102 protein-coding genes and 2 tRNA genes (2 of these 104 only partly in view) are annotated in these 113171 nt (G+C 63.1%); 59 read left to right on the forward strand and 45 right to left on the reverse strand.

What is annotated here, in order from left to right:
- The 10 genes from ELS24_RS05890 to ELS24_RS05935 form a co-directional block, all read left to right on the forward strand.
- Positions 1 to 214, forward strand: partial view of a hypothetical protein gene (locus tag ELS24_RS05890; protein WP_127183649.1) — the end only. 254 nt of this gene lie to the left of the window's left edge; the window shows 214 of its 468 coding nt (coding positions 255-468); its start codon lies off the left edge, out of view; the stop codon is at positions 212 to 214.
- A 50-nt stretch (positions 215 to 264) separates the two neighbouring features.
- On the forward strand, positions 265 to 2100 hold the full coding sequence (locus ELS24_RS05895) for a secretin N-terminal domain-containing protein (protein ID WP_050447257.1): 1836 nt from the start codon (positions 265 to 267) through the stop codon (positions 2098 to 2100).
- A 9-nt stretch (positions 2101 to 2109) separates the two neighbouring features.
- On the forward strand, positions 2110 to 2586 hold the full coding sequence (locus tag ELS24_RS05900; RefSeq protein ID WP_050447256.1) for a type II secretion system protein: 477 nt from the start codon (positions 2110 to 2112) through the stop codon (positions 2584 to 2586).
- The gene (locus ELS24_RS05905; RefSeq protein WP_127183650.1) at positions 2561 to 2950 is read left to right on the forward strand and encodes a type II secretion system protein; all 390 of its coding nucleotides are present in this window, start codon (positions 2561 to 2563) and stop codon (positions 2948 to 2950) included. The genes ELS24_RS05900 and ELS24_RS05905 overlap by 26 nt, the downstream gene beginning before the upstream one ends.
- Positions 2925 to 3413: a type II secretion system protein gene (locus ELS24_RS05910; protein WP_230693407.1), complete on the forward strand. Its 489-nt coding sequence runs from the start codon at positions 2925 to 2927 to the stop codon at positions 3411 to 3413. Before ELS24_RS05905 ends, ELS24_RS05910 begins: the two co-directional genes overlap by 26 nt.
- Before the next feature lie 242 nt (positions 3414 to 3655).
- Entirely contained in the window at positions 3656 to 4342 is a 687-nt protein-coding gene (locus tag ELS24_RS05915; RefSeq protein WP_127183651.1) for a response regulator transcription factor, read from the forward strand.
- Positions 4343 to 4358: 16 nt separating this feature from the next.
- Positions 4359 to 5531, forward strand: a complete 1173-nt coding sequence (locus tag ELS24_RS05920) for a sensor histidine kinase (RefSeq protein ID WP_127183652.1) — start codon at positions 4359 to 4361, stop codon at positions 5529 to 5531.
- A 215-nt stretch (positions 5532 to 5746) separates the two neighbouring features.
- A complete protein-coding gene (locus ELS24_RS05925) occupies positions 5747 to 7279 on the forward strand; it encodes a lytic polysaccharide monooxygenase (protein WP_164741220.1) in 1533 nt (510 codons plus the stop codon).
- A gap of 272 nt (positions 7280 to 7551) precedes the next feature.
- Positions 7552 to 9057 carry a lytic polysaccharide monooxygenase gene (locus ELS24_RS05930; RefSeq protein WP_127183654.1) on the forward strand — a complete coding sequence of 502 codons (1506 nt, stop codon included), beginning with the start codon at positions 7552 to 7554 and terminating at the stop codon, positions 9055 to 9057.
- Between the two features lie 134 nt (positions 9058 to 9191).
- The gene (locus tag ELS24_RS05935) at positions 9192 to 11828 is read left to right on the forward strand and encodes a S8 family peptidase (protein WP_127183655.1); all 2637 of its coding nucleotides are present in this window, start codon (positions 9192 to 9194) and stop codon (positions 11826 to 11828) included.
- A gap of 223 nt (positions 11829 to 12051) precedes the next feature.
- Here the strand turns inward: ELS24_RS05935 and ELS24_RS05940 are convergent.
- Positions 12052 to 12127, reverse strand: a tRNA-Gly gene (locus ELS24_RS05940).
- 210 nt (positions 12128 to 12337) lie between these two features.
- Between ELS24_RS05940 and murB the strand changes: the two genes are divergently transcribed.
- Entirely contained in the window at positions 12338 to 13384 is a 1047-nt protein-coding gene (murB, locus tag ELS24_RS05945) for a UDP-N-acetylmuramate dehydrogenase (protein ID WP_127183656.1), read from the forward strand.
- 63 nt (positions 13385 to 13447) lie between these two features.
- Here murB and dapB read toward each other — a convergent pair whose 3' ends face one another.
- Positions 13448 to 14239, reverse strand: a complete 792-nt coding sequence (dapB, locus tag ELS24_RS05950; RefSeq protein WP_127183657.1) for a 4-hydroxy-tetrahydrodipicolinate reductase — start codon at positions 14237 to 14239, stop codon at positions 13448 to 13450.
- A gap of 16 nt (positions 14240 to 14255) precedes the next feature.
- Complete coding sequence (locus ELS24_RS05955) at positions 14256 to 14792, reverse strand: outer membrane protein assembly factor BamE (RefSeq protein WP_050447244.1); 537 nt, start codon at positions 14790 to 14792, stop codon at positions 14256 to 14258.
- Positions 14793 to 14948: 156 nt separating this feature from the next.
- Between ELS24_RS05955 and fur the strand changes: the two genes are divergently transcribed.
- The gene (gene fur / locus ELS24_RS05960; protein ID WP_050447321.1) at positions 14949 to 15368 is read left to right on the forward strand and encodes a ferric iron uptake transcriptional regulator; all 420 of its coding nucleotides are present in this window, start codon (positions 14949 to 14951) and stop codon (positions 15366 to 15368) included.
- 111 nt (positions 15369 to 15479) lie between these two features.
- Here the strand turns inward: fur and recN are convergent, their stop codons facing one another.
- Both recN and ELS24_RS05970 read right to left on the reverse strand, forming a co-directional pair.
- Positions 15480 to 17141, reverse strand: a complete 1662-nt coding sequence (gene recN / locus ELS24_RS05965; RefSeq protein ID WP_127183658.1) for a DNA repair protein RecN — start codon at positions 17139 to 17141, stop codon at positions 15480 to 15482.
- A 13-nt stretch (positions 17142 to 17154) separates the two neighbouring features.
- Positions 17155 to 18054: an NAD kinase gene (locus tag ELS24_RS05970; RefSeq protein WP_050447241.1), complete on the reverse strand. Its 900-nt coding sequence runs from the start codon at positions 18052 to 18054 to the stop codon at positions 17155 to 17157.
- 141 nt (positions 18055 to 18195) lie between these two features.
- Here ELS24_RS05970 and hrcA point away from each other — a divergent pair, with 141 nt between their 5' ends.
- The 7 genes from hrcA (at position 18196) to dnaJ (ending at position 24948) form a co-directional block, all read left to right on the forward strand.
- Entirely contained in the window at positions 18196 to 19200 is a 1005-nt protein-coding gene (hrcA, locus tag ELS24_RS05975; RefSeq protein WP_050447240.1) for a heat-inducible transcriptional repressor HrcA, read from the forward strand.
- A gap of 45 nt (positions 19201 to 19245) precedes the next feature.
- Complete coding sequence (hemH, locus tag ELS24_RS05980) at positions 19246 to 20370, forward strand: ferrochelatase (protein ID WP_127183659.1); 1125 nt, start codon at positions 19246 to 19248, stop codon at positions 20368 to 20370.
- On the forward strand, positions 20360 to 20596 hold the full coding sequence (locus ELS24_RS05985) for a hypothetical protein (protein ID WP_050447238.1): 237 nt from the start codon (positions 20360 to 20362) through the stop codon (positions 20594 to 20596). Before hemH ends, ELS24_RS05985 begins: the two co-directional genes overlap by 11 nt.
- A 123-nt stretch (positions 20597 to 20719) precedes the next feature.
- The gene (gene grpE / locus ELS24_RS05990) at positions 20720 to 21277 is read left to right on the forward strand and encodes a nucleotide exchange factor GrpE (RefSeq protein ID WP_050447236.1); all 558 of its coding nucleotides are present in this window, start codon (positions 20720 to 20722) and stop codon (positions 21275 to 21277) included.
- A gap of 17 nt (positions 21278 to 21294) precedes the next feature.
- The gene (locus tag ELS24_RS05995; RefSeq protein WP_050447235.1) at positions 21295 to 21699 is read left to right on the forward strand and encodes a thioredoxin family protein; all 405 of its coding nucleotides are present in this window, start codon (positions 21295 to 21297) and stop codon (positions 21697 to 21699) included.
- Positions 21700 to 21779: 80 nt separating this feature from the next.
- Entirely contained in the window at positions 21780 to 23705 is a 1926-nt protein-coding gene (dnaK, locus tag ELS24_RS06000) for a molecular chaperone DnaK (protein WP_050447234.1), read from the forward strand.
- Between the two features lie 109 nt (positions 23706 to 23814).
- On the forward strand, positions 23815 to 24948 hold the full coding sequence (dnaJ, locus tag ELS24_RS06005) for a molecular chaperone DnaJ (RefSeq protein ID WP_050447233.1): 1134 nt from the start codon (positions 23815 to 23817) through the stop codon (positions 24946 to 24948).
- Between the two features lie 269 nt (positions 24949 to 25217).
- Here the strand turns inward: dnaJ and ELS24_RS06010 are convergent, their stop codons facing one another.
- Positions 25218 to 25607: a DUF4148 domain-containing protein gene (locus tag ELS24_RS06010; protein ID WP_127183660.1), complete on the reverse strand. Its 390-nt coding sequence runs from the start codon at positions 25605 to 25607 to the stop codon at positions 25218 to 25220.
- A 287-nt stretch (positions 25608 to 25894) separates the two neighbouring features.
- A complete protein-coding gene (locus ELS24_RS06015; RefSeq protein ID WP_127186258.1) occupies positions 25895 to 28651 on the reverse strand; it encodes a M16 family metallopeptidase in 2757 nt (918 codons plus the stop codon).
- Positions 28652 to 28750: 99 nt separating this feature from the next.
- Between ELS24_RS06015 and ELS24_RS06020 the strand changes: the two genes are divergently transcribed.
- The 3 genes from ELS24_RS06020 (at position 28751) to ELS24_RS06030 (ending at position 30650) form a co-directional block, all read left to right on the forward strand.
- Positions 28751 to 29350, forward strand: coding sequence for a GNAT family N-acetyltransferase (locus ELS24_RS06020; RefSeq protein WP_127183661.1), 600 nt, complete (start codon positions 28751 to 28753; stop codon positions 29348 to 29350).
- A gap of 250 nt (positions 29351 to 29600) precedes the next feature.
- Positions 29601 to 29978, forward strand: a complete 378-nt coding sequence (locus tag ELS24_RS06025) for a hypothetical protein (protein WP_127183662.1) — start codon at positions 29601 to 29603, stop codon at positions 29976 to 29978.
- 114 nt (positions 29979 to 30092) lie between these two features.
- On the forward strand, positions 30093 to 30650 hold the full coding sequence (locus ELS24_RS06030; protein WP_127183663.1) for a GNAT family N-acetyltransferase: 558 nt from the start codon (positions 30093 to 30095) through the stop codon (positions 30648 to 30650).
- A 15-nt stretch (positions 30651 to 30665) separates the two neighbouring features.
- Here ELS24_RS06030 and ELS24_RS06035 read toward each other — a convergent pair whose 3' ends face one another.
- Both ELS24_RS06035 and ELS24_RS06040 read right to left on the reverse strand, forming a co-directional pair.
- Complete coding sequence (locus ELS24_RS06035; protein WP_127183664.1) at positions 30666 to 31838, reverse strand: vWA domain-containing protein; 1173 nt, start codon at positions 31836 to 31838, stop codon at positions 30666 to 30668.
- Between the two features lie 25 nt (positions 31839 to 31863).
- Positions 31864 to 32745 (reverse strand): AAA family ATPase, encoded by an 882-nt coding sequence (locus tag ELS24_RS06040; RefSeq protein WP_050447226.1) that lies wholly within the window; start codon positions 32743 to 32745, stop codon positions 31864 to 31866.
- Between the two features lie 176 nt (positions 32746 to 32921).
- Between ELS24_RS06040 and ELS24_RS06045 the strand changes: the two genes are divergently transcribed.
- Together ELS24_RS06045 and ELS24_RS06050 are read left to right on the forward strand one after the other, a co-directional pair.
- Complete coding sequence (locus tag ELS24_RS06045) at positions 32922 to 33275, forward strand: c-type cytochrome (RefSeq protein WP_050447225.1); 354 nt, start codon at positions 32922 to 32924, stop codon at positions 33273 to 33275.
- Between the two features lie 10 nt (positions 33276 to 33285).
- Positions 33286 to 33648, forward strand: coding sequence for a c-type cytochrome (locus ELS24_RS06050; RefSeq protein WP_050447224.1), 363 nt, complete (start codon positions 33286 to 33288; stop codon positions 33646 to 33648).
- A 28-nt stretch (positions 33649 to 33676) separates the two neighbouring features.
- On the opposite strand, the gene ELS24_RS06055 is transcribed toward ELS24_RS06050, so the two are convergent.
- The gene (locus tag ELS24_RS06055) at positions 33677 to 34102 is read right to left on the reverse strand and encodes a DUF1841 family protein (protein ID WP_127186259.1); all 426 of its coding nucleotides are present in this window, start codon (positions 34100 to 34102) and stop codon (positions 33677 to 33679) included.
- A 201-nt stretch (positions 34103 to 34303) separates the two neighbouring features.
- On the opposite strand from ELS24_RS06055, the gene icd reads away from it, so the two are divergent.
- From icd to ELS24_RS06070, 3 genes are all read left to right on the forward strand, one after another.
- Positions 34304 to 35560, forward strand: coding sequence for an NADP-dependent isocitrate dehydrogenase (gene icd, locus ELS24_RS06060; RefSeq protein WP_050447222.1), 1257 nt, complete (start codon positions 34304 to 34306; stop codon positions 35558 to 35560).
- Positions 35561 to 35680: 120 nt separating this feature from the next.
- A complete protein-coding gene (locus ELS24_RS06065; RefSeq protein WP_050447320.1) occupies positions 35681 to 36946 on the forward strand; it encodes an O-antigen ligase family protein in 1266 nt (421 codons plus the stop codon).
- A gap of 220 nt (positions 36947 to 37166) precedes the next feature.
- Positions 37167 to 38708 carry a methyl-accepting chemotaxis protein gene (locus ELS24_RS06070; RefSeq protein WP_050447221.1) on the forward strand — a complete coding sequence of 514 codons (1542 nt, stop codon included), beginning with the start codon at positions 37167 to 37169 and terminating at the stop codon, positions 38706 to 38708.
- On the opposite strand, the gene ELS24_RS06075 is transcribed toward ELS24_RS06070, so the two are convergent.
- From ELS24_RS06075 to kdpF, 9 genes are all read right to left on the reverse strand, one after another.
- On the reverse strand, positions 38686 to 39585 hold the full coding sequence (locus ELS24_RS06075; RefSeq protein WP_050447220.1) for a 4-hydroxy-tetrahydrodipicolinate synthase family protein: 900 nt from the start codon (positions 39583 to 39585) through the stop codon (positions 38686 to 38688). The genes ELS24_RS06070 and ELS24_RS06075 overlap by 23 nt on opposite strands.
- A 3-nt stretch (positions 39586 to 39588) precedes the next feature.
- Complete coding sequence (locus ELS24_RS06080) at positions 39589 to 39909, reverse strand: hypothetical protein (protein ID WP_240669457.1); 321 nt, start codon at positions 39907 to 39909, stop codon at positions 39589 to 39591.
- Between the two features lie 140 nt (positions 39910 to 40049).
- On the reverse strand, positions 40050 to 40817 hold the full coding sequence (locus ELS24_RS06085) for a TorF family putative porin (RefSeq protein WP_127183665.1): 768 nt from the start codon (positions 40815 to 40817) through the stop codon (positions 40050 to 40052).
- A gap of 126 nt (positions 40818 to 40943) precedes the next feature.
- Positions 40944 to 41636, reverse strand: a complete 693-nt coding sequence (gene kdpE / locus ELS24_RS06090; protein ID WP_050447218.1) for a two-component system response regulator KdpE — start codon at positions 41634 to 41636, stop codon at positions 40944 to 40946.
- Positions 41637 to 41649: 13 nt separating this feature from the next.
- On the reverse strand, positions 41650 to 44460 hold the full coding sequence (locus ELS24_RS06095; RefSeq protein WP_127183666.1) for a sensor histidine kinase: 2811 nt from the start codon (positions 44458 to 44460) through the stop codon (positions 41650 to 41652).
- A 51-nt stretch (positions 44461 to 44511) separates the two neighbouring features.
- A complete protein-coding gene (gene kdpC / locus ELS24_RS06100) occupies positions 44512 to 45132 on the reverse strand; it encodes a potassium-transporting ATPase subunit KdpC (RefSeq protein ID WP_127183667.1) in 621 nt (206 codons plus the stop codon).
- Between the two features lie 80 nt (positions 45133 to 45212).
- Positions 45213 to 47372, reverse strand: coding sequence for a potassium-transporting ATPase subunit KdpB (kdpB, locus tag ELS24_RS06105; protein ID WP_127183668.1), 2160 nt, complete (start codon positions 47370 to 47372; stop codon positions 45213 to 45215).
- A 22-nt stretch (positions 47373 to 47394) separates the two neighbouring features.
- Positions 47395 to 49191, reverse strand: coding sequence for a potassium-transporting ATPase subunit KdpA (gene kdpA, locus ELS24_RS06110; RefSeq protein WP_127183669.1), 1797 nt, complete (start codon positions 49189 to 49191; stop codon positions 47395 to 47397).
- Positions 49191 to 49280, reverse strand: coding sequence for a K(+)-transporting ATPase subunit F (gene kdpF, locus ELS24_RS06115; RefSeq protein WP_050447213.1), 90 nt, complete (start codon positions 49278 to 49280; stop codon positions 49191 to 49193). Before kdpF ends, kdpA begins: the two co-directional genes overlap by 1 nt.
- Positions 49281 to 50034: 754 nt before the next feature.
- Between kdpF and ELS24_RS06120 the strand changes: the two genes are divergently transcribed.
- Together ELS24_RS06120 and ELS24_RS06125 are read left to right on the forward strand one after the other, a co-directional pair.
- Positions 50035 to 50325 (forward strand): DUF4212 domain-containing protein, encoded by a 291-nt coding sequence (locus ELS24_RS06120; protein ID WP_050447212.1) that lies wholly within the window; start codon positions 50035 to 50037, stop codon positions 50323 to 50325.
- Complete coding sequence (locus tag ELS24_RS06125) at positions 50325 to 52415, forward strand: sodium:solute symporter family protein (RefSeq protein WP_050447210.1); 2091 nt, start codon at positions 50325 to 50327, stop codon at positions 52413 to 52415. The genes ELS24_RS06120 and ELS24_RS06125 overlap by 1 nt, the downstream gene beginning before the upstream one ends.
- 17 nt (positions 52416 to 52432) lie before the next feature.
- On the opposite strand, the gene ELS24_RS06130 is transcribed toward ELS24_RS06125, so the two are convergent.
- The 5 genes from ELS24_RS06130 to trxB form a co-directional block, all read right to left on the reverse strand.
- Positions 52433 to 53566, reverse strand: a complete 1134-nt coding sequence (locus tag ELS24_RS06130) for a hypothetical protein (protein WP_127183670.1) — start codon at positions 53564 to 53566, stop codon at positions 52433 to 52435.
- On the reverse strand, positions 53553 to 54143 hold the full coding sequence (locus tag ELS24_RS06135; RefSeq protein WP_240669458.1) for a hypothetical protein: 591 nt from the start codon (positions 54141 to 54143) through the stop codon (positions 53553 to 53555). The genes ELS24_RS06130 and ELS24_RS06135 overlap by 14 nt, the downstream gene beginning before the upstream one ends.
- A gap of 62 nt (positions 54144 to 54205) precedes the next feature.
- Positions 54206 to 54535, reverse strand: a complete 330-nt coding sequence (locus ELS24_RS06140; RefSeq protein WP_050447207.1) for a DMT family transporter — start codon at positions 54533 to 54535, stop codon at positions 54206 to 54208.
- Entirely contained in the window at positions 54532 to 55200 is a 669-nt protein-coding gene (locus tag ELS24_RS06145; protein WP_050447206.1) for a Smr/MutS family protein, read from the reverse strand. Before ELS24_RS06145 ends, ELS24_RS06140 begins: the two co-directional genes overlap by 4 nt.
- Complete coding sequence (gene trxB, locus ELS24_RS06150; RefSeq protein ID WP_050447205.1) at positions 55187 to 56146, reverse strand: thioredoxin-disulfide reductase; 960 nt, start codon at positions 56144 to 56146, stop codon at positions 55187 to 55189. Before trxB ends, ELS24_RS06145 begins: the two co-directional genes overlap by 14 nt.
- Positions 56147 to 56188: 42 nt before the next feature.
- On the opposite strand from trxB, the gene ELS24_RS06155 reads away from it, so the two are divergent.
- Together ELS24_RS06155 and lolA are read left to right on the forward strand one after the other, a co-directional pair.
- Positions 56189 to 58573 carry a DNA translocase FtsK gene (locus ELS24_RS06155; protein WP_127183672.1) on the forward strand — a complete coding sequence of 795 codons (2385 nt, stop codon included), beginning with the start codon at positions 56189 to 56191 and terminating at the stop codon, positions 58571 to 58573.
- Entirely contained in the window at positions 58573 to 59196 is a 624-nt protein-coding gene (lolA, locus tag ELS24_RS06160; protein ID WP_050447203.1) for an outer membrane lipoprotein chaperone LolA, read from the forward strand. Before ELS24_RS06155 ends, lolA begins: the two co-directional genes overlap by 1 nt.
- Before the next feature lie 196 nt (positions 59197 to 59392).
- On the opposite strand, the gene ELS24_RS06165 is transcribed toward lolA, so the two are convergent.
- The 9 genes from ELS24_RS06165 to ELS24_RS06205 all read right to left on the reverse strand — a co-directional run bounded on the left by ELS24_RS06165 (position 59393) and on the right by ELS24_RS06205 (position 69261).
- Positions 59393 to 59806, reverse strand: a complete 414-nt coding sequence (locus ELS24_RS06165) for a RidA family protein (protein WP_050447202.1) — start codon at positions 59804 to 59806, stop codon at positions 59393 to 59395.
- Positions 59807 to 59817: 11 nt separating this feature from the next.
- Positions 59818 to 61308: an N-acyl-D-amino-acid deacylase family protein gene (locus ELS24_RS06170; protein ID WP_127183674.1), complete on the reverse strand. Its 1491-nt coding sequence runs from the start codon at positions 61306 to 61308 to the stop codon at positions 59818 to 59820.
- A 14-nt stretch (positions 61309 to 61322) separates the two neighbouring features.
- Positions 61323 to 62195: a MurR/RpiR family transcriptional regulator gene (locus tag ELS24_RS06175; protein ID WP_050447200.1), complete on the reverse strand. Its 873-nt coding sequence runs from the start codon at positions 62193 to 62195 to the stop codon at positions 61323 to 61325.
- Positions 62196 to 62230: 35 nt separating this feature from the next.
- Positions 62231 to 63232: an ABC transporter ATP-binding protein gene (locus tag ELS24_RS06180; RefSeq protein WP_127183675.1), complete on the reverse strand. Its 1002-nt coding sequence runs from the start codon at positions 63230 to 63232 to the stop codon at positions 62231 to 62233.
- Entirely contained in the window at positions 63229 to 64236 is a 1008-nt protein-coding gene (locus ELS24_RS06185; RefSeq protein ID WP_127183676.1) for an ABC transporter ATP-binding protein, read from the reverse strand. Before ELS24_RS06185 ends, ELS24_RS06180 begins: the two co-directional genes overlap by 4 nt.
- A 2-nt stretch (positions 64237 to 64238) precedes the next feature.
- The gene (locus ELS24_RS06190; RefSeq protein ID WP_050447197.1) at positions 64239 to 65114 is read right to left on the reverse strand and encodes an ABC transporter permease; all 876 of its coding nucleotides are present in this window, start codon (positions 65112 to 65114) and stop codon (positions 64239 to 64241) included.
- A gap of 1 nt (position 65115) precedes the next feature.
- Positions 65116 to 66057 (reverse strand): ABC transporter permease, encoded by a 942-nt coding sequence (locus tag ELS24_RS06195; protein ID WP_006217836.1) that lies wholly within the window; start codon positions 66055 to 66057, stop codon positions 65116 to 65118.
- Between the two features lie 230 nt (positions 66058 to 66287).
- Complete coding sequence (locus tag ELS24_RS06200; protein ID WP_127183677.1) at positions 66288 to 67847, reverse strand: ABC transporter substrate-binding protein; 1560 nt, start codon at positions 67845 to 67847, stop codon at positions 66288 to 66290.
- A gap of 115 nt (positions 67848 to 67962) precedes the next feature.
- Positions 67963 to 69261 (reverse strand): amino acid deaminase, encoded by a 1299-nt coding sequence (locus ELS24_RS06205; protein ID WP_127183678.1) that lies wholly within the window; start codon positions 69259 to 69261, stop codon positions 67963 to 67965.
- Positions 69262 to 69428: 167 nt separating this feature from the next.
- Here ELS24_RS06205 and ELS24_RS06210 point away from each other — a divergent pair, with 167 nt between their 5' ends.
- The 4 genes from ELS24_RS06210 (at position 69429) to ELS24_RS06225 (ending at position 73520) form a co-directional block, all read left to right on the forward strand.
- Positions 69429 to 70220 (forward strand): deaminated glutathione amidase, encoded by a 792-nt coding sequence (locus tag ELS24_RS06210; RefSeq protein ID WP_083447384.1) that lies wholly within the window; start codon positions 69429 to 69431, stop codon positions 70218 to 70220.
- Positions 70221 to 70308: 88 nt separating this feature from the next.
- Positions 70309 to 71649: a replication-associated recombination protein A gene (locus tag ELS24_RS06215; RefSeq protein WP_127183679.1), complete on the forward strand. Its 1341-nt coding sequence runs from the start codon at positions 70309 to 70311 to the stop codon at positions 71647 to 71649.
- 45 nt (positions 71650 to 71694) lie between these two features.
- Positions 71695 to 73041: a serine--tRNA ligase gene (serS, locus tag ELS24_RS06220; RefSeq protein WP_127183680.1), complete on the forward strand. Its 1347-nt coding sequence runs from the start codon at positions 71695 to 71697 to the stop codon at positions 73039 to 73041.
- 230 nt (positions 73042 to 73271) lie between these two features.
- Positions 73272 to 73520: a hypothetical protein gene (locus ELS24_RS06225; RefSeq protein ID WP_082134366.1), complete on the forward strand. Its 249-nt coding sequence runs from the start codon at positions 73272 to 73274 to the stop codon at positions 73518 to 73520.
- 216 nt (positions 73521 to 73736) lie between these two features.
- On the opposite strand, the gene ELS24_RS06230 is transcribed toward ELS24_RS06225, so the two are convergent.
- On the reverse strand, positions 73737 to 74078 hold the full coding sequence (locus tag ELS24_RS06230) for a virulence factor (RefSeq protein ID WP_083447383.1): 342 nt from the start codon (positions 74076 to 74078) through the stop codon (positions 73737 to 73739).
- Between the two features lie 276 nt (positions 74079 to 74354).
- On the reverse strand, positions 74355 to 74852 hold the full coding sequence (locus ELS24_RS06235) for an ASCH domain-containing protein (protein ID WP_127186261.1): 498 nt from the start codon (positions 74850 to 74852) through the stop codon (positions 74355 to 74357).
- A gap of 199 nt (positions 74853 to 75051) precedes the next feature.
- Between ELS24_RS06235 and ELS24_RS06240 the strand changes: the two genes are divergently transcribed.
- Both ELS24_RS06240 and ELS24_RS06245 read left to right on the forward strand, forming a co-directional pair.
- On the forward strand, positions 75052 to 75249 hold the full coding sequence (locus tag ELS24_RS06240) for a hypothetical protein (protein ID WP_082134365.1): 198 nt from the start codon (positions 75052 to 75054) through the stop codon (positions 75247 to 75249).
- A 64-nt stretch (positions 75250 to 75313) separates the two neighbouring features.
- Positions 75314 to 76513: an amidohydrolase family protein gene (locus tag ELS24_RS06245; RefSeq protein ID WP_127183681.1), complete on the forward strand. Its 1200-nt coding sequence runs from the start codon at positions 75314 to 75316 to the stop codon at positions 76511 to 76513.
- On the opposite strand, the gene ELS24_RS06250 is transcribed toward ELS24_RS06245, so the two are convergent.
- The gene (locus tag ELS24_RS06250; protein ID WP_127183682.1) at positions 76510 to 77400 is read right to left on the reverse strand and encodes a LysR family transcriptional regulator; all 891 of its coding nucleotides are present in this window, start codon (positions 77398 to 77400) and stop codon (positions 76510 to 76512) included. The two genes, ELS24_RS06245 and ELS24_RS06250, sit on opposite strands and share 4 nt — an antisense overlap.
- A 158-nt stretch (positions 77401 to 77558) precedes the next feature.
- Here ELS24_RS06250 and ELS24_RS06255 point away from each other — a divergent pair, with 158 nt between their 5' ends.
- Both ELS24_RS06255 and ELS24_RS06260 read left to right on the forward strand, forming a co-directional pair.
- A complete protein-coding gene (locus tag ELS24_RS06255) occupies positions 77559 to 78686 on the forward strand; it encodes a mandelate racemase/muconate lactonizing enzyme family protein (RefSeq protein WP_127183683.1) in 1128 nt (375 codons plus the stop codon).
- Positions 78687 to 78758: 72 nt separating this feature from the next.
- Entirely contained in the window at positions 78759 to 79742 is a 984-nt protein-coding gene (locus ELS24_RS06260) for a Bug family tripartite tricarboxylate transporter substrate binding protein (RefSeq protein ID WP_127183684.1), read from the forward strand.
- Between the two features lie 76 nt (positions 79743 to 79818).
- On the opposite strand, the gene ELS24_RS06265 is transcribed toward ELS24_RS06260, so the two are convergent.
- Positions 79819 to 80685 (reverse strand): IclR family transcriptional regulator, encoded by an 867-nt coding sequence (locus ELS24_RS06265; RefSeq protein ID WP_050447188.1) that lies wholly within the window; start codon positions 80683 to 80685, stop codon positions 79819 to 79821.
- A gap of 171 nt (positions 80686 to 80856) precedes the next feature.
- On the opposite strand from ELS24_RS06265, the gene ELS24_RS06270 reads away from it, so the two are divergent.
- The 5 genes from ELS24_RS06270 (at position 80857) to ELS24_RS06290 (ending at position 87192) form a co-directional block, all read left to right on the forward strand.
- The gene (locus ELS24_RS06270; RefSeq protein ID WP_050447187.1) at positions 80857 to 82512 is read left to right on the forward strand and encodes an MFS transporter; all 1656 of its coding nucleotides are present in this window, start codon (positions 80857 to 80859) and stop codon (positions 82510 to 82512) included.
- Positions 82513 to 82527: 15 nt separating this feature from the next.
- On the forward strand, positions 82528 to 83505 hold the full coding sequence (locus tag ELS24_RS06275; RefSeq protein WP_127183685.1) for a carbon-nitrogen hydrolase family protein: 978 nt from the start codon (positions 82528 to 82530) through the stop codon (positions 83503 to 83505).
- 3 nt (positions 83506 to 83508) lie between these two features.
- Complete coding sequence (locus ELS24_RS06280; RefSeq protein WP_050447185.1) at positions 83509 to 84123, forward strand: flavin reductase family protein; 615 nt, start codon at positions 83509 to 83511, stop codon at positions 84121 to 84123.
- A 23-nt stretch (positions 84124 to 84146) separates the two neighbouring features.
- A complete protein-coding gene (locus tag ELS24_RS06285; RefSeq protein ID WP_050447184.1) occupies positions 84147 to 85424 on the forward strand; it encodes a DUF2254 domain-containing protein in 1278 nt (425 codons plus the stop codon).
- A gap of 217 nt (positions 85425 to 85641) precedes the next feature.
- Entirely contained in the window at positions 85642 to 87192 is a 1551-nt protein-coding gene (locus ELS24_RS06290) for a methyl-accepting chemotaxis protein (protein WP_127183686.1), read from the forward strand.
- A gap of 168 nt (positions 87193 to 87360) precedes the next feature.
- Here ELS24_RS06290 and ELS24_RS06295 read toward each other — a convergent pair.
- Positions 87361 to 87451, reverse strand: a tRNA-Ser gene (locus ELS24_RS06295).
- 273 nt (positions 87452 to 87724) lie between these two features.
- Between ELS24_RS06295 and ELS24_RS06300 the strand changes: the two genes are divergently transcribed.
- The 4 genes from ELS24_RS06300 (at position 87725) to ELS24_RS06315 (ending at position 92427) form a co-directional block, all read left to right on the forward strand.
- Positions 87725 to 88930 (forward strand): cation:proton antiporter, encoded by a 1206-nt coding sequence (locus ELS24_RS06300; protein ID WP_127183687.1) that lies wholly within the window; start codon positions 87725 to 87727, stop codon positions 88928 to 88930.
- 103 nt (positions 88931 to 89033) lie between these two features.
- Complete coding sequence (locus tag ELS24_RS06305; RefSeq protein ID WP_050447178.1) at positions 89034 to 89816, forward strand: 3-hydroxybutyrate dehydrogenase; 783 nt, start codon at positions 89034 to 89036, stop codon at positions 89814 to 89816.
- 15 nt (positions 89817 to 89831) lie between these two features.
- A complete protein-coding gene (gene yaaA / locus ELS24_RS06310) occupies positions 89832 to 90605 on the forward strand; it encodes a peroxide stress protein YaaA (protein ID WP_127183688.1) in 774 nt (257 codons plus the stop codon).
- Between the two features lie 688 nt (positions 90606 to 91293).
- Positions 91294 to 92427, forward strand: coding sequence for an IS481 family transposase (locus tag ELS24_RS06315; RefSeq protein ID WP_127183689.1), 1134 nt, complete (start codon positions 91294 to 91296; stop codon positions 92425 to 92427).
- Between the two features lie 209 nt (positions 92428 to 92636).
- On the opposite strand, the gene ELS24_RS06320 is transcribed toward ELS24_RS06315, so the two are convergent.
- The gene (locus ELS24_RS06320) at positions 92637 to 94913 is read right to left on the reverse strand and encodes an FUSC family protein (RefSeq protein WP_127183690.1); all 2277 of its coding nucleotides are present in this window, start codon (positions 94911 to 94913) and stop codon (positions 92637 to 92639) included.
- 493 nt (positions 94914 to 95406) lie between these two features.
- Here ELS24_RS06320 and ELS24_RS06325 point away from each other — a divergent pair, with 493 nt between their 5' ends.
- From ELS24_RS06325 to pssA, 4 genes are all read left to right on the forward strand, one after another.
- The gene (locus ELS24_RS06325) at positions 95407 to 97122 is read left to right on the forward strand and encodes an acetolactate synthase 3 catalytic subunit (RefSeq protein WP_050447175.1); all 1716 of its coding nucleotides are present in this window, start codon (positions 95407 to 95409) and stop codon (positions 97120 to 97122) included.
- Between the two features lie 10 nt (positions 97123 to 97132).
- On the forward strand, positions 97133 to 97624 hold the full coding sequence (gene ilvN, locus ELS24_RS06330) for an acetolactate synthase small subunit (protein WP_050447174.1): 492 nt from the start codon (positions 97133 to 97135) through the stop codon (positions 97622 to 97624).
- 76 nt (positions 97625 to 97700) lie between these two features.
- Positions 97701 to 98717 (forward strand): ketol-acid reductoisomerase, encoded by a 1017-nt coding sequence (gene ilvC / locus ELS24_RS06335; RefSeq protein WP_046807014.1) that lies wholly within the window; start codon positions 97701 to 97703, stop codon positions 98715 to 98717.
- 166 nt (positions 98718 to 98883) lie between these two features.
- Complete coding sequence (pssA, locus tag ELS24_RS06340; RefSeq protein ID WP_050447173.1) at positions 98884 to 99657, forward strand: CDP-diacylglycerol--serine O-phosphatidyltransferase; 774 nt, start codon at positions 98884 to 98886, stop codon at positions 99655 to 99657.
- Positions 99658 to 99737: 80 nt separating this feature from the next.
- On the opposite strand, the gene ELS24_RS06345 is transcribed toward pssA, so the two are convergent.
- Complete coding sequence (locus tag ELS24_RS06345; protein WP_050449603.1) at positions 99738 to 100256, reverse strand: hypothetical protein; 519 nt, start codon at positions 100254 to 100256, stop codon at positions 99738 to 99740.
- Positions 100257 to 100572: 316 nt separating this feature from the next.
- Here ELS24_RS06345 and rpsO point away from each other — a divergent pair, with 316 nt between their 5' ends.
- From rpsO to ELS24_RS06375, 6 genes are all read left to right on the forward strand, one after another.
- Positions 100573 to 100842, forward strand: coding sequence for a 30S ribosomal protein S15 (rpsO, locus tag ELS24_RS06350; RefSeq protein WP_006223612.1), 270 nt, complete (start codon positions 100573 to 100575; stop codon positions 100840 to 100842).
- A gap of 91 nt (positions 100843 to 100933) precedes the next feature.
- Positions 100934 to 103096: a polyribonucleotide nucleotidyltransferase gene (gene pnp / locus ELS24_RS06355; RefSeq protein ID WP_050449604.1), complete on the forward strand. Its 2163-nt coding sequence runs from the start codon at positions 100934 to 100936 to the stop codon at positions 103094 to 103096.
- Positions 103097 to 103211: 115 nt separating this feature from the next.
- The gene (locus tag ELS24_RS06360; protein WP_050449638.1) at positions 103212 to 103937 is read left to right on the forward strand and encodes a hypothetical protein; all 726 of its coding nucleotides are present in this window, start codon (positions 103212 to 103214) and stop codon (positions 103935 to 103937) included.
- A gap of 15 nt (positions 103938 to 103952) precedes the next feature.
- A complete protein-coding gene (locus ELS24_RS06365; protein WP_050449605.1) occupies positions 103953 to 105170 on the forward strand; it encodes a threonine ammonia-lyase in 1218 nt (405 codons plus the stop codon).
- A gap of 487 nt (positions 105171 to 105657) precedes the next feature.
- Positions 105658 to 106080, forward strand: a complete 423-nt coding sequence (locus tag ELS24_RS06370; protein WP_050449606.1) for a tripartite tricarboxylate transporter TctB family protein — start codon at positions 105658 to 105660, stop codon at positions 106078 to 106080.
- A gap of 9 nt (positions 106081 to 106089) precedes the next feature.
- On the forward strand, positions 106090 to 107595 hold the full coding sequence (locus ELS24_RS06375; RefSeq protein WP_050449607.1) for a tripartite tricarboxylate transporter permease: 1506 nt from the start codon (positions 106090 to 106092) through the stop codon (positions 107593 to 107595).
- Positions 107596 to 107742: 147 nt separating this feature from the next.
- Here the strand turns inward: ELS24_RS06375 and ELS24_RS06380 are convergent, their stop codons facing one another.
- The 5 genes from ELS24_RS06380 to ELS24_RS06400 form a co-directional block, all read right to left on the reverse strand.
- The gene (locus tag ELS24_RS06380; RefSeq protein WP_232312204.1) at positions 107743 to 108291 is read right to left on the reverse strand and encodes a PIN domain-containing protein; all 549 of its coding nucleotides are present in this window, start codon (positions 108289 to 108291) and stop codon (positions 107743 to 107745) included.
- 266 nt (positions 108292 to 108557) lie between these two features.
- On the reverse strand, positions 108558 to 109154 hold the full coding sequence (locus ELS24_RS06385; protein ID WP_127183691.1) for a hypothetical protein: 597 nt from the start codon (positions 109152 to 109154) through the stop codon (positions 108558 to 108560).
- Between the two features lie 8 nt (positions 109155 to 109162).
- On the reverse strand, positions 109163 to 109714 hold the full coding sequence (locus tag ELS24_RS06390) for a hypothetical protein (RefSeq protein WP_050449639.1): 552 nt from the start codon (positions 109712 to 109714) through the stop codon (positions 109163 to 109165).
- 544 nt (positions 109715 to 110258) lie between these two features.
- Complete coding sequence (locus ELS24_RS06395) at positions 110259 to 111794, reverse strand: tetratricopeptide repeat protein (RefSeq protein ID WP_127183692.1); 1536 nt, start codon at positions 111792 to 111794, stop codon at positions 110259 to 110261.
- A 76-nt stretch (positions 111795 to 111870) separates the two neighbouring features.
- Positions 111871 to 112800, reverse strand: a complete 930-nt coding sequence (locus ELS24_RS06400; RefSeq protein ID WP_240669460.1) for an RDD family protein — start codon at positions 112798 to 112800, stop codon at positions 111871 to 111873.
- A 296-nt stretch (positions 112801 to 113096) separates the two neighbouring features.
- Between ELS24_RS06400 and ELS24_RS06405 the strand changes: the two genes are divergently transcribed.
- Positions 113097 to 113171, forward strand: partial view of a LysR family transcriptional regulator gene (locus tag ELS24_RS06405; RefSeq protein ID WP_127183693.1) — the start only. Its footprint extends 846 nt past the window's final position; the window shows 75 of its 921 coding nt (coding positions 1-75); it begins with the start codon at positions 113097 to 113099; its stop codon lies off the right edge, out of view.

Below are 113171 nucleotides of genomic sequence, written 5' to 3' on the forward strand. Positions count from 1 at the left end.
TGAATGGTCCGACACCGGCCGCCGCATTGTGGTGCTGGCGCATCAAGAAGAGACCTACCTGCTGTGTGAACGCTGCGACATCGCCGGCGCGGTGAGGCCCGGCGGCATGTTGGCGTCGCAATACCGGTTCAAGGCGCTGGAACCAAAGCGCGTGGTGTTGCGGGACGCGCGGGGTCGCGAGCTGCACGTGGACCTGGCGCCGCTGGCGCAATGAGCCTTGGGGCTCATCGAACTGAATAATTCTTTTGGGAATGGCAAGACATCATGATTGCAAAACCTGTTGTATTGGCGGCCTTCTTCAGCCTGTTGCTGGGCGGATGCGCGGCCCCCGAGTCACTGAAGCGCGCACTGGGCGGCGAGCCCATGACGGCCGCCGACCGCCTGGCCGCCGGCCGGGAGAAGCTGGAAAAGAACCCCAACGATATCGAAGCGGGCAAAGATGTGGCACGCGATGAAGTCGCGCTGGCACGCGAAATTCTGCAACGCGTGCGCGTCAAGATGGAGGCGGGCGACGATGAAGCCGCGCTGCAAGACGTGTTGGAGCTGCTGGCCGTCAACCCTGGCAATATGCGCGCCCAACAGCTCAAGACGCAGTTGGAGCAACGCGTTCACCTGAACGCGGAACTGGCCGACGCTGTCCGGCTGCAGTTCGACCACCCGCGCGAGGCGCTCTACAAGGTCAACCGCATCCTGCAGGAGCAACCGGGGTTTGCGGCGGCCGAGGCGCTGCGCGTGCAACTGCAACGCCGTGACGTGGGCCGCCAATCGGTCAAGCCGCGTCTGGCAGATGCGCTGCGCAAGCCGGTAACGCTGAACTTCAAGGCGCAGCCCATCGTGCAGATTCTGGACACGATTTCGCTGGCCGCCGGGGTGGACTTCGTGCTGGACCCTGACGTGCAGACCAGCATGCCGGCCAGCATCATGGCCCGGCAGACCACGGCTGAAGACGCCATCAACCTGCTGTTGCGCACCAATCAGCTGGAAAAGAAGGTACTGGATGCCCATACCTTGCTGATCTACCCGTCGCGCCCGGACAAGGACAAGGAATACCGCGAGCTGATGGTGCGCGTGTTCTACCTGAACCACGCGGATGCCACGCATGTGCTGGCCGCGTTGCGGCAGATCAGCGCGCCCAAGAACGTGCATCTGGACGAACGCGCCAATGCCGTGCTGGTGCGCGATACGCCGGAGGTCATGGCGGTGGTGGAGCGCGTGGTGGCGGCCCTGGACATTGCGCAGTCTGAAGTGACGATGGACGTGCAGGTGCTGGAGGTCAACGCCAGCGACGAGCTTGAAGTGGGGGTGGATTACCCCAGCGACTTGCGGTTTTCCATTCTGCCGCAAGGAGAAAACGGCAGGATCACGGTAGGTGATCTGCTGGGCCTGAATCAAGGCAAGATCGGCGTGACCAGCCGCAATGACCTGTCGGCCGCGTTGAATCTGCTGCAAAAGCGCGGCAAGACCAAGGTGCTGGCAAATCCGAAGATCCGCGTGCGCAACATGGAAAAAGCCAGCATCAAGATTGGCGAAAAGGTGCCGGTCGTAACGACCACCAACGCCAACGGCGTCGTGACGGAATCCGTGAACTACCAGGATGTGGGCCTGATTCTGCAAGTGGAGCCGCGCATCAGCCTCAGCAATGAGGTCAGTGTCCGGGTCAGCATGGAAGTCAGCAACTTGAAGGGCGAGGTCAAGACGGCGGGCGGCGGTGTGGTCTACCCGATGAGCACGCGCAACGCGGAAACCGTGATGACGGCGCGCGACGGCGAAACCCAGGTGTTGGCCGGACTGGTCAACCAGCAGCAGTCGCGCAGCAGCAGCGGTTTGCCGGGCGTGAGCCTGATGGGCTGGCTGGGCAGCCTGTTTGGCGGTCAGAAGAAGACAGATCAGAACACCGAGATCGTGCTGCTGCTGACGCCGCACATCGAACGCTCGATGGCCTTGCCGTCGGCCGCCGATAGCTACTTCCCGTCGGGCACGGAATCGCGGGTCACGGTGATGCCGATGACCACGCAGGCGCCTGCCCCCGCCCCGGATGCCCCGGTCGCGGCGGGTGATGCTCCGGCGCTGGATGCCGTGCTGGCCAAGCCGCCCTTCTAAGGACGGGCCATGCGAAAGCAATCCGGTTTCACGCTGATCGAAATGATGGCGGCCATGACCTTGCTGGCCCTGCTGTTGAGCGTTGCGCTGCCATTTTCCGCGTTGATCAAGCAGCGCGCGCAAGAGCGCGAGCTACGCCAAAGCCTGCACACCCTGCGCAACGCGATCGACGCCTATTACCAGGCCAGCCGCGAAGGCAAGGTCGACAAGCCGCTGGACCGCAGCGGTTATCCGCCGGACCTGGATTCACTGGTCAAGGGTGTGCAGAACAAGACGGACCCCAACGGGGGCATGCTGTATTTCCTGCGCCGTTTGCCGGCCGACCCCATGTGCGAGCACTGCGAAAACCGATCGGCCGCTGACACCTGGGACACCCGTAGCTACGACAGTACGGCCGAATCTTTCTCATCGGGGCGCGACGTCTTCGATGTGCGTTCAAAAAGTCAACGAAGAGGCCTCAATGGCGTTCCGTACAAAGAATGGTAAGCGCGGTTGCGCCGGCTTTACGCTGATTGAGCTGATGGCGGTCATGGCCATCATCGGCGCCTTGATGTCCTTGGTGGCGCCGTCGTTTTTCAAAAGCAACGACCGTGCGCGTGAAACGGTGCTGCGCCATAACCTGCAGGCGATCCGGCACGCCATTGATGATTATCGCGCCGACCACGGCAACAACCCCGAGTCCCTGGGCGCGCTGGTCACGGACAAGTACCTGCGTGAACTGCCCATGGACCCGGTGACGGGCCGGCGCGACAGTTGGCTGCCGCAGACGGGCGACGCGCCGGGTGTGAACGATGTGGTCAGCGGCGCCCAGGGCAGGGGCTTGGATGGGCTGGACTATGCGCGGTGGTAGGCGTTGCGCGTTGCCGCGTCAGGCGGGGTTTGGCTACCTGACGGTGCTGATGCTGGTCGTGGCGTTGGCCACCGGGCTGACCGCGGTGGTGCAGCCGTGGTCCATGCAGAAGCTGCGCGACCAGGAGGCCGAACTGCTGTTTGTCGGCACACAGTTCCAGCGCGCGCTGGCGTCCTATTACCAGTCCGGCACGGCGCCGGCCTATCCCAAAACCCTGGATGCGCTGCTCAAGGACGACCGCGTGTCGTTCACCCGTCGTCATTTGCGCCGACTGTATGCCGACCCGATTACCGGCGGCACGGAATGGGGCATCGTCAAATCGCCGGACGGCGGCATCATGGGGGTATACAGCTTGTCGGAACGAAAGCCGATCAAGCAGGGTGGGTTTGACGCCGAGCTGGGTGATATGTCTGGAAAATCCAGTTATCAGGATTGGAAGTTTGTATTCATGGGCGTTAATTAATCAATGAATGGAAATTCGGGGTGCATTGTTAATAACCCTGGTTGTGTCTATTTTGAGGAGAATAAATAAGTACGTATTAACGGCTTATTTTCATATCTTGAGATCTGTCTTTCTTGGTTTGGCTTTGAGAAATTTCTTATTGTTGTGTCTATCCCTGCATGAAATCATTCTGTCGGGGTATCAATGTGATTGCCGTAAAAATAAAAGTCTTCGGGAATTGCGCTTACATAAGAACTGACTCAATGATTGTTGCCATTCTTGAAGATTCGCCCACTCAAGTCGAGTGGGTCACCAAACTGTTGCAAAGCCACGGCCACCAGGCCTTCTCGCGCGGTGACGGCGACGGCTTCATCGCGCTGCTGCAACAACAGAAAGTTGATGTGGTGCTGCTTGACTGGGAAGTGCCGGGCGCATCGGGCCTTGCCGTGCTGAAGTGGGCCCGTTGCAACCTGGCCCCATCCATGCCCATTCTGATGCTGACCCAGCGCGACGACGAAGAAAGCATCGTGCAGGCCTTGAACATGGGCGCTGACGACTATCTGCAAAAGCCGGTGCGCGAGCGCGAACTGCTGGCCCGCATGAGCGCACAGTTGCGCAAGTCACAACGCGGCGAAGCCACCGCGCTGCAGTTCCAGGTTGGCCACTTTTCCTTCAACCTGGAGGCCAAGACCTTGACGGTGGACGGGCGACCCGTGACCCTGCCCACGCGGGAATTCGACCTGGCCACGATGTTGTTCAGAAGCCCCGGCCGCATCATTACCAAGGATGCTTTGTGCCAGCACATCTGGGGCACCGTCGATCGGAAATATGACGCCAGCCTGGCCACATACGTCAGCAACCTGCGCTCCGCGCTGGGCTTGCGGTCGCGCAATGGCTATGTGATTGCCACTGTGTACAACTACGGCTACCGCCTCGAGCGCATGTATTGAGCCTCGGAGCCTGACGATGAAATTCCTGATTTGGCCTTATGCGCGCTTGGGCGCCCGAAAAAACGATGCGCTGCTGTTCTGCAACCTGGGCATCATCTTGCTGTGTTTTGCCATGCCCAGTGATGGCGAACCGCTGACGGCGGCGGCGCCTGGTGTGCTCGCCGACTTTGGCATCCTGGCGGGCCTGGCCTTGTTCAGCGTGATCGCGGGCCAGTCGAAAAGGCGCTTGCGTGCCTTGGGTTGGCTGATCGGCTTCTGGCTGCTGGCCGCGTTCGTCGTGATCACGGCGCGCCGCTGGACGCCAATCGTGGCGCCGGTGGTGGGTCTTGCACTGGCCTACATCTGCGTCGTGCGGTGGCGAATGGCAACCCGCCGCGCCCGCCGTGAACGTGTACTGCCCCACGCCGCCGTGCCGGCAACGCCGCAGGCCGTGTCGACTGCCAAGCCGAACTGCGCTCGCGACAACGAAGTGATGCTGCAGATGATGCATGACCTGCGCAGCCCGCTGTCGACGATCCTGTTGATGGTGGAAAAGCAAAGCGCGGAAAGCGATGACCCGAAGCAGGAGGCGTTCGCGGAATCCGTGCGTGACCTGGTGCAGTACAGCCTGACGGTAGCGCAAGACTTCATGCATCTGTCGCGCGCCGAACGTTTGGACAAGACCAATTTCCTGCCGGTTTCGCTGTTGGACGTGGGTCAGGAAGCCGCTGATCAATCAATGGTGCTGGCTGAACGCAAAGGCATCGATGTGCAAATCCGTGAATGCGGAGAAAAGCTGTGGGTGTCGGGTGACTACTGCATGCTGCAGCGGGCCGTCATGAACCTGCTGGACAACGCGATCAAGTACTCGGAGCCCGATACGCGAATTACCTTGTGTTTGAAGCGTCAGGGCGACATGGCGCGTATCAGTGTGATGGATGAGGGAATCGGCATTTCGGAGTCCGTCATGCCGCAGCTCTGTCAGGCATTCTTCCAGGTTGAACCGGGCAGCCGTGACGGAGTCGGCATGGGCCTGGCGTTGGTGGCGACAGTGGTGGATGCGCACGCTGGAAAGCTGGCGGTAAGCTCTCGCCCTGGTGAAGGAAGCGAGTTTTCACTCATATTTCCAATGATGCCGATTCCGTGCGTCGACGCGGACCGCCGGGAGCCGCGTGAAAGGCTTCGAACCGGCCTTCAGGCCGCCTCATGAACAAGCGCCCTTGTGGCGCTTTTTTTTATCTTTCGTGCGCCTGTTCCATGCCGAATACGCGTTGCGGCAACGATGCAACACCTGCTTTTAATAGTGTGTTGAGAAAGGTTTTGCCGTTTTTGAGCGCCGGGAATAATGGCTTCGCTTTCACGAGTTCCGTGCGATTTCCGGTTCATGAGAATGCGAAAAACAATCCATTAAACGAAGGATATTTGATGACTAAAACCTCTTTGCGCGGTGCAGCCGCCAAGCTTGCCTTGCCGGTCGCGGCGCTGACGCAGGCTGTGCTGATGGCGATGGCGCCCACCACGGTTTCGGCTCACGGCTCCGTGATCGATCCCCCCAGCCGTGAATACGGTTGCAACACCCACGACACGCCGTGGAACAACCCCAAGCATTCGGGTTGCGGCAAGATCGCCAATCTGGCGGGAAGCTGGCAGTCCAACGCCATTCTGGGTGTCAAGAGCAACCACAAGGACCACATCCGCGACGGCCTGCTTTGCGCTGGCGGCAAGGAAAGCTGGAAGGAACTTGACGGCAACTACGAGTGGCCCACCACGGTCATCACGCCGGACGCCAACGGCAAGGCGCAATTCAAGTACATGCAGACCGCTGCCCACGTCAGCACGTACTTCAAGACCTACATCAGCAAGGACAGCTACGATCCCAAGCGCGGCCTGCGTTGGGACGATCTGGAACTGATCGGCGACACCGGCTTCCTGCCGCGTCCGGCCAACAACTCGATCACCCCGCTGGACGTCAAGATCCCCGCCCATTTCACCGGCAAGCGCGTGATCTACAGCGTGTGGCAACGTGACCCCAGCGACAACGCTGAAGGTTTCTACGCTTGCTCGAACGTGGAAGTGATGCCTGCCAACGTGCAATGGCAAGCCAGCGGCGTGCTGCAAGGCGGCCAAGTCGAAGCCGGTTCGAAGATGACCCTGCGCGTGTTCGACCTGAGCCGCTCGGGCGACCTGGAAAGCCATTCGATCATCGTCAAGGCCGGTGAAGAAAAGGCTGCTCAGTGGATGTACGCACTGGCCAAGGAAGTGAACAACAAGTCGTCCGTCATCAAGGTCGGCAAGATGCAGTCCAATGGCCAGGTCGTGCCGCAGCAAAGCGACTCCGACAACCAGGTCTATGGCCTGAACAAGAAGGTGGGCTTCGCGATTGACCAGAAGGCTGCCGAGCCGGTGGATCCGCCGCCCGTCGTCATCAACGCACCCACGGCGCAACTGACTGGCCCGGCAACGGCCAATGCTGGCGAGCGCGTTTCGCTGTCGGCCAAGGGCTCGAACAACGGTGGTGGCACCTTGAAGTTCCAGTGGACCGCTCCGGCTGGCATCACCGCTTCGGCGCTGAACCAGGCTGACCTGAGCTTCACCGCTCCGGCCCTGACGCAAGACAAGTCCTACTCGTTCACCGTCAAGGTCACGAACGAAAAGGGTTCGTCGAGCAAGACGCATTCCGTGCTGGTCAAGAAGCAGGCGCAAACCGGCGGCGGCACTGACGGTGGCAACACCGGCGGTGGCAACGGCGGCACCGATGGCGGCAACGGCGGCCAGACCGGCCAGTACCCGGCCTACAAGGAAGGCACCACGTACGCAGCTGGCGACAAGGTCACCAACGGCGGCAAGGTCTACGAGTGCAAGATCTGGCCCGTGACCGCATGGTGCAGCGCTTCGCCGTTGCACTACGCTCCCGGCAAGGGCCTGGCTTGGCAGCAAGCTTGGGACCTGGTGAAGTAATTCCCTTCACTGTTCTCAGTCTGAGCTGAAACCGCTTGAAAATCCGCAGTAAATAACGCGGAAAGAGAAGTTCCTGGTCCCTCGTGCGAAAGCGCGGGGGATTTTTTTTTGCCGCCAGATTATTTTCTTAATGAGTGTGGGGAAAGTGCTTTAAGGAATCGTTTATCAACTTTGATTATCAATGAGCTTCCGGCCGAGAATGAATTCACCTTGTCCTGCGTGCTGCATGGAAGGTGATTTATTCAACCTCACTCTGAAGTGTTTATAAAAAAATGGCGAAATTTAAAATAACCCTGCTGGGCGGACTGGTCCTGGCGGCTGTGTCCAGTTCGGTATTGGCTCACGGCACGATGTCGCATCCCAAGGCGCGCATTCTGCATTGCTACGCAGGTAGCCAAAGCGAAGGTTGCACCGCCTTCAAGGCGCAGGGCGGCAGCGTGTACGACTGGCGCGAGGTCTGGCAAAAGCCGGGCGGTGAGAAAACGGTTGCAACGACGCCGGGCGACCGCCTGTGCGACGGTGGCACCAAGGCCTCGCATCGCGGCTTGAACGCGCTGGCCCAATGGCCCATCACCACGCTCAAGCCGGATGCCAATGGCAACGTCACCTTGAAGTGGAACCACACCGTGGCCCACCGCACGAAGTCGCTGCAATTCTTCATTACGAAGATGCCGTACGACTCGACCAAGCCGCTGCAATTTTCCGACTTTGAAAAGTTCTGCGAACAGCGCGACTTCACGCCGGCAGCCGCGGGCGAAGGCCGTGAACAGGAATACAGCTGCACGCTGCCCGCGGGCAAGACGGGCCGCCACCTGATCATGAGTGTCTGGAACACCAACCACGTGGGCGATGGCGTGACCTCGGGCGAGTCCTATCGCGCTTGCGGCGACGTGAACATCGAAGGCGTCTCCAACGTCATCAAGCCGTCGGACATCGGCGCGCTGTACTCCATCGGCGAAACCAAGGTGGGTGAAACGCTGGTCTGGCGTCTGGCCGACCCCAAGCGCAACGGCGAATACCTGGAACAACTGCGCGTGCCGCTGGACGAGAACGCCGTGCAAGGCGAGCGCTGGACGCAAGTGCTGGGCAATGCCGTCAACGGTTCGTCCAAGCGCGTGCGTGTCGGCCAATTGGGCGCCGATGGCAAGACCGTGACCCCTATCGTGGGTGTGGACAAGTCGCACGTCTATTCGATGGACGGCAACAAGTACCACTTCGTGGTCACCAAGGAAGCGGCTGATATCAAGCCGGATCCCGTGGTCATCCCGCCGGTGTCGAGCATCGCCGGCCCGGTCAATGTGCAAGCGGGCCAGAAGGTGACGTTGTCGGGTTCGGCGTCGACCGGTACCGATCTGAAGTTCTCGTGGACGGTGCCGGCCGGCATCAGCGCCGCGGTGAAGGATCAGCCCACGCTGAGCTTCGTGGCGCCGACGCTGACGAAGGACCAGCAGTACTCGTTCACGCTGACGACCCGCAACGACAAGGGCGCGTCGAATGCGTCCCATGTGGTGACGGTGAAGGGCAAGCCGGTTGTTGACGAAGGCGGCAATGGCGGCACGGGTGGCAATGGTGGCAATGGTGGCAATGGTGGCACCGGCGACACGCCGCCCGCCTACAAGGCCGGCACTGCCTACAAGGCGCATGAGCGCGTCACCAACCTGGGCAAGGTCTACGAGTGCAAGCCGTGGCCCTACACCAACTGGTGCGGCCAGTCGCCGTTCCACTACGAGCCCGGCAAGGGCGGCTACTGGACCCAGGCCTGGGACCTGGTCAAGTAAGCCGTCGTTATAGAAGCGGGCCAAGGCGGTAGGCGTCTTGGCCCGCGCTGGACGCCAGCCCCCTCTCAGTGATGGGAGGTGGGCTTTCTTTTTGTGTTGTTGGATCCGCCGGCAAGGCGGATCACTGAATAGCCATGAAAAACAAAATACAGTTATCGATGCTTGCGCTGATGCTCGGCACGGCATTTATCGCCCCGGGGCATGCGGCCTCGGCTGATGAACCTCGGCCCATCTACGTTCGGCTGAAGGCGGAAGCGCCCAATCCGGTCCAGCGTGTTGCGCCGACGCCCGAGGTGGCCAGCGCAATGGACGCGCTGACGCGCCTGGCCAATGGCATGGAACCCTTGGTTCCGCTGTCGCCCATGATGCGCAACCACGAGGATATCGCCGCGCTGGAACGCCATAACCTCACGCGCTACTACAAGATTTCGGCCGAGATGATGCGCGGCCGTGACGCGGAACTGCTGGTCAAGCAACTGCTGGAAAATCCGCTGGTGGAAAGCGCGCAGATCGAACCCGTGCCGATGTCGATGGGCGGAGGTCTGGAGGCCGATCCCGTCATGGCAGTCACGCGCGCCGCGCCGGGCACGCCCGACTACACCAACTGCGACGGCGCGCTTGCGCCCACGTGCCAAAACTATATGCAGGGCCCCAAGCCCGGCTATTGGGTGCTGGGCGGCATCAATGCCTTCGAGGCGCAGCGTCAGACGGGCCACTATGGCGCCAACGTGCGCTTGATCTCGAACGAGATCAGTCACTGGGACTTCGACCACGTTGACCTGCCCAAGCCCTTCCTGCACCACGGCCAGTATGTGGAAAAGCCTGATTCGCATGACACGATGTCGGCCGGCATCATGTTCGGGCAGGACAACGGCTATGGCGTGACCGGCATCGTGCCGCAAGCGCAGGCGGGCTACACCAAGTACAGCGTCAGCGGCATGATCGACCTGCGCAACGTGCTTCAAGCGGGCGACGTGGTGCAGATTGGCGTGCACTACAAGTTCAGCAATGGCTGCGGGCCGACCACGGCCTGCTGGCTGCCCGTCGAGCATGTTGACGCGGTCTACGACGCCATTTCGTATCTGACGAAGGAGAAGGGCGTGCACGTGGTCTTGGCGGCGGCCAATGGCTCGGCCAACCTGGACGATCCGTATTTCCGCGGCCGCTATGACCGTACCAAGCGTGATTCGGGCGCCATCTATGTGGGCGCGGCTGATCCGATCCTGGGCAGGACCGCGTGGTTCTCGGAATACGGTAGCCGCGTGGACGTGTTCAGTTGGGGTGGGCGCGTCACCACCACGGACTGGAAGGAAGGCCAGCACAACCTGTACACGACCAGCTATAACGGTACGTCGTCCGCCAACCCCATCATCGCGGGTAGCGTGGCGTGGCTGCAGAGCCTGGCGCGTGAGCGCGGCCTGGGCAATATTCCGCCCAAGGTCATGCGTCAGATTCTGGTGGACAGCGGCAACCCCGTGCCCTTCGTCGAACCGGATCGCCCCATCGGCGTGCAACCCGATCTGGTTCGCGCGGCGGAACTGTTGGGGGGCACCAGCATCGGCGGCCAGGCGCCGCAAGCCCACGTCTCTGGTTCCGCGCAAGCGAATGCGGGTGACAAGGTGATGCTGTCGGCCGCTGACTCGACCGGCAAGGACCTGAGCTATGCGTGGAGCAGCCAGCCCGCGCTGAAGTTCGTGGAGCAGGGCGTCAAGGCCAGCTTCGTCGCGCCGGAAAGCGCGAAGGACGTCGCCTACCGCATCACGCTGAAAGTGACCGACCCGCAAGGGCGCAGCGCCACTGCGCACCATGGCGTGTTGGTCAAGGCGAAGGCTGCTGGCGTGTGCGCCAGCGCTCCCGCCTGGGATGCCCGCAAGGTGTACAACGTGCCGAACGAGGCTGTGTCGTACAACGGCAAGCTGTATCGCCAGAACTACTGGAACGTGGATGCCGCGCCGGACAAGAACTCGGCGCAGTACGGCAAGCCGTGGAAAATGCCCGAAGCCTGCGACCTAGAACCGGCGCCCGTGCCGCTTCCGGTCGCGCGCATCAGCGGCCCCACCGAAGTGCAGGCCTTGCAATCGGCCACCTTGTCAGCCACCGGTTCCACGGGCCAGGGCCTGAAGTACGTGTGGACCAGCATGGACGACATCGCCTTGCAGGCCAACGGGGCCATGGCCACGTTCTATGGCCCCCCGCTGGCGCAGGACCGCAACCTGACGTTCAAGCTCGCCGTGACTGACGAGCGCGGCCGCACCGCCACCGCCAGCCATGTGGTCAAAGCCAAGGCGAAGGAAGTGGTGCCTGAAGTGGTGCCGGAAGTGATTGCGCCGCAAGCCAAGCTGAGCGGCCCCGCCAAGGTCAAGAGCGGCGAACGCGTGGTGCTGTCGGGCAAGGCGTCCACCGGTACCGACCTGCGCTACCGCTGGACTGTGCCCGCGGGCATTTCCGCCGGGGCGCTGGATCAGGCGGACATCAGTTTCGTCGCACCGTCCACCGCGAAGGACACGCCTTACCGCTTTACGCTGACGGTCAGCAACTCGCGCGGTGAAGTCCAGGCCAGCCACACCGTGACGGTGTTGGCGAAGCCGGCCGTGGGCGGCTACCCGCAGTACAAGGCTGGCACGATCTATAAAGCGGGCGACAAGGTCGTGAACGTGGGCAAGACGTTTGAATGCAAGATCTTCCCGTACAGCGGCTGGTGCAGCCAATCGCCTTCGCACTATGCGCCGGGCACGGGTTCGCATTGGCAGGACGCGTGGATGCAGCGTTAAGTCTTCCAAAGACCAAGCCTGACGCGATTGTCGCGTGAAGCACCGCAGCCCCTGCCGGTTTTCTGGCGGGGGCTGTTTTTGTTGAGGAAGGGGGAGGGGCTCGCGCGCGAACGCGAATGCGCGGCGGAAATGAAAAAAGGGCCGGACAACTTGTGTCGGGCCCTTCTTGGTGATTTTCAGTGTTCATGAACGCTTGGTTGCTTGAACGCTGCAAATCTGAATTTGGAGCGGGAGACGAGTCTCGAACTCGCGACCTCAACCTTGGCAAGGTTGCGCTCTACCAACTGAGCTACTCCCGCATGGGTTCCGTCATGCACTACTCAGAACCTGTTTCTTATTCACTCTGATCAACTTGGTTATCGATCAGAAGGCGCGCATCTTACATGATTTTTTTGAGCTTGTCATTCAGGTTTGGTACTTGGCCGAACCAGTGGCCAGTGGGCTAAACCCAAACACTCAATCAAGTAATATGAGCGAAGACCGAAACTATAGCATAACCCGTAGCACCCATGTCAACACACTCTGCTATCGAAACGGCGCCAAACGCGCTGACTCCCGTTGCCCAAGACCTGAGCCCGCTGAATACGCTGGGATTGGCGTCACGAGCCGAAGCATTCGTATCGGTGGACGACGTGTCCCAACTGCCGGCCTTGTCCGACCTGGCGCGGCGTGCGGATAGCCTCTTGGTACTGGGCGGCGGCAGCAATCTGGTGTTGCCCGAGCGCGTTCCCGGCCTGGTGGCCAAGGTGGCATTCAAGGGCGTGCGCCTGTTGCAGGACCGGTCGGATGCCTGGCTGGTTGAAGCGGCGGGCGGGGAAAACTGGCACGGCTTTGTCGAGCAATGTGTGGCGCAAGGGTGGGATGGGTTGGAAAACCTGGCGCTGATTCCGGGCACGGTTGGGGCAGCGCCGGTGCAGAACATTGGCGCCTACGGGGTCGAATTCGAAGAACGGTTTCACAGCCTGACCGCCTGGGATGTGCCAGCGGGGCGGTTTGTTGAGATGGGGCCGTCCGACTGCCGTTTTTCGTACCGTGATAGCGCCTTCAAGCACGACGCGCCGGGCCGCTGGGTGATCGTCAGCGTGCGTTTCGCCTTGCCCCGGCCCTGGCGCCCCATGCTGGGCTATCCCGACCTGCAACGCCACGAGCGGCTTGCCCAGGGTGCGCCCACCGCGCGGGCCATTTTCGATGCGGTCTGCGAAATTCGCCGCGCGAAGTTGCCCGATCCTACCGTGACCGGCAACGCCGGCAGCTTTTTCAAGAACCCGATTGTTGAAGCCGATGTGCGCGACAGTCTGGCTCAGCAGTTCCCGGGCTTGGTTTCCTATGCGCAGCCAGACGGCCGCTACAAGCTGGCGGCGGGCTGGCTGATCGACCAATGCGGTTGGAAAGGGCAGGCGCTGGGTGCGGCCGGCGTGCATGACCGGCAAGCGCTGGTGCTGGTGAACCGAGGCGGCGCCACGGCTGCCGACATCATGGCTTTGGCGCGCGAAATTCAAGCGTCGGTGCAGGCGCGTTACGGCGTCAAACTGGAGCCTGAGCCCGTGGTGGTGTAAGGCAATGCAGCGCGCATGAAAAAAGGATCCCGTGGGATCCTTTTTTCGTTGGCAAAGCCAGGTTTACAGCCCCAATACCGACTGCATGTCGTACAGGCCGTTGTGCTTGTCTTCCAGGAAGCGGGCGGCGCGCAGCGCGCCTTCCGCATAGGTGGCGCGGCTGCCGGAGCGATGCGTGATTTCAATGCGCTCGCCAATGCCGCAGAACGACACAGTGTGGTCGCCCACGATGTCGCCGCCCCGCAGGACCGAGAAGCCGATGGTGCCGGGCTTGCGCACACCGGTGTCGCCATGGCGGCTCCAGGTGGCCACGTCGGGCAGCGCCACGTCCCAGGCGGACGCGATGGTTTCGCCCATCTTCAGCGCGGTGCCCGAGGGCGCATCGACCTTGTTGCGGTGGTGTGCTTCGAATACTTCGACGTCGTAGCCGGAATTCAGGATGCGAGCAGCCATGTCCAGCAGCTTGAGCGTGGCGTTGACGCCCACGCTCATGTTAGGTGCGAACACGATGGCGATTTTTTGCGCGGCCACTTCGATGGCGGCGCGGCCATTGTCGTCGAACCCCGTGGTGCCGATGACGGCGCGCGTGCCGTGCTTCACGCAGGCTTGCAGATGTTCGAGCGTGCCTTCGGGCCGCGTGAAATCGATCAGGCAGTCGGCGTCGGCCAGTGCGTCAAGATTGTCCGTGATCAGCACGCCGGTCTGCTGGCCCAGCGGAGCGCCCGCGTCCTGGCCCAGTGCGGTGGATCCCTTGCGGTCCAGCGCCACGGCCAATTTCAGGCCGTTGGACTTGAGAATGGCGTCGATCAGCATCTGGCCCATACGGCCGCTTGCGCCGGCAATTGCAATACGCATGAAAAATCCTTGGAAGTTACCGGAGCGGCTCGGGCGCGTTGCCGGGCTGACCGGGGTACTGGTTCAGCGGGCTGACGGGGGCATCGGCATCACGCCTTTCCAGATCTTGCTCTTGCTCGACCCGGGCTTCGTCCCGATCCAGGCGTTCGTCCGCTTTTTCGTCGGCGATGCTGCTGGGCGTGTTCAGTTGATAAGGCTGCAGGTCGGGCTGCTTGTCGCCTTCCCAGCGGGTCAGGCGGTCGTTTTCGAACCAGACGGTGAACTTGCGTTCCCGCGCTTCACCATAGCCGGGCTTGTAATAGTAGGGATAGTCCCAGCGGTTGGCGTGCAGCACGCTGGTGAGCGTGGGGCTGCCCAGCGCAAAGCGGACTTGCTCGCGCGTCATGCCGGGCTGAAGCAGCGCGACCTGTTCCTGGGTGATCCAGTTGCCTTGCTGGACACCGGCCTTGTAGGGGAAGCCCCACTTGTCCCCCGAGCAGCCGGCAAGAGCGATGGCCAGGGCGGCAACGGCCAATCCGGTCTTCAGCGAGCGGGAGGGAATTCGTGCAATCATGGACACTACGCGCCCCTATTATTTGGAAGCAGACAAAACCGTTATCATAAAGGTTTCATAAGGATAGTTCCGCGAGGCGGCATGAAATCAGGTGAGCCGGCTCGCGGTGCACCCTTGAACCTGCCCATGCCTACGCGGACGGAGAGCGATTACACCATGAGCGACCAAAGCGAACTGAAGAACATGGGTTTGAAGGCGACGTTTCCGCGCCTGAAAATTCTTGATATTTTCCGGAAGTCCGATCTGCGCCACCTCAGCGCCGAAGACGTATACCGTGCGCTGATCGGCGAAAACGTCGAAATCGGTCTGGCGACGGTCTACCGCGTGCTGACGCAGTTTGAACAGGCAGGCATCCTGGCTCGCAGCCAGTTCGACAGCGGCAAGGCCGTCTTCGAACTGAACGACGGCGATCACCACGACCACCTGATCTGCACGAATTGCGGCACGGTCGTCGAGTTCTCGGATCCGGACATCGAGAAGCGCCAGCAAAAGATCGCCAAGGACAACGGCTTCGCGCTGGAAAGCCACGCGATGGTGTTGTACGGCGTGTGCAGCACTTGCATGAAAGGGCGCTAAACCGCTAGCGTCCGCCCCACGGTCTGTGGCCGCGCTCGCTGCGGGCCAGTGAGATCAAAAGCCCCTTTTATAAGAAGGGGCTTTTTTTCGTGCGCTTGAACCGGCGTGGGGTCAGCTCGCGGGTTGGCCGAAGCCTTGCAGCATTTCGCGGGCATGTTCGCGCGTCGTGGCGGTGAGCTTGATGCCGCCCAGCATGCGGGCAATTTCCTCGACACGCGCCGCGGCGTCCAGCTCTTCGATGCTGGAGCGCGTGGTGCCGCGCGATTCCGCCTTGCTGACCAGGAACTGGTTGTTGGCGCACGCCGCCACCTGGGGCAGGTGGGTGACGCATAACACTTGATGGCGCTCGCCCAGTTCGCGCAATAGTTTGCCCACGGCTTCGGCCACCGCGCCGCCCACGCCGCTGTCGACTTCGTCGAAGATCAACGTAGGCACGCGCGCCGCGCGGCTGGCGATAACGGACAGCGCCAGGGAAATGCGTGACAACTCGCCGCCCGAGGCCACTTTGGCCAAGGGGCGCGGGGTGGTGCCGGCGTGGCCGGCCACCAGGAATTCGACCTGCTCGTTGCCGTGCGCGGACGGCGCGCCGGGCGCAAGCGTCGGTTCAAACTTGCCGCCTTGCATGGCCAGCGTCTGCATGGCCTGCGTCACCTGTTTGCCGAGGTCTTTGGCGACCTTGCGGCGGGCCGTCGTCAGCTTGGCAGCGGCGGCGTCGTATTGCGTCTGGGCGGCAGCCGACTGGGCGCGCAGCGCGTCGATGTCGCCCGCTGCTTGCAGCGCAGCCAGTTCGGCATGCAGGGAATCGCGCAGTTCGCACAGCGCGTCGGGCTCGACACGGAATTTCCGTGCGGTTTCAAACACCAGGCCCAGGCGCGCTTCCACATCGGCCAGCCGTTTGGGGTCGAGGTCGACCCGGCTGACATAGTTGTTCAAGTCGGACACGGCTTCGCTGATGGCGATGCGGGCGGACTCCAGCTCGTCATACACCCCTTGCAGGCCGGGATCGTGCCGCAACATTTGCTGAATGCGGTGATTGGCGGCGGTAACGCGGTGGTGCGCGGAATCGCCTTCGCCGTCCAGCCCTTCCAGGATCTGCGAGGCACCATCCAGCAGCGACTGGGAATGCGACAGCCGCGTGTGTTCGGATTGCAGGGCGTCCCATTCGTCCGGCCCCAGCGCCAATTGGTCCAGCTCATCAACCTGCCATTGCAGGCGGTCGCGTTCGTTCGCCAGGCTGGCGGCGTCTTTTTCGGCGGCTTCCAATTGGCGTGCCAGCGCGCGCCATTGCTTCCAGGCCTGACCCACGGCCTGGCGCAGATCGCCGTGGCCGCCGTGGGCATCAAGCAGGTCGCGCTGAGCGTCGGGGCGCATCAGGCTTTGATGGGCGTGCTGGCCGTGAATGTCGACCAGGCTGTCGCCCAGCTCGCGCAATTGCCCCACGGTGGCCGGCGTGCCGTTGATATAGGCGCGGCTGCGGCCCTGAGCATCGATGACACGGCGCAGCGACAGTTCATCGTCGGCGTCTATTTCGCGTTCGGCCAGCCAGTTGTGCAGGGATTTGGGGGTATCGAACACCGCGGTGATGTCGGCGCGCGGCGCGCCTTCGCGCAGCATGCTGGCGTCGCCGCGTTCGCCAAGCGCCAGCGCCAGGGCGTCCACCAGGATGGATTTGCCGGCGCCGGTCTCGCCGGAGAATACGGTAAAGCCGGGTCCGAAATGGATCTCGGTTTGCTCAACAATGACGAAGTCGCGGATATGCAGGGTGCGCAGCATGTCGGGGCGCTTACTACTCTACGTTGTCGGTGGCTTGGGGCATCAGGTTCCAGTGCAGCTTGCGGCGCAGGGTGGAAAAGAAGCTGTAGCCCTCGGGGTGCACGAAGCGGATGGTGTGCGGCGCGCGCTGCACGACGATACGGTCGCCGGGCTGCAGGTCTGACCAGGTCTGCATGTCGAAATGCACGCTGGCGCCAACTTCCACGCGGCCCATCGCGGTCAGCGTCATGTTCAGCACCCCGGTGTCGGGAATGACGATAGGGCGGTTCGACAGCGTTTGCGGCGCCACGGGCACCAATACCATGGCGTTCAAGCCGGGGTGCAGGATGGGGCCGTTGGCAGACAATGCATACGCCGTGGAGCCGGTGGGCGTGGCGATGATCAGGCCGTCGGCGCGCTGCGTATACATGAAAGCGCCGTCCAGTTCGACGCGCACTTCAATCATGCCGCCGCGTCCGGCGCGGTTCAGCACGACGTCGTTGAGCGCCGACGCGGAATACATTTTCTGGTCGCCGCGCCACACGCTGCCTTCGAGCAGCATGCGTTCTTCGATCTGGAAGCTGCCTTCCAGCACCCGGGCCAGAGCGCCGTGCGCGTCCTGCAAGGGAATATCCGTGATGAAGCCGAGCCGCCCATGGTTGATGCCCACCAGCGGCACACCGTAAGGCGCCAGATGCCGGCCCGCGCCCAGCACGGTGCCGTCGCCACCCATCACGACGGCCAGCGACGCATTCTGGCCAATCTCTTCAAGGGTAGCCACCGGGTATTCGGTCAGGCCCGTGTTGCGGGCAGTGTCCGCGTCGATGAGCACCTGCCTGCCCGCTTGCGTCAGCGCGTGCGCAAGGGCTCTTAGCGGGGTGTCCAGGCCGGTGTCCTGGTATCTGCCGATCAGGGCGACGGTAGGAAAATGCATGGATGCGGGCGTATCAAAAGGGCGGGACCCGAAGGTCAAAACCTGCCCGGAATGGGCCGATTAGCCGATTATATGGGGCCGCATATCGGCTTGCGGGACAAAAATCGCCTTAATTGGAAAAGATTCCCTAAAATAGCTGCTATGGATGACCGCGCACGCGCACTACTGAAAGCGTTGATAGAACGCTATATCGCCGATGGGCAGCCTGTCGGCTCGCGGACGCTATCGAAAGTCTTCGATTTGTCCCCAGCCACCATCCGCAACGTCATGGCGGATCTGGAAGAGTTGGGGCTGATCCATAGCCCGCACACCTCCGCCGGCCGCGTTCCCACGCCGCGGGGCTATCGCATGTTCGTCGATTCCCTGCTGGCGGTTCAGCAATATCAACTGCAGCCCCACAACATCGGCGAGATGCTCTCAGCCGCGGAACCCACCCGTGCCGTCAATGCCGCTGCCGCCTTGTTGTCGAACCTGACGCAGTTCGCTGGCGTGGTGCTGACGCCCAAGCGCGCCCAGGTGTTTCGCCAGATTGAATTCATCCGTCTGTCCGACAAGCGCGTGCTGCTGATCATCGTCACGCCAGACGGCGACGTCCAGAACCGCATTCTGTTCGTACAGCGCGACTACGCCGAAGCCGAATTGCTGGAAGCCGGCAATTTCTTCAACATGCATTTCGCGGGCAAGTCCTTCAACGCGGTGCGCCAGACGCTTTCCACGGAGTTGGCCCAATTGCGTGAAGACATCTCGCGCCTGATGCAAGCGGCGGTCGAGGCCAGCGCCGAAGCCGCCGAGGACGGCGACGCCATGGTGATTTCCGGCGAGCGCAAGCTGCTGGACGTGACCGACATTGCGTCCGACATGGATCGCCTGCGCAAGATGTTCTCGCTGTTCGAAAAAAAGACCGATCTGCTGCAACTGCTGGACGTATCGAGTCGTGCGCAGGGCGTGCAGATCTATATTGGTGGCGATTCCCAACTGGTGCCGATGGAAGAGGTTTCTGTCATCACGGCGCCTTACGGCGTGGACGGCAAGGTGGTGGGCACGCTGGGAGTCATCGGCCCGACCCGCATGGCGTACGAGCGCGTGATTCCCATTGTGGACATTACGGCTCGCTTGCTGTCCAACGCCCTTAGCCACAATCAGTAGTTCCATTCAAAGCTGCATCCTCCTTTCGGAGGAAGGGGAGTTTTTGTGTTTCTTCGCCTGTTCAAGTATTTGTGGCCTGAACGCTACCTGCCGGAAACTGAGCAGGACGACCCCTTCAATGAAGACCCGCCTGCGCGCGCACCGAGCAAGGTCGGCGTGCTGCTGGTCAATCTTGGCACGCCGGATACGCCGGATATCCCGGGCATCCGCAAATACCTGGGTGAATTCCTGTCTGACCCGCGCGTCATTGAAATCCCCCGTTATCTCTGGAAGCCCATCCTGCACGGGCTGGTGCTGACCTTGCGGCCCAAGAAGCTCGCGCCGCGCTATGCCGGCGTCTGGCTGAAAGACGGTTCGCCGCTTATGGTCTACAGCCGGCGGCAGACGGACGGTGTGCGTGCCGCGCTGGAAGTGGCGGGCATCGACGCCGTGGTCGAACTGGGCATGCGTTACGGCAACCCGTCCATTCCGGACGCAATCTCTCGCCTGCGGGCAGCCGGTTGCGAGCGCATTCTGACCGTGCCGCTATACCCGCAATACGCCGCCAGCACCACGGCCACCGTGGTTGACGCCGTGACCCGGCATGCCGCGCGTCTGCGCGACCAGCCCGAACTACGCTTTACCAAGCGGTTTCACGAAGACCCGCTCTGGCTGGACCCGCTGGCTGCCCGCATCGAAGCCTTCTGGCGCGACCACGGCAAGCCGCAGAAGCTGGTGATGAGCTTCCACGGTTTGCCGCGTTATTCCATTGAACTGGGAGACCCGTATTACCGCGATTGCATGGAATCGGCGCGCCTGCTGTCGCAGCGCCTGTCCCTGCCGCGCGAGCAGATTGAAGTGACCTTCCAGAGCCGCTTCGGCACGGCCCGTTGGCTCGAACCCTATACAGAGCCAACGCTCAAGGCCTTGGCCGCTTCGGGGGTCACCGAGGTGGATGTGGTGTGCCCGGGATTTGTGGCAGACTGTCTGGAAACCCTGGAAGAGATCAGCCTGGAATGCCGGGACGCCTTTATCGAGGCGGGCGGCAAGCAGTTTCGTTACATCCCAGCGCTGAACGATGATCCCGCGTGGATCGCCGGCTTGGCCGCCTTGGTGGAACGAAACTTGCAGGGCTGGCCGTTGAAGATCCAGGTCAACACGGACTTGAAGGAGAAGGCGCATGCACCATGATCCCAAGAGCGGCAAGGATGTAAAAAAGGGGACGGTCGCGACCCCGGTGGACGAGGATCAGGTCGAGCACGACCTGGACGAAGCGCTGGCGGAAACCTTCCCGGCCAGCGACCCTATCGCGATCCGGCCTGATCCGGACGAAGACGACAAGCAGGTTGACCGCGCGCTGAAGGAAAGCTTTCCGGCCAGCGATCCGGTTGCGCCCGCGCAGCCCCACAAAAAGTAAGCGGCCCAGCCCGCCCAGGCCTGGGCGGGCACCGTCAGGGAATATTTCGCTTTCCCGGGCTTGAAATAGGGGTATTGGCCCCCATTCATGTCTGCGAAAGCCATTCTTTTTGGAGGATTCCCCATGACGGCACCCCACGAGCCTGCAGATCAGACGCCCGAAGTCGGCCAGAACGCCGACGCGGCCCCCGCCGCCCAGGACGACGCTCAGGCCGAGCTGAACGAGTTGCGCGCCCAGTTGGACGCCGCCCAGGCTACCGTCAATGAGCAGCACGACCAGCTTCTGCGTGTGCAAGCCGAAGCTGAAAACGTGCGCCGCCGCGCCCAGGAAGAAGTGTCCAAGGCGCGCAAATTCGGCATCGAATCGTTTGCCGAGAGCCTGGTTCCGGTGAAAGACAGCCTGGAAGCCGCGTTGGCCCAGCCCGACCAGACCGTTCAGACCCTGCGCGAAGGCGTCGAAGTGACCCTGAAGCAGTTGTCCGCCGCGTTCGAGCGCAACATGCTGAAAGACATCGCGCCGGCCCAGGGCGACAAGTTCGACCCGCACCTGCATCAGGCAATTTCGTCGATTCCCCATGAGCAGCCCGCCAATACCGTGGTGCAGTTGCTGCAAAAGGGCTACGTCATCGCCGACCGTACCCTGCGCCCGGCGCTGGTGGTTGTGTCGGCCGGCCAAGGCTGAATCGCACCCCGCGCGCCATGACCGATCCCCGCTTCGATCCGGCTCAAGTCTTCCAGGTGTTCGGCATGCGTCATGTCGACACCACGGGATTCGACGCCGCCGTGGTCCAGGCGCCGGGAACGGATCTGCGTTGCGTGTTTTTGTGGGGACAGGATTGCTATAACTGCAATCTTTTCAAGCAGGCGGCGCTGCTGCACCAGGACAGTTTGCTGAACCTGGGTTTGACCTGGTTCGAGGCCGACGTCTACGCCGACGAACCCCTGGGCCGGCGCTTTTCGCTGCATGGCGTCCCCACTTTTGTGCTGTATCGGGCCGGAAAACGGTTGGGGCGCATCACCGGTTGGCCCGGATTGCCCCAATTCACGGCGGCGATCCAGCGCTTGCAGGATCCGATTGCGGAAAATTCAGGCCAGACGTCTTGAAAACCCTGTGAGCAACCCCAGTTATGGGGGGACAAGAAGTTTTCCTCTATTTTCATAGATTCAATTCAAGGTAACCCACCATGAGCAAGATTATTGGCATTGACCTGGGCACGACCAACAGCTGCGTGGCTGTCATGGACGGCGGGCAGGTCAAAATCATTGAAAACGCGGAAGGCACTCGCACCACCCCCTCGATCGTCGCCTACATGGACGACGGCGAGACCCTGGTTGGCGCGCCCGCCAAGCGTCAGGCCGTGACCAACCCGCGCAACACGCTGTACGCAGTGAAGCGTCTGATCGGCCGCAAGTTCGAAGAAAAGGCAGTGCAAAAGGACATCGATCTGATGCCTTACACCATTGCCCGCGCCGACAACGGCGACGCCTGGGTGGAAGTGCGCGGCAAGAAGATGGCGCCTCCCCAAGTGTCGGCCGACGTGCTGCGCAAGATGAAAAAGACCGCCGAGGACTACCTGGGCGAAGAAGTGACCGAGGCCGTCATCACCGTGCCCGCCTACTTCAACGATAGCCAGCGCCAGGCCACCAAGGACGCCGGCCGCATCGCCGGTCTGGAAGTCAAGCGCATCATCAACGAGCCCACCGCGGCCGCGTTGGCGTTCGGCCTGGACAAGACCGAAAAGGGCGACCGCAAGATCGCCGTCTATGACTTGGGTGGCGGCACGTTCGACGTGTCCATCATCGAGATCGCTGACGTCGACGGTGAAAAGCAGTTTGAAGTGCTGTCGACCAATGGCGACACCTTCCTGGGCGGCGAAGACTTCGACCAGCGCATCATTGACTACATCATTGCCGAGTTCAAGAAAGAACAAGGCGTGGATCTGTCCAAGGACGTGCTGGCCCTGCAACGCCTGAAGGAAGCGGCTGAAAAGGCCAAGATCGAACTGTCCTCGGCGCAGCAAACCGAAATCAACCTGCCGTACATCACGGCGGACGCCTCGGGTCCGAAGCACCTGAACCTGAAGATTTCGCGCGCCAAGCTGGAAGCGCTGGTTGAAGAACTGATCGAACGCACGATCGAACCCTGCCGCGTCGCCATCAAGGACGCTGGCGTGAAGGTTTCCGACATCGACGACGTGATCCTGGTCGGCGGCATGACCCGCATGCCCAAGGTTCAGGAAAAGGTGAAGGAATTCTTCGGCAAAGAGCCGCGCAAGGACGTGAACCCTGACGAAGCCGTCGCCGCTGGCGCCGCCATCCAAGGTTCCGTGCTGTCGGGCGACCGCAAGGACGTACTGCTGCTGGACGTGACGCCGCTGTCGCTGGGTATTGAAACCCTGGGCGGCGTGATGACGAAGATGATCCAGAAGAACACGACGATCCCGACCCGGTTCTCGCAAACCTTCTCGACCGCTGACGACAACCAGCCGGCCGTGACGATCAAGGTGTTCCAGGGCGAACGCGAAATCGCCGCGGGCAATAAGGCGCTGGGCGAGTTCAACCTTGAAGGGATCCCGCCGTCGCCGCGCGGCATGCCGCAGATCGAAGTCACGTTCGACATCGACGCCAACGGCATCCTGCACGTGTCCGCGAAAGACAAGGGCACCGGCAAGGAAAACAAGATCACCATCAAGGCCAACTCGGGTCTGTCGGAAGACGAGATCCAGCGCATGGTCAAGGATGCCGAGGCCAACGCCGAGGAAGATCACCGCGTTGCCGAGCTGGCTCAGTCGCGCAACCAGGCCGACGCGCTGGTGCACGCCACCCGCAAGTCGTTGACCGAGTACGGCGACAAGCTCGAAGCTTCCGAAAAGGAAAGCATCGAAGCCGCCATCAAGGACCTGGAAGACACGCTGAAGGAAGGCGACAAGGCCGCGATCGACGCCAAGGTGGAAGCCTTGTCGACTGCGTCGCAGAAGCTGGGCGAAAAGATGTACGCCGACATGCAGGCGCAACAAGCCGCCGGCCAGCAGCAAGCGGCCGATAACGCGAAGCCGGTGGACGACAACGTCGTTGACGCCGACTTCAAGGAAGTCAAGCGCGACCAATAATGGCCGGGCGCTGACCAGCCTCTGCCGCCCGGTAGCCGGAGAAATCCGCCTACCGGGCGTACTCATTCTGTAGCACTGAAAAGATGGCTCTTTTTTGAGCCCACGGATCATGGCAAAACGCGACTATTACGAAGTTCTGGGCGTGGCAAAAAACGCCTCGGACGACGAACTCAAGAAGGCCTATCGAAAGCTGGCCATGAAATACCATCCGGACCGCAATCCGGACAGCAAAGAAGCCGAAGAGAAGTTCAAGGAAGCCAAGGAAGCCTACGAGGTCCTGGGCGATGATCAGAAGCGTGCCGCGTATGACCGCTACGGCCATGCGGGCGTGGACCCCAATTCCGCCGGCATGGGCGGGGCGGGAATGGGCGGCGGCTTTGCCGACGCCTTCGGCGATATTTTCGGCGAGATCTTCGGCGGCGCGGGTGGCGGTGGCCGTCGCGGCGGCGGCCCGCAGGTGTACCGCGGCGCCGACCTGAAGTACGCACTGGAAATCACGTTGGAACAGGCCGCGGCCGGGTTCGATACCGAAATCCGCGTGCCTAGCTGGGAACACTGCGACACCTGCCACGGCTCTGGCGCCAAGGCGGGAACGTCGCCCAAGACCTGCCGCACCTGCGGCGGCTCGGGCGCCGTGCGCATGCAGCAGGGCTTCTTCAGCGTGCAGCAAACCTGCCCGACCTGCCACGGCAACGGCAAGGAAATCACCGATCCGTGCCCGGCATGCGACGGCGTGGGCCGCATCCGCCGCAACAAGACGCTGCAGGTGAAGATTCCGGCCGGTATCGATGACGGTATGCGCATCCGCTCCAGCGGCAATGGCGAGCCGGGCATCAACGGCGGCCCTCCGGGCGACTTGTATGTGGAAATCCACATCAAGCAGCACAAGATCTTCCAGCGCGACGGCGACGACCTGCATTGCGAGCTGACTATTCCGTTCACCACGGCGGCATTGGGCGGCGAATTGCAAGTGCCGACGTTGGGCGGCAAGGCCGAAATCTCGATTCCCGAGGGCACGCAGTCGGGTAAAACCTTCCGGTTGCGCGGTAAGGGTATTCGCGGCGTGCGGGGCAGCTATCCGGGCGATCTGTATTGCCACGTGGTCGTGGAAACGCCGGTGCGCCTGAGCGAGGATCAAAAGAGCATCCTGCGCCAGTTCGAGACGTCGCTGAACGACGGGGGCGACCGCCACTCGCCGCAAAGCAAGTCCTGGACGGATCGGGTGAAGGAGTTCTTCAGCTGAGATGGGTAAAGGATGAGGAAAAGCCGCGATTTTGGTCGCGGCTTTTTTTTGGGTTCTTGCGGGGGGATTTTTGGGTTTTTGCGGGGATTTTTGTGATGGGGGGCGCTGCTTGATGGGTTGCGCGCGATGGGGGGTGGGGTTCTTGAATGGGGCGGTGCGCGCTTCACCCATCCTACGGTTGCCGTGGCGAATTTGTTGGCGAAATGCCGGAAAAAAACCGGTCCCAGGCCATGATGCCGCCTGAGACCGGCCGGGCTACAGCAAGCAGCTCACCGGGTGATCGGCGGGTAGTCGAGCTCGCCGAACGTATATTGGCCGCTGGCCTTGGCTTGGGCCAGTTCTTGCTGGACGTCGGCGCGGGTCTTCACGCTGGCCGGCGCGGCAATGGCGGGCGGGTATTCCAGTTCGCCGAAGGTGTATTCGCCGCTGATCTTGGCTTGCTGCAACTGAGTGCGCACTTCGTCAGAGCTCAGGCTGGCGGCTTGGGGCAGGGCGGGCGGGTATTCCAGTTCGCCGAACGTGTATTGGCCGTTGGCCTTGGCTTGCTGCAAGTCGGTTGCGACCTGGTCGCGGGTCTTGGCTTGTTCAGTGCCGGCGGCTTGGGCGCCAACGCTAACCAAGGCCAGGGATAGCAACAGAGTGGTGGTTAGGGTTTTCATGATTGAGACCTCCGTGTCATTTTGGATGGGAGCGAATCCGGCGGCCTGCCGTCGTGGTTCGTTGTTTGTTCCCGATGACCGAATTCTGCGCGTTCTCGAACCTGGGATAAACCCTTAATACCTGAAAACATCTTTCCAAATAGTCGAGTAATACGTTGAATTTTTGAAAATCTCCCCGTTTTTCGTAGGGCTATGCGGGTTAAATCGTCCGGTGTTGACCTAGGAGCAGTTCCGCTGATGCAAAAAAACCCCTGCACAGGGCAGGGGTTTAGCTGGGCGGCTACTGCTCAGGGCGTGGCTTTCTTTGTGAAGTCACCCGCAACCGCGGTGCTGAAGCCGTCGGCGCGCAGGTATTTGCGTAGCGCGGCATTGACCGCGTCGGGCGTCAGCGCCGAGATCTTCTTGTCCATCTCGGCCGACCACTCAAACGTACGGCCACGCTGCAGGTAATCAAGCCAGGTGCTGGCCAGGATGTCGTCTTGCGCGCGGGCCAGATTGCGGTAGTTCAGTAGCGCGTGGATGCCGTCCGCGACTTCCTTTTCCGAGAAGCCGTCTTTCAACACCCGCGACAGTTCCTCGTTGATGGCTTTTTCCAGGCGCTCGCGATTCTGGGGCGCGTAAATGGCGTACATGGTCCAACTGGCGCTGGGTTCGAACGACGAGACCGACAGCGAACTGCGCACGTTGTAGGACAGGCCCTCGGTTTCGCGCACGCGGTTCCACAAGCGTGACGTTTCCGATGCACCGAACAGATAGTTGGCCAGATACAGGGCGGGGTAGTCCGCATCGGTATCCTGCAGCTTCAGCGGCATGCGCGACACGTAGAAGGCGTTGGCCTTGTCGGGCGTATGGATGTCGAACTGCTTGGCGGGAATATCGCGATACGGGTTGGGAACGCGGGTGTAGGCGGGGGCCTTCTTCCAACCGGCCAGGCCCGTGGTGATGGCCTTTTCGACAGCCTCGGGTTCAAAATCGCCCACGGCCGAATACTCGATCTTGCCGGCGCCGTAGAACTTGGCGTGGAATTTGGCGAGGGCGTCGCGGTTCAACTCGCGCACGCTGGCCAGGGATTCTTCAAACGTCGGCACGTAGCGCAGGTCATCGGCAGGCCAGGGGTTGTCCTGACGCGCCAGGGCGCGTCCGGCCAAGGCCGTGGGTTCGGTCATGGCGTTCTGGATCGAAGTTTCAAGCTGGCGTTGGTATTCGTCCAGTTGTTCCTTGGGGAAGTTGGCGTTGCGCACGATTTCCAGTGCCAGCGCGGTCAGCTCAGGCAGGTTCTCGCCCTTGGTCGACATGGCGACTTTCAGCGTCGTGCCGCCGCCGCTGAAGCCCAGTTCGGCTTGCAGCTTGTCCAGTCGGTCCTGGATTTCCTGGCGCGACAGCTTGGCCGTGCCGCGGATCAGCAGATCCGCGGCGGCGCTGGCGTTCACGCGTTGGCCGCGCAGGTCATTTTCGTTGCCAAACTGAATCAGCATTTGCGCTTGTACGCGGCTGCCGCGCGTGGCCTTGGGCAACAGCGCCAATTGAACCGGCCCGTTGGCAAGTTCCAGCGTTTTTCTTTGCGTCAGCTTGTCGATGTTCTCGGGCGTGGGGTCAAAGGCGGATGCAGCCTTGAAGTTCGGGTCGCCCTTGTAGTCCTTGAAAATGGCGGTGAGGTCCACGCGCTGCGTTTGCGGCGCGCGCAGCGGCTTTTCGGTGGGAATGTAGCGGCCTTCGATGCGGTTGCTTTGCAGCAGATAGGTGGTGGCGGCTTGTTGCACTTCAGCCAGCGTGGCCTTGCGTGCGCGGTCGCGCTGCAGGAAGAACAAGCGCCAGTCGCCCGCGGCGATGGCTTCGGACAGCGCCACGCCGACCTGCTCGGGATCGCTGTAGGTCTGTTCCCAGGCGGTCAGCCATTTGCTGCGCGCGCGGTCCAGTTCTTGCTGCGTGAAAGGCGTTTTGCCCAGCGATTCCAGCGTGCCGGTCAGCGTTTTCATGGCGGCGTCAAGGTCTTTGCCCGGCGGCAATTGCGCGCCGAACATCGTCAGGCCAGGGTCACGATTTTCCATGGTGAAACCGAACACGCCCGAGGCCATCTTCGTGGCGACCAGCGCGTGGTACAGGCGTCCCGACGGCGTGTCGGACAGGATGACGGTAGCCAGGTCCAGCGGCACGAAGTCGGGGCTGCCGGCGGCGGGGATGTGGTACATGGCGGCCACCAGTGGCGTGCCGCCGGTACGACGCAAGGTGACCGAGCGTTCACCGTCCTGCACGGGTTCCACGGTGTATTCAGGCGGCAGCTTGCGGTCGGGCTTGGGCAGCTTGCCGAGGGTTTGCTGGATGTCGGCCAGGGTGGCCTGGGGGTCAAACTTGCCGGCCACGATCAGAACGGCGTTATCGGGCTGGTAGTACTCGTGATAGAAGGCGCGCAGTTGGCCGATGTCTACGTTTTCAACGTCGGAGCGGGCGCCGATGGTGTTCTTGCCATAGCTGTGCCATTGGAAGGCGGCGGCCTGCATTTTCTGCATCAGAATGCGCGACGGGCTGTTTTCGCCGCTTTCCATTTCATTGCGGACCACGGTCATTTCCGAATCCAGGTCTTCCTTGGCGATCAGGGAATTGACCATGGCGTCGGCCTGCCAGCCCAGGTACCACTTCAGGGTGTCGGGGTTGGCGGCGAAACTGGCGAAATAGTTGGTGCGGTCGCTGGAGGTGGACCCATTGGCCTGCAAGCCGCGGCGCGAAAACTCGCCCATGGCATTGCGCGTGGTGGACGTGCCCTTGAACAGCATGTGTTCCAGCAAGTGGGCCATGCCGGTCTGGCCGTAGTTCTCGTTGCGCGAGCCGACCAGATAAGTCATGTTGACGGTGGTCGACGGCTTGGATTCGTCTGGTACCAACAGCACCCTGAGGCCATTGGCCAAGCGGTATTCGGTGATGCCTTCAACCGAGGCGGCCTCCGAGACGCCGGCCGGAAGATCGGCGGCGCCGGCCTGAAAGGCCAGGAAGGAGGAGAACAGCAGCGCGCCCAAAGGGCGCGGCAGCTTCGACAGGGACAGGCGCATGGCAGACAATTCCTTTCGCATGGCAGAATCCGTTGGAGTGTATACGTTGGCAATGGTTCAGGCGCTGCGAGCCTGAGACGCAATACAAGGAAGTGCGACATGTCGTTATCGATGGAAGTGGAAACGTCGCGTCTGGTGCTGCGACAGTGGCGCGCGGATGATCGCAAACCGTTCGCGGAAATGAACGCGGACCCGCGGGTAACCGAGTTCCTGCTACCGCTTTCAGCGAAGGAAAGCGATGCGCTGGCTGAACGGCTGGCAGCGGGTATAGATGAGCACGGCTGGGGGTTCTGGGCCGTTGAAGCGCCGGGTGTGGCGCCTTTCATCGGCTTCGTGGGTATCAAGCCCATGCCTGCACTGCTGCCATTTGCGCCGGGGATCGAGGTGGGCTGGCGCCTGGCGCAGCCGTTTTGGGGGCGTGGCTATGCCAGCGAAGGCGCCGAAGCAGCGTTGCGTGTCGGGTTTGAACAAATCAGGCTTGATGAAATCGTGGCGTTCACGGCGGTGGGCAACCAGCGATCGCGCGCGGTGATGGCGCGCCTGGGCATGCAGGCCGATGCCGGCACGTTCGATCATCCAGCGTTGCCCGTGGCCCACCCGCTGCGCGAGCATGTGCTTTATCGACTGCGCCGCGAGCATTGGCGGGGCCGCAATAACGGTGACGCAGAGCCAGGCGGCATGCCGGTTGCGGCGGCATAAGGTGCGCAAAGCGGCGCCACCAGAGGGTGTTGCGCTGCAATATCCTTCGTGTACAAGGCAAATTTGAGGTCGTCCCGCTAGCGGGTGTAAGCTTTTCGGAACGTAGTAGCTGTTGCCGACGGGATGCGCGACAGCCGTCTACCCGGCTTCCCGTCCAACGCCAGACGCCGCTGCACGCGCGGCGCCGGTGCTTGTCGTTCGCGCCTTCGCTGCCGGCATCCTGCCGGCGCATTTTTCGGAGGAACGACCCATGCTGACCGAAATCGTCACGCGTGCTCTGTCCCAATTGACCGGTAGCGCCTTGAGCGGCGACGGAATCAAAGGGCAGTTTCAGTACGCCTATGCCAGTGATGACGGCCAATTCGTGGCCATACTGACCCATGATATGACCACCTATGTGGTGGACCTGAACGCACAACGATACTTCGCGGAATGCGGCGGTTCGCCCCGTGGGTTTGCCGGACATGTGCTTGAGATGGAAGGCGCGGCCGTGCGCAGCCATCCCTGGCCGGCCGCCAATGATCTGTTTGACCTGGACATGGATGCGGACGAGCTTTCATGGCGCCAGTGCCCCGGCCTGCGGCACGCGCCCGCCACCAACCGATCTGTGGAGAGCCGCGCCGCCTAGAGTGGCCAGAAGCGGCAACACACTTTACTGAACCGCCGGATTGGCGGTTTTTTTTGTGCCTTGGGAGCTTGCGCGTCGCTACAGACGCCGGCCGTGACAGTACAATTTTTCGCCATGAACTCGCCCGCTCACACCCACGCCCCGGAAGGCGCAACCCTGGTTGATTGCTCGTATGAACGCCACGCGGATCAGATACTTGCCATCTTCAACGACGCCATCGTCAACTCCACCGCGCTGTACGACTACAAGCCCCGGCCGCGCGAAGCGATGCAGGGCTGGTTCCAGACCAAACAGCAGGGTGGTTTTCCGGTGGTCGGGTTTGAAAACGCGGCCGGCGAATTGATGGCGTTTGCCAGCTATGGGACCTTCCGCGCCTGGCCCGCGTTCAAGTATTCCGTTGAACATTCGGTCTACGTGGACGGACGTTTTCGCGGCCGCGGCCTGGGCGAAGCGATGATGCGCGTGCTGATCGAGCGGGCGCGCGGCAATCAAGTGCACGTGCTGGTCGGCGGCATCGACGCTTCCAACGATGGCAGCATCCGGCTGCACGAGAAGCTGGGGTTCAAGCACGCGGGCACGATCCAAGAAGCGGGCTTCAAGTTCGGCCGTTGGCTGGACCTGGCGTTCTATCAGTTGACGCTGGATACGCCTGAACAGCCGGTGGATGGCTGACGAACCGCCCGGGCCTTATTTGGATAGCACCTGCATGGCCTGTTCCAAACCGGCGACGGTAACCGGATACATGCGGTCCTGCATGATGTCGCGCATCAGCGCGATGGACTGACGGTATTGCCACGACGCGGTGGGTTCGGGGTTGAGCCACACCGATTTCGGCCAGGCATCCAGCAGCCGCCGCATCCACTGCGCGCCCGGTTCCTTGTTGTAGTGCTCGACGGAGCCGCCGGGCTGCAGGATTTCGTAGGGGCTCATGGTCGCGTCGCCGACAATGATCAGGCGCCAGTCCGGGTTGTACTTGCGCAGCACGTCCCAGGTGTCGAAACGTTCATTCTGGCGGCGGCGGTTGCTTTGCCACAGGCTTTCATACGGGCAGTTGTGGAAGTAATAGACTTCCAGGTTGCGGAATTCGCTGCGCGCCGCTGAAAACAATTCTTCAACGCGGCCGATGTGGTCGTCCATGCTGCCGCCCACGTCCAGCAGCATCAGCACCTTCACGGTGTTGTGGCGCTCGGGCACCATGCGCAGGTCCAGGTGGCCGGCGTTGCGCGCGGTGCTGGCGATGGTGTCGTCCAGGTCCAGTTCCATGTCGGCGCCTTCGCGCGCAAAGCGGCGCAAGCGCCGCAGCGCCACCTTGAAGTTGCGCGTGCCCAGTTCGACCTGGTCGTCGTAGTCCTTGAACTGGCGCATGTCCCAGACCTTGACCGCCGAACGGTTGCCGGCCGACGCGCCGCCCACGCGGATGCCTTCGGGGTGATAACCGCCGTTGCCGAACGGCGAGGTGCCGCCGGTGCCAATCCATTTGCTGCCGCCCGCATGGCGTTCTTTCTGCTCTTGCATGCGTTCTTTGAAAAGCTCCATCAGCTTGTCCCAGCCGTGCTTTTCGATGGCGGCTTTTTCTTCGGGCGACAGGTTCTTCTCGAACTCCTTGATCAGCCAGTCCAGCGGAATTTCCTTGTCCGCCGGCAGGGCTGCCTGGATGCCCTTGTAGTAGGCGCCAAAGGCTTTGTCGTAGCGGTCGTAGAGCGATTCGTCCTTGACCAGCGTGGCGCGCGCCAGGAAGTAGAACTCGTCCAGCGTGGGCGCCATCAAGTCGTGGCGCAGGGCGTCCACCAGGGTCAGGTATTCCTTGACCGAGACGGGCAGCTTGTGCGCCCGAAGGTGGTAGAAGAAGTCAATCAGCATGGGCGGGCGGCCAGTGGCTTTGGGATCAGCGGCGCTGGCCGCCGCGGGTCATTGCGGCAAGGCGTTCCAGCAGGTGCACGTCTTGCTCATTCTTCAGAAGCGCGCCCGCCATCAAGGGCACGGCGGTGGCGGTGTGGGCGTCGATTTCTGCCGCCGTGGCGTTTTCGGCCAGCAGCAGGCGCAGCCAGTCCAGCAGTTCCGAGGTGGACGGCTTTTTCTTCAGGCCGGGCGCGTCGCGCAGCGCAAAGAAAGTGTCCAGCGCCGCGCGCAACACGTCCTGCTTCAGATGCGGGTAGTGCACGGCGACGATGTCGCGCATGGTGTCGCGGTCGGGGAAGCGGATGTAGTGGAAGAAGCAGCGGCGCAGGAAGGCGTCGGGCAGGTCTTTCTCGTTGTTGGACGTGATGATGACCAGCGGACGATGGCGCGCCGAGATGGTCTCGCGCGTTTCATACACATGGAATTCCATGCGATCCAGCTCGCGCAGCAGGTCGTTGGGGAATTCGATGTCGGCCTTGTCGATCTCGTCGATCAGCAGCACCACCGGTTCGTCCGCCTGGAACGCTTGCCACAAGGTGCCTTGCACGATGTAGTTGCGGATGTCGCGCACTTTCTCGTCACCCAGCTGCGAGTCGCGCAGGCGCGACACGGCGTCGTACTCGTACAGGCCCTGATGCGCCTTGGTGGTGGACTTGATGTGCCATTGCAGCAATGGCCGGCCCAACGCGCGCGCCACCTCTTCGGCCAGCATGGTTTTGCCGGTGCCCGGTTCCCCCTTGATCAGCAGCGGGCGCTGCAAGGTCAGGGCGGCGTTGACGGCCAGTTTCAGGTCGTCGGTGGCGACGTAAGAGTCGGTCCCGTTGAAGCGGGCAGGCGTGGCGGATTGAGCGGACTGGGCTGCGGACATAGGCTGATGGCTTCCGAGGATTGACGGTGATCAATACCCAACGCAAGGTATTAATCCTGAGCAATTATCGTACAATCAGGCGGTTTTGCAGTTGGGTTCGACCCGCAACGTGTTTGCAGGGGGCCGACGTGTGAGCAGGCCCTAGTCCTTAAGCCATACCAAGAAGAGCCATTCCAATGAAGTTGCGAACCTCTCTGAAGTGCACGGTTTCCGTGTTGGCCGCGATAGCATCCTGTGCGATCGCCGGCCAGGCTGTTGCTGCTGACGCAGCGCCTGTCGGTAACATCCAAAACGCCCGCGACAAGGTCTCCATGTGCATCGGTTGCCACGGCATCGAAGGCTACAAGGCGACGTTCCCCGAGCTCTATCACGTGCCGATGATTGCTGGCCAGAACGCCAAGTACATCGAGACCGCCCTGAACGAGTACAAGAAAGGCGCGCGCAGCCATCCCACGATGGACGCCATTGCCGGCAGCCTGTCCGACCAGGACATCGCAGACCTGGCCGCGTACTACTCGAATCTGAAATAAGGGGCAAACAATGAATCGCACGATGCTTGCCCTTCTGGGCGCGACTTTCGCCATGGCGGGCGCCTCCGTTCAGGCGCAGGACCTGGCCGCCGGCAAAGCCGTTTTCGATAAATTCAATTGCGCGTCGTGTCACGGCGCCGACGCCAAGACCGCGGTGGATCCGTCCTACCCCATATTGGCTGGCCAGCACGCCGACTACCTGGCCCATGCGCTGAAGGCCTACAAGCGCGGCGCCTCGGGCAGCGCGGCCACTGCCAACGTGCGCAAGAACCCCATCATGGGCACCTTTGCCACGCCGCTGTCCGACGAGGATATTTCCAACGTGTCGGCATGGCTGGCGTCCCTGCCCAGCGACCTGGGCGTACGCAAATAACGCTTGGGCCTCAAAGGCTAAGCAAGCGTCAAAGGCTGGCGCGGCGGCGGATCAAGTCTATATAGGTGTCGCTTTCCAGCGGCGTACCCAGGCGCTGCGCTTCCCACACCACTTGTCCCAGGCATTCCATGATTTCATGGGCTGCCTGATGGGCATCCGAGCGCGCCGTCAGTTGTTGGTAAGCAAGCCGGATGCCGGGCGGATGGTCAATGGACAACTGCTCGGCGATGGCCAGATGCATGGACAGGTGCAGGAACGGGTTGGTGCGCCCCTTTTCCACTGCGTATTCCATGGTCATGGCCTCGGGGCTTTCCAGGTCGCCGTGGTATTCGGGATGCTCGATGATCCAGTCCAGCGCGATGGCCTCGAGCGGCGTCAGCACTTCGTTGGCGCGGTGCTTGCGCCAGGTGTCGATAAAGAATTCGCGGACTTGGTCGCGTGAGGGATTGAACATCGGCGGGGGACGGAATGCGGTGTATGAACGCATTATTTTACCGCGCGCCTGCTGGACGCCGGTTGCCGACGGCCCTTTGCGATATAGAATTGGTTGCTATCCGCCATCCGGTGTGCGGTCTGACAGGGCGTTTCCCTGCGGAATCGGACGCTTTTCGATGCGGCGCGTGCAGAAAAACCACCCGGAGCAAATGGAGCATTCATGTCCTACCAACATATCAAGGTTCCCGCTGGCGGCCAGAAAATCACGGTCAACGCTGATTTCTCGCTGAATGTGCCTGAACAGCCCATCGTTCCCTTCATCGAAGGCGACGGCACGGGCGCCGACATCACCCCGGTGATGATCAAGGTTGTCGACGCCGCGGTGCAGAAAGCCTACGGCGGCAAGCGCAAGATTCATTGGATGGAAGTCTATGCCGGCGAGAAGGCCACCAAGGTCTACGGCCCGGACGTCTGGCTGCCCGACGAAACCCTGGAAGTCGTCAAAGACTACGTGGTGTCCATCAAGGGTCCGTTGACCACGCCGGTTGGCGGCGGCATCCGCTCGCTGAACGTGGCGCTGCGTCAGCAACTGGACCTGTACGTCTGCCTGCGCCCGGTGGCGTACTTCAAGGGCGTGCCCTCGCCGGTGCGTGAACCCGAAAAGACCAATATGGTGATCTTCCGCGAGAACTCGGAAGACATCTACGCCGGCATCGAATACATGGCCGAAAGCGAGCAGGCCAAGGAACTGATCCAGTTCCTGCAGACCAAGCTGGGCGTGAAGAAGATCCGCTTTCCGAACACTTCGTCCATCGGCATCAAGCCCGTGTCGCGCGAAGGCACCGAGCGCCTGGTGCGCAAGGCCGCGCAATACGTCATCGACAATGACCGCACGTCGCTGACGCTGGTGCACAAGGGCAACATCATGAAGTTCACGGAAGGCGGCTTCCGGGACTGGGGCTACGAGCTGCTGCAAAAGGAATTCGGCGCGCAACTGATCGACGGCGGCCCGTGGTGCAAGTTCAAGAATCCCAGAACGGGCCGCGAGATCATCGTCAAGGACGTGATTGCCGACGCCTTCCTGCAGCAGATCCTGCTGCGTCCGGCCGAATACGACGTTATCGCGACGCTGAACCTGAACGGCGACTACATCTCGGACGCGCTGGCGGCGCAAGTGGGCGGCATCGGCATCGCGCCGGGCGCCAACCTGTCGGACTCGGTCGCCATGTTCGAAGCCACCCACGGCACGGCGCCCAAGTACGCGGGCAAGGACTACGTGAACCCCGGTTCCGAAATCCTGTCGGCCGAAATGATGCTGCGCCACATGGGCTGGACCGAAGCTGCCGACCTGATCATCTCCAGCATGGAAAAGTCCATCCTGTCCAAGAAGGTCACGTATGACTTTGCCCGCCTGCTGGAAGGCGCGACCCAGGTGTCGTGCTCGGGCTTTGGCCAGGTCATGATCGAAAACATGTAAATCCGCGGGTCACCCCGTGATGTTCCGCTGAACCCGCCCGCCATCATGGCGGGCGGGTTTTGTCTACCTATTCCGCATGAAGCGCATTGCGCTTGCGTTGTTCTTTCCAGGTTGATCGCTGTGCCCCGAATGTATGTTTCCTTAGCCACCTGGCTTGTGTTGTTGGTACCCGCGCTGGCCTTGACCAGTCCGGTTGGCGGACCCGCCATTCTTTATCTGAGCGCCCTGATCGCGCTGACCGCGCTGGCGGTCAACGCCGTCAAGCGGTACGAACCCATGAATTTCGGCGCCTTGTGGCCGATGTCGCTGGTGCTGCTGCTGCCACTGGCCTGTATGTTCGCCACGTCCATGGTGCAAGGCGTGTGGAGCAATTCCGAACTTGAAAAGCTGCTGCGCTTTGCACTGGCGCTGCCGGTGTTATGGCTATTGCTGCGCGCGCCGCAGCGATGGCTCAAGCTGGTGCAGTGGAGCATCTTGGTGGGCGCCCTTGCCGGGTCGCTGTTGCTGATCGTCGTCATGGAAACCGAGAGCCGTGGCGCGATGATCGATGTCGGCGGGCGCTATAACGCCGTGGGGTTTGCGAACTTGACGCTGTTGTTCGGCGGCATGACGCTCTTGTCCCTGGGCTTTGGGCCTTCCACTCGCTGGCCCCGCACCGAAGTGGTGGTGAAGCTGTTGGTGGTGGCGTTGTCTGTCATCGCCACCTGGCTGTCCGAGACGCGCAGCAGTTGGATGCTGCTGCCTATCCTGGGCGTGGTGTTCCTGCTGGGCCTGCGCCATTGGCAGCGCCGCCATAAGGTGTATTGCGCCTTGGCCGTCTCTGTGGCGCTGGTTGCCAGCGCCGCCGCCATCTGGACGTTCAGCAGCCGGATGCACGAGATCTCGAAAGACGTCCAACGATTTACGACGTCGACCAACCGCGATACGTCCTTCGGCATCCGCTTGCAGTTGTGGCATGCCTCGTATCTGATGTTCGAAAAGAGTCCGATCGTGGGCGTGGGTCCCAGCAAGTTCCGCGAAGAGCTGCGGACGCTTCAAACCCAAGGCGTGGTTACCCAAGAGGTGGTCGACGGCTATGGAGAGCCCCACAACGACCTGCTGGCTGCGTTGGCCGGATATGGGCTGCTGGGCTTGATCACGATTTTGCTCCTGTACCTGGTGCCGGCGGCCGTATTCTTCCGCCGCTTGGCCAGCGATGACAGGGTGATCCGCGTTGGCGCACAGTTGGGGCTGCTTTTCTGCCTGGGTTATTGCGCCTTCAGCCTGACCGAGATGATGTTCCGCAACATGCGCAGCGTGCCCAACTATTCGCTGGCCGTCGTGACGCTGATTGCGTTGACGACGCCGCGCGTCGCGCAGGCGGCCAGGGGAGCATTGCGGCGCTGACGGCAAGCGGAGAAATCTCCGCAATGCAAGCACTACCGAACGCAAGGTCTGCCGGCCTTGCGTTTTTTTTATGCGTCTTGCTTTAGATCAACGGTCTTAAGCCTTCCTAGTGAAAACCCTGCTGCGTCACCGTATCCTGACGGATCGCAATACATAAACCGTCACATTCTGCCGTCAAACGTTTCATGTGGCAGATTGAAAAAAATAACGAGGAGAGGCTGTGAAAAATTCCAGTCTGCGCAGGGAGCTGTTGTGGTTCGTATTCGCCATTGGCGCTGTCGTTCTGATGCTGGGTGCCTGGGATGCCTGGCAGCGCCGCGCCGAGATGGTGGCCGAGCGCAAGACCGAATTGCGTCATGTGCTGGATCTGTCGGCGGGCATTCTGCGTAATGGCAAGCAGAGTGTCAGCGAAGGCATGCCGCTGGCCCAGGCCAAGCAGAATGTGGCGCGGCGTCTGGCGCAACTGCGCTACGGCGACGACGGCTACGTGGGCGTGTTCGGCGATGACTATGCGCTGCTGGTGCATCCGGACGCCAAGCTGGTGGGCACGAACGTGCGCGCCATCAAGGATGTGGACGGCTTGCCGATTTTCGAAAACCTCTATGCCGAAGGCAAGGCGGGCGGCGGTTATGTGGAGTACCGTTTTCCACGGCCAGGCGCCGACGAGGCCTTGCCGAAGATCAGCTATGCCGCTTATGACGCGGATTGGGGCTGGCTGATCTTTACCGGACTCTATGTGGATGATGTCGACAACGCGTTCTATGGCACCTTGTGGCGCCAGGGCGGCGTGACGCTGGGCTTGCTGGCGGTGCTGCTGATCGGGGCATTGCGCTTCTTCCGCACGCATGTGATCGGCCCCTTGGATGAGGCCGTGGCGCTGTGCGAGCGCGTGGCCAATGGCGACTTGTCCGGCAGCGTGTCGCACCACCATCGCGGCGAGATCGGCCGCCTGTTCGAAGGGATGGGGCGCATGCAGGAACGTCTGCAAGCCGCCTTGCGCACGATCGTGCAGTCCACGGGATCCATCGCGGCGGCCTCGCGCCAGATCGCCGCGGGCAGCATGGACCTTTCGGATCGCACCGAGAAGCAGGCCGCCGCGCTTGAGCAGACGGCCGCCAGCGTGGAAGAGATTACGGCCACCGCCAAGCAAAGCGCGCAACACGTGCGCGAAGTCAGTTCCCTGGCCGGCCAGGCGGCGCAACTGGCCCGTCAGGGCAGCGAAGAAACGCAGCACGCCATTGACGCCATGCGCGAGATCTCACACAGTTCGCAGCGCATCGGCGAGATCATCAGCGTGATCGACGGGATTGCGTTTCAGACCAACATACTGGCCTTGAACGCGGCGGTCGAAGCGGCGCGGGCGGGCGAGCAGGGGCGCGGCTTTGCGGTGGTGGCGGGCGAAGTTCGGGCGTTGGCACAGCGGTCGGCCACGGCCGCCAAAGAGATCAAGGGCTTGATCGAGACCTCGTCGGATTCCGTTGCGCGCGGCAGCGAACGGGTGGGCCAGGCCAGCGCAACCATGGGCAGCGTGCTGGAATCGGCCGCCACCAGCGCGCCGCTGATGGGCGAGATTGCCACCGCGTCGGCCGAGCAAAGCGTGGGCATCGAGCAGATCAACCAAGCCGTCACGCACCTGGACAGCGTGACGCAGCAGAACGCGGCGCTGGTGCAGGAGTTCGCGGCGTCGGCGGCGACCCTGCACGAGCAGGCCGACGGCCTGGCGCGCGCTGTGTCGGTATTCAAGCTGTCTGTAGCCGGCTAGGCAAGTCCTGCACGGCGCTCATCGCCCGTTGCAGGCGTGGGGTCAGGTCGCGGCTGGCGGGCATCATGGGCATGCGCAGTTCGTCGGCGATCAGCCCTTGCAGGGCGAGCGCCCGCTTGATCGGCGCGGGATTCGGTTCGGTGAACAGAAGCCGGATCAGCGCGCGCAGCGGCTCGAAAAGCGCGCGCGCGGCTTGCGCCTGGCCCGCGTGCGCCAGCCCCATGATTTCCACATAGCGCTCGGGAAACAAATGCGCGGCGGCCGGGATGGCGCCGCGTCCGCCGGCTAGCCAGTGGTCCAGCAAGGACAGGTCGTCGCCACACAGCGCATCCAGCTTGCCCCGCGTGTTCAAGGCGGCAAGCACCGCCGGGTTGCATTCCTTGACGGCGGAAAAGTTGGGCAGCAAGGCCAGCGATTCCATGGTCTCGACCGTCATGGTCACGCCCGTGCGCTTGGGGATGTTGTACAGGATGATGGGGCGTTCGGTAGCCCAGGCGATCTGCCGGTAATGCCACAGGATGCCGGCTTGCGAGGGGCCCAGATAGTAAGGCGGCGGCACCAGATAGCCCGCCGGGCTATGCTTGTCCAGTCGCCGGATGGCCGTGGCCACGCCGCGCGTGTCGACCCCGCCCGCGCCGAATATCAAGGGCAGCGCATGCGGGTCGCTGGCGATGGCCTGGGCCATGTCGATTTTCTCGGACAGGCTGAGCAGATTGCCTTCGCCGGTGGAACCGAACAGCACCAGGCCGGTGATGCCCGCGTTGCGGTAGTAGCGGGCCAGAGCCTGCGCGGCGTCCATGTCCACGTAGCCGCCACGCAGCGGCGTGATCATCGGCAGCCAGATGCCTTCAAAGCGCGGAGTCAGCGGTAGATCCATGATCTAGCACCCCGTGATGGCGGCGGCCGCGCGCACCGGTCCGAATTCCGCTTGGGGCAGCCCGCGCATGACGGCAAGCATCATGTCGTCCAATTCGTCCTGGGCGCATTGCAGTTGCAAGGTGCTTTGCGCACGGGCGTGGTCCACGGACAGCAGGAAAATGCCGATCCGCTGACCCAGCGCGCGATGCAGCGCCAGGCGCACGTTCAAGGCATCCAGCGTATCGATCCTGATCGTCAGCGCAACCTGTCGACTTTGCGCCAGCGGCAAGCTTGGGATGAGATCGTGCGTAGCAGGGTGGGACGAGTGCAGTCGGGGAATCATGGCGTGGGCGGAGCGGGGCGCCGCTGGCGGCGATCCGCATTTCCTTTGGTTGATGACGATTCCACTATAGGAATCACGCCGTAAATCCTGCCGATAAAGGCGGGCGTGACGCGTAAAAATCGCGTCAACGCCCCACGCGTTCAGAACGTCTTGGTTAACGACAGCAAGCCGGTGGCCTTGCCCATGTCGCGACCGTGCGTGTTGGTGTAGACGGCACGGTCCGCGTTGGTGTCCAGGTAGGCCAGCGACACGGACAGGCCCTGCCCGAAGTCCTTGGTCAGCCCAAGCTTCCAGTCGGTATAGGACCCGTTGTCCACGTTCTTCACAAGCTGGCGTCCCACATGGGCGTTGAGCGTCAGCCCCCACACCCCGGTATCGACGTTGGCGGCCATATCGAAGTACTGGCTGTACTTGCTGTCGGCGAAGCCGAACAGGTTGGTCAAGGCGATGGAGTACTTGAACATCATCGGGCCGTAGCCGATGCCGGCGTACAGCTCGGTGGTGTCGGGGCTGGTGTAGCCCGAGGGAAAGTCGCCCGGGTAGTAGTACTGCAAAATGCCCAGGTCCAGCGGCACGCCTTCTGCCAGATTGCCCTTGTAGCCGCCGTAGAAGTCCATTTCCACGGGGGCGGACACGTGGGAGTTGCTGTCGCCCAGCCAACTGATGCTGGAGTTCCAGTTACCCAGATAGAAGCCGCTGGCGTGGGCCAGGTCAAAGCCGCCTTGGATGGCGGGTTTGTTGTTCGTCTGCATCAAGCCGCGATAGCGGTATTGGCTGGCCAGCGTCAGGTTGGCCGATAGCGTGAAGTCGCTGACGGCGGGGTTGGCAGCGGGGGCGGGCATGTCGCTGGCTTGTGCGGTGGCGGCCAGGCTCAGCAGCGCAAGCGCAGCGACGGAATTGCGGGACATGAGGTACTCCTGATGTTGAACGGGATCGCAACAATAGGAGGATCGGCATAAACCGCGAGACAAGACTCGCGCTGCCCGCGTAAAGGCGGGATAAAGGCCTAAGAAAAACAGATCGATGCCGCGCGATCAGCCCGCGAAGCGGTAGCCCACGCCGATCTCTGTCATCAGGAAGACGGGTTGCGCGGGGTCGGCTTCCAGCTTCTGGCGCAGGTGCCCCATGTAAATGCGCAGGTAGTGATTGCTTTCCACATGCGACGGGCCCCAGACCTCGCGCAGCAACTCGCGGTGCGTCATGACCTTGCCCCGGTGCGCAAGCAGCGCGGCCAGCAGGCGGTATTCCATGGCGGTCAGGTGCACGTGCTGGCCGGCGCGCTCGACGACGCGCTTGGCGAAGTCGATGCGGACGTCGCCGAAGGTGATCTCGGCCGCCTGGCCAGCGCCTGCCCGCGCGTGGCGCCGCAGCAGCACGCGCAGGCGGGCCAGCAACTCGCTGACGCCGAAGGGCTTGGTCAGGTAGTCATCGGCGCCTGCGTCCAGCGCCGCCACCTTGTCAGGTTCGGCACTGCGTGCCGACAAGACCAGCACGGGCACCTGCGTCCAGCCGCGCAGTTCGCGGATCAGCGTCATGCCGTCTTCGTCGGGCAGGCCCAGGTCCAGCACGATGGCGTCGGGCTGCCGGGTGCCGGCTTCGATCAGGCCGCGCTTGACGGTGTCGGCCTCGTGCACGGCGCAGCCCTCGCTCTCCAAGGCCTGACGCACGAAGCGCCGGATGTTGGCGTCGTCTTCGATGATCAGGACGGTAGGCTGGTAGTCGAACATGCTGGGCCTGTCTTCAAGGGGTGTCGGGTTGAATGTCGGAATGCATTTCGGGCTGAACGTCGGGCGGCGTGCCCAGGGGCAGGCTGAAGACGAATTGCGCGCCCGAGGCCTGGCCCGGTGCGTGTTCGACCCAGATGCGGCCATGGTGGGCCGAGATGATGGCCTCGCATACCGCCAGCCCCAGGCCCACGCCCGGCGTTGCGGACTCGCGGTCGCCCCGTGTGAATTTTTCGAAGATGCGGCGTTCGGCGCCATCAGCGACACCGGGGCCGTTGTCGCTGACTGCCACGCGTAGCGCGTCGTCGTGGACCGCCGCGTGCAGATGGATGGTGCTGCCCGGCGGTGTGTACTTGGCCGCGTTCTCCAGCAGGTTGCACAAGACGCGTTCGATCAGCACGCCATCGCATTCCACCAGCGGCAGGCGCGACAGGCTGGCCACGGTGACGCGGTGCGCCGCCAAGGGTTCGCGCATGGCCGCAAGCGATGCGCCCACCAGTTCCTCGATCGATTGCCACTCCATGCGCAGCGGCGTGTCATGGCTTTGCAGTCGGGCCATGTCCAGCAGGTTGACCACCAGCGCATGCATGCGTTGTGCCTGGTCGCGCATGGCAAGGACGGTGTCCTGGACGTCGGCGGGTAGCGTGGCGTGCCGGCGTATCAGTGTGTCGGTCATGCCGACAAGGCTGGTCAAGGGGGTGCGCAGGTCGTGCGATACCGCCGCCAGCAGCGAATTGCGCAGCCGCTCGGATTCCATGCTGACCAGCGCCTGCTGCGCCACTTCAACATAGTGCAGCCGCTCCAGCGCAATGGCGATGAGCGTGGCGTAGGCCTCGATCTGGCGGCGTGAATCCGGGTGCATGAACAGGCTGCGGTGGGGGGCTGCCAACGCTAGTACACCGCGCGTGCGCATCGGCGCCTTCAAGGGCAGGTACAGCAGTTCGCTGTTGGACAGCGTGGTGGTGCCCGCGCCAGCGGGTTGGCCATGGTCGTAGACCCACTGGGCCAGTGCCGACTCCACCGCCGGCATGTCGTCCGAAGTGGGTGAGGCCAGTTTCAGGCGGTCGTCCAGGCCCAGGATGTACAGGGCGCAGCGCGAGCCGAAGGTGGCATGCACGAAGGCGCCGGCCAGCGCCACGATCTGCTCGGGCAACAGGGCCGAAGACAATTCGCGCGCGAACTCGTACAGGCTGCGCGCGTCGGCTTCACGTTTGACCGACACCTGCGCCTGCAGGCGCAGGCCGGCCGTCAATTGCCCGATCAGCAGGCCCACGGCCAGCAGCACGGCGAAGGTCAGCAGGTACTGCACGTCCGACACGGCGAAGGAAGCCAGCGGTTGCACGAAGAAGAAATCGAAGAGCCCCACGCAGACCACCGACGCCAGCGCCGCCGGGCCGCGCCCGTGGCGCAGCGCCACGCCCACGACCGCCAGCAGGAACAGCATGACGATGTTGGTCTGGTGCAGCGACGGGAATGCCAGCATCGACAAGCCGGTGGCCGCCGCGCAATAGCACAGTGCCCAGGCGTAGCCGGACAGCGGTCGCGGGCTGCGCAGGTCGGTGCTGGCGCGAGCACGGCGCCCCAGCGTCAGCGGGTCGCGCCCCGCCGGCAGGCTGGCGGGCAGCGGCGGCGCGCCCAGGCGGATGATGTCGATCTCGGGGCAGCCCGCGGCCAGCATGTCGGCAAAGCTGTGCCGGCGCCACAGCCAGCCCGGTGTGATGGCGGTTGTCAGCAAGGCCGACAGCGACAGGCGCAGCCGTTGCAGGCCGTTTGCCCGCGTGCGGCCGACGATGGCCTTGGTAATGTTGTGGCGGCGCACGTAGCGCACCACCGCGTCGACCATGTCGGCGCCCGCCAGCGTTTCGGTGCGGGCGCCCAGTGCGTCCGCCAAGGCCAGGCTGCGCTGCATGCGGTCTTGTTCGGCCGGCGGTGTTGGGGCCGCGCGCGGCGTGTCGATGGTGACCACATGCAGGTCGCATTCCAGTTGCTGGCTCAGGCGGTGGGCGCTGCGGATGACGTATTCGGCGTCGGCGTCCGGGCCGATGCAGGCCACCACGGCTTCGCGCGTGCGCCATACCGGTTCAATGGCGCGGTCGCGTCGATAGGCCTGCACGTCGTCGTCCACATGGTCGGCGGTGCGTCGCAGCGCCAGCTCGCGCAGCGCGATCAGGTTGCCCTTGCGAAAGAAATTGCGCGTGGCGTGGCGGGCTTGTTCGGGCAGATAGACCTTGCCTTCTTTCAGCCGGCGCAGCAGTTCATCGGCCGACAGGTCCACCAGGATGACTTCGTCGGCGGCGTCGAAGACCTCGTCGGGCACGGTTTCCCAGACGCGCACGCCGGTGATGCTGCCCACCGCTTCGTTCAGGCTGTCCAGATGCTGCACGTTCAGCGTGGTCCAGACGTCAATGCCCGCGGCCAGCAGTTCGTGGATGTCTTGCCAGCGCTTGGCGTGACGCGAGCCCGGCGCGTTGGAATGCGCCAGTTCGTCCACCAGCACCAGGCCGGGGCGGGCGGCCAGCGCGCCGTCCAGGTCGAATTCCTTCAGCACATGGCCCCGGTACGCCACGTCTTTCAGTGGCAGCACCGGGATGCCCTCAAGCAAGCCGGCCGTTTCGCGGCGGCCATGGGTTTCGACGATGCCGGCCAGCACGTTCACGCCTTGGGCCGCTTGGGCGCGGGCGGCCACCAGCATGGCGTAGGTCTTGCCTACGCCGGCCGACGCGCCGAAATACACGCGCAGCTTGCCGCGCGCCGCCTCGCGCGCGGCGTCGTCCAGCGTTTTCAAGAGCGCGTCCGGATCGGGACGCTCGCCAGCAATGTCAGCCATGAACGCGCAAGGGTGGGGTGGGAAAGGCTGGCGATACTATACGCCGCGCCATCATTGTGTCGGGTGCAATTTGTCCAGCGCCAGGTTCAGCGTCAATACATTGACGACGGGTTCGCCCAACAAGGCCAGCCAGGGCTTTTCCGTATGGGCCTGGATCAACGCATCCACCTGCGCGCGCGGCACATGGCGGGCGCGCGCCACCCGCGCGGCTTGGTAGCTGGCCGCGGCAGGGCTGATGCTGGGGTCCAGGCCACTGCCGGACGCGGTGACCAGGTCCACCGGCACCGGCGTGGGGTTGTCGGGGTCTGCCGCTTTCAAGGCCGCGATGCGGTCCTGGATGGCCTGGGCCAACGCGGGGTTGCGCGGGCCCAGGTTCGAACCGCCCGAGGCCGCGCCGTTGTACGGCATGGGCGCGGTGGCCGACGGCCGGCCCCAGAAGTACTGCGGCGCGGTAAACGACTGGCCGATCAGTGCCGACCCGACCACCTTGTCGCATTGCGTGATCAGCGAGCCGGCCGCCTCGTGCGGGAACACCACGGCGGCCACGCCGCGCGTCAGGAAGGGGTAGGCCAGGCCCGTCACCAAGGACAGCGCGGCGAAAACGACCAGCGCGGGGCGCAGCACGCCGCCTTGGCGCGCCGGGGCGGGGGTTGGGGTAGCAATGGATTTCATGATGGATTCCTTGTTTGTAGGGAGAGGCGGCGGGGCTCAAGTCCGGCCAGTCAGATTCAGCCGGCTCAGGCGCGGCCGGCCTAGGTCCAGCCCAGCGCGGCCAGCACCATGTCGATCAGCTTGATCCCGACGAACGGCACCAGCAGCCCGCCCAGCCCATAGATCAGCAGGTTGCGCCGCAGCAGCATCGATGCGCCCAGGGGCCGGTAGCGCACGCCTTTCAACGCCAGCGGAATCAGCACCACGATGATCAGCGCGTTGAAGATCACCGCCGACAGGATGGCCGAGGCGGGCGTGGTCAGGTGCATGATGTTCAGCACGTTCAACTGCGGGAAGACGGTGGCGAAGGCGGCCGGGATGATGGCGAAATACTTGGCCACATCGTTGGCCACGCTGAACGTGGTCAGTGCGCCGCGCGTCATCAGCATCTGTTTGCCGATCTCGACAATCTCGATCAGCTTGGTGGGGTTGGAGTCCAGGTCCACCATGTTGCCCGCTTCCTTGGCGGCCTGGGTGCCCGAATTCATCGCCACGGCCACGTCGGCCTGTGCCAGTGCGGGGGCGTCGTTGGTGCCGTCGCCCGTCATCGCCACCAGGCGGCCTTCGGCCTGATAGGCGCGGATCAGTTGCAGCTTGGCCTCGGGCGTGGCTTCGGCCAGGAAGTCGTCCACCCCCGCTTCGGCCGCGATGGAGGCGGCGGTCAGCTTGTTGTCGCCCGTGATCATCACGGTCTTGATGCCCATGCGGCGCAGCTCGGCAAAGCGCGCCTGGATGCCAGGTTTGACGATGTCTTTCAGTTCCACCACGCCCAGCGCGCGGTTGCCGTCGCTGACCAGCAGCGGCGTGCTGCCGCGTCGCGCTACGTCTTCGGCCTGATGCCGCACCGTTTCGGGTACGCTGGCGCCCAATTCCTGCAGCCAGGACTGCACGGCGTCCACCGCGCCTTTGCGAATCATGCGCTCGCCCAGGTTCACGCCGCTCATGCGGGACTGCGCGGTGAAGGGAACGAACTCGGCGTCTTCAACACGCGCGGCTGGCGCGTGGGTGGTCTTGTCGGCCAGCGCCACGATGCTGCGGCCTTCCGGCGTTTCGTCGGCCAGGGACGCCAGGCGGGCGGCGTCGGCCAATTCACGCGCCGATACGCCCGGCGCGGGCAGGAAGGTGGATGCCTGGCGGTTGCCGAAGGTGATGGTGCCGGTCTTGTCCAGCAGCAGCACGTCCACGTCGCCGGCCGCTTCGACCGCGCGGCCGGACGTGGCGATGACGTTGGCGCTCATCATGCGGCTCATGCCCGCCACGCCAATGGCCGACAGCAGGCCACCGATGGTGGTCGGGATCAGGCAGACCAGCAGCGCCACCAGTACCGTCACCGTGACCACCGCGCCGCCACCCGCCGCGCTGACCGCGTAGATGGAGAACGGCATCAAGGTCACCACCACCAGCAGGAACACCACGGTCAGCCCCACCAGCAGGATGGTCAACGCCAGTTCGTTGGGTGTCTTCTGGCGCTTGGCGCCTTCCACCATAGAGATCATGCGGTCCAGGAAGCTCTCGCCGGGGTCGGCCGCGATGCGAACGAAGATCCAGTCGGACAGCACCCGAGTGCCGCCCGTGACGGACGAGAAATCGCCGCCCGACTCACGGATGACGGGCGCGGATTCCCCGGTGATGGCGCTTTCATCCACGGAAGCGACGCCGGCGATGACTTGGCCGTCGCCGGGGATGGTGTCGCCCGCTTCGACCAGCACCACGTCATTGCGCCGCAGCAGTCCCGAGGCCTGGCTCGTGGCCTGGCCGCGCCATTGGTCCGGGTGCGCATCGCGGACATCCACGTCGCGAAAGCCCTTGAGCAAACGCGCATTGATGGTGGTGCGCAAACCGCGCAGGGTCGCGGCCTGCTGCTTGCCGCGGCCTTCCGCCAGCGCTTCGGCGAAGTTGGCGAACAGCACCGTGAACCACAGCCATACGGCGATGGCCAGGATGAAGCCCGCCGGGGCTTCGGCCTGGCCGCGCAGGGCCATGACCCACAGGACGGTGGTCAGGATGCTGCCCACGTACACGACGAACATGACGGGATTCTTCAACTGCGCGGCGGGCGACAGCTTGCGCAGGCTATCCAGCAGAGCGGGCGCGACGAGTGATCGTGACCACATGCCGAAGGGACGCTCTTGCGGATCGATCGCGGGGGCGTGGGCGGCGGCGCCGCCTGCGCTTGAGGTTGGCATTTCAATCTTGGCCATGTTGTTTCCTAGCCTGTTGCATTCAGGGTTGCAGGTGTTCGGCGACGGGCCCCAAGGCCAGCGCCGGCACATACGTCAGCGCGCCCACCAGCAGCACCGCGCCGATCAGCAGCACCACAAAGAGGGGGCCGGTGGTGGGCATGCTGCCGGGGCCGGCGGGCAAGCGCCGCTTGGCCGCCAGCGAGCCGGCCATGGCCAGCACCGCGACGATCACGGCGAAGCGGCCGAACCACATGGCAATGCCCAGCAGCACGTTGTAGAAAGGCGTATTCGCGGACAGCCCGGCAAAGGCGCTGCCGTTGTTGTTGGCCGCCGAGGACAGTGCATACAGAATTTCCGAGAAGCCGTGGATGCCCGGATTCAGCACGCCAGCCTGTCCGGCTGAGAGGGAGACGGCCAGGGCAGTTCCGCCCAGCACCAGCAAGGGCGTGGTGAGGATGATGATGGACACCATCTTCATGTCGTAGGCTTCGATCTTCTTACCCAGGTATTCCGGGGTGCGGCCAATCATCAGGCCGGCGATAAAGACCGCCAGCACCGCAAAGGCCAGCATGCCGTACAGCCCCGAGCCCACGCCTCCGTAGACCACTTCGCCCAACTGCATCTGCAGCATCGGCGGCAGCCCGCCCAGGGCGCTGAATGAGTCATGCATGCCGTTCACGGCGCCGCAGGAAGCCGCCGTGGTGATGATGGCAAAGAGCGAGGTGGCCGCGATGCCAAAGCGCGACTCTTTGCCTTCCATGTTGCCGCCCGGTGTCAATGCGGAAAGCGCGCTGTCCGCGCCAGCTTGCGCTGCCATGGGGTTGGGCTGCTGTTCGAAATAGGCGGTGGTCAGCGCGAAGACGGCGAACAGCACCGTCATGGCCGCCAGGATGGCGATACCCTGGCGGCGGCTGCCGACCATTTCGCCAAACGCAAAGCAGAGCGCGGCGGGAATGGCCAGTATGGCCAGCATCTCCAGGAAGTTCGACAGCGGCGTGGGGTTCTCGAACGGATGCGCCGAGTTTGTATTGAAGAAGCCGCCGCCATTGGTGCCCAGCAGCTTGATGGCTTCCTGCGAGGCCACGGGACCCATCGCCAGCGTCTGCGTCGAGGTAGTCACGGGATCCATCAAGGGCTGGCCCGCGGCATCAAGCACGGGCTGGCCTTCCGCATTCATGCGCGGCTGCTCGTAATGCAGGGTTTGTACGGTTTGTACGTCTTGATAGGGGCTGAAGTTCTGGATGACGCCCTGGCTTACCAGTGCAAGCGCCAGTACGAAGGACAGCGGCAGCAGCACATACATCGTGCAACGGACCATATCCGCCCAGAAGTTGCCGATCGTGGCGGAGCTGTGCCGCGACAAACCGCGTATCAGCGCAAACAACACGGCGATGCCGGTGGCGGCGGACACGAAGTTCTGCACCGTCAGCGCCAGCATCTGCGTCAGGTAGCTCATCGTGGATTCGCCGCCATAGCCTTGCCAGTTGGTGTTGGTGACAAAGCTGATGGCGGTGTTGAGCGCCGAATCCGGGGTGACGGGGCCCATGGCGGCGGGATTCAGCGGCAGCATGCCTTGCAAGCGTTGCAGGCCATAGACCATCGCAACGCCGATCAAGTTGAAGGCCAGCACTGCCAGCGCATAGCGCTTCCAACCCATTTCGGCCTGCGGGTCGATGCCGGCAAGCCGATAAATGCCGCGTTCCAGGGGGCGGCCCCAGGCGGTCAGCCTGGATTGACCGTTTTCCATGGCAATGCGGATATAGCGCCCCAGCAGCGGCGCGATCGCAAGCAGGACTGCCAGGTACAAGACCAGCAGTCCGATGAATTCGGCGGTCATCAGAATTTCTCCGGTTTGAACAGCGCCACCAGCAGGTAGACGAACAGCGCCGCGGCCGTCAGGCCGCTGAATGCATAGAGCCAGTTCATGACGGCTCTCCCGACGACAAGCCGGCGCAGAACTGCAACAGGCCGAATGTCAGCCCAGCCATGACGGCAAAGGCGGCGATATAGATGGCATCCACGTTTTTCCTCCCGGGAGCGGCGCTCCCTTCGAACGACGGGCCTGCGCGGCAAAAGCGGATGCGCGCCGGGGCAGGCCAGGTGACCAAAGCAGGACACCGGCAGGTTACGGAGCGGGGGGTAAAAACGGGATATAGCTTCGCGGGCGGGGTGTAAACAAGAAATAAACGTCGCCGGAATCCATGCGGCCCCTGGTGAAATACAGCCGCCCGCATGCCGGGCGCGCCGCGCCCGATTCCGGGCATGACGTGGTGGCAAGCGTCATATTCCGGGACGGGAGAGATTCCTGAATTCGGCTCAATTCCGGGATTTCAGCCAGAAAATCCCAATATTTAGAACTTTGTGGTCATTTCGCACCATGATGGGGCATGGAATATGTAAATGAATGCTCCGTCTTAGGGCATTCCCCTAGTGTGACAATCCCGCACATGGTGCAGAATCTCTTCCCATGCAGGTGAGGAGACAAAGCCCTGCATGGGCAAATACCGGCGGCACCGGTACATAAAAAAAGTAAAGCAGTACTCAAAAAAAGCAAAACGCACAACGGCTGGCACCAGGCAGTGCCAGCCGTTGTCGCATAAAAAGCCTGAATTTCTGCCGCAAGGGCTTTTCAGACGCAGCGTTTCGCGCTATCCAGGTAGGGTCTGAAAACATCCTAGCTATGCCGAAATCCAGCGCACCTCTTTCTGTTTCCACCCCGACTCCCTATTGGCGCCGCAACTTGCGGCTGATTCTGTTGCTGCTTGCCGTCTGGGCGGCGCTGACATTCGTGCCCACCTTCTTTGCGCGCTGGCTCAGCTTTGATTTCATCGGCTGGCCGTTCGCCTTCTGGATGGCGGCTTATGGCGCACCCCTGGCTTACCTGGTCATCATTGGTATCTACGCCCGGATCATGAACAGCGCTGATGAGTTGGCTGAAGAGCAAGCCGACTCTGCCGGGGGAGACCGCTGATGCCGTTTTTCAGCGGGGACACGCCCCAGGAATTCAGGATCCGGCTGCGGCGTATCTACGTGCTGTACACGGCGGGTTTTGCGCTGATGATCCTGATGCTGGCGCTGGCCGAAGTGCTGGGCATGCCGCGCAACTGGATCGGCTATGTGTTCCTGCTGGTCACGGTGAGCCTGTACGCGGGTATCGGCATCGTCTGCCGCACGTCCGATCAGGTGGAATACTACGTGGCCGGGCGGCGCGTGCCCGCCATCTACAACGGCATGGCCACCGCCGCCGACTGGATGTCGGTAGCGTCCTTCATCGGCGTGGCGGGCACGCTGTACCTGACGGGATATGGCGGCCTGGCCTACATCATGGGCTGGACGGGCGGCTATGTGCTGGTCGCCACGCTGCTGGCGCCGTACCTGCGGCGTTTCGGGCAATACACCATCCCCGACTTCATGGGCGCGCGCTACGGCGGCAACATGCCGCGCCTGGCCGGCGTGGCCTGCGCCATCCTGTGCTCGTTCACGTATCTGGTGGCGCAGATCTACGGGGTGGGCATCATCACCACGCGCATGACCGGCATTTCTTTCGAGCTGGGTATTTTCGTTGCGCTGGGCGGCATGCTGGTGTGTTCGTTCCTGGGCGGCATGCGTGCCGTTACGTGGACGCAGGTGGGGCAGTACATCATTCTGGTCATTGCCTACCTGGTGCCGGTGGTGTGGTTGTCGGTCAAGCATACGAACATGCCCGTGCCGCAGTTGTCCGCCGGCGTGGTGCTGCAGCAGGTGACCGAAAAAGAGGTCTATCTGCAGAACGATCCCTCCGAAATCGAGGCGCGCGGGCTGTGGCAGCAGCATGCCGATGAGATGGCCAAGCGGGTGCAGGCGCTGCCGGAATCCTGGACGCTGGAAAAAGACAAGCTGCGCAGCCGTCTGGCGCAATTGAACGCGTCCGACGCGCCCATGGTCGACATCCGTTCGGTCGAGCGCGAACTGGCGGCTTACCCCGCCAGCGTTGAAGATGCGCGCGTGGCCTGGTCGCAGGCGCGCGCCACCTACGAGGCGCGGGCCGCGCCGGCCACGCCGCACGCCGAACCGTTCCCGGCCAAAGACCCCGAAGAACAGCGCAACATGCGCGTCAACTTCCTGGCGCTGGTGCTGTGCCTCATGCTGGGCACGGCGGGCATGCCGCACATTTTGATGCGCTCATACACCACGCCCTCGGTGATCGAGGCGCGCAAATCGGTGTGCTGGTCGCTGCTGTTCATCCTGCTGCTGTACTTCATGGCGCCCGCGCTGGCGCTGCTGGTCAAGTACGAGGTCTATACCCAAGTGGTGGGCTCCAACTTCCTGAGCCTGCCCAACTGGGTGCACGCCTGGAGCGCGGTCGACAGCAACCTGCTGGATGTCACCGACATCAACCGCGACGGCGTGGTGCAGCTAAGCGAAATCAGCATTGGGGCGGACGTCGTGGTGCTGGCCATGCCGGAAATCGGCGGCCTGCCTTATGTGATCTCGGGCCTGGTCGCGGCGGGCGGCTTGGCCGCGGCCCTGTCCACGGCCGACGGGCTGCTGCTGACTTTGTCCAATTCCTTGTCGCATGACATGTGGTACCGGATGGTGTCCCCGCGCATGTCGGCCGCGCGCCGGGTGATGGTGTCGAAGATCCTGCTGCTGGTGGTGGCGTTTGGCGCGGCTTGGGTAGCGGCGCGCAAACCCGCCGACATTCTGTTCATGGTGTCGGCGGCGTTCTCGTTCGCGGCCTCGTCGTTCTTTCCCGCGCTGGTGATGGGCGTGTTCTGGCGCCGCGCCAACAAATGGGGCGCTACCTTGGGCATGGCGGCGGGCTTGTTGGTGACCTTCGCCTATATGACCTACACGCATCCGTGGCTGCGTGAATCGGTGCTGGGCATTTCGCGCTCGCAGCCGGTGGATTTGTGGTGGGGCATACAGCCGATCGCGGCGGGCGTGTTCGGGGCGCCGGTGGCCTTTCTGACGATCATCGTGGTGTCCTTGCTGACCCCTCCACCCGACAGCGCGACGGTGGCGCTGGTGGATTATCTGCGCCGCCCTGGCGCGACCCGGCCGCCCGCCGAAAGTACCTAGAGATCAGCTAAGAACGCCTAAGGGGCTTTGCAGGCGTTCGGTTGGCGGTTATCGGGGTTTGTGCAGGCCTGCCAGACCGGGTCGGGCAGGGCTTGCAGCAGGGTGTAGATCTGCCCCGGCGCCCACAGCCATTGCACGCCGCCGGGGTGTCGGCCCGCTGCCTCCCAGACCTGACGGCGCTGTGCGGCGCTTAGCGTGAAGCGGCCATTCGGGCCGCTGTTGCCCTGCGCGAGCACGGCGGTGGGATCCCGGCGGGCGGCGTAGACCTCGCGACCATCTCCCTTGGGCTGCACGATGGCCCAGTCGTAGTGGAACGACGCCAATGCCGGCGCCGCCCAGTCCGGGCCGGGCAGCACCAGGATGGAATATTCCGACGCGTGCTCCAGGTGGGGCAAGCCCAGCACCACCTTGTCGTTGTCCCAATCCAGCCGTTGGCGCAGAGTGCGCTGGCCAGGCTTGCCTTGCGTGTCGAACTCCCTGACCTCAATCGCGTCGCCTTGCCTTTCCACGTAGGAAATCGTGCGCAGCAGGCGGCCTGCCGTATTGTGCACATAGCGCATCAGTGGCTGCGAGGGTTTGTTGCAGGCCTTGGCGCCATGTTCGGCCAGCCAGCCGTTGCGGTCATAACGCAGGCAGTAATGTTGGGTGGGGTTGGAGCGGCCCGCCGCATTACGCGAGCGCAGTTCGTAGCCGCTAAGCCTGCCCGCGTCGTCGTAGAGAAAGCGCGTTTCATTGTCAGGCATGGGCAGCGAGGACTGTCCGGATTCCATCGCCTCGTGGATGGCGCGCGCACTGTATTCGGCGATGCCGCAAACGTGCTTGACGCCATCCGGGCCGCGTTCAAATCGCAGCAGAGTCGGGCCGATGGTGGCGCCCGGTTCGGCGGTGTACACGGACCAGTCCACGGCTTCGGCCCAGATATACGGCGTGGCGCGCGGGCCGGTTCGTACGCCCACGGGAGGCTCCCAGGTCTTGATGCGCGAGCCATCCAGCGCCAGCAGTGTGTTGGTGTCGTTCAAGCGCACGTTGGCAACCACGGTTTCCCGTTGGCCGGATGCCGCCATGGGCTGGCACAGTGCGTGCGCGAAGGGGGGCGCCAGCGATAGCGTGGCCACGGCAAGCAGGCGCAGGGCAGACTTAATACGCGGCATTGTGCAAATAGACGATCAGGCCCCAGAGTTCGCTGCTGACGCCGCCCAGACGCAAGGCGCCTTGGTCGGTCTGCATCAGCAGGAAGGGGTAAGCCTTGCGCTCCAGCTTGCCGGGCGGGGGCAGCCGGTAGGGCGTGAAATGGTCGGGCGACAGCAGGTACGTGTTGGTCATGTCGCCCACGTCCACATGCAGATACCAGACGGTCAGGTCGCCGACGTCAAGCGCCGGGTCTGTCTCGGGGTAGAGGCCGCCTTGGCCGGCCGGAATGCCGCTTTCCAAGACGCCCAGGAACACGCGGCGCGGTCCGGTTTGGGAAATGTACGACCCGTCCTTGGCGCGCCGCGCAAAGCTCTGGCGGATGAAGCCGGCGGCTCGGGAGCCGGGCACGACCGTGCGCGCGAACATCTCGTCCAATTGGGCGTCGCTAAGCGGGCGCCGCGTGGCGGACAGCCGGTCGAGATCTTGTGTGAAGTCTTTCAGCCACGCGCGGTAGCGGGCGAGTTCGGCGGCGCGGTTGAAGTCCTGCGTGGCGGCGGTGGCGGTCGGCAGGTAGCCCAGATAAGTTAGGCAGGCCAAGCAAAGCCAGGCGGCCAGCCAGCGCCACGACGAGAGCCGTCCAAGCGTTCCCGTGCGCGCCGTCAATGCGAGACCGATTTCGAAAACACGTTCATCACCACCACGCCCGCGATGATGAGGCCGATGCCGATCAGCGCGGGCGTGTCCAGATGCTGCTTGAACAGCACGGCGCCCACGATGGAGATCAGCACGATGCCCACACCAGACCAGATGGCGTAGGCGATGCCGACCGGAATTTCACGAAGCGTCAGCGACAGGAAGTAGAACGAGATCAGATAGCCGAACACGGTGATGAGGGACGGCATCAGGCGGGTGAAGCCTTCGGAGCCCTTCAACGCGCTGGTGGCGAAGATCTCGGCGATGATCGCCACGCCCAGGTATAGCCATTTCATTTGCGCTGTCCTTCGGATTGCCGCAGCAGCACCAGCAGCGCGCCCGCGCCGCCTTCGCGTTCGGGCGCTTCGGAAAACGCCAGTACCTCGTTCTTCTGCACCAGCCAGGTGCGCGCCTTGTCTTTCAACACCGGTTCCAGGCCTTCAGAGCCATAGCCCTTGCCGTGCACGATACGCACGCAGCGGATGCCGTGATCCTGGCATTCATCCAGGAACGACAGCAGCGCGTGGCGCGCCTGTTCCACGCGCAAGCCGTGCAGGTCCAGTTCGGCGCCCGCGCGCCATTGGCCGCGCCGCAGATTGCGCGCGGTATCCGGCGCCGCGTCGCTGCGCACGAAAGCGGTGCCGCCTTCGGAAAGCAGATGCGTGATTTCGCCGCCATCTGACACGCCGATATCGGCGCGTGACGGCGTTTCGCCCAGCGCGTTGGCCCGGCGCAGCGCGGGCGCGGGCTCCGCCGCGGGCTTGTGTTCCACCCGGGCGGCCTGCTTGATCGGCGTGACCGACTTCATGGTGCGCTGAAACGCCGCCATGTCGTCCATGGGGGCGGTTTCAGGCTTCTTCAGCACGGCCACCCGCTTGGCGAGCGCTTCGCGTTCGCGCTCGGCTTGCAGGTCTTTCTTCAGGCGTTTCAGGTCGGCCAGGCCGACCTTACTGCCCCGCATTCTCCAACCACCGTTGCGCGTCCAGGGCGGCCATGCAGCCCGTGCCGGCGCTGGTGATGGCTTGGCGGTAGACGTGGTCCTGCACGTCGCCAGCGGCGAACACGCCCGGAACGGACGTCATCGTGGCCATGCCGGACAAGCCGCTCTTGGTGACGATGTAGCCGTCTTTCATTTCCAGTTGGCCCTGGAAGATTTCGGTGTTGGGCTGATGGCCGATGGCGATGAAGGCGCCCGTGACGGGCATGTCTTCGGTGGCGCCAGTGTCCACGTGGCGTACGCGCACGCCAGTTACACCGCTGTCGTCACCCAGCACTTCTTCCAGGGTGTGGAACAGCTTCAGTTCCATGTTGCCGTTCTCGACCTTGGACATCAGCTTGTCGACCAGGATGGGTTCGGCGCGGAACTTGTCGCGGCGATGGATCAGAGTGACCTTGCGGCAGATGTTGGACAGGTACAGGGCTTCTTCGACGGCGGTGTTGCCGCCGCCCACCACGACCACGTCCTGGTTGCGGTAGAAAAAGCCGTCGCAGGTGGCGCAGCCGGACACGCCGCGGCCCATGAAGGCCTCTTCAGAGGGCAGGCCCAGGTATTTGGCCGATGCACCGGTGGCGATGATGAGGGCGTCGCAGGTGTAGATCTTGCCCGTGTCGCCCGTCAGCGTGAAGGGACGCTTGGACAGATCCACCTTGGCGATGTGGTCGAACAGCATTTCGGTGTTGAAGCGTTCGGCGTGCTTCTGGAAACGCTGCATCAGGTCGGGGCCCTGGACGCCATCCGCGTCGGCCGGCCAGTTATCGACGTCCGTGGTGGTCATCAACTGGCCGCCTTGGGCCAGGCCGGTCACCAGGACGGGGCTCAGGTTGGCGCGTGCCGCATAGACGGCCGCCGTGTAACCGGCGGGGCCGGAACCGAGTATCAAAACTTTAGCGTGCGTGGGCGTGGACATGGGCGGGTATCTTTAGGTTAACGCCCAATTATAATGAGCCGCATGCCGCGTATCTCGACTGCTTCCCCGCGCGCCTCGCGCAACACCCGCAACGGTCCTTCGCCGCTACAAACGCGTATCTCCGCGTTGCTGCGCGAAGCCCGCTGGATCCTATTTGCCGCCCTGGCGGCCTGGCTCACCCTGGTGCTGGCCACCTGGAGCGCGTCCGACCCAGGCTGGTCGCATTCGGTGCCCGGCGACGTCGTGCGCAACCATGGCGGCCGGTTGGGCGCCTATTTGGCGGACATCCTGCTTTATCTGTTTGGTTTTTCCGCCTGGTGGTGGGTCATCCTGCTGCTGCACCGGGTTCGGGCGGGCTATCGTCGCCTGGCCAGCCAGCTTAAGGTAACTAATAGTAAGCAGCCGGAAGTGCTGCCGCGTGTCCATTGGGAAGAGGGCATCGGCTTTTTCCTGCTGCTGATAGGGTCGTTGGGCATGGAAGCCCTGCGCCTGGCCAGCCACGGCACGCATCTGCCCGGCGCGTCTGAAAGCGCTAGCGGCGCGGGCGGCGTCATCGGCCACATGCTGGCCGATCTGATCAGCCGCAGCATCGGCTTCACCGGCAGCACGCTGGCCTTCCTGGTCATGCTGGCCATCGGCCTTAGCCTGTTCTTTTCGTTCTCGTGGTTGGCCGTGGCCGAGCGCGTGGGCGCGTGGCTGGAAGGCCTGGTGCGCCGCGTTCGCGATTCCTACGCCGCGCGCGAAGACCGCAAGGTGGGTCAGGTGGCCAAGGCCGTGCGTACGGAACAGGTCGTGGCCAAGCAGGAAAAGCTGGTGCACGAGCAGCCGGTGCGGATCGAACCCGCCATTACCGTCGTGCCCAAGTCCGAACGCGTGGAAAAGGAAAAGCAGCAGTCGCTGTTCTTTGCGCCTTCCGGTGGGGCCGAGGGCGATCTTCCCGCCATCAGCCTGCTGGACCCGCCGCTGACCAACCAGGAAACCGTCTCTGCCGAGACCATCGAATTCACGTCGCGCCTGATTGAAAAGAAGCTGGCCGACTTCGGCGTGTCCGTCACCGTGGTGGCGGCCCAGGCCGGCCCGGTCATCACGCGCTATGAAATCGAACCGGCCACCGGGGTCAAGGGTAGCCAGATCGTGAACCTGGCCAAGGACCTGGCGCGCGCGCTAAGCCTGGTCAGCATCCGGGTGGTGGAAACCATTCCGGGCAAGAACCTGATGGGCCTTGAACTGCCCAACCCGCGCCGCCAGATGGTGCGCCTGTCCGAGATCCTGGGGTCGCAGACCTATCACGCCAGCCATTCGGTGGTGACCATGGCGCTGGGCAAGGACATCGCCGGCAACCCCGTGGTGGCTGACTTGGCCAAGATGCCCCACCTGCTGGTGGCCGGTACCACCGGTTCAGGTAAGTCGGTGGGGATCAACGCCATGATCCTGTCGTTGCTCTACAAGGCCGATGCGTCGCATACCCGCTTGATCCTGATCGACCCGAAGATGCTTGAAATGAGCGTCTACGAAGGGATTCCGCACCTGCTGGCGCCGGTTGTCACCGACATGCGCCAGGCCGCCAACGCGCTGAACTGGTGCGTGGGCGAAATGGAAAAGCGCTATCGCCTGATGAGCAAGATGGGCGTGCGCAACCTGGCGGGCTACAACACCAAGATCCGCGACGCCATCAAGCGCGAGGAGCCCATCCCCAATCCGTTCTCGCTGACGCCCGACCAGCCCGAACCGCTGGCGCCGTTGCCCACCATCGTGGTGGTCATCGACGAGTTGGCTGACCTGATGATGGTGGTGGGCAAGAAGATCGAAGAACTGATCGCCCGCCTGGCGCAGAAGGCGCGCGCCGCCGGCATTCATTTGATCTTGGCCACGCAACGCCCCAGCGTGGATGTCATTACCGGCCTGATCAAGGCCAACATCCCGACGCGTATCGCGTTCCAGGTGTCGTCCAAGATTGATTCCCGCACCATTCTTGACCAGATGGGCGCCGAAACCCTGCTGGGCCAGGGCGACATGCTCTACATGCCGCCGGGCACCGGGCTGCCGGTGCGCGTGCACGGCGCGTTCTGCAGCGATGACGAAGTGCACCGCGTGGTGGAAAACCTGAAGGCGCAGGGCGAGCCGAATTACATCGAAGGGCTGCTGGAAGGCGGCGTCGAGGGCGACAACGGCGAAGGCGCCAGCAGCGTCACCGGCATCGGTGGCGACGCGGAGTCCGACCCGATGTACGACCAGGCCTGCGAAGTGGTGCTCAAGCACCGCCGCGCGTCGATTTCGCTGGTGCAGCGCCACTTGCGCATTGGTTACAACCGCGCGGCTCGCTTACTTGAGCAGATGGAGCAATCGGGTATGGTGTCGGCGATGCAGTCCAATGGCAACCGCGAGATCCTGGTCCCCGCCGCTGCCGCTGCCCGAGAGGAAGCATGATGAAAACGTTTCGCCGCCTGGCCGTTGTCGCTGCCCTGAGCCTGGCGCCCGCGCTGTCGTTTGCCGCCAGCGCGCAAGAGCAGTTGAAGTCGTTCGTGACCACGGTCACGTCGGCCACGGGTTCGTTCTCGCAGTACACGGTGAACAACCAGGGCCGCACGCAGCCCGCGCAAACCGGTGTGTTCTCGTTCCAGCGTCCGGGCAAATTCAAGTGGGCGGTGCAGAAGCCCTATGAACAACTGGTGGTGTCCGACGGCCGCGTGCTGTTCCAGTTCGACCCCGACCTGGCGCAAGTCACCGAACGCAAGGTCGACGCCGCCATCGGCACGTCGCCCGCCGCGATCCTGTTCGGTTCGGGTTCGCTTGAGCAGTCGTTCGATGTGTCGGCCTTGCCGTCCAAGGACGGCGTAGACTGGCTGCGCGCCAAGCCCCGCACGGCAGATGCCGGCTTTTCACGCGTGGATATCGGCATGAAGGACAACTTGCCCGTGCGCGTGGAATTGTTGGATTCGTTCGGCCAAACCACGCGCGTTGACCTATCGGCGATTAACGCCAACCCCACGCTACCCGCCAAGGAATTCCAGTTCACGGCGCCCAAAGGCGTGGACGTCGTGAAAATGTAGGATGGGTGAAGCGCGGGAGATTGGCCGCAAGAACCCCGGCGTCGAACGCGCGTAACCCATCAGACGAAGGTGGAGGTATGGCCGGCCCCCAGAAGAATTGGGCCGGTGTTTGATGGGTTACGCGCGTTCAAAGCCGGGGTTCTTGCCCCTTGCCTTCCGCGCTTCACCCATCCTACGACACCCCCGCGCTAGCCGGTTACGGCCGCTTGTACGCTACGCAATCCACTTCCACCTTGGCGTCCACCATCAGGCTGGACTGCACGCAGGCGCGGGCGGGTGGGTTTTCGCCGAAGTATTCCTTGAAGACCTTGTTGAACGACGGGAAATCGCGCGCGTCGTCCAGCCAGACGCCGCAACGGACCACGTGTTCCGGGCCGTAGCCGGCTTCCTTCAAGATGCCCAGCAGTTGCTGGATCGCCTTGTGGCATTGCGCGACGATGCCGCCTTCAATCACTTCCCCGTTTTCCATCGGCACCTGGCCTGACACGTGCAGCCAGCCATCGGCGGCGACCGCGCGCGCAAACGGCATATGCGAACCGCCTTGGCCGGTGCCGCCGGCGACGCCGTAGCGGGTGATGCCGTTGTTGTCGGGGGTGGGGGTATTGCTCATGTATGCACTCCTTAAATTTGGGTGGATGCGGAAGAATAGGGCGATGCGGCGGCAAAACTGGCGCGCAAATCGCCGTTGCGTGGCAGCCAGCGGCCGGCGCGCTCGCCCGTGGGTTGCCCGTGCCGATAGGACAGCGCGCCGTTGACCCACACGGCCTCGATGCCCGCGGCGGTTTGCACAGGGGCGGCGAACGTAGCGCGGTCGATGACGGTGTCCGGGTTGAACAGCACCAAATCGGCGTGATAGCCCTCGCGCACCAGCCCGCGATCAGCCAGGCCGAAGCGCGCGGCGGACAGGCCCGTCATCTTGTGCACGGCCTGGATCAGCGGTAACAAGCCCACGTCGCGGCTGTAGTGGCCCAGCACACGCGGGAAGGCGCCCCACAAGCGCGGATGCGGCATCGGGTCGTTGGGCAGGCCGTCCGAGCCCACCATCGTCAGTGGGTGCGACAGCACGCGGCGCACGTCGTCCTCGTGCATGTTGTGATAGACGGCGCCGGCCGGTTGCAGGCGGCGCGCGGCATCCATCAAGGACACGCCCCAGTCGGCCGCAATGTCGGCCAGCTTGCGGCGGGCTTGCTCGGGATGCGGCACCGACCACGTAATGTCGATATCGAACTCGTCGGTGACCTGCTTCAAGTCCAGCGTGGACGAGCTGGCCGAATAGGGATAGCAGTCGCAGCCCACATGCTGCATGCGGCCGGCGTTCTCCAGCGCAAACAGCACTTCCTTCGTTCGGCCCCAGTTGCCCGCGCCCGCGCATTTCAGGTGCGACACCACCACCGGCACGCGGGCGTGCTGGGCGATGTCGAAGGCTTCCTGCATGGCGTCAAGAATGGCCGCGAATTCAGAACGCAGATGCGTTGTGTACAGCGCGCCGAATTCGTCCAACGCCTCGGCCAGCAGCTTGACCTCGTCCGTGTCCGCCTCGATGGCGGAGGCGTAGGCCAGGCCCGTGCTCAGGCCGATGGCGCCATGTGCCAGCGCCTCGCGCAGTTGCTCGCGCATGGCCAGCACTTCGTCGCGGGTGGCGACCCGGTCCAGGCGGTCCATGTGATTGCTGCGCAGCGCGGTGTGGCCCACCAGCGCGGCCACGTTGACCGCGGGCCGGGCCGCTTCGATGGCGCGCGTGTAGTCGCTAAAGCTGGGGTAGGCAAAGTCCTCGCGGCTACCCAGCAGGTTCATCGGGTCTGGCGGTTCGGCGCGCAGCGACACGGGCGACGCGCTGATGCCGCAGTTGCCCACCACCACGGTCGTCACGCCCTGCGACAGCTTGGGCAGCATGCCCGGCGTGCGGATGACGTTGGTGTCGTCGTGCGTATGCACGTCGATAAATCCGGGGGCCAGGGCCAGGTCGGTGCCGTCGATGATCTGGCGGGCTTGCGCGCCGGGCAGGGCGCCAATGGCTTTGATGCGGCCATCGGCCAGGGCAACGCTGGCGCGGTATTCGGGGCCGCCCGTGCCGTCCAGGACACGGACGTTGCCGATAAGGGTGTCGTACATCTTGGGTTCCAGGTTCAATCGCCCAGCGGTAAACGGTTGGGACCGCCGCGATGCTCGTCCAGCGCCAGCTTGATGCGGCGCAGCCGTTCGCGGTTTTCCTCTTGGTTCAGCATGGCCAGTTCGGTCGATAGCAGGTCAATGGCCAGCATCATCGCGTAGCGCGATGCCGAGGGTTTGTAGATGAAGTCGGTTTCGTCCGTGCGGATGGGCAGCACCACGTCGGCCAGCTTGGCCAGCTCGGACGTGGCGTCGGTAATGGCGACGATGCGGGCGCGGTACTGCTTCACGATGCGCGCCGCCCCGATGATTTCCGGCGTCAGGCCCGATGCCGACAACACCAGCACGGCGTCGCGCTCGTCCAGCGTGGCGGCCACCATGCGCAGCAGCACGGCGTCGCTGTACACCGCGATGGGGTAGCCCAGCCGCACCAGCCGCGATTGCACTTCCTGCGCCAGCACGGCGGACGCGCCGCCCATGCCGAACACGTAGATCATCCGTGCGCCATCCACGATGGAGGCCGCCTGTTCGAAAAGCTGCTCGGTAAACGTGGGCAGATGCGCGCGCAGCGTGCTTTCGATGTCGGCGTAGATGCGCGCGTAGAAGGTGCTTTCCTCGGCCGGCGCGCTGGGGTCAAGAAAGCGGCTGCCCACCGTGCTGGCCTGCGCCAATTTCATTTTTAGGTCGCGGGTGTCGTCGCAACCCACGGTGCGCGCAAAGCGGGAAATCGTGGCGATGCTGACGCCGGCCTTGGTGGCCAGTTGGTCCACGGTGGCGCTGGCGCTCCAGATGATGTCGTCAAGAATGGCGTCGGCCACCTTGCGTTCGGTCACGCTCAATGCGTCCCGCCGACTGCGTATCTGGAAGACGATGTCGCGGATGATGTTCATGTGGGGTTCCTGGGTCGGATCGTTTGGTGCAGTGGCTAGGCTGCCAGCTCGGGGGCGTCAAGGCGCGTACAGGCCACAAAGTGGCCCGGACCCACTTCCACCGCTTGCGCCTCGATGGTGGCGCAGGCGTCGGTGGCGTGGGGGCAACGTGTGCGGAACACGCAGCCGGACGGCGGATTGATCGGGCTGGGGATGTCGCCCTTGAGCAGAATACGCGAACGCGGCGCACGCGGATCCGGTACGGGCGCGGCCGACAGCAGCGCGCGAGTATAGGGGTGGCGCGGGCGTGCGTAGACTTCGCTGGTGGGGCCGCGCTCCATGACACGGCCCAGGTACATCACGACCACTTCGTCGCACAGGTAGTCCACCACGGCCAGGTCATGGGCCACGAACAGCATCGTCAGGCCCAGGTCGCGTTGCAGGTCTTGCAGCAGGTTCAGCACCTGCGCCTGCACCGACACATCCAGCGCCGACACGGGTTCGTCCGCCACGATGAAGTCGGGCTCAACCGCCAGGGCGCGTGCAATGCCGATGCGCTGGCGCTGGCCGCCCGAAAATTCATGCGGGTAGCGCCGGCTGTGGTCCGCGTTTAGGCCCACGCGCTCAAGCAGTTCGCCGATGCGGGCCGTGCGGCGGTGCTGCGCCAACTTGTGCGTGTCCAGCGCCTCGCCCAGGATCTCGGCCACCGTCATGCGGGGGTTGAGGCTGGCGTAGGGGTCCTGGAACACAATCTGCATGCGGCGGCGCCACGGCAGCATCTGCTTTTCGTTCAGATGCGTGATGTCCTGGCCGTCGAACAGCAGGCGGCCGGCGGTGGGCTTGAACAGGCGCAGCAAGGCGCGTCCCGTCGTGGTCTTGCCCGAGCCGGATTCACCGACCAGGCCAACGATGGTGTTGCGGGGCACGTCAAAGCTGACGCCGTCCACCGCGCGCACGACGGGCGCATGACGCGCTTGCGAGGTGGGGAAGTGGACTTTCAGATCTTCAATGCGGACCAGCGGGTCTTCGGCCCGCACGGTGGCTTGGGGGCTAGTCATATCGGGTTCACCTTGATGCAGCGCGCGCGGTGTTCGGCCTGCACGGCCACCAAATCGGGCACGGCGGCGCGGCAATCGTCGGCTGCCATGTCGCAGCGCGGCGCGAACGTGCAGCCCGCCGGTAGCGACAGCACGCTGGGCACGTTGCCCGGGATGGCGCGCAGGCGCTCACCGGAAGCCAGCAGCGCCGCCGTGGGCAGACAGGACAAGAGGCCGCGGGTATACGGATGCGTGGGCTTTTCGAACAGGTCGTACACGCCCGCGTCTTCCACCACGCGCCCGGCGTACATGACCGCCACGCGATGCGCGATTTCCGCCACCACGCCCAGGTTGTGCGTGATGAACAGAATGCTCATGTTCATCTCTTTTTGCAGCCGGCGCAGCAGGTCAAGAATCTGCGCCTGCACGGTGACGTCCAGCGCGGTGGTGGGTTCATCGGCGATCAGCACCGCCGGGTTGCAGGCCAGTGCCAGTGCAATCATCACGCGCTGGCGCATGCCGCCCGACATCTGGTGCGGGTATTCATTGACGCGCCGGTCGGCGGCGGGAATCTCCACGCGTTCCAGCATTTCGCGGGCGCGCTTGATGGCTGCCGCGTAGGATCCGCCTTCGTGCTGCAACACGGCTTCGGCGATCTGGTCGCCCACCGTGTACAGCGGGTTCAGGCTGGTCATGGGCTCCTGGAAGATCATGGCGATTTCCGCGCCGCGTATCTTTTGCAGGGTGGTGGACGACGCATGGGCCAGATCATGCTGCACGCCCTGGCGGTCGCGGAACAGGATCTTGCCCGCTTCGATGCGGCCCGCCGGCTTGGGCAACAGGCCCATGATGGACAGGCTGGTCACGGATTTACCGGAACCGGATTCGCCCACGATGGCCAGCGTTTCACCGCGGGCCAGGTCGAAGGTGACGCCGTCCACGGACTTGGCGATACCGTCGCGGCTGTGGAACCAGGTCTTGAGCCCTTCCACGGACAGCACGACGTCTCGGGTGCTTGCCGTCATGATTACAGCTCCTTGCGCAGGCGTGGGTCGAGTACGTCGCGTAGTCCGTCGCCCACCAATTGCAGCGACAGCACGGACAGCACAATGGCGATGCCGGGAAAAACCATGATCCAGTCGGCCGAGCCCATGTACTGCTGGCCGGCGTTGATCATGGTGCCCCAGGTGGGAATGTCGGGCGAAACGCCCACGCCCAGGAACGACAGGCCGGCTTCGGCCAGGATCGCGTAGGCGAAGATGAACGTGCCTTGCACCAGAATGGGCGACACCAGGTTGCGCAGCACGTGCACGGTGACGATGCGCCAGGTGGGCACGCCCAGCGCACGGGCGGCTTCCACGAAAGGCAGTTCACGTATCACCAGCGTCGAGGCGCGCACGATGCGGGCCAGGCGCGGCGTGTAGACGATGCCCAGCGCAATCACCACGTTGATCAGCGACGGCCCCAGCGCCGCCACCAGCGAGATCGCCAGCAGGATGTCCGGGAAGGCCATCATGGCGTCGATCAGGCGCGACACGAACTTGTCGGCCGAGCGGAAGAAACCCGCGATGAGCCCCAGCGCAATGCCCAGCACGCTGGACACGATCACCACCGAAAAACCCACCATCAATGATAGGCGCCCGCCGTAGATGACGCGGCTGAACACATCGCGGCCGAAGTCGTCGGTGCCGAACCAGTGCGCGGCGCCCGGCGCTTTCAGCCGGTTCATGATGGACAGCTTGAAGGGGTCGTACGGGCTGACCCACGGCGCCAGCAGCGCGGCGGCCACCAGCACGATGATCACGATCAGGCTCAACAGCACGGTCTTGCGCGACACCAACAGGCGCAGCACCTGCCAGCGGTCGGCGCCGCCCGAGGATTGGGGAGAAGTTGCAATAGCCATATCAGTAGCGCACCCGGGGGTCGACCAGCAGGTACAGCAGGTCGATGATCAGATTGATCAGGACGTAGATGGCCGCGATGATCAGCAGCGCGCCCTGGATGACGGGATAGTCGCGGCGCAGCACGGCCGACACCACCAGGCTGCCCACGCCGGGCAGGCCGAACACGGTTTCGGTCACGACGGCGCCGCTGATCAAGAGCGCGGTGGTAAGCCCCAGCACGGTCAGGATGGGGATCAGCGCGTTGCGCACGGCGTGCTTCAGGATGACCTTGCTTTCCGGCAGACCCTTGGCCCGCGCGGTGCGCACGTAGTCGTCGCGCAGCACGTCCAGCATGCTGGCGCGGATGAAGCGAGTGATCAGCGCGGAATTCACCAGCCCCAGCACCACGGCGGGCAGGATCAAATGCGACAGGCGCGTGGCCAGCGATGCGTCCGGACCGCCATAGCCCGACACCGGCAGCCAGCCCAGCTTGACCGAGAAAATCTGCATCAGCAGCAAGCCCAGCCAGAAGCTGGGCACGCTGGAAGTAAACATCGAAAACGACAGCACCGACTGGTCCAGCGTGGTGCCGCGCTTGACCGCGGACAGAATGCCCACCGGCAGCGCGATGGCGCTGGCGATCAGCAGCGACATCAGCGTCAGAAGAATCGTGGGCTCGGCGCGGTCGGCCAAGGCGGATAGCACGGGCTTGTTCATGAAGATGGACTGGCCCAGATCGCCTTGCAGCAGCTTGCCCAGCCACGACACATATTGCAGCGCCATGGGCTGGTCCAGCCCCAACTGCGCGCGCAGCGCCGCGATGTCCTGCTGGCTGGCCTGCGGCCCAAGCATCACCGCGGCCGGGTCACCGGGCGTGACGCGAATAATGACGAACACAATGGTCGCGACGATAAACATCACAGCCACCAGCCCGACCAAGCGGTTTAAAAGATAACGCAACACGATAAAGTCCTAAAAAGCGTCATTCGACACGGCGACTGGTTCGGCACGGCGGCTCGTAGGATGGGTGGAGCGCGGCAGGCCGGTAATCAGAACAACGACGTCCATCGCGCGTAACCCATCAAGCAACGGTGATGTTGTGGCTGAAACCGTTAAGAACCCACCGCTGCTTGATGGGTTGCGCGCGGCAGGCAATCGGGTTCTTGCCCAGGGCATGCCGCGCTTCACCCATCCTACTTGGGGCTTTTCCAGGCGTTCCAGAAGAACGGCCAGGGGGCGGGGTACGTGCCTTGCAGCGACGGCGAGCGTGCGGACTGGGCGTTGAAGTCACCGACCTTCACGAACGGCACCTCGTCATACACGGCTTGCTGCACGTCGGCCCAGCGCTTGATGCGTTCTTCCTGCGTGCGGGCCTGGTTGAAAGCGTCCATGACTTGAGCGCGGCGCGGGGTGTCCCACCAGCCCGGCGCATCTTTCGACGGGAAGTCGATCAGCGCGGGTTCCGGCAGGAACACGCTGTGGGTGATGAAGATGTCCCACACGGCGGGGTCTTGGCGGCGCTGCGTCAGCGTGGCCCAGTCCACCACCTGCATGTCCACCGTGAAGCCGGCGGCCTTCAGGTATTCCGCGGCCACCAGCGCCATCTTGTAATGGAATTCGTACTGCTGGCTGGTCAGGATGCGGATCTTTTTGTCGGCGACATTGGCGCCGTCCAGCAGCTTCTTGGCAGCGGCGGAGTCGGCCTTGTTATAGACCTTGCCGCCCAGCGACGTGGCCCACGGATAGCCTTCCGGATACAGATCGCCGTTCAGCTTGTAGAAGTCCTTGTTGCCGAAGGCGGCGTACAGCATGTCTTCTTCGTTCAGCGCCAACTGCACGGCCTGGCGCACGGCCAGGTTGGACATGATGCCTTGCTTGGTGTTGAGCACCAGACGCGGCCAGCCGAAGGGCTTCAACATCACCGGATCAGAACGGCCCCCCTTGAGCTTTTCCAGCGCTTCCACGGGCAGCGAATCGACGTAGTCGAACTGGCCGGCGGCAGCGGCTTCGGAACGGGTGTTGGCGTTGCTGACCGGCACGAAGCGGATTTCGTCCAGGTACTGCTTGCGCGCGCCGCCATAACCATCGGGCTCGCCCTCGCGTTGCTTGTAGCCGTCGAAGCGCACCAGCTGGATGTATTGGTCCGGCATGCGGGCCTTCAACTGGTAAGGCCCCGTGCCGACGAATTCGGTCAGCACCGGCGCGATCTTGCTCTTGGGCATGATGACGGCCGCGGCGTTGTTCAGGGCCAGCAGGGCGGTCAGCGGCGCATAGGGTTGCTTCAGCGTGATGCGGATGGTGTTGGCGTCAGGCGCTTCAATGCTGCTGATGACCTTGGCCGCGCCCTTGCCGCGCGTGGCGGTTTCGGTCCAGCGCTTCAGGGACGCCAGCACGTCCGACGAATCCATCTTCGAACCATCATGGAAGGTGATGCCCTGGCGCAGCGGAATCGTGTAGACCAGGCCGTCGGGGGTGACGTCCGGCATCTTCTCGGCCAGCAGCGGCGTCAGGTTCCACTTGGCGTCGAAGGTGTAGAGCGTTTCAAAGAAATGCTGCGTCAGGATGCCCACCAGGTCGGCGGTGCTGCTCATCGGGTCCAGCGTGGGGGGTTCACCGATGGTGGCGACGGATATCGTGCCCCCCTTGACCGGCGTGGCACTCAGGGCGGGGGAGGTCAATGCGGTCAAGCCAATAGCGCCGGCCGCGAGCAGGCTGGTCAGCCCACTGCCTCGCCGGGAGGGTCGGAAGTTCATGATTCTCTCTCCAGAGGGTCAAAAACAGGTTGTCGCGTGTGATCGGAGTTGCGCCGTGGTCACGGGTGTGCAGCAGCCCCCTCGGGCCAGGCGCGGTGCGGCGTGCGGGGGCGTTCTAGAAAAAGGTTTCAGCGACGTCGGTGACGCGGTATTGCTCGTCCACCAGCAGCACCTGGCGCCACTTGTCGAACGTCAGGCAGGGGTGGGAAATGTCGAAGGCGATCATGTCGCCGACCTGGATGTCGTCGCCGTCGGCGATCTGCATGAAGGCATGCTGGTCCATCATGGCGGTCAGCTTCCAGGCTTGCGGCGCCGCGCTGGGCGTGTCTTGGTCGGGCCGCGTCAGGTCGGGCCGCGTCAGGCCGGGCCGGAAGTGCAGGGCGGGTGTGGGCAGGCCGGCGTCAAACGCGGCGTCGCGCTTGCCCAGGGCAATGATGGCGCGGCCGGGTTCGGGCAGTGATTGCACATAGGCCCAGACCTGCAAGGCGGGCAAGAGGCCCGGTTCCATCTTTTGCGCCACGGGGTTGTGGGCGTTGATGCGTTCAGCCGCCGAGCGGTAGACGCCCACGTCGTGCGACAGGTAGCAACCGGGGCGCAGCACCACTTCCAGCGGCGCGCCGATATCCAGTTGCGAGAATTCCTCGGCCACCACGTCGAACCAGGCCGAACCCGCGCCAGAGATGAGGGCAGGGCCGTTCTTGCGCAAACGGCCGGCGGTGGCCAGCCCGCGCAGGGCATCGGTGGCGCGGCGCAGGAAGGCGCGGATGGCGCTTTCTTCCTGCAATACGCCTTCATAGACTTCAATGCCGGCCAGTGCCAGGGCGGGCCAGCGGCCGATTTCTTCAACCACGGCCTGCAACTGTGCGTCGTCGCGCACGCCGGTGCGTCCGCCCGTGGGACCGAGTTCGATCAGCACCGGCAGGGTCAGGCCCTGCTCACCGAAGAACTTGCCCAACTGGGCGGCGTTGGCGGGCGAATCGACAATGCAGAAGTAGGTGAACGCGGGGTCTTGCAGCAGGCGCGCAATGATGGCCATGTTGGCGCGGCCCACCAATTGGTTGGCCATCAGCACGCGGCGGATGCCGTGTTGATACGCGGCCAGCACTTGCGGCGCGGTGGCCAGTGTGATGCCCCACGCGCCGTTGTCGATCTGGCGCTTGAACAGGGCGGGGCTCATCGTGGTCTTGCCGTGGGGCGCCAGCTTGACGTGGTAGGCCTCCATGAACTGCTGCATCCATTGCAGGTTGTGGCGCACGCGCGCTTCGTACAACACCGCCACGGGCAGGCTGACGTCTTCGTTCAGCAGGTTCCAGTTCAGCGCGGCCACACCGGCCGTCGTACAGGACTCGGGGAACGCGCCCAGGCCTTTGCCGTTCACATCCAACAAGGCGGCGGGGGAAGATGAATTCGTCATGGCGGGCGCTCGGGTCTGGAAAATATTTACGTGAAAGTTTATTTTTTTCATTATCGTGAAAGAAATTTACAAGCGGCAGCTAGGGCTTACCCGTAGGCTGCGTCAGGGGCAGGTTGGCGCGACAATAAGCAGTTCGCGAAATCACCGCGCTCCATGAAGGAAAAGCCATGTTGAAAGTCGCTTTGGGCCAGTTCGCCGTGAGCCGGGTCTGGGAAGAAAACGCGCAGGTCTGCATTGACCTGATGGAGCGCGCCCGCGCAGGCGGCGCGGGGCTTTTGGTCTTGCCCGAAGGCATCCTGGCCCGCGACATTACCGACCCGCAAATCGTGCTGAAAGCGGCTCAGCCGCTGGACGGCCCTTTCATGACCCGGCTGCTTGAAGCCAGCCGTGGTTCGTCGCTTGCCACCATGATGTGCGTGCACGTTCCAACAGGCGAAGGGCGGGTCTGGAATACTTTGGTTACCGTCCAGGACGGCCGCATCGTGTCGCAATACCGCAAGTTGCACCTGTATGACGCCTTCACGATGAAGGAATCCACCAACGTCACGGCCGGCACCGAGCTTCCGCCGTTGCTGGACATCGCCGGCCTGCGCGTGGGGCTCATGACCTGCTACGACGTGCGCTTCCCTGAATTGGCGCGCCGCCTGGCGCTGGACGGGGCCGACCTGCTGGTGCTGCCGGCGGCCTGGGTGCGCGGCCCGCTGAAGGAAATGCATTGGGAAGTGCTGGTTACGGCACGCGCGCTGGAAAACACCTGCTACGTGGCGGCCACCGGGGAATGCGGTGAACGCAATATCGGCTGCAGCATGGTGGTGGACCCGCTTGGCGTGGTGACGGCGCGCGCGGGCGAGGCGCCGGCGCTGGTGTTTGCCGATATCGACCCGGAACGCCTGGCACATGCGCGCAAGGTGCTGCCGGTGCTGGCCAACCGCCGCTTTGCACCGCCCGAACTGGCTTAGGCACGGCCGCTTGCTTCCCGGGGCAAAGGCGGCGGTCATGGTGTAATGCTGACTTGTATTTCTTGCCGTCTTCCCCCATCTGCTGCCAATGAGCAACGATCTCTTCGCGGCCGATCCTGCGCATCGGCCCTATGTGCCCCTGGCCGAGCGCCTGCGCCCGCGTTCCTTGTCCGATGTGGTCGGGCAGTCGCACCTGCTGGGTCCTGACAAGCCGCTGCGCGTGGCGTTTGAGTCCGGCCGTCCGCATTCCATGATTTTCTGGGGGCCGCCGGGCGTGGGCAAGACCACGCTGGCGCGCCTGATGGCTGATGGCTTCGATGCGCAGTTCATTGCCATTTCGGCGGTGCTGGGCGGCGTCAAGGACATCCGCGAAGCCGTCACGGTGGCGCAGGTGGCGCAAGGTCAGGGCCGCCGCACCATTCTGTTCGTGGACGAGGTGCATCGCTTCAACAAGGCGCAGCAGGATGCTTTTCTGCCCTACGTCGAAAGCGGGCTGTTCACCTTCATCGGCGCCACCACCGAAAACCCGTCCTTCGAAGTCAATTCGGCGCTGTTGTCGCGGGCGCGGGTGTACGTGCTGCAATCGCTATCGCCCGAGGAATTGCAGCAACTGGTCGACCGCGCGGTACATGCGCTGAACGAAGGGCTGGATGACGGCGAAGCCATTCGCATCGAGCCCGACGCGCGCGAGCAATTGGCCGCCTGGGCCGACGGCGACGCGCGGCGCTTGATCAGCGCGGTGGAAGTCGTGGCGGAATCCGCGCAGTCGGCGGGCCGCGACACCGTGGATGCGGCTTGGCTGGAAATATCGCTGTCGCAGAACCTGCGCCGTTTCGACAAGGGCGGCGACGCTTTCTACGACCAGATCAGCGCCCTGCACAAATCGGTGCGCGGCTCCAATCCCGACGCCGCGCTGTATTGGTTCTGCCGCATGATCGACGGCGGGGCCGATCCCAAATACCTGTCGCGCCGCCTGGTTCGCATGGCGGTGGAAGACATCGGCCTGGCCGACCCGCGCGCCACCGACCTGGCCGTGAACGGCGCCGACATCTATGAGCGCCTGGGTTCGCCCGAAGGCGAGCTCGCCCTGGCGCAAGCGGTGGTCTACATGGCGTGTGCCGCCAAGTCCAACGCCGTCTACAACGCCTACAACCAGGCGCGCCAGTTCGCGGCTGAACACGGCAGCGCGCCGGTGCCCATCCACCTGCGCAACGCGCCCACCAAATTGATGAAGCAGTTGGGCCATGGCAAGGCCTACCGCTATGCTCACGACGAGCCGCACGGCTACGCCGCTGGCGAACAATATTTCCCTGATGGACTCAAGCCTTCCTTCTATCGGCCGACCGATCGCGGCCTGGAGGCTAAAATCCAGCAAAAGTTGGCATTCCTGCGCGAGCTGGACGCACAGGAACGCGCCAAGAACCGGTAACGGGCCCTGCCTGTTGCCTTCACTAGAACCTCAACCGACATCAACATGCTAGACCCGATACTGCTGCGCAAAGACCTGCAAACCGTCGTCGACCGCCTCAAGAGCCGTGGCGTGTCCTTCGACACGGAACGGTTCAACGACCTGGAGTCTCGCCGCAAGGCCGTCCAGACCGAAACCGAGTCCCTGCAAGCCCGCCGCAACGCGCTGGCCAAGCAGATCGGTCAGTTGAAGGCCAAGGGTGAAGACGCCAGCGCCGTCATGGCGGAATCGCAGGCGGTGCCTGTCCGCCTGAAGCAGTTGGAAGAAGAGCTGGCCGCCTTGCAGGCGCCGCTTAACGACCTGCTGATGTCGGTGCCGAACTTGCCGCACCCCAGTGTGCCTCTGGGCGAATCCGCCGACGACAACGTCGAGGTCCGTCGCTGGCTGCCGGGCGAAGCGGGTGCCGACGGCAACCCGCCCGCGCTGGCGTTCGAGGCGCGTGACCACGTCGCCATCGGCGAACCGCTGGGCCTGGATTTCGACATGGCCGCCAAGCTGTCGGGCGCGCGCTTCTCGTTCATGCGCGGCCCCATCGCCCGCCTGCACCGCGCGCTGTCTCAGTTCATGCTGGACCTGCAAACGGGTATGCACGGCTACACCGAGTGCTATACGCCTTACATCGTCAACGCATCCACCTTGTATGGAACGGGCCAGTTGCCCAAGTTCAAGGACGACATGTTCGCCGTGTCCAAGGGCGGTGGCGATGACGACCCCAAGGTTGATGCCGCGGGCAACCCTTACGTGCGTGAAGACCAATACCTGATCTCCACGTCGGAAATCACGCTGACCAGCGTGGCGCGCGACACCATCCAGGCCGCCGCCGACCTGCCGCTGAAGCTCACCGCGCATACGCCGTGCTTCCGTTCCGAAGCCGGCAGCGGCGGCCGCGACACTCGCGGCATGATCCGCCAGCATCAGTTCGACAAGGTCGAAATGGTGCAGATCACGCAGCCGGACCAGTCCTACGAAGCGTTGGAAGACATGGTCGGCCATGCCGAGCGCGTCCTGCAATTGCTGGGCCTGCCGTACCGCGTCATGCTGCTGTGCACCGGCGACATGGGTTTTGGCTCGGCCAAGACCTATGACCTGGAAGTGTGGCTGCCTGCGCAAAATACCTGGCGCGAAATTTCGTCGGTGTCCAATTGCGAAACTTTCCAGGCCCGTCGCATGCAGGCGCGTTTCCGTAATGCTCAAGGTAAACCGGAATTCGTCCACACGCTGAATGGTTCGGGTTTGGCCGTGGGTCGGGCGTTGGTCGCCGTGCTGGAAAATCATCAGCAGCCTGACGGCAGCGTATTGGTTCCCGAGGCGTTGCAGCCTTATATGGGCGGTTTGACGGTGCTGAAACCCTGACGTGCGCCGCGTCTATCGGCCATATGGCTGATAAGAAAACGGAGCCTTTGGGCTCCGTTTTTTTTTATCATGTCGACATATTGCTGTCGTTTTTGCTCATTATGCTACGCGGGTAAGTGCATGATTTTGATGTGAGCAATTGTGTATTTTTAATAAAAGGGCCGGATAGATGCGGCACAATACACCCGCGTTCTACACGCTTCATTCACTTATATAACAAGGAGTTGTCCATGACTTCAAGAATGATTGGAGATTTTCGTGTGAGATGCTCTGTGGCTCGTGAAGACGAACAGGGCTACCGCGTGCAGATATGGACCCGCCGAGTAGGCGGAACCGCGCCGGAAAAATGCTGGACAGTGCCGGGACAGGCACCGTTCTCAGACTTGCACGAAGCAGAACAGGAAAGCCGTCAATTGTTCCAAGAAATCAATGGTGTGCGTTTTAACGGTGAACCGGAGTTTGCCCATGCGTCCGCATAATGGTTGGTGGCGGGCGTCCAGTGCGCCCCGCAGATGGATTGATCTTGTTCAGGAATCACCGCGTTGGGCGGATGCCAAGCCCAATCAGGTGTCTCAAAAATCCGCCGTTGCGGTGGAGAAGCCGGTACGGGCCCCCGCGGCCTGATAGTCGATCCAATGGGGCACCGGACAATGCCCTAACGGAAAAAGGCCACTCGTAAGAGTGGCCTTTGCTTTTTAACGGCGCCAGTCGCCGTGTCCCTTTCCATGGCCATGGCCACGGTAATGGCCGGGGCCGGGGCCGTAATAACGCGGGGGCGGGCCGCCGCGCCAGTGGGGACCGCCACGGTAATAGACCGGGGCGGGGTAAACCACCGGAGGCGCCACATAGACGGGCGCGGGACGGTAGTACACGGGAGGGGGAGGCGCCACGTAAACAGGAGCGGGCGCCACGTACACCGGGGCGGGGTACACCACGCCGGGCAGGCCGATGGAAATTCCCACATCCACTCGGGCGAAGGCCAGGCTGGAAATCAGCAGACCCGCGGCACCGGCACCAGCAATAAGCCATTTTTTCATGTTGCACCTGCCTGCTGCGCGACACAGCATAGTTGAGTATTCGACGTGCCTATTTTCGGGCTTTTCGGTCAAGGATTCGTAAGCGGCGCACCCTCAATAGCGACAATCCGCAACCGTCCCCTGCCGACAGGCTGGCTTTCTGCTGCGGCGCAAGATAGTGCTTGCGCTCTGGTAGAAGCACACCTGAAATCGATTGAAATGGAGTGGAATCAGATGAAGTCAGGTAGAGACGTTACAGTCAGTCACTATCACGGCGGGTAATGTGGCGCGGTCGCGTCAGATTGACTGAGCTCCACGGAATTCCACGACCCAGACCCAAGGGTTTGCCGCCCAGGCGTGCGAACCGTAGCGTTCGCACCACATCAACGCAAACGCTGTTTGAAGGGGAACGCCCGGTAATAACGCCGAGGATTGGTACATGGCTTCCGTGCCCTCGGCGCGCGCGTCGGCTTCGGTCAGGCTTTGCAGGCGCTGAATGCGTACCCCCACAATAAGCGCCGTTGCGAATCCATTACCCGCCTCGTCGGTCAGGATAATGCTTTCGCCGATTTTTCCGTAAGGGCACCTGACCCAGCTGGACGTTTTGCGTAATTCGCAGGGGTTATCGCGATTAGGACCCATTGCCACCCAGCGGCCGGAATCGGCGGCGTCCGCATACCAAACCGTCGTGGGTTTGGAGGGTTGGGGCTTCAGAATGCGGCGACTCTGCACTTTCAAGCCAGCCAGGACGGCTTGCTTGAGCGGTTCGCTGAATTGAAGTGACTGCCTTTTCATGGGCCCGCTGTTCTCCTCTCGGTCGGCGTCCGCATACAACGTCCGCGTACTGCGTTTGGCTTTCAACCGATGTGTGACAAATGCACCAGCTAATTCAGATCAGGAGCAGGCAGTATGACGTGTCGAGTTCATGCTGTCAGGCAGGCTGTGTATTTATGTTGTCTTTTTGTACCGCCAGTGTTGTTTGTATACTCGAGCAATGACTACAGACCTGCATAATCTCAAGCCCGGTTACTACTGGTACACGATGGCCAATGACCCGCTGGCCGTTATCCACATCCATGAAGACGGCGGCGCATCGCTGATGGGCTCGGACTACCGCATCGGCGCCGAGGGCGTAGCGGATATGGTCCGCCAAGGCGAACGCTTCTTCTGGATCGAACCGCCACAAGTCTGAACCTTTGGGCTGATACGTGGCCGGCCTTTCGGGCCGGCCGCTTTCGTTCGTCCGGGAAAAATCCATGACCGACCTGCTGTTGAAAAACGTCCGCGTTGTGGCGAACAATGCCGCCGATGTTGTCGATGTGTTGGTGCGCGGTGGGCGCATCCTGCAAATCCAATCGGGTATCCAGGCGCCAGCCGACCTTCCTGTTGAGGATGGCGGCGGCGCCTTGCTGTTGCCGGGGCTGGTTGAAGGCCATACCCACCTGGACAAGACCAACTGGGATTCGCCTTGGTATGTGAATGCGGTTGGCCCCGCCCTGACCGACCGCATAGAAAACGAACGCACCTGGCGAGCCAGTACCGGCCACGACGCGGCCAGCCATGCGCGCGCGTTGGCGCTGGCTTTCCTGCGCGAAGGCACCACCCGCATCCGCAGCCATGTTGACGTGGACACCGACGCGGGCCTGCGCCATTTGGATGGCGTGCATGCCACCCGCGAAGCCTTGGCGGGCCGCGTGGAAATCCAGACCGTGGCCTTTCCGCAATCGGGCTTGTTGGTGCGCCCCGGCACGGCCGACCTGTTGGACCAGGCGCTGGCGCAAGGCGCTGATGTGTTGGGCGGACTGGACCCGTCGGCCATCGACCGCGACCCCGCCCAATCCCTGGATGTGCTGTTCGGCCTGGCCGACAAGCATGGCAAGCCGGTCGACATCCATCTGCACGAGCCCGGCGAACTGGGTGCTTTCACGCTGGATCTGATTTTGGATCGCGTCCAGGCGTTGGGCATGCAAGGCAAGGTGGTCATCAGCCATGCTTTCTGTCTGGGCGGCATTGACGCCAAGCGGCTGGAGGGACTGCTCAAACGGCTGGCGACGCTGGACGTTGCGGTGTTGACCACGGCCCCACCGTCGCGGCCGGTGCCAAGCGTGCGAGCTTGCCGCGAGGCAGGCGTGACGATCTTCGGCGGCAATGACGGCATCCGCGATACCTGGACGCCGTATGGCAGCCCCGACATGCTGGCGCGCGCCATGATGATCGGCCTGCGCAACGATCTGCGCCGCGACGACGAAGTGGAATGGGCGTTTGATTGCGTCACCGGCGCCGCCGCGCGCGCCTGTGGCTTTGCGGACTACGGCCTGATGCCGGGCGCGCGGGCTGATCTGGTGCTGGTCGACGCCAGTTGCGTGGCCGAAGCCGTGGTCACGCGCAAGCCGCGCCGTCTGGTCGTGACCCACGGCGTGGTGGCCGCCCGTAATGGCCAGGACGCCATCGCCTAAGCCTGATCGCGCGTCAAACCCAGCTGCGATTCGGTCAATGCGACGAACGCCCGCATCAGTTCCGAACGCACACCGGCGCGCTGCCAGATCGCGCCCACCGTGCGCACCGGGCAGGGCACCGGCAAGGGCCAGCGCTTCACTCGCGCGGTCGGTTCGCCCATGACGGCCCAGTCGGGCAGCACCGCCACCCCCAGCCCCTCGGCCACCAGTTTCGCAATGGAATCGATGCCGTCCAGCTCGAAGCGCACGTGTGGCCGCAGGTTGTGCGTGCGCAAGTAGTCATCGGCCATTTTGCCGCCCACCACGCTGCGGTCATAGCGGATATAGGGCTCGCGCGCGATGACGGCCAGCGGGTCGCGCACTTTCATGTCGGCGGGCGTCACCAGCACCAGAGGTTCGTGGCGCAGGTCGCGCCAGTCGCAGGTCTTGGGTAATGCAAACAGCGGGTGCACCAGCAGCGCGCCATCCAGCTCGCCCGACAGCACCTTGCTGTAGAGCAGGGTGGTGGGCGCGGGCTCGATGTAGATCTCGATATGAGGATGGCGGGCCACCCAGGTGCGCAGCACGGGCGGCATGATGCCGGTCAGCGCGGTGGGCGTGGCGCCCAGGCGCAAGGGGCCGGCCGGAAGCTCGGTGTCGCTGGCCGCCGAGCGCAGGTCGCGCACATCTCGCAGGATATGGCGGGCGCGCTCAAGAATGCGGATGCCGGCAGGCGTGGGCTTGACCGTGCGGCCAGACCGGGCGATCAGGGCGCTGCCCACGTCGCCCTCCAGCGCGCGCAGTCGCTGCTGCACGGTGGCGGGGGTCAAGCCCTGATGGCGCGCGGCCTGGGCGATGGAGCCCAGCTCCACCACATGCACATAGGTTTGAAGAAAGCGGGAGTCCACGGCGCTTGCCCTTTGTGAAGATGTTTTTTTCGTATTCTAAAGATGGGTGAAGATAATTGTTGTTTTCTTTGGCGGCGGGAAGAATACGTCCAGAGCGATCCGCCCGCGCACGCTGCGCCGGCGTCGCGAGTTGGATCCCCGCCATCAAGGAGCTTGCCGTGCCCATTATTGAATCCATCGACGTTTGCGCCGCCGCGGTGCCCCTGGACAAAGTCACGTCGTTTTCGAACCGCAGCGTGTCCACCCGCCACTACGGCCTGGTCAAGGTCCGTTCCAGCGACGGCGTGGAAGGCATCGGCTTTTGCTACGTGGGCAGTGCCGGCGGCGCCATCTTCGAAGCGGCCGTCCAAAGCCTGTTGGCGCCGGTGCTGCTGGGCCGCGATTCACACGCCGTTGAAGGCTTGTGGCAAGCCATGTACCAAGAGGCGTTGTTGCAAGGCCGCCAGGGCACCGTGATGCGCGCATTGAGCGCGCTGGACATTGCGCTGTGGGACCTGAACGCCAAGACGGCCAGCCTGCCGCTGCACAAATTCCTGGGCGCGGTCGAACTGGAAACCGTGCCTGCTTACGCCAGCGGCGGCTACTACCTGGACGGCAAGACGCCGCAGCACCTGGGCGAGGAAATGGCCAGCTATGTGGACAAGGGCTTTCGCGCCGTCAAGATGAAGACCGGCCGCCTGTCCCCGCGCGAGGAAGAGGCGCGCTTGAAGGCGGCGCGCGAGGCCGTGGGCCCCGACGTCGAGCTGATGATGGACTGCAACAACGCCTGGCAGGACGTGACCCAGGCCATGCAGTACATCCGCCGCTTTGAGCAGTACGAGCCCTATTTCATCGAAGAGCCCTTCGGGCCGGACGATATCGACAGCCACGCCAAGCTGGCGCGGCTGACGCATCTGCCGATCGCCACGGCCGAAATCGGCTATGGCCGCTGGTATCACAAGGAACTGCTCGACAAGGGCGCGGCCGGCATCCTGCAGACCGATGCGGCGGTGTGCGGCGGCATCACCGAGTGGAAGCGCATTGCGGCCACCGCCGCCAGCTACGGCGTGGTGGTCTGCCCGCATTGGTTCCACGACGTGCACGCGCCCTTGGTCGCGGCGACGCCGAACGCGCGATACGTCGAATTTTTCTGGGATGACCAGGTGTTGAATTTCCGCAAGCTGATTGATCGGCAACTGACTCACAAGCAGGGCCGCGTGGTCTTGCACCAAGAGCCAGGGTTGGGCTTCAGCTTCGAAGAGGGCATGGTCGAAAAGTTTGGCAAGTGGGTCCGCATCAGTCGTTGAACACCGGCCGCGGCAAGCGGCGCCTTTTCAAAACAAGCAGCCGGCCTTCGAGGCCGGCGCGAGGAGACAAGCATGCAACGCAGGCAATTCATGACCGGCGCCGCGGCGCTGGGGGCGGCGCTTGTGCTGCCCACGGCGGCAAGGGCGCAGCAGGACATGCCGTCGGGTCCGGTGAAAATCGTGGTGGGCTTTCCGGCGGGCGGCGGCACCGACGTGCTGGCGCGCCTGTTGGGGCAAAAGCTGGGCGTGATGTGGAACATTCCCGTCATTGTGGAAAACCGCGCCGGGGCGGCGGGCGTCATCGCGGCCGAGCAGGTGGCGCGCCAGCCCAATGATGGCAACACGCTGTTGATGGCGCATGTGAACAGCCACGGCATTGCGCCAGGCTTGCAGCCCAAGCTGGCCTATGCGGTGGACCAGGATTTTTCATCCATCGCCTTGGTGGGCAAGACGCCCACCATCCTGATCGGCGGCGCGTCGCAGCCCGCCAAGACGCTGCCTGACTTGGTCAAGCTGTGTCGCGCGCAGCCAGGGAAGATCGTGTTCGGGTCGGCGGGGGCAGGGTCGGCCCAGCATCTGGCGCTGGAAATTTTCAAGGCGCGCGCCGGCATCGACGTGCTGCATGTGCCGTACAAGGGCTCGGCGCCGTTGATGAACGATCTGCTGGGCGGCCACGTGCAGTATTGCTTTGAAGGCATGACGACGGCCACGCCGCTGGTGCAGTCCGGCAAGGTGATCGCGTTGGCGCAGACCTTGCAGCAGCGCTCAAAGAGCCACCCCACTGTGCCGACGGTGGCGGAACAAGGCTACCCGGGATTTGAGGCCAGCATCTGGTTCGGCATGGTGGGTCCGGGCAAGATGCCCGACGCCATGGTCCAGCGCATGAACCGCGATATCGATCAGGTCTTGGCGATGGCGGACGTGCAGGAAAAGCTGGCGCAAGTGGGCGCGGAAGACGGCGGCGGCAGCGTGCAGCGCTTTGCCGACTTCATGGTTCAGGAACAGCGCAAATACGCCAAGACCATCAAAGACGCGAAGATCATCGTGGAAAGCTGATGCGCGCGCGCTCGTAGCCCGGCAGCGCCGCGCACGGGCGGTCAGCACCGCCGTAGCCCGCCGGACGCGACGCGCGTCAGCCCTCGCGTGCGGTCGCGTTCGGCTCCGACCCTTCCCACCCCGCCATCGCCGAGATCGACCGCGCTTTTTCGCGCAGCAGGCGCGCGGTGTCGGAATCCAGGTCGTCGTCGATGGCGCCCACCGGCCCCATCAAGGTGATGGCCGCCGTCATCTCGCCCAGCATGTCGAAGATGGGCGCGGACAGCGACGTGAAGTGCGGCAGCAGCGCATGGCGGCAGCGGCTGATGTGGTGCTTTTGCACCTCGTCGCGGATGGCCTGCACGTCTTTCGCCGTATAGGAATTGCCGGGGGCGCCGCCCTGGCTTTCGGGAATGGACGAGGCCATCTCGCGGTCCAGCAGGTCGCGGGTCAGGGCGTCCGGCAAATGCGCCAGGAAGTTGCGGCCCAGCGCTGACGACAGTAGCGGCATCACCGTGCCCACGCGCAATTCCAGCAAGGGCCGGCTGCGGCTGCCTTCCACTCGGTACACGATGGTCGGCCCCTTGTTGCCCCACACCCCCAGAAACACGGTATGCCCGGTCACCGCCGCCACCTCGGCCATGATGGGCCGCGCCGTGGTGAACACATCGAACTGCTCCAAGGCCGCCAGCCCCAGCCGCAGTGCGTACGGACCCAAGCCGTAGTGGCCCGTGTCCGCATGCTGCTGCACCACGCCCACCTTCTGAAAACTGACCAGGTAGTAGTGCACGTTGGGCACGGTCAGCTCACAGGCGTCGGCAATTTCCTTCAGCGGTAACGGCCGGCCCGTCTTGCGGATCAGGTCCAGGATGCGAAAGCCCACTTCAATGGATTGGATCCCCCTGCGCGCTGCGGTCGGCGTCTTTTCCGTGTTCTTTTCTACCTTGCCGGCGGGCCTTGCCATTGCTGCCTCCACTGTGTGTTTGGCGGCAGTGTAGCAGCGGCCAACAGGGGCTTGCGGCCTCCTGCCGGGCCCGGTTTCGGGTTTCCCCCAGCTTTGTCCGGGTCGGTTTTACGTTTGATAATAGTTAATGCATACAGCAGTATCAATCTAAAAACACAGGGGAAAGCAAGCATGGAAGCAAATGTGGCAGCCGTGGGGCGCATCGGCGACGCGCCGACGCTAAGCAGGAAAGAGGAACGTCAGGTGGTGGTGGCGTCCACCTTGGGCACCTTGTTCGAGTGGTACGACTTTTTCATCTACGGGACCCTGGCGGTGTTCATGAGCCAGGTGCTGTTCCCGCAGGACAACCCCACGGTGGCGCTGCTGGCCGCCTTGGGCGCGCTGGCGGTGGGCTTCATCATTCGCCCCTTGGGCGCCGTGATGTTCGGCTACCTGGGTGACAAGTGGGGCCGCAAATACACGTTTCTGATCACGGTTGTGATGATGGGCGGGGCCACCGTGCTGATCGGCTGCCTGCCCACCTACGAGTCTGCCGGCCATTTGTCCTGGATATTGCTGCTGACGTTGCGCGTGGTGCAGGGCCTGGCGGTGGGCGGCGAATACGGGGGCGCGGTGATCTACGTGGCCGAGCATTGCGAGCCCAAGCGCCGTGGCTTGCTGACCGGGTGGATCCAGATCACCTCGTCGGCCGGCCTGATCCTGTCGCTGGTCGTCATCCTGTGCACCCAGGCGTCCATGAGCGCCGAGGACTTCCGCCAATGGGGATGGCGCCTGCCGTTCATTCTGTCGATCGTGATGCTGGCGATTTCGATCTACGTGCGCGCCAAGCTGCATGAATCGCCCGTCTTCACGCGCATGAAGCAGCAGAACCGCCTGTCGAAGAATCCCATCAAGGAAACGTTCGGCCAATGGTCCAGCCTGCGCCTGGTGCTGCTGGCGCTGATCGGCGTCACCGCCGGCCAGGGCGCCACCTACTTCACGGGCCAGTTCTACGTGATGATCTTCCTGCAACAAGCCGTGCAGTTGGACCAGACCAGCGTCTACACGCTGATCCTGATCGGCTTCATCATCGGCGCACCCACGTTCGTGCTGTTCGGCTGGCTGTCCGACCGCATCGGCCGCAAATGGATCATGATGGCGGGTCTGTTCATCGCCGCCATCGGCTACCACTCGATGTTCGAGGTGCTGCTGAAAGCCGGCAACCCGGCGCTGGCCCAGGCCATGCAGAGCACGCCGGTGCTGGTGCATGCCGATACCAGCGGCGGCGCGTGCGACTTCGGTTTGCAGGCCGCGATGGTCGGCAGCCATGCCGACCACAAGAAAGTGTGCGTGCAGGCCAAGAAATTCCTGGTCGGCAAGGGCATCAACTTTGAATACGCCGCGCCGCTGCCAGGCCAGACCATTGCCATGAGCGTGGGCGGCGTTACCGTCAACGGTTTTGACCGCGCGGGCTATGCCCAGGCCTTGAGCGCGGCGGGTTACCCCGACCGCGCCGACCCCGCCCGCGTCGACCGCGCCACCATCATCCTGATCCTGGTGCTGATGACCGCCGTGGTTGCGATGGTCTATGGACCGGTTGCGTCCTACCTGGTTGAACTGTTCCCGGCCCGCATCCGCTACACCGCGCTATCCTTCCCGTACCACATCGGCGCGGGCATCTTCGGCGGCATCGTGCCCTTTACCGCCACCTATCTGGCGCAGGCCAGCGGCAATATCTTTGGCGGTTTGATGTATCCGGTCGTGGTGATGGTGGTAGTGGGCATCATCGGCAGCTTGTTCCTGCCGAACACCCGCGCCCAAGCCATCGACGAAGACCCCATCCACTAAAAAGCGAGGAGAAACATGTCCGTGCAAGCGAGTTTCAAGGCCGCCGTCATCCAGGCGGCGTCCATCCCCACCGACAGCGTCGCCTGCGCCAACAAGGCCGCGTCGCTGATCCGGCAGGCGGCCGAGCAGGGTGCCCGGGTGCTGGTGTTTCCCGAAGCCTTCCTGGGGGGCTACCCCAAGGGCAATTCCTTTGGCGCCCCCATCGGCGTGCGCAAGCCCGAAGGCCGCGACGCCTTCACCAGCTATCACCGGCAGGCCGTGCGGCTGGACGGCGAAGAAGTTGCCATCGTGGCGCAGGCCGCAGCCGACACCGATAGCTTCGTCGTCATGGGCTGCATTGAAGCCGACGGCGGCACGCTGTACTGCACCGTGCTGTACTTCAATGGCCAGCAAGGCCTGGTCGGCAAGCACCGCAAGCTGATGCCGACGGCGGGCGAACGGCTGATCTGGGGCTTTGGCGACGGCTCGACAATGCCCGTTTTCGATACGCCCTACGGCAAGATCGGCGCGGTCATCTGCTGGGAAAACTACATGCCCATGTTGCGCATGTACATGTACAGCCAGGGCGTGGCCTTGTACTGCGCGCCCACGGCCGACGACCGCGATAGCTGGATTCCCAGCATGCGCCACATTGCGCTGGAAGGCCGCTGCTATGTGCTGACCGCCTGCCAGCACCTGCGCCGCGACGCCTATCCGGAAGACTTCGAATGCTCGCTGGGCGATGCGCCCGACACGGTGTTGATGCGGGGCGGCAGCGCCATCATCGACCCCTTGGGCGAAGTGCTGGCCGGCCCGGATTTTTCCGACGAAACCATTCTGTACGCCGACATCAACCCCAACCAGATCCTGCGCGGCAAGTACGACTTTGACGTGTCCGGCCATTACGCGCGGCCGGACGTGTTTCAGCTTCAGGTCGACACCCGCGAAAAGCGGGCGGTTTCCGCCGTGTCCGCCGTGTCCAGCGCCCAGGCGAGTGGCGTGCAGGAGCCTTGAAACATGCATTTTGATTTCAGCGCCTTGCCTTCGCAGACGGTCTACAAGCTGCTGACCTCGACCGTCACCCCCCGCCCGATCGCGTGGGTCACCACGATATCGGGCGACGGGTGCGTCAATGCGGCGCCGTTCAGCTTTTTCAACGTCATGGGGCACCAGCCACCCACGGTTGCCATCGGCCTGATGCGCCGCGCCAACGGTGAACTGAAAGACACCAGCGCCAACATCATCGAAAACGGCGAGTTCGTGGTGAACCTGGTGCCCGAAGCCCTGATGCAGCAGATGAACCAGACCTGCGCGGACTACCCGCCTGGGGTGGATGAACTGAGCAAGGCGGGGCTGACGGCGCTGCCCGCCGCGCACGTGCGTCCGCCCTTGATCCAGGGCAGCCCGGTGTCTTTGGAATGCGTCAGCCAGGCCACCATCGTGACCGGCCCGCACCAGGTCGTCGTGATCGGCCGGGTGCTGGGCGCGCACGTGGCCGATGCCTATGTGCAGGACGCCGAGCGCGGCTACGTGAACACCGCCGAAATGGGGCTGGTTGCGCGCATGCACGGCAGCGGGTGGTACGCTCGCAGCACGGATTTGTTCCAGTTGGCGAGGCCCACCGAACCCTAGCCGCATGACAGAAAGGAGAAAAGATGATTGCTCGTTGGCGCTGGGCGCTTAGGCAATTGACCAGGCGCCTGTGGTTCAGGGCCAGTCTTTTCTCCTTGCTGGGCGTGGCGACCGCCTTGCTTGCCGTCATCTTCAAGGGCGCCATTCCCGAGACCTTGCCCGCCCGCATCGGCGCCGACGCGGTGGACAAGATCCTGGGCATCATCGCGTCCAGCATGTTGGCGGTAACCACCTTTTCGCTCAGCACCATGGTGGCGGCCTACGGTGCGGCAAGCAGTGGCGTGACGCCGCGCGCAACCACGCTCGTGATGCAGGACACCACCACCCAGAACGCCCTGGCGACCTTCATCGGCTCGTTTCTGTTCAGCCTGGTGGGCATCATCGCGCTAAGCACGGGCGCCTATGGCGCGCAAGGGCGGGTCCTGCTGTTCGCGGTGACGATCGCGGTAGTGATCCTGATCGTCTACACACTGCTGCGCTGGATCGATCATCTGTCGAAACTCGGGCGCGTCGGAGAAACCATCGACCGCGTTGAAACCGCGACTATCGACGCTATCCGGCACCGCGTTCAGTGGCCTTGTCTGGGCGCAAGCCCGTATCCCGCGTCGGGGCAGCGCCCCGGTTCGGCGCAGGCTGTGGCAAGTGGGCAGACGGGCTACGTCCAGCACATCGACGTGCAGGCGCTGGGCCAGATCGCGCGGGAACATCAGACCTTGATCTACCTGGATGTTTTGCCCGGCGCCTTCGCCCATGTCGGGATGGTGCTGGCGTGGACGGTGCCCGAGTCCGGCAGCGAACCGGCCGTGCGCGACGCGCTCGACGACGACATCATGGGCGCCATCACCCTGGGCACGTATCGCACGTTCGAGCACGACCCCCGCTTTGGCCTGTCGGTGCTTTCCGAAATTGCGTCCCGCGCCTTGTCGCCCGCCGTCAATGACCCCGGAACGGCGATAGACGTCATCGGCAGGGGCGTCCGAAGCCTGACCTGCTGGGCGCAGCCACCGGCCGAGCAAGAGGAGGTCGAACCCGACTGCCAACGGGTCTACGTGCAAAGCCTGGACGTGGACGATCTGTTCGACGACTTTTTCGGCCCTATCGCCCGAGACGGCGCGGGCTTGCTGGAAGTCGACATGCGCATGACCAAGGCGCTGTTGAGCCTGGCGGAGATCAACCCGACGCTATTCAAGCCGGCCGCTTCCCGGCATGCCGCGCGCTTGCTCGGGTACGCAGAGAACGCGTTGGGCTTGGATGAAGACAAGCGGCGGCTACGCGAGCTGGCTCTGCCGCTGCTGCGCTAGGGCGCGGCTCGCCGGGCGAGATGGCCCCGTTTTTCGGCGTTCCAGGTGGGCGCAATCTCGCGGTCCGGACCCGATTTAGCAAAGGGACGAGCTTGTGCCAATTCGTTCTCCAGTTCCCGGGATGCGGCGCAAATCGCCGCTGCTAGCATCTGCTCAACCTCGGTGAGAACCCTCGGTTTCGACTTCCCCGCTGGCATCTTTCATCCCTTTGAGCACCATGAATAATCTGAAGCTTGGAACCCGCTTGGCGGGTGGATTCGGCATTTTGCTGGCCATGATCACCGTCATGTGCCTGGTCGGGCTTATCAGCCTGGCCAACATCAATGAATCGGTTGAAACCGTAACCCAACGTTCCCTGATCAAGGAGCGCCTGATCAGCGATTGGGCCCGCAATATCCAGGCCGGCGTTACCCGCACCACCGCCATTGCAAAAAGCACCGACGCCAGCCTGGCGGCGTTCTTCACGGACGAAGCCGCCGCCTCGTCGCGGAATTCCTCGGCGTTGCAGCAGCAGATTGAACCGCTGATCCAGACCCCCGAAGAAAAGCAATTGTGGCAAGGTGTGGGCAAATCGCGCGGCGATTACCTGCGCACGCGCGACGCCATCTTCAAGGCTAAGCAGAGTGGTGACGTGGACACGGCCAACCGCGTCTTCACCCAGGAATTCCTGCCGGCCACGCGCCAGTTCATTGACCAGATCACCAAGCTGTCCGCCTTGCAACGCGCCGAGATCGATGCGCGAGCGGCCGACATTCAAAGCGCGTATCGCACGGCTAATTTCTGGATGATCGTCATTGGCTCGGTAGCGCTGATCAGTGGCTTGCTGCTGGCGGTGCTGCTGACGCGCGGCATTACCCGCCCGCTGTCCGCGGCCGTGCGCGTAGCGCGCACCGTTGCCGCCAATGACCTGACCAGTACCGTCATCGTGAAATCACGCGACGAGATCGGCCAATTGATGCAGGCCCTGGCGTCCATGAACGCCAACCTGGCGGACACCGTCGCGCGCATTCGAACCGGCGTGGACAGCATGGCGTCTGCCTCGGGCGAAATCGCGGCTGGCAACGCGGACCTGTCCTCGCGCACCGAACAGCAGGCCGCGTCCCTGGAAGAAACCGCGGCGTCCATGGAGCAGTTGTCGTCCACGGTGAAACTGAACGCCGACAGCGCGCGGCAGGCCAACCAGTTGGCCGCCACCGCCTCGGACACCGCGTCGCGCGGTGGTGCCACCGTGTCCGAGGTGGTCAGCACCATGAGCGCTATTTCGTCCAGCTCGGTCAAGATCGCCGACATCGTGTCGGTGATCGACGGCATTGCCTTTCAGACCAACATCCTGGCGCTGAACGCCGCGGTGGAAGCCGCGCGGGCGGGCGAGCAGGGCAAGGGTTTTGCCGTGGTGGCGGCCGAAGTCCGCACGCTGGCGCAACGCAGCGCGCAGGCTGCCAAGGAAATCAAGACGCTAATCGAAGACACGGTGCACAAGATCAGCCAGGGTTCCATCAGCGCCGAGCGCGCCGGCGCCACGATGCAGGAAATCGTCAGCTCGGTGCAGCGCGTGACGGACATCATGGGCGAAATCGCCGCGGCATCGGCCGAGCAGGCCGACGGCATCGAACAAGTCAACCGCGCGGTGTCGCAAATGGACGAGGTAACGCAGCAGAACGCGGCGCTGGTCGAAGAGGCCGCCGCCGCGGCCGGTTCAATGCAGGACCAGGCCGCCGACCTGACGCGCGCGGTCAGTGCGTTCAAGCTGCCGGGGGAGTGGTGGTGACGCGGGAACGGGTCGCGATCAGCCATGCGTTAGCGACGGTAGGGTAGGGCGGCCTAAAGCGGGGAACCCGGGTTATAGGTCCGGGCTATAGGTCCGGACCATGTCCGCCGTTTTCCCGCCACAAAGAAAAAAGCCCCTGATTTCTCAGGGGCTTCGTTCTTGAATACTTGGCGGAGAGGGTGGGATTCGAACCCACGGTACGGGGATACCGTACGCCTGATTTCGAGTCAGGTACATTCGACCACTCTGCCACCTCTCCGTGGCTGGGTTCCAAAACGGTGATGTCTACATTGGCGATTTCTCGGCCTCTGTGTTCCGTCACTTCAAGATCCCTGGTCGGAAGGATCTTCGTTGTTGGAGCAGCGAAGCCCGCAATTCTACAGGAATTTTTTCCTGTGTGTAAAGGGGGCGAAAAAAATTATTGAAAGGGTGCATCCCGCACTTCCGGCGGCGTCGATCTTTGCCCAGAATTCGCCCATCCGGGCTTCGCGCTTCCTGGCCTACCCCCCTTTCAACGCGGCATTCTTGCTTCATGGACCTGATCCTTATCCTCTTGCTTGCCGCCGTGCTGTGCGTGCCCATCACGCAGCGGCTGGGGCTGGGCGCCATTCCGGGTTACCTGATCGCAGGGGTGCTGATCGGGCCGTCCTGCCTGAAGCTGGTGACCAATGTCGACACCATGATCAACGTGTCGCAATGGGGCGTGGTGATGATGCTGTTCATCATCGGGCTGGAGCTGTCGCCCAGGCGGCTATGGGCCATGCGCAACGAGGTCTTCCTGGTTGGAAGCTTGCAGATGCTGGTCTGCGGCTTGCTGCTGGGCTTGGTGTTTGGCGCGGCGCTCAGGCATCTGGCCGGGATGGAATGGCAGGCGGCGGTGTTGTGCGGGCTGTCGCTGGCCTTGTCTTCGACGGCGGTGGCGTTGCGGCTGTTGGATGAGCGCGGCTTGACCCGCACGCCGCTGGGCCGTTCGGCCTTGGGCGTGCTGCTGTTTCAGGACATGGCGGCCATTCCGATGCTGGTGGCGGCGGGCTTGCTGGGGTCTGAGGGCACGTCCGCCCCGTCTTTCAAGGAAGCGCTGATCGCCGTGGCGGTGGTGGCGCTGGCCTACCGGCTGCGGCTCTTGGGCTGGGCCGCCAAGGCGCAGCTGAATGAACTTTTTACCGCGGCGGCCTTGCTCATGGTGGTGGGCGCTGCGCAATTGTTCGACTACGCGGGCCTGTCGGCGGGCTTGGGCGGTTTTCTGGTCGGGGTGTTGATGGCGGAGTCCCGCTATCGGCACGACCTGGAAAAGGCCATCGACCCCTTCAAGGGGCTATTGCTGGGCCTGTTCTTCCTGGCGATCGGCATGTCCGTCAACCTGAAGGTGGTGGCTAACCACTGGACGTTCATCATCGGCTGCGTGGCCGCCTTGCTGGCGATCAAGGCGCTGGTCCTGTATGGATTTGCGCGCTTCATGGGCCTGCCGCGCTACCACCGGCTGCTGTTCGCCATGGTGCTGGCGCAGGGAGGAGAATTCAGTTTCGCCATCTTCAACGAAGCCTGGGACAACCACTTGATCAGCCTGGAACATCGTGACGTGCTGTCGGTGGTGGTCGCCATATCCATGGGCGTGGTGCCGGTGCTGATCAAGTTGTTGGAACGCGTGCCGGAGAACCGTGGCGGTATGGCGGATCTGCCTTCGGCCGCGGATGCCGGGTCTGGCTCGGACTCGTCCGACAAACCACCAAGCGCTTGACCCCGCTGCCCGTGGGGTCATGACAAGATTACCGTCAGGTCGGGCGGCTACACTTGACCTCGTTTCGCTTTTCGTCCCTATGCCAGACCACAGGAGAATGCTCATGCTCAAAGGAAAAGTTGCCCTTGTCACCGGTTCCACCAGCGGTATCGGCCTGGGGATCGCCACCGCCTTCGCCCAGCAAGGCGCTGATATCGTCCTGAATGGTTTTGGCGACGCCGCCGCGATCGAAAAAGAGCGCGCGGGTTTGGCCGAGAAGTACGGCGTGAAGGTGATCTACGACGGCGCCGACCTGTCCAAGGGCGATGCGGTCCGTGGGCTGGTTGAAAACGCGGTGCGCCAGTTGGGCCGTATCGACATCCTGGTCAACAACGCCGGCATCCAGCACACCGCGCTGATCGAAGACTTTCCGGTTGAAAAGTGGGACGCCATCTTGGCGCTGAACCTGTCGGCCGTGTTCCATGGCACGGCGGCCGCGCTGCCGCACATGAAGAAGCAGGGCTTTGGCCGCATTATCAACATTGCCTCGGCGCACGGCCTGGTGGCCTCGGCCAACAAGTCGGCCTATGTGGCGGCCAAGCATGGCGTGGTGGGCTTCACCAAGGTCACGGCGCTGGAAACGGCCGGACAGGGCATCACCGCCAACGCCATCTGCCCGGGCTGGGTCCGCACCCCGCTGGTGGAAAAGCAGATCACGGCCATGGCTGAAAAGAACGGCGTTGACCAGGAAACCGCCGCGCGCGAACTGCTCAGCGAAAAGCAGCCGTCGCTGCAATTCGTGACCCCGGAACAGCTTGGCGGTACCGCCGTGTTCCTGGCATCCGACGCCGCGGCGCAAATTACCGGCACGTCGGTTTCGGTCGATGGTGGCTGGACGGCGCGTTAATAAAGGAACTCTGGAATGTTGTTTTTGCTTTCCCCCGCCAAGAAGCTGGACTACGACTCGCCCCTGCATATCGAGACGCACACCCAGCCGCTGTTCGTGGATCAGGCCGCCGGCCTGATCAAGGTGCTGAAGACCAAGTCGGCGGAAGACATCGCTGAATTGATGAGCCTGAGCCCGGCGCTGTCCGAGCTGAATGCGCAGCGTTACGCGCATTGGAAGCGCAGCCTCACCCAAGCGAATTCACGTCAGGCCGTGTTGGCGTTCAACGGCGATGTGTACGAAGGGCTGGATGCGTCCAGCCTGTCGGCCAAGCAACTGGATTGGGCGCAAGAGCACGTGGCCATCCTCAGTGGCTTGTACGGCGTGCTGCGCCCGTTGGACCTGATGCAGCCGTATCGCCTGGAAATGGGTACGCGTCTGGAGACGTCCAAAGGCAAGAACCTGTATGAGTATTGGGGTTCGACGATTGCCGATTATCTGAATGAGCGTCAGGCGGGCAAGAAGGCGCCGGTGATCGTCAATCTGGCGTCCGAGGAATACTTCAAGTCGGTCGACTTGAAAACGCTGAAGGCGCGCGTGGTGCAATGCGTGTTCCAGGACTGGAAGAACGGCGCCTGGAAAATCATCAGCTTCCACGCCAAGCGCGCGCGCGGGCTGATGGCGCGCTACGCCATCCAGCATAAGGTTGCCAAGCCGGAAGGCTTGCAAGGCTTTGATCTGGAAGGCTACGCCTATGACGCATCGGTTTCAACGGAAGACAAGCTGGTGTTTCGGCGTAAGGTGGGGTGAGTGTGATGGGTTCCGCGCGATCGGCGGTGTGTTCTTACCGGGGCCGATCCGCGCTGCACCCATCCTACGTTTCGGGGCAAACTGGGGCGGTCGTGATGGGTTTCGCGCGATCTGCGGTGTGTTTCTTGGCCGGGGCCAACGCGCGCTGCACCCATCCTACGTTCGTGGCGAATTGGGGCGGTCGTGATGGGTTTCGCGCGATTGGTGGTGGGGTTCTTGGCCGGGGCCAACGCGCGCTGCACCCATCCTACGTTCGTGGCGAATTGGGGCGGTCGTGATGGGTTTCGCGCGATTGGTGGTGGGGTTCTTGGCCGGGGCCAACGCGCGCTGCACCCATCCTACGTTCGTGGTGAACTGGGGCGGTCGTGATGGGTTTCGCGCGATTGGCGGTGTGTTTCTTGGCCGGGGCCAACGCGCGCTGCACCCATCCTACGTTCGTGGCGAATTGGGGCGGTCGTGATGGGTTCCGCGCGATTGGCGGTGGGTTTCTTGGTTGGCGCTAACTCGCGCTGCACCGATCCTACGTTCCGGGCAAATTGGCATGATCGTAGGATGGGTGTGGCGCGAGATTGTCTAAAAAAGAAAGAAACCGCTCAACGCTGTATGGACCGGGGACATGGGTAACGGGTGTTCGGGGACATAGGTAACACTTCTAGCATCACGGTATGGTCGTTTTTAGGAGCGAGCGATGCCGTGGAAGGAGTCAAGCCTTATGTCCTGCCGAATGGAGTTCGTTCAGCTTGCCCTGCAACCGGGCAGCAATGTGCGGGAGCTTTGCCGGCGTTTCGATATCAGCGCCAAGACCGCCTACAAGTGGTTGGGCCGCTACGAGCGGAACGGCCAGGCTGGGTTGCAAGATCTGTCTCGCAGGCCTGGCAATAGTCCTGGGCGCACGTGTGAGCAAATCGAAGCGCAGGTGATCGACCTGCACAAGCGTTACCCGTACTGGGGGCCTCGCAAGTTGCGGGCGCTGCTTGGGCCGACTACGGCGCCCGCGCCCAGTACCATCTCGGCAATTTTGCGACGACATGGCTATCGGGTCCAAGGCGAGGACTCGAACGTCGGGCTGGCGAACCAGCGCTTTGAGCATGAAGCGCCAAACCTGTTGTGGCAGATGGACTTCAAGGGGCACTTTGCCCTGACCGACGCGCGTCAGGGACGGTGCCATCCGCTGACGCTATTGGACGATCACTCACGCTACGCCCTGTGCATCCAGGCTTGTGGCGATGAGCGCAGCAAAACCGTGCAGCAGCACCTGAAGGCCGTATTTCGCCGTTACGGATTGCCCGAACGGATCACCGCGGATAACGGCCCATCCTGGGCATCGGTGCGCGGCCTGGGGCTGACAGGCCTGGAGGTTTGGCTCATGCGGCTGGGTGTGCGTATCAGCCACAGTCGTCCTCGCCACCCGCAAACCCAGGGCAAGCTAGAACGCCTGCATCGAACGCTCAAGCGCGAGTTGATCCAGGCCCGGGGGTTTAGCAGTCTGCTGGACTGCCAGCAAGCCATGGATCAGTGGCGTGAACAGTACAACCACGTCCGGCCCCACCAGGCGTTGGGGCAGATGCCGCCCCTGTCGAGATATAGACCTAGCCCTCGTCGCTATCCTGCCTCGTTGCCTCCGATCGAATACGAGCCGGGCGATCGAGTGCTCAAGGTCAGGACCAAGGGGCAGATCATTGTGAACGGACGCGTCGTCTTCGTCGGAGAGGGAATGGCGGGTCTGCCGGTCGCGGTCAGACCCTCCTCGCAAGACGGCGTGCTCGATGTCGTCTTCCTGTACAAAATTGTCCAACAGATCGACCTCAGAGCACGCCAATAGGATAAAAACCTATGTGTTACCCATGTCCCCGAACATGTGTCACCCATGTCCCCGGTCCATACAAACGCGCGAACCCATCAAGCAGCGCTGAATTCTTAACAGGATCAGCCACGAGCTTACGGTTGTCTGATGGGTTCCGCGCGATCGGCGGCATCTTCTTGCCCACGCCAACGCGCGCTGCACCCATCCTACCTATCCAACCGCATCATTCACGCTGCCGCCGCCACGGGCGGGGCATGCGTGGGGTCGGCCAGCGCTTGTAGCTCCTGGCGGATCATGTGTGCTGCTTTCAGCATCTGTTTCAGCGGATAGGCCAATGCCGCCTGTTCGCCTGCCGTGTCGAATTGCGTGGGCAGGGTCGTGGCGATCTGGGGGCGCTTTTCGTCCAGCAGGTCGACCATGCCGTTCAGCGCCAACTGCACCGCTTCAGGTGTTTTGGGTAGCGCCGCCAGAATGGGTATCGCCGCCGTGATCTGCGAGGCCAGAACGTGGTTCTGGATCAGCAGGTTGTTCAATTCCGGCACGCTGAGCTGATGCGATTTGGGTTCGCTCATCATGCGGTAGAACGCTTCGGCGAAATTGCTGAATGCAATGTGCACGTTCTTGCGCGCCAGGCGCCAGGCCAGGTCCGCATCGATGACGGCGGGGGTGTCCGCGGCGGTGGTGGCGCTCGTTGTAGCGTTCGCGGCTGCCGTCGTGGCTGTATTCGTACCCGCAGTCGTGGCAAGCCCCGCATTCGTTTGCATGGCTTCTACGTAGCGCAGCCCGGCCAGCAAGTATTCCCGGTTGGCGCGGGTGGCGGCGGCGGCCAGCGGTTTCAGATAGCGTGCTTCCCACCACGGCAGGATGTAGCTGCAGATCAGCGCCAGCGCGCAGCCCAGCAATGTGTCGATGGCGCGTTCACCGATCACCGCCATCGACACGGTGCCCGGCGACACGAAATGGAACACCAGCACCACGAAGAGCGTGTTGAAAATGGCGCTGGCCATGTAGTTCAGTTGCACCAGGCTGTTGCCCATGATGCAGGCGCCCAGCAGCACGGCGAACAGGATCTCGGGGCTGTCGGTCAGGTTGAACAGCAGCAGCGCGCAGATGCAGCCGATCAAAGTACCGCCCAACCGCCAGCCATTGCGCTGCCGCGTCAGCGCGAAGCCGGGCTTCATGATGATGACGATGGTCAGCATGATCCAGTAGTTGTGCGCGGAAAATTCCGGCGACAGCCAGCGGCTGGCCAGCGTCATGGCAATGGCGGCGGCCGCCGTCACGCGCAGCGCATAACGGAAGTGCGGCGAATCCAGCCGCAGGTTGCTGGTCAACAGCCCAAAGCGGAATTCCTGGCGCGAGATAAAGCGCGTCAACGACTTGTTGATGCGCAGCACGTCGGTGGGCTTGGCGTCCGGCGATGCCGCCGTGTGGTCGGCCAGGCGGTCGACAATGCGGGCCGAATTGCGCAGGCGGCGCAGTACCTGGATGATCAGCGCCAGCATCTCGGGTTCGCGCTCGCCCAGACCTTGCTGCTTGAGCTGTTCAATTTCGTATTCGATGGCGCGCAGCTCCGCCTTGGCGCTGCTGCGGTACTGCACCTGGCGACCACGCGACACGTCCAGTGCAATGCGGTTGAGTTCCAACGACATCTTCACCAGCGCGTCGCGCATGAACATCAGGCAGTCGTTGCCGGCCAGCGTGCGGCGCAGCGCGGCGTAGTCGGTGTGGGTGGCGACCAGCGTGTCCAGCAGTTGCAGCATGTCGACGAACATGTTCCAGATCATCACGCGCTGACGGTCGCCCACGCCCTTGCCTCGGGGCAGGGCGCGCAGCACCATGTCGCGCGCGGCCTGGTGTTTTTCCGTCATGACAGACTGGCGTTGGATCAGGGTGCGATAGGCCTCGTCCAGGTCGGCCGTCTCGTCGTAGAAGGCGGCGCGGGCGGCCACGTAGTCGGCCGTGGCGAACAGCGCCACCGACATGGCCTGCTGTTCCTCGCGCAGCCAGAACAAGCGCGAAAATCCCAGGCTGAACACTACATAGAAAAGCGCCCCGCCCAAGGTGGCGACCGCGTGCGCGAAGACTTCGTGCGGCTGTAGCGGCGAATGCATCGTCAAGGTCATCAGCAGCAGGCCGGCAAAGCCGATCAGCCCGCCGCGCTTGCCGAACACGGTGAACATCGAATAGACGAAGCACTGTGCAATCACCACCAGCCAGATCAGGATGGGGTTCGTGGATGCGAGCCCCGTGATGATGACGGTAACGGTGCCCAGCGCGGCCCCGCCCAGCATTTCGTTGGTGCGATGACGCTGCGGGCCGCCCGGTTGGTCGATGATGGCCAGGCACTGCGCGCCAAAGGTCGCGACCAGCCCGGTGGTGTAGTTACCGAACAGCCCGCCCAGCACCAGCACGGGCAACAGCATGCCAACCCCCTGGCGCACCCCTCCGAAGAAGTAGTGGCTGTAGAGGAAACGGCGAATGCTGGCAATGCGCAAATCCATGGGACGGAACTGGGTTCGGGACGACGCAACAAGTATAGAGACGCTGGTGGAATTTTTGGGGTCGGATGGTTACAGGACTTTCCCTGTCAGACCGGCTGCATCGCGCGCGCAACGGTCGTTTCACGTCGATTTGCTACCTTTGACGCAACGCGGTAAATTCCACCTCTTGCGCCGGTCTGCCTATCCGATACCGGCGCGTTGAGGCGGATGGTACGGGTCACCTCCCCAGCCATCCTGCCGCAGTGATACTTGCTGTTGGCCGCGCCACAAGCGTGTGTTGCCAAAGCTTCCATTTCGACCTCCAGCGTCCCCAAGGGGCGTTTGCACTGCGTTCTGTCGAGCGTGTGCCGGGTCGGCAGGGTGTCCGGGTGGCGTGGCTCCGTGAGCCGCTAAGCGCCGGATCATGTTGTCGTAGCCGGTATGGGTTCCGTTGCCGCCGTATCCGGGCGAGCAGCAGTCAGGGTTGCAGGGCCGGTACTGAAAGGAAATAAACATGGAAATGAATGGCGCCGATATCGTCGTGCGCTGCCTGGCCGATGAGGGCGTGGAACACGTTTTCGGCTACCCCGGCGGCGCAGTGCTTTACATCTACGACGCGATCTTCAAGCAAGACAAATTTCAGCATATCCTGGTTCGTCACGAGCAAGCCGCCGTGCACGCCGCCGATGCCTATTCGCGCTCGTCGCAAAAGGTTGGCGTCTGCCTCGTGACCAGCGGCCCGGGCGTGACCAATGCCGTCACCGGCATCGCCACCGCCTATATGGATTCCATCCCCATGGTCATCATCAGCGGGCAAGTGCCCACTGCGGCCATCGGCGAAGATGCGTTCCAGGAATGCGACACCGTCGGCATCACGCGCCCCTGCGTCAAGCACAACTTCCTGGTGCGTGACGTCAAGGACCTGGCCGAAACCATGCGCCGCGCGTTCTACATCGCGCGCACGGGCCGTCCCGGCCCGGTGCTGGTGGATATCCCCAAGGACATCACCGTCGCGCAGTGCAAGTACACGCCGCCCAAGGGCGAGATCTCGATGCGTTCCTACGCGCCCGTCAACAAGGGCCACCAGGGGCAAATCAAAAAAGCCGTGCAGATGCTGCTGACCGCCGAACGGCCCATGATCTACACGGGCGGCGGCGTCATCCTGTCGAACGCCGCGCCCGAGTTGAACAAGCTGGTGTCGCAACTGGGCGCGCCGTGCACCAGCACCCTGATGGGTCTGGGCGGCTACCCGGCCAGCAGCGGCCAGTTCGTGGGCATGCCCGGCATGCACGGCACCTACGAAGCCAATATGGCGATGCAGCATTGCGACGTGCTGCTGGCCATTGGCGCGCGTTTCGATGACCGCGTGATCGGCAACCCCAAGCACTTCGCGCAGAACGCCCGCAAGATCATCCATATCGATATTGATCCGTCGTCGATCTCCAAGCGCGTGCGCGTGGACGTCCCGATCGTGGGTAACGTCAAGGATGTGCTGGCTGACCTGTCCGCCCAATACGAAGTGGCGGCCGCCGAGCACAAGCCCGCGTCCATCACCAAGTGGTGGGAGCAGGTCGAGACCTGGCGCGGCAAGGAATGCCTGAAGTTCGCCAACTCGGACGAAGTCATCAAGCCGCAATACGTGGTGGAAAAGCTCTGGGAAGTGACGGGTGGCGACGCCTTCGTCACGTCCGACGTGGGCCAGCACCAGATGTGGGCGGCCCAGTACTACAAGTTCGACAAGCCGCGCCGCTGGATCAACTCCGGCGGCCTGGGCACCATGGGTGTGGGGCTGCCGTACGCAATGGGCGTGCAGATGGCCAACCCTGGGCACGACGTCGCCGTCATCACCGGCGAAGCGTCAATCCAGATGAACATCCAGGAACTGTCGACCTGCCACCAATACCGCCTGACGCCCAAGATCGTCTGCCTGAACAACCGTTTTCTGGGCATGGTCCGGCAATGGCAGCAGATCGATTACGGCTCGCGCTATTCCGAGTCCTACATGGATTCGCTGCCCGACTTCGTCAAGGTGGCCGAGGCCTATGGCCACGTGGGTCTGCGTATCGAGCGTCCGGCGGATGTCGAACCCGCGCTGCGCGAAGCCTTTGGCAAGCACAAGGAACGCCTGGTTTTCCTGGACTTCATCACCGACCGCACCGAAAACGTGTGGCCGATGGTCAAGGCCGGCCGTGGGCTGACCGAAATGCTGCTTGGCTCTGAAGACCTGTAAGGAGGCCCCCATGAAGCACGTGATTTCCGTCCTCCTCGAAAACGAACCCGGCGCGCTGTCGCGCGTGGTGGGGCTGTTTTCCGCGCGGGGCTACAACATTGAAACCCTGACCGTGGCGCCCACCGAGGACGCCACGCTGTCGCGCATGACCATCGTGACCACCGGTTCCGATGACGTGATCGAACAGATCACCAAGCACCTGAACCGCCTGGTGGATGTCGTTAAAGTGGTGGACCTGACCGAAGGCGCCCACATCGAGCGCGAGCTGATGCTCGTGAAGGTGCGCGCCGTGGGCAAGGAACGCGAAGAGATGAAGCGCATGGCGGATATTTTCCGCGGCCGCATCATCGACGTGACCGACAAGTCCTACACCATCGAATTGACCGGGGTGCAGGAAAAAGTACAGGCCTTCCTGGAGGCCCTGGACCGCAGTGCCATCCTTGAAACCGTACGCACCGGCGTGTCCGGCATCGGACGCGGTGAACGGATTTTGAAGATTTGACCGGCCTTCCAGGCCACGCCACACCCTACATCTGAATTAATCGAATATCCAAAATACTGGAATCTGGAGCACAACCATGAAAGTTTTCTACGACAAAGACTGCGATCTGTCCCTCATCAAAGGCAAGACCGTTGCCATCATCGGCTACGGTTCGCAAGGCCACGCGCACGCGCAGAACCTGCATGAATCGGGCGTGAAGGTCATCGTCGGCCTGCGCAAGGACGGCGCTTCGTGGAACAAGGCCGCCAACGCTGGCCTGGAAGTCAAGGAAGTGGCTGACGCCGTGAAGGCCGCCGACATCGTCATGATGTTGCTGCCCGACGAGAACATCGCCTCGGTCTACAACAAGGAAGTGCACGGCAACATCAAGGCCGGCGCTGCCCTGGCTTTCGCCCACGGCTTCAACGTCCACTACGGCCAGGTCGTGCCGCGTGAAGACATCGACGTCATCATGATCGCCCCGAAGGCGCCCGGCCACACGGTGCGCAACACGTACAAGCAAGGTGGCGGCGTGCCCCACCTGGTGGCCGTGTACCAAGACAAGTCGGGCGCCGCGCGTGACGTGGCCCTGTCGTACGCCAGCGCCAACGGCGGCGGCCGTGCCGGCATTATCGAAACCAACTTCCGCGAAGAAACCGAAACCGACCTGTTCGGCGAACAGGCCGTGCTGTGCGGCGGTACCGTCGAACTGATCAAGGCCGGTTTCGACACGCTGGTGGAAGCCGGCTACGCGCCCGAAATGGCGTACTTCGAATGCCTGCACGAACTGAAGCTGATCGTTGACCTGATCTATGAAGGCGGCATCGCCAACATGAACTACTCGATCTCGAACAACGCCGAATTCGGCGAGTACGAAACGGGTCCGAAGATCGTCACCGACGAAACCCGCAAGGCCATGCGCCAGTGCCTGACGGACATCCAGACCGGCGAATACGCCAAGAAGTTCATCCTGGAAAACACCGCCGGCGCCCCGACGCTGACCTCGCGCCGCCGCATCAACGCGGAATCGCAGATCGAGCAAGTGGGTGGCAAGCTGCGCGCCATGATGCCCTGGATCGCCGCCAACAAGCTGGTGGACAAGTCCAAGAACTGATCGGCGCCCGGCGCGGGCTGGTCCCGCGCCCCGTCCGGCAAGACGGCATGCCTCCAAAGGGCATGCCGTTTTTTATTGCCTTTTCCCCAGGCACGGCACTTGCTCTGTCCCGCAAGCGGGGCCATATGAGTTAACCTTTCACAGTCCGTTGTAAGTTATTGAGACCATGCCCAATTTTTCCATGCGCGATTCCGAGAACCGCCACCGAAGTATCTACTTGCTGCCCAACGCATTCACCACCGCTGCGCTGTTTGCGGGGTTCTATGCCGTGGTGCAGGCAATGAATGATCGCTTCGAAGTTGCCGCCATCGCCATTTTCGTGGCCATGGTGCTGGATGGCATGGATGGCCGGGTGGCTCGCCTGACCAACACGCAGTCGGCATTCGGTGAACAATATGACTCCTTGTCTGACATGACGTCCTTCGGCGTGGCGCCCGCGCTGGTCATGTACGAATGGATCTTGAATGATTTGGGCCGCTGGGGTTGGCTGGCCGCCTTTGTCTATGTGGCAGGCGCCGCGCTGCGCCTGGCGCGCTTCAATACCAATATCGCCGTCGTCGACAAACGTTATTTCCAAGGCTTGCCCAGCCCGGCCGCTGCCGCGCTGGTGGCGGGTTTTGTATGGCTGGCGGTGGACAACAAGCTGCCCATTCACGACAGCCTGATGGCCTGGGTGGCGTTCACGCTGACCATGTACGCGGGCATCACCATGGTGTCCAACGCCCCGTTCTTCAGCGGCAAGAGCTTTGCGCTGGGTCGCAGCGTGCCGTTCTGGGGCATCTTGCTGGTGGTGGCGGTATTCGTGTTCGTCTCCAGCGACCCCCCGGTTGTGCTGTTCGGCCTGTTCGTGCTGTATGGCTTGTCGGGTTGGGTCATGTGGGGCTGGCGCTGGAACAAGGCGCGCCGCCTGACGCAAGAGCGCCGCAGCCATTCGTCCTGATCCGCTGACCGCTGCTTCAAATCGCAGCCGCAAAAAAAACCGCCAAGTAAATATTGGCGGGTTTTTTGTTGGTGGTGAATTCAGCGCCACATGAACCTGTCGTCGTCGTACATGGGATCGGGGCCGGGATGGAAGTGTGTCACCTTGCTGCCGTCGCGGCTCATGTAGACGTACATCAGCGAATTCCACACGCCGTTTTCCTTGTACCGGTACGACCACACGACTTCGCGCTTTTCGCCCAGGCCCGTGACATCGATTTGGGCGGGCGGCCCGAATTCGCAGCGCACGCGGTCGGGGCCCCAGTCGCCGGTTTCCAGCACTTTGAAGTGCGCATCCGTCAGCAGCGGCAGCACCTGGCCCACGCGACCGTCCGTGCCCACGTTGGTGCCCCAGGCGTATTGCCCCATGGGTTGTTGCGTCCAGATCACCCGGCGCCCGCCGCCGGCTTGCGGGCATTCGAAGTTGGGCTGGCCGAATTGGGTAAGCACTTCGCCGTAGGGGGTGCCGGGCGGGATCTGGGTCATGTTGGCGCAAGCCGCCAGGCTGGCGATCGCCAGGGTAGCCAGGGCCGCGCGCGCGGGTCTGAAATATTTAGACATGTATTTGCTCCTCAAGGGTGCCGCTCGGGCGCTGCGGGCCGGTGCCGCCCCCAAAACCACCTGTGGGGTAATTCTAGCGAATCAGCTATAATCGCCGAGCTTTATCAAGTGTATTGATTTTGCAAGATGCTTTGCGCCGGCAGTCCGGCTGCGGAGTGACCCCCAAGCCGTAAGCAATTCGTGTGTGGTGGGCCATTCTGGCAGCTATTGAAGCAGCAGTGAGAAAGCAAAAACGCTTATCGCCGGAATTCACGCAAATTTTTTCCAAACCACGTCAGGGCACCTCGGCCCTGTCGCATGTCCGAAGAGGTCATCAATGTCTGTAGCTGACATCAAGAAATCCGATATCGTTGCGCAATTCCAACGCGCTCAAGGCGATACCGGCTCCCCCGAAGTTCAGGTGGCTCTGCTCACCGCCCGTATCAACGAACTGACTGGTCACTTCAAAGAACACATGAAGGACCATCACTCGCGCCGCGGTCTGCTGCGTATGGTCAGCCGTCGCCGCAAGCTGCTCGACTATCTCAAGGGCCGCAATCCCGATTCGTACCGCGCTCTGATCGAAAAACTCGGTCTGCGCAAGTGATCGACGGGGCTGGCTCCCCATGACGCAACCGTGGTCGGTGCGACGTATTGTCGCAGCGGCCACGGTTTTTCATTTGTAAGGAATAATCGTCATGTTCAACAAAGTGACAAAATCGTTCCAGTACGGCCAGCACACGGTCGTCCTGGAAACTGGCGAGATCGCTCGCCAGGCCTCCGGCGCCGTTGTGGTGTCGATCGAGGACACCGTTGTCCTGGCCACCGTTGTGGCTTCCAAGAAGGCCAAGCCGGGTCAAACGTTTTTCCCGCTGACCGTCGACTACATCGAGAAGACCTACGCTGCCGGCCGTATTCCGGGTGGGTTCTTCAAGCGTGAAGGCAAGCCCTCCGAAAAGGAAACGCTGACCTCGCGCCTGATCGATCGTCCGCTGCGTCCGCTGTTCCCCGAAGACTTCTACAACGAAGTCCAAGTGGTCATCCACACGCTGTCGGTCAATCCCGAGATTGATCCCGACATCGCCGCCATGATCGGCGCATCGGCTGCGCTGGCCATCTCCGGCATCCCGTTCAACGGCCCGATCGGCGCCGCGCGCGTTGGCTACATCGATGGCCAATACGCCCTGAACCCGACCGCATCGCAACTGAAGTCGTCCAAGCTGGACCTGGTGGTTGCCGGTACGGAAAACGCCGTGCTGATGGTGGAATCGGAAGCTCAACAGCTGTCCGAAGAAATCATGCTGGGCGGCGTGGTCTACGGCCACGAGCAAATGCAGGCTGTCATCAACGCCATTCACGAACTGGTGAAGGACGCTGGCAAGCCCGATTGGGACTGGCAAGCGCCGGCCAAGGACGAAGCCCTGATCGCCGCCGTGACCGCGGCTGCCCAGGAAGGCCTGAACGCCGCCTACCAGATCCGCGAAAAGCAAGCCCGCACCGCCAAGCTGCGTGAAGTGTCGGCTGACGTGTCGGCCAAGCTGGCTGCCGCCGCTGCCGAAAAGGGCGAGTCCGCCCCTGACGCCGTGACCGTCGACAACATCATGTTCTCGCTGGAATCGGCCATCGTTCGCGGTCAGATCCTGAACGGTGAACCGCGTATCGACGGTCGCGACACTCGCACCGTGCGCCCCATCAGCGTGCGTCTGGGCGTGCTGCCCCGCGCACACGGCAGCGCGCTGTTCACCCGTGGTGAAACGCAAGCGCTGGTCGTGGCCACGCTGGGCACCAAGCAAGACGAGCAGATCATCGACGCGCTCATGGGTGAATACCGCGACCGCTTCATGATGCACTACAACATGCCTCCGTTCGCCACCGGCGAAACGGGCCGCATCGGTGTGCCCAAGCGCCGCGAAATCGGCCACGGCCGTCTGGCCAAGCGTTCGCTGATCCCGCTGCTGCCGGCGCCGGAAGACTTCCAATACACGATCCGCATCGTGTCGGAAATCACCGAGTCCAACGGCTCGTCGTCGATGGCTTCGGTCTGCGGCGGCTCGCTGGCCATGATGGACGCCGGCGTGCCGGTCAAGGATCACGTGGCCGGTGTGGCCATGGGCCTGATCCTGGACGGCGGCAAGTTCGCCGTGCTGACCGACATTCTGGGTGACGAAGATCACCTGGGCGACATGGACTTCAAGGTTGCGGGCACCGAAAACGGCGTCACCGCACTGCAGATGGACATCAAGATCCAGGGCATCACCAAGGAAATCATGCAAGTGGCGCTGGCGCAAGCCCGCGAAGGCCGCCTGCACATCCTGACCAAGATGAAGGAAGCGCTGGACGGTTCGCGTGGCGAGCTCTCGGCTTTCGCCCCGCGCATGCTGACCATCAAGATCAACCCCGAGAAGATCCGCGACGTGATCGGCAAGGGCGGCGCCACCATCCGCGCGCTGACCGAAGAAACCGGCACGCAGATCGACATCTCCGACGACGGCACGATCGTGATCGCCAGCGTCGACGAAGTGCAGGCCAAAGAAGCCCAGCGCCGCATCGTCGAACTGACCGCCGACGTCGAAGTGGGCCAGATCTACGAAGGCTCGGTCCTGCGTCTGCTGGACTTCGGCGCCATCGTGCAAGTGCTGCCGGGCCGCGACGGTCTGCTGCACATCTCGGAAATCGCCAATTACCGCATCGCGAACATCAATGATGTGCTGAAGGTCGGCCAGCAAGTCCGCGTCAAGGTCATCGAGGCCGACGACAAGGGCCGCCTGCGCCTGTCCATCAAGGCAATCGGCGGTATCGAAGCGCAGCAACCCGCTGCCGCTCCGGAAGCTGCCCCCCAATCGGAACCGCAAGCTGAATAAGCTGGCAGGCTGATTGAACGAAGAACGGCGCCGCAAGGCGCCGTTTTTTTTGGGCCATGACCGCCTTTCCTGTAAAGTCTTGCGCCAGACGGAGGGAAAAACGGATGATCCAAGCATGACGGGCTGGGCGGCTGGCGCCACCGCCGTGGCGCTGCTTGCCGCACTGCTGACTGGCTGCATGAGCAGCCCCGGTCCGGGCCAACGCGGCCCCAAGGGCGAAGCCATGTCCGCCGACCAGTTCGGCCAGACCGACTTCAATCGCACGGTCACGCTGGAAGTGCGCGACAACCTGGACAGCCTGTATTTGCTGCTCGACAAGCTCTACCGCCGCAATCCCCGGGAATGGCGCAAGACCGGCGTGGCGGACCATAAGACCGCTGTTGACCGCGTCAAGCACGCCATCGAAGTCCGTGTTCCGCCCAGCGACCTGGCCGGCCTGCGAGACATCCAGATCCTGGCCGTGTCATTGGACCCGAACTACACCGGCGACCGCGTCGGCGCCTTTATCTATGGCCTGGCCGACACCCTTATCGCGGCGCACAACGGCAAGACCCGCCTGTACGCCACCGACGCGCTGGATGGTCAGCGGGTCTACAATGCCGCACGGAACGTCGAGGCGGCCGCCTGGCTGCTGGCGTCGCGCCGCAACAACCAGGGCGAGCTGCTTTTGCTGGCGAACGAAATCTCTCCCACCGCCACGAACCTGAGCTTCGAGCGCGAGTTCGGCGCCATCATCGGCCGGCTGGACCTGATCGCCAACCTGCTGGGCGAGAATTCGCGCCGCATTGGCATCAACTATGCGCAGGGTCTCCTGCTGTTCAATTTCTTGCCTGTGCGCTAACAGGATCTTCCCATCGTGATCGATATTGTTTCCATCCAGACCGCCCGCGACAACCTGCGCGGCCAGGTGCTGAAGACCCCCTTCACCCTGTCGCGCACGCTGTCCGACATCTTCGGCGCCGAGATCTGGCTGAAGTTCGAGAACCTGCAATTCACGGCATCGTTCAAGGAACGCGGCGCCCTGAACCGCATGTTGACCTTGTCGGACGATGAGCGCGCCAAGGGCGTGATCGCCGTGTCGGCCGGCAACCACGCGCAGGGCGTGGCCTACCATGCGCAGCGCATGGGCGTGCCGGCGGTGATTGTGATGCCGCGTTTCACGCCCACCGTCAAAGTCGCCAACACGCGCCGGTTTGGCGCGGAGGTGGTGCTGGCGGGCGACACGTTCGATGACGCCAAAGCGCACGGCTACGAGCTCGCGCAAGCGCGCGGCCTGATCATGATCCACCCCTACGACGACGAAGCCGTCATTTCGGGGCAGGGCACCGTGGCGCTGGAAATGCTGGAAGACCAGCCGGATCTCGACACGCTGGTGATCGCCATTGGCGGCGGCGGCCTGATTGCAGGGATGGCCACGGCGGCCAAGGCCTTGAAGCCCGGCATCGAGATCGTGGGCGTGCAGACCGAACGTTTTCCGTCCATGTACGCCGCCGTCAAGGGCGTAACCATGCCGCAGGGGCAATACACCATCGCGGAAGGCATCGCGGTGAAGTCGCCAGGCGCCTTGACCCAGCCGATCGTGAGCCAGTTGGTTGACCACATCGAACTGGTCAGTGAAAGTGATATCGAGCACGCCATCGTCGTGCTGCTGGAAATTGAGAAGACCGTGGTCGAAGGCGCGGGGGCCGCGGGCCTGGCCGCACTGCTGCGTGCGCAGGAAGCGGGCAGCGATCGTTTCAAGGGCAAGCGCATCGGCCTGGTGCTGACCGGCGGCAACATCGATCCCCTGATGTTGGGCGAACTGATCGAACGCGGGATGGTGCGCGCCGGTCGTCTGGCCCGCATCCGGGTTGACCTGCGCGACTTGCCGGGCGCTCTGGCGCACGCTACCAAGCTCATCGCCGACGCGCAGGCGAACATCACTGAAGTGCACCACCAGCGCGCCTTCACTTCCCTGCCGGTGCGCAATGTGGAAGTGGACTTCGTGCTGCAGACGCGCGGGCCGGAACATATTCTTGAAGTCATCGACGTGCTGAACGCCGCGGGCTTCGCGGCCAGTAACCACGACCATTGATGGCGGCGGCTCAATGCCGCGCACAGATCAAGCCCGTCTCGACCGCAGGCGCCCGCACTTTGCGGGCGTTTTCGTTTCGTCCGCGCCCTCCAGTCGGAAGTCGTTGCAAAAAAAAGTGCAACACGCGCAATGCCCGTTTAACTTTTTTTTCCGATCAGGGAACTTTTTTTGTTGCGGCAAACACCCCCATGGCGCCTGGGCTGAAAGCAATTTGAAGGAATTCTGTAAGCCGCCATCTCGGCCAGGAGGGAACAATCTGTCCACTATTTGACCTAGGGATATCCCGGAAAAAGTTATGGTTCCCCCGGATGTTCGATATGTCGCCATGCGATTTAGCATCTCCCACTTCGCTTTTCCGCCTGCCGATTCTTGTGGGCGGGAAGGCGTTGAGATATGCGCGCGCCACTTTTTCCAGCGATGTTCCGGCGCGTCAGACTAGGGAGACTGCAGCTTGATAAGAAACAGACAGGACTTTTGGTCCGGAGCCATGTTTATTGCTTTAGGGGGGGCCTTTTCCGTACAGGCCACCGAATATTCCATGGGAAGCGCGGCCCGCATGGGACCGGGATATTTCCCGTTCTGGCTCGGCATCGTGCTGGCGTTGATGGGCGCGGTTGTGCTGATCAGCGCACTGGCCAAGAAGGCCGAGACGACCACAATCACTCGCTACGATTTCCGCATCCTCTTCCTGGTGATCGGTTCGGTCGTGTTCTATGGTTTCGCGCTGCGTTACCTGGGGCTGTACATCTCGGTATTCCTGCTGGTTCTCATCAGCAGCCTTGCCAGCCATGAATTCAATTGGAAAGTCGCGGTCGCCAACGGCCTGTTCCTCGTGGCGTTCTCCTACCTTGCGTTCATACGCGGCCTGGGTTTGATATTTCCGCTGTGGCCCAGCGCTTTCGGCAACTAGGAAACAACAATGGAACTTCTACAAAACCTGATGCTGGGTTTCTCGGTGGCGTTCACGCCGGAAAACCTCAGCTATGCATTCCTGGGTTGCCTGTTGGGCACGCTGGTCGGCGTTCTGCCGGGGCTGGGGCCTGTTCCCACCATCGCCATGTTGCTCCCCATCACGTATGTGTTGCCGCCCACGGCCGGCCTGATCATGCTGGCGGGCATTTACTACGGCACCCAATATGGCGGTTCGACCACGGCCATTCTGGTGAACTTGCCGGGTGAGACATCCGCGGTGGTGACGGTGCTGGACGGCCACCAGATGGCACGCAATGGCAGAGCGGGCGCCGCGCTGTCGCTTGCCGCCATTGGCTCATTCTTCGCCGGTAGCGTGGCCACCGTGCTGATTGCCGCGTTTGCGCCACCCTTGGCGGAAGTGGCATTTGCCTTCGGCCCGGCGGAGTACTTTTCGCTGATGGCATTGGGGCTGATCGGCGCGGTCGTGCTCGCTTCCGGCTCGCTGCCCAAGGCCATCTGCATGATCTTGCTGGGTTTGCTGCTGGGCATGGTGGGTACCGACGTCAATTCCGGGGTCGCTCGCTACGACTTCAGCATTCCGGAATTGCAGGACGGTATCGACTTCGCGATCGTGGCCATGGGTGTTTTCGGCCTGTCGGAAATCATGGCCAACCTGGAGCAGAAAGAGAACCGCGTCGAGATTACCGACAAGGTGGGTTCGTTGTACCCCAGCCGCCAAGAGTTCCGCGAAGCGGCGCCCGCCATCGTCCGGGGCACCGCCCTGGGTTCGGCGTTGGGTATCTTGCCCGGCGGTGGTTCGGTGTTGTCGGCGTTTGCTTCGTACACGCTTGAAAAGAAGCTGTCGAAAGAACCCGAGCGTTTCGGCAAGGGCCACCCAGCCGGCTTGGCCGGCCCTGAGTCCGCCAACAACGCCGGTGCGCAGACCTCGTTCATTCCCTTGCTGACGCTGGGTATTCCCGGCAACGCGGTGATGGCGCTGATGGTGGGGGCAATGACCATCCACAACATCCAGCCCGGCCCGCAGGTGATGACCAGCCACCCCGAACTGTTCTGGGGCCTGATCGCCTCGATGTGGATCGGCAATCTGATGCTGGTGATCCTGAACCTGCCGCTGATCGGCATCTGGGTGAAATTGCTGCGCGTGCCCTACCGCATGCTGTTCCCGGCCATTCTGGTGTTCTGCACGATCGGGGTGTATTCGCTGAACTACAACGTGTTCGACATCTTCATGTTCGCCATCTTCGGCGTCATCGGATATGTGTGGAGCAAATTGGGTTGCGAGGGCGCGCCGCTGCTGCTGGGCCTGGTTCTGGGTCCCATGATGGAAGAAAACTTCCGCCGGGCGCTCTTGCTGTCGCGGGGTGATTTCAGCACCTTCGTCACGCGCCCGCTGTCGGCGACGCTGTTGGCGCTGGCCGCCATCCTGCTGGTGCTGGTGATGTTGCCGGCCCTGCGCAAGAAACGTGAGGAAACGTTCGTCGAGGTCGACTGACCACGGGGAACAAGATTGGCTCCGGGCCTGGTGCGGCGCAAGCTGCCCAGGCTCGCTTTTTTTTAGTCTGATTTGCCGACACGTGCCGCATGTCAGCCTGGGTTTCAGTTTTCTTTCAGTTTTCTTTCAGGTTTCTTTCAGCTTTTTTCAACTGAGTTCACGCGTCACCAGGCTCTTCAAGCCATATAGACGTTCACGATGCAAGATTGTGGGCAGCGGCAGCGGCTCGCGGTCCAACGCGACGTAGTCGGCCGGAATCTGCGCCACCGCCTCGCGCATGCGTGCCGGGTCGGCCTGCCACCATTGCACCAGCATGCGGTCCGGGTTGTAGACGTCCAGCCCCTGGCGGCGCAATTCCGAACGGTTGAAATCCTTCAGGTTCCAGGTCAGCACCTGCACCACGGGCGGCTGCTGCAAGCCACAGCGCGCACGCCGCGCCAATCCGGCCGCAATCACATGGAAGTCCTTCGGATCGCTATAGCGCAACGACGCTTCGTACACTTGCGTGTCGACCTCGTTGGCCTGGGGAAAGCTCGCGTTCATCTCGGCCCAGAACTCGGCCAATACCTCGGGCGGAATATCCCAGATGCGCGCGGCGTTGCGCCGCCATTCCTCACCGATGCGTTCGGTCCAGACGGGCGTGAATACGCCGGCCTCGGCCAGGCGCAACAACAGCCGGCGCAGGATGCCGGACATCAGGACGCACGCGTCCAGGACGATGAAGGGGGCGGGGGCGGGTTGGATGGTCAAGATACGTTCGAGCACCGGCGCGTACGGGAAGAGCGAGCACCGCCGAGGGATGCGGCCCGCAGTCGTCCGGAGAAATTAATAGGAGGCGAGCGCAAGAATAAAGGTTTTTGCCTTGATGCGCCCTGGCCGCTCCCCGACAGGGGAGGCCGCATCGCCCTTGGGCCGCTGCGTGACGCGCGGGCCGTCGGGCGAAGGGGGGCAAGCTCTTGCGGTTAGCGCTTCACGCTCAGTGCGGGCGCAGCGAGCAAGGCTTCCTGGGTCTTGATCAGTGCCGCCTGCGTTGACCGACGGGCGGCCAATCCGAAATCGCGGATGAACTCGCTGTACTCCGCTTCTCCGGCTTCCATCACCGTGATGGTGGTGTCACCATTGTTTGCGGTGCCGCTGACCTTGGTGATCAAGTTAGTGGTGAAGCGAGTGGGAGGCCATGTCACGAAACTGGATGACGATGAGTCCGTCACCAGCGTCGGGACAACCACATAGTCGACGTTATCCGCCGCCGTGGGTTCAGGCGTTTTGATCTTGATGACGTTCGTAAACACATTGCTGAGCATCTTGTAGAACGCCGTCTCGATCTCTTTATAGGGCTGGTAGGTGACTTTGTCGCCACCGCCTCCCGGTGTTTTTACGGTTTTTGCAAGATCCGCTTCGGCGATGTAATAAGCAACGTTGGCGTTAATGCGCGGGGTATCTGCCGGCGCTTCGATTTTGGCGAGGTCTGGAGAGATCGTGATTTTGTGGGCGCAACCGGACGCAACCGCCGCAACGATGGCTAACGCGACCAAGCGAATTATTTTATTCAGCAGCATGGCCGGTCTCATTTCAGAGCGTTGAGGAATGCGGGATCGCTGAACACGTCAGTGATCAGTTTGCTTACCAGGTTGCGATATTCCTCAATGGCGCGAGGCAGCGCGACCGCCGCAACGAACGACGACGGCCATTCGTGTTTGGCCGTTTTGACTTGGTCGTACTTGACCGTGCCTGCATGGGTGACGATGAACCGAGCCTCGACGATACCGGTACCCGTGCCCATCGGCACGCTCATATCGTTCTTCAACAGCGTGCCGGACACCTCAACAGACGATTGATCGGAATACTTTCCAGCCAGTGTCAGTTCCTGCTTCAGCGCTTCAGCAAGGTAAGCGCTGTAGCTGTTGTTATAAGGCGAGCTTAATTTCGAGCCGCGCAGAGAGATGGGATTGGCGTTTTCCTTGCTCGGCTCGCTTTTGAATTCGCCCACCTTCGCGGTGAAATCACCTGCTTTTTTCAGTGCGGTCACATTATCCATGGACGCCTGATAGGGCGGTGCGACCATCGAGCAACCGCTCATCGCAGCGCAAAGGACTGCGACAGACAAGACTTTATTCACGACCAATCACCATCATGTTATTCGGAGGAAACCGAATCTAACATTCATTTACTTTTTATAATAAAAGGGTAAACCCTGATTGGTTCTCGCCAAGGGGAGAGAATGCCGGGATGTTTTATTTTGGGGATTGGTCTGCGCAAGAACCGGCAAGATTTGCCGGGGCGCTGTGGTGCCCGAGACCGGAATCGAACCGGTACGGCCTTGCGGCCGAGGGATTTTCTTACCACTTCGGCTTTCGCCGCCAGCGCGGGTGCGCTGTTCGTGGTCTGGAGCACGCCTTCACCATAGCCTTGCGGCCGTAGGTGCCCGCCGTCTGCTCTCTACACCTTCCCCGGCTTTTCAATCGGGGCTTGGCTCGGCGTTGGCTCGGAACAGGTCCAGGGCGTTCGCCGAGTTTGACGGGCTACACCTTTGGAGTTTCCCCCAAAGGGCTCAAATTTTTTAAGTCCCTTGTGTCTACCAATTTCACCACTCGGGCAATGCGCGGTCCTTTGCAAGGGCCGGCAGCGGGCGTGACTATAACATCCCGCCGTGCGCGCCTTCGCTACTTGCGGCCGAACAACCGGCCAAGAAAGCCGGCGGGTTTGGCGGCGGCCGCTTCCGCTTCCAGCGCGTTCTTCATCGACAGCTCTTGAAAATAGGGTTTGCCGTTTTGCTGGTAGGACGCGGAAGCCTGGCGGTAGGCCACGGCGGATTCGGCGTGGCGCTTCATCTGGCCGTAGATCCTGCCACGCGCAAACAGCGCCCAGCTGCGATAGTCGGGGTCCAGCGCCAGCAGGCGGTCGCAGGCCGCCAGCCCTTCGTCATGGCGCTTGGCGGCGATCAGTGCATTGATGCGTTCGGCGTGAAGCGGGCCGCTGTCGGACCAGCGTTCCAGGGCAGTGTCGGCATAGGCCACGGCCTCGTCGGCGCGGTCCAGGTGCGTCAGCGCTTCAATGCGGACGCGGCGCCATTTCAGCCAGTCGGGGTCCAACGAGATGGCCACTTCCGCCAGCGGCAGCGCTTCGTCGTGGCGTTCCAGGTAGTTCAGCATGTCAGCCGCGTTGCCGGGCAGGAAATCGTCGCCGGGCGCGAGTTCATAGCCTTTCAGGTAGTACGCCAGCGCGGCTTCCCAGTTGCGCTGGTCGCGCTGGGCGTTACCCGCCACGAACAGCAACTGGGCGTCGCCGCTATCAAGCGGGTCCAGGCCCAGCAGCGCCTGTTCGGCCAGCTCGGGTTTGCCGCCGCGCACGTATTCGCGCGCTTGTTCCTTGCGGCCTTCCCAGCCGGTGTCGGACAGCGCATCCAGATGCCGCCACAGGGGCACCGCTTCGTCCGCGCGACCCAGCCGGTGCAGCGAGCGCGCCTTGCCTTCCAGCGGCCAGTCCCAGTCGGGTTCGCGCCGCAGCAGGCTGGTCCATTCTTCCACGGCGTCGGCGTCGCGCCCCATGGCTTGCAGGCAGGACGCGCGGTTGTGCTGGATGGCGTTCTCTTCGCCCAGGATGGCGCGGGCGCGGTCGAACATGGCGATGGCGTTGTTCAGGTCGCCCAAGCGGCGGTAATTGTTGCCGGCGTCGTACAGAAAGCCGCCATTGTTGGGCGCCAGGGCGACAGCGCGCTGGTGGTAGGGCAGGGCATCCGCGTAGCGGCCGGCGTTGTGCAGGTTTGAACCGATATAGCAATGGGGCGCCGCGGCGGCCGAGCGGATCTGAGCGGCTCGGGTCCAACTGGCGATGGCGTCATCCAGCCGGCGATCGTTGATCAGCAGGTAGGCTTCGGCCATCAGCAAGCCGTAGTGGGACGGTGCGCGTTGGCGGGCGTCGCGCAAGGCGCGCCAGGCTTCCTGTTCGTCGCCTTCGTCGTAGCGCACCACGGCCTGTACGGCGATGGCGTCGCTGCATTGCGGGTCCAGCGACAAGGCGCGGGCCACGTCGGCGTCACGCTGGGCGTAGGCCTTGCGTTGGGCGTGGCAGCGCGCGCGCAAGGCCCAGACGGTGGCGGATCCGGGCGCTTCGCGCACGGCCTGTTCGCACAGGGACAGCATCTTCGGCAGGTCGCTGCCGTCTTCGGCGCGTTGGATGGCTTCGATCAAGGCGGACATGCGTGGGGTTCCGTCGTGGGGTTTTATCTTTTACCGGGCGCGCAATGGCAGGAAATGCTGACCCGATCAAGGCGGCTTATCGCGCGAAGGCGCTGGCGTCGTGGCGGCAAGAGTAGGTACGGTCGCTGGCGGGGATGTCGTCGCTGCCACATTGCCACCGCCGCACGCCGCCGCCCTTGCGTTCGGCGCGCAGTTCCGGCACCAGATGCTTGCCCGCCAGACTGGGGATGCCGTCGGCACTGGGCGTGCCGGCAATCGTGAAGCGCAAGACGCCGTTGACGGGGTTCATCTCCACCTTCGAAAAGCCGCTACTTTCCAGCGACTGCGCGCTGATGCCCAGGTCGTCCAGGCTGGCCGGAAATTTCTGCGTGCGCCGATAGTGGTTTTCCGCGAGCCGGCGCACGGGGTCGGATACCAGGTCCAGGCGGTTGATATCCGCGTGTAGCGGGTTGTCGCTGTTGCTATCGCCGGTGGCGTTGACGCCAATCACGATGCCCACCACGACCAGCGCCAAAATGCCAAACACGGCAAACAGAAACTTGCCCGCGCCAGTGACCGAGGGGGCCCGGGCGACAGCTGCGTGCATCGCGCGCGGGTTCGCATCGCGCGTGACCACGTGCGTGCCCGCCAAGGCGTTGTGCATGGCCCGTTCGCCAAAGATCATCTGCTGCAAATGGTGGAACAGGCCGGGCAGCAGCAGGTTCACCGTGTACTTCAGGCTATGGCGCCACAGAGAGCGAAGCAGGCCCGGAGCCTGGCCCTTGCGATTGACCACCCGCTGCTTCAATACACGCTTGCCCGGCGAACCGTTACCCCAGGCATCCATGAAAGCGGGCAGGAACCAGCCGATCAAGCCGGCGGCAAGGGCAATCAAAAAGGGCGGTTTGTTGCCGGTCAGGCCTTCGTAGGTCAGTTGGGCGGCCATGATCAAGACGATCATCCCCACCGCCATGGCGATGGCGTCGATGGCGCTTGCGCCCAGCCGGGCCCAGATGTTGGGGAACACCTGCGCATTGTGATGCGCGGACTGGGCTGGGGCCTTGGACGCGGGGGCTTTTGATGGTTTGTTTTTTGGTTTGCCGGGCGCAGGCGCGGCGGGGACGGGCAAGGGCGCCTGGCAACTGAAGCATTGCGTATTGGAGGCGGGGTTTTGCCAATTGCAGCGGGGGCATTGCATGGAAACAGGGATCCTGGTGATGCCGGGGCCGTACAACAACGACCGGAGCGCGGATGATACTCAAGTCTTGCGCTAGGGAAAACCCGAATCACCGCGCCGACGAACAACGCGGGACACTCTCGGCCATGAAGCCCGCCCAAGCCCCCTCAAGCCACGCCCGCGATATTGATCCCATCTCGCTGCGCTTGTTCTTATCTGCC

It is taken from the genome of Achromobacter spanius (assembly GCF_003994415.1).
In the GTDB taxonomy this organism is placed as follows: domain Bacteria; phylum Pseudomonadota; class Gammaproteobacteria; order Burkholderiales; family Burkholderiaceae_B; genus Achromobacter; species Achromobacter spanius_C.

Bases quoted from the DNA above. Each gene is read 5' to 3' on its own strand.
- ELS24_RS05895 (WP_050447257.1), top strand. From the start codon at position 265: ATGATTGCAAAACCTGTTGTATTGGCGGCCTTCTTCAGCCTGTTGCTG.
- ELS24_RS05900 (WP_050447256.1), top strand. From the start codon at position 2,110: ATGCGAAAGCAATCCGGTTTCACGCTGATCGAAATGATGGCGGCCATG.
- ELS24_RS05905 (WP_127183650.1), top strand. From the start codon at position 2,561: ATGGCGTTCCGTACAAAGAATGGTAAGCGCGGTTGCGCCGGCTTTACG.
- ELS24_RS05910 (WP_230693407.1), top strand. From the start codon at position 2,925: ATGGGCTGGACTATGCGCGGTGGTAGGCGTTGCGCGTTGCCGCGTCAG.
- ELS24_RS05915 (WP_127183651.1), top strand. From the start codon at position 3,656: ATGATTGTTGCCATTCTTGAAGATTCGCCCACTCAAGTCGAGTGGGTC.
- ELS24_RS05920 (WP_127183652.1), top strand. From the start codon at position 4,359: ATGAAATTCCTGATTTGGCCTTATGCGCGCTTGGGCGCCCGAAAAAAC.
- ELS24_RS05925 (WP_164741220.1), top strand. From the start codon at position 5,747: ATGACTAAAACCTCTTTGCGCGGTGCAGCCGCCAAGCTTGCCTTGCCG.
- ELS24_RS05930 (WP_127183654.1), top strand. From the start codon at position 7,552: ATGGCGAAATTTAAAATAACCCTGCTGGGCGGACTGGTCCTGGCGGCT.
- ELS24_RS05935 (WP_127183655.1), top strand. From the start codon at position 9,192: ATGAAAAACAAAATACAGTTATCGATGCTTGCGCTGATGCTCGGCACG.
- murB (WP_127183656.1), top strand. From the start codon at position 12,338: ATGTCAACACACTCTGCTATCGAAACGGCGCCAAACGCGCTGACTCCC.
- dapB (WP_127183657.1), bottom strand. From the start codon at position 14,239: ATGCGTATTGCAATTGCCGGCGCAAGCGGCCGTATGGGCCAGATGCTG.
- ELS24_RS05955 (WP_050447244.1), bottom strand. From the start codon at position 14,792: ATGATTGCACGAATTCCCTCCCGCTCGCTGAAGACCGGATTGGCCGTT.
- fur (WP_050447321.1), top strand. From the start codon at position 14,949: ATGAGCGACCAAAGCGAACTGAAGAACATGGGTTTGAAGGCGACGTTT.
- recN (WP_127183658.1), bottom strand. From the start codon at position 17,141: ATGCTGCGCACCCTGCATATCCGCGACTTCGTCATTGTTGAGCAAACC.
- ELS24_RS05970 (WP_050447241.1), bottom strand. From the start codon at position 18,054: ATGCATTTTCCTACCGTCGCCCTGATCGGCAGATACCAGGACACCGGC.
- hrcA (WP_050447240.1), top strand. From the start codon at position 18,196: ATGGATGACCGCGCACGCGCACTACTGAAAGCGTTGATAGAACGCTAT.
- ELS24_RS05985 (WP_050447238.1), top strand. From the start codon at position 20,360: ATGCACCATGATCCCAAGAGCGGCAAGGATGTAAAAAAGGGGACGGTC.
- grpE (WP_050447236.1), top strand. From the start codon at position 20,720: ATGACGGCACCCCACGAGCCTGCAGATCAGACGCCCGAAGTCGGCCAG.
- ELS24_RS05995 (WP_050447235.1), top strand. From the start codon at position 21,295: ATGACCGATCCCCGCTTCGATCCGGCTCAAGTCTTCCAGGTGTTCGGC.
- dnaK (WP_050447234.1), top strand. From the start codon at position 21,780: ATGAGCAAGATTATTGGCATTGACCTGGGCACGACCAACAGCTGCGTG.
- dnaJ (WP_050447233.1), top strand. From the start codon at position 23,815: ATGGCAAAACGCGACTATTACGAAGTTCTGGGCGTGGCAAAAAACGCC.
- ELS24_RS06010 (WP_127183660.1), bottom strand. From the start codon at position 25,607: ATGAAAACCCTAACCACCACTCTGTTGCTATCCCTGGCCTTGGTTAGC.
- ELS24_RS06015 (WP_127186258.1), bottom strand. From the start codon at position 28,651: ATGCGCCTGTCCCTGTCGAAGCTGCCGCGCCCTTTGGGCGCGCTGCTG.
- ELS24_RS06020 (WP_127183661.1), top strand. From the start codon at position 28,751: ATGTCGTTATCGATGGAAGTGGAAACGTCGCGTCTGGTGCTGCGACAG.
- ELS24_RS06025 (WP_127183662.1), top strand. From the start codon at position 29,601: ATGCTGACCGAAATCGTCACGCGTGCTCTGTCCCAATTGACCGGTAGC.
- ELS24_RS06030 (WP_127183663.1), top strand. From the start codon at position 30,093: ATGAACTCGCCCGCTCACACCCACGCCCCGGAAGGCGCAACCCTGGTT.
- ELS24_RS06035 (WP_127183664.1), bottom strand. From the start codon at position 31,838: ATGCTGATTGACTTCTTCTACCACCTTCGGGCGCACAAGCTGCCCGTC.
- ELS24_RS06040 (WP_050447226.1), bottom strand. From the start codon at position 32,745: ATGTCCGCAGCCCAGTCCGCTCAATCCGCCACGCCTGCCCGCTTCAAC.
- ELS24_RS06045 (WP_050447225.1), top strand. From the start codon at position 32,922: ATGAAGTTGCGAACCTCTCTGAAGTGCACGGTTTCCGTGTTGGCCGCG.
- ELS24_RS06050 (WP_050447224.1), top strand. From the start codon at position 33,286: ATGAATCGCACGATGCTTGCCCTTCTGGGCGCGACTTTCGCCATGGCG.
- ELS24_RS06055 (WP_127186259.1), bottom strand. From the start codon at position 34,102: ATGTTCAATCCCTCACGCGACCAAGTCCGCGAATTCTTTATCGACACC.
- icd (WP_050447222.1), top strand. From the start codon at position 34,304: ATGTCCTACCAACATATCAAGGTTCCCGCTGGCGGCCAGAAAATCACG.
- ELS24_RS06075 (WP_050447220.1), bottom strand. From the start codon at position 39,585: ATGGATCTACCGCTGACTCCGCGCTTTGAAGGCATCTGGCTGCCGATG.
- ELS24_RS06080 (WP_240669457.1), bottom strand. From the start codon at position 39,909: ATGATTCCCCGACTGCACTCGTCCCACCCTGCTACGCACGATCTCATC.
- ELS24_RS06085 (WP_127183665.1), bottom strand. From the start codon at position 40,817: ATGTCCCGCAATTCCGTCGCTGCGCTTGCGCTGCTGAGCCTGGCCGCC.
- kdpE (WP_050447218.1), bottom strand. From the start codon at position 41,636: ATGTTCGACTACCAGCCTACCGTCCTGATCATCGAAGACGACGCCAAC.
- ELS24_RS06095 (WP_127183666.1), bottom strand. From the start codon at position 44,460: ATGGCTGACATTGCTGGCGAGCGTCCCGATCCGGACGCGCTCTTGAAA.
- kdpC (WP_127183667.1), bottom strand. From the start codon at position 45,132: ATGAAATCCATTGCTACCCCAACCCCCGCCCCGGCGCGCCAAGGCGGC.
- kdpB (WP_127183668.1), bottom strand. From the start codon at position 47,372: ATGGCCAAGATTGAAATGCCAACCTCAAGCGCAGGCGGCGCCGCCGCC.
- kdpA (WP_127183669.1), bottom strand. From the start codon at position 49,191: ATGACCGCCGAATTCATCGGACTGCTGGTCTTGTACCTGGCAGTCCTG.
- kdpF (WP_050447213.1), bottom strand. From the start codon at position 49,280: ATGAACTGGCTCTATGCATTCAGCGGCCTGACGGCCGCGGCGCTGTTC.
- ELS24_RS06120 (WP_050447212.1), top strand. From the start codon at position 50,035: ATGCCGAAATCCAGCGCACCTCTTTCTGTTTCCACCCCGACTCCCTAT.
- ELS24_RS06125 (WP_050447210.1), top strand. From the start codon at position 50,325: ATGCCGTTTTTCAGCGGGGACACGCCCCAGGAATTCAGGATCCGGCTG.
- ELS24_RS06130 (WP_127183670.1), bottom strand. From the start codon at position 53,566: ATGCCGCGTATTAAGTCTGCCCTGCGCCTGCTTGCCGTGGCCACGCTA.
- ELS24_RS06140 (WP_050447207.1), bottom strand. From the start codon at position 54,535: ATGAAATGGCTATACCTGGGCGTGGCGATCATCGCCGAGATCTTCGCC.
- ELS24_RS06145 (WP_050447206.1), bottom strand. From the start codon at position 55,200: ATGCGGGGCAGTAAGGTCGGCCTGGCCGACCTGAAACGCCTGAAGAAA.
- trxB (WP_050447205.1), bottom strand. From the start codon at position 56,146: ATGTCCACGCCCACGCACGCTAAAGTTTTGATACTCGGTTCCGGCCCC.
- ELS24_RS06155 (WP_127183672.1), top strand. From the start codon at position 56,189: ATGCCGCGTATCTCGACTGCTTCCCCGCGCGCCTCGCGCAACACCCGC.
- lolA (WP_050447203.1), top strand. From the start codon at position 58,573: ATGAAAACGTTTCGCCGCCTGGCCGTTGTCGCTGCCCTGAGCCTGGCG.
- ELS24_RS06165 (WP_050447202.1), bottom strand. From the start codon at position 59,806: ATGAGCAATACCCCCACCCCCGACAACAACGGCATCACCCGCTACGGC.
- ELS24_RS06170 (WP_127183674.1), bottom strand. From the start codon at position 61,308: ATGTACGACACCCTTATCGGCAACGTCCGTGTCCTGGACGGCACGGGC.
- ELS24_RS06175 (WP_050447200.1), bottom strand. From the start codon at position 62,195: ATGAACATCATCCGCGACATCGTCTTCCAGATACGCAGTCGGCGGGAC.
- ELS24_RS06180 (WP_127183675.1), bottom strand. From the start codon at position 63,232: ATGACTAGCCCCCAAGCCACCGTGCGGGCCGAAGACCCGCTGGTCCGC.
- ELS24_RS06185 (WP_127183676.1), bottom strand. From the start codon at position 64,236: ATGACGGCAAGCACCCGAGACGTCGTGCTGTCCGTGGAAGGGCTCAAG.
- ELS24_RS06190 (WP_050447197.1), bottom strand. From the start codon at position 65,114: ATGGCTATTGCAACTTCTCCCCAATCCTCGGGCGGCGCCGACCGCTGG.
- ELS24_RS06200 (WP_127183677.1), bottom strand. From the start codon at position 67,847: ATGAACTTCCGACCCTCCCGGCGAGGCAGTGGGCTGACCAGCCTGCTC.
- ELS24_RS06205 (WP_127183678.1), bottom strand. From the start codon at position 69,261: ATGACGAATTCATCTTCCCCCGCCGCCTTGTTGGATGTGAACGGCAAA.
- ELS24_RS06210 (WP_083447384.1), top strand. From the start codon at position 69,429: ATGTTGAAAGTCGCTTTGGGCCAGTTCGCCGTGAGCCGGGTCTGGGAA.
- ELS24_RS06215 (WP_127183679.1), top strand. From the start codon at position 70,309: ATGAGCAACGATCTCTTCGCGGCCGATCCTGCGCATCGGCCCTATGTG.
- serS (WP_127183680.1), top strand. From the start codon at position 71,695: ATGCTAGACCCGATACTGCTGCGCAAAGACCTGCAAACCGTCGTCGAC.
- ELS24_RS06225 (WP_082134366.1), top strand. From the start codon at position 73,272: ATGACTTCAAGAATGATTGGAGATTTTCGTGTGAGATGCTCTGTGGCT.
- ELS24_RS06230 (WP_083447383.1), bottom strand. From the start codon at position 74,078: ATGAAAAAATGGCTTATTGCTGGTGCCGGTGCCGCGGGTCTGCTGATT.
- ELS24_RS06235 (WP_127186261.1), bottom strand. From the start codon at position 74,852: ATGAAAAGGCAGTCACTTCAATTCAGCGAACCGCTCAAGCAAGCCGTC.
- ELS24_RS06240 (WP_082134365.1), top strand. From the start codon at position 75,052: ATGACTACAGACCTGCATAATCTCAAGCCCGGTTACTACTGGTACACG.
- ELS24_RS06245 (WP_127183681.1), top strand. From the start codon at position 75,314: ATGACCGACCTGCTGTTGAAAAACGTCCGCGTTGTGGCGAACAATGCC.
- ELS24_RS06260 (WP_127183684.1), top strand. From the start codon at position 78,759: ATGCAACGCAGGCAATTCATGACCGGCGCCGCGGCGCTGGGGGCGGCG.
- ELS24_RS06265 (WP_050447188.1), bottom strand. From the start codon at position 80,685: ATGGCAAGGCCCGCCGGCAAGGTAGAAAAGAACACGGAAAAGACGCCG.
- ELS24_RS06270 (WP_050447187.1), top strand. From the start codon at position 80,857: ATGGAAGCAAATGTGGCAGCCGTGGGGCGCATCGGCGACGCGCCGACG.
- ELS24_RS06275 (WP_127183685.1), top strand. From the start codon at position 82,528: ATGTCCGTGCAAGCGAGTTTCAAGGCCGCCGTCATCCAGGCGGCGTCC.
- ELS24_RS06280 (WP_050447185.1), top strand. From the start codon at position 83,509: ATGCATTTTGATTTCAGCGCCTTGCCTTCGCAGACGGTCTACAAGCTG.
- ELS24_RS06285 (WP_050447184.1), top strand. From the start codon at position 84,147: ATGATTGCTCGTTGGCGCTGGGCGCTTAGGCAATTGACCAGGCGCCTG.
- ELS24_RS06290 (WP_127183686.1), top strand. From the start codon at position 85,642: ATGAATAATCTGAAGCTTGGAACCCGCTTGGCGGGTGGATTCGGCATT.
- ELS24_RS06300 (WP_127183687.1), top strand. From the start codon at position 87,725: ATGGACCTGATCCTTATCCTCTTGCTTGCCGCCGTGCTGTGCGTGCCC.
- ELS24_RS06305 (WP_050447178.1), top strand. From the start codon at position 89,034: ATGCTCAAAGGAAAAGTTGCCCTTGTCACCGGTTCCACCAGCGGTATC.
- yaaA (WP_127183688.1), top strand. From the start codon at position 89,832: ATGTTGTTTTTGCTTTCCCCCGCCAAGAAGCTGGACTACGACTCGCCC.
- ELS24_RS06315 (WP_127183689.1), top strand. From the start codon at position 91,294: ATGCCGTGGAAGGAGTCAAGCCTTATGTCCTGCCGAATGGAGTTCGTT.
- ELS24_RS06320 (WP_127183690.1), bottom strand. From the start codon at position 94,913: ATGGATTTGCGCATTGCCAGCATTCGCCGTTTCCTCTACAGCCACTAC.
- ELS24_RS06325 (WP_050447175.1), top strand. From the start codon at position 95,407: ATGGAAATGAATGGCGCCGATATCGTCGTGCGCTGCCTGGCCGATGAG.
- ilvN (WP_050447174.1), top strand. From the start codon at position 97,133: ATGAAGCACGTGATTTCCGTCCTCCTCGAAAACGAACCCGGCGCGCTG.
- ilvC (WP_046807014.1), top strand. From the start codon at position 97,701: ATGAAAGTTTTCTACGACAAAGACTGCGATCTGTCCCTCATCAAAGGC.
- pssA (WP_050447173.1), top strand. From the start codon at position 98,884: ATGCCCAATTTTTCCATGCGCGATTCCGAGAACCGCCACCGAAGTATC.
- ELS24_RS06345 (WP_050449603.1), bottom strand. From the start codon at position 100,256: ATGTCTAAATATTTCAGACCCGCGCGCGCGGCCCTGGCTACCCTGGCG.
- rpsO (WP_006223612.1), top strand. From the start codon at position 100,573: ATGTCTGTAGCTGACATCAAGAAATCCGATATCGTTGCGCAATTCCAA.
- pnp (WP_050449604.1), top strand. From the start codon at position 100,934: ATGTTCAACAAAGTGACAAAATCGTTCCAGTACGGCCAGCACACGGTC.
- ELS24_RS06360 (WP_050449638.1), top strand. From the start codon at position 103,212: ATGACGGGCTGGGCGGCTGGCGCCACCGCCGTGGCGCTGCTTGCCGCA.
- ELS24_RS06370 (WP_050449606.1), top strand. From the start codon at position 105,658: ATGTTTATTGCTTTAGGGGGGGCCTTTTCCGTACAGGCCACCGAATAT.
- ELS24_RS06375 (WP_050449607.1), top strand. From the start codon at position 106,090: ATGGAACTTCTACAAAACCTGATGCTGGGTTTCTCGGTGGCGTTCACG.
- ELS24_RS06380 (WP_232312204.1), bottom strand. From the start codon at position 108,291: ATGTCCGGCATCCTGCGCCGGCTGTTGTTGCGCCTGGCCGAGGCCGGC.
- ELS24_RS06385 (WP_127183691.1), bottom strand. From the start codon at position 109,154: ATGCTGCTGAATAAAATAATTCGCTTGGTCGCGTTAGCCATCGTTGCG.
- ELS24_RS06395 (WP_127183692.1), bottom strand. From the start codon at position 111,794: ATGTCCGCCTTGATCGAAGCCATCCAACGCGCCGAAGACGGCAGCGAC.